Genomic DNA, 115,343 nt, shown 5'->3' with positions numbered 1-115,343 from the left:
CATATGAATTTAATAATGCGTTGAGCTGTGACTTTTCCGATTGATACTACTGACTTTATCAACAATTTCTTTAATTCCTATATTTTAAAGTATCAGTTTGAAGCTCGCGAAACCAACGATATAGAAAGAGCCTGGCACAAAGCCAGGCTCTTTCTTTAGTAAAGATAATAAATTGGTTATGGATGTTCGTTTCTAGCTTTTATAACAAGATTGACAAGATCAGAACCACCACTTGCAAAGTTTTCACTTGGGTTATGAGCACTTTGAGTTGCTACAGCATAGGGAGCTCCATCCCAATATCCCCAGAACGGGCCACCGCTTTGTCCGGGCCAGATATCTGCTTTGTGGGTCATGCTTTCATTGTCATCGGCACTCCAGAAATCACCGTCTAAGGCAATACCGGTCTGATAGGTTGGTCTTTGGGTTCCCGTTAAGTCTCCGGGATAGCCTGCATGCGTCCAATAGGCGCCACCATCCCATGAATCGGAATATGATTTTGCCCCCAGCCATCCAGTACTGTTTCCGATAGGCCTGTCCAGCACAATCACTACATAATCATATTGAATTTCTGTAGAATCTATCGTAGGTCCGGCTACTTTGTACTTATAATAGGTTAATGTTCCCCAGGCGCTTCCGTAAGGAGCACTTCCGTTATAATACATTGGCGTAAATTTTAACCAGCCGGTGCTGTTGTTAGGTTGCCAGTCTACAATATGGGCACAGGTCAGGAGGTGTCTTGGACCAATCATTACCCCGCTTCCTGAGCCTAAAGCACTTTCTACTCTTCCCACACATCGCCACGGATAGGCTGTAGAATTATATACTTTTCTCTGATCGGGACCGAATATAGTTTTTACCCCTTCTGCGGATAAGAAAGATTCTCTGTCAATGAATTTTGGTTTACGGTCCTTCCTGGCTTCCAGTTTAGGCTGGTATTCAAAATCTGAATGGGTAGGATAGAAGTGATCGGTTTCCAGAACTGTTCCTTCTGCAGCTTTTTCAGTGGCAGGCATTCCGATCGATTTCATTCCTTTCGGGAAAGATCTACCGTTAATGATTTCCATGGCAGGTCCCTGGTTGGTTAGTTTTTCGGCATTTGCCAGTTTTTCAGTTGATTTTGCTTTAACGGTTTTAAGTCTTGATACTTCTTCCGCTGTCATTGGTTTGGTATTGTCGGTTTTAGACATGATGATTAGTTTTTAATCAGTTTTTTCCTACTCTTTGGATGGCTTTTCGGATTCCGCCAGTGATTTGATTTATGAGAATATTTTTTGAGAAAATTCTGCTATAATGCTTTCTGTCTGATTGATCTGGGCTGCTCCCATCGCAGCTAAAGCAATAGCGATTTGTTTATCAAGTGTTTTTCTGACAATATTGCCATTGGTTGCCCGCAATATTTTACAGAAATGATAAGTGAAGTAGCCTCTTATCTGGCCACTTATATTTCCTTCCATGGATACCTGATTGTCTTTGGATGCAGCCCATAAAGTATGATTCATTCCGGCAACGGGAACCAATGCTTTGGTCATGGAGGTTGCCTTTTTAGAATTTTTAGAGGACTGCATTTCGCTGGCATAGGTCATATAAAATTCATCTTCCAGCATAGGCGGAATGAAGCGGGGCGTCTCATAGGAAAGCTCTAAATCCAGTCCGAGTTCCATTTTTCTGGTTCCTGTTCCGGAATGGCAGCAATCGAAAATCACTTCCAGGTTAACACCTGCTTTAAGTTTACTGAGAACAGCTTTGAAATCATCATCACGGATTACGCCTGCACTTGCATAATCGTGAGGGCAAATTGCTTCATCCAGACCGTCTATTTCCAGATCTGTCCCGATATTGGCCACTCTGGTTCCGTGCCCGGAATAATAAAAGACAAGTGAATCTCCTTTTACACTGCTGTTGACCAATGCTTTCAGATAATTCAGTATATTAGCTCTTGTGGCGTTCTGATTGGTGAGGATTTTAATCTTTGCCGGATTAAATCCGCAAATCACCAATGTATTTGCCATATCCCGGGCATCGTTCACACAGCCGTTTAAGTCCGGGCCGCCTGATCCTATGGGGGCATAGTCATTAATTCCTATTACGAGTGCTTTTTTCATTTCTATTAGTTTTTAAATTTTTCCCTACTCTATTTTGGCTTTTCGGGTTCTGCCATCATGGATTAGTTTTACAGGACAAAATTCTATAATTCAACAGAGCGAAAACAGAGGGAAAGGACTGATTGTGTGGTAGGTAAAACCCCTTTTTTGATGAATTGAATGAGATGGTGATCTTTGTAGGTAAAAATTCATTTTAACGCAAAAGACCATTTAGGTAGCGCTTAGTTTTGAGGAAGGCAAAGGGCTCTACTTCCGTCTTTGATGAAGCAGCCGGATAAAACATGGGCTTAACCGAATCAATGAAATTGATTCTTGCTTTGCTTCTTTTATTCTATGACGGCACCAAAATCCGGCTTTGCGTGGAAAAAATAAAGTATGCTTTTCTACAACTGAACCATTTTATAACGGATAAAGGGAAAACAAAAAATCCGGTAAATTTTACCGGATGAATGATTGAGTTGTTTCGGACTATGTAAGTTTAAAAAGGAAAATTCACATTAGCACAAGTCGTGTTTTAGGGCAAAAAGCACCAGACCAACCCTGTTTTTTATTTCTAATTTCGTGAAAACAGAATCCCTGTAGCCGTCAATAGTTTTTGGACTGAGGAACATTTTGTCAGCTATTTCTTTGTAAGTAAGTTCACTGCAGGCCCATTTTATAAATTCTCTTTCCCTGTCTTTTAATTCGGAAAGGAGAGATGCATTTTTGATGTCTTCTGTTTTTACCTTTAATAATTTCTGGGCGACGAAATCAGTATAAAAGCTTCCTTTGTCAAAAACGGTATCTATCGCCTGAAAAAGAATGGAGGGCTGCATATCTTTCAGCAGATAGCCTTTTGCTCCTGCCTTCAGCATTTTGATAAGTACTTTTTCATCGTCCTCCATAGTCAAAGCTATTACTTTTATGTTGGGATGATGTTCGGTGAGCCATTCTGTAGTTTCTATACCATTTTTATAAGGCATATTGATGTCCATCAATACTACAGCGGGTAATTCTGAAGCTTTTTCTATGGCGGCAATAAAATCTTCACCGTTGGGATAGTTCATAATTACGCTGTACTGAGGATTTTCCATGATCATATTTTCCAATGCCTTGGACATTAACGTATGGTCATCAACGATAGCGATGGGAATAGTTTTCATATGAAGTGTTTATAATAAATTATTGAGGTCTGTGTTCCTTTATCAATTTCCGACAGTATGGAAAATTCTGCATGGATAAGCTTTGCTCTCAGCTCCATATTCTTCAGTCCCGAGCCATCCTGTATTTTAGACGTATTAAAGCCTTTTCCGTTATCTGAAATATGGATGCGCAAGGCTTCATGATCGTCTTTCAAACGGATAGATACATTTTTGGCCCTGGAATGCTTTAAAATATTATTGATGCTTTCCTGAATGATCCGGAAGAGGATCAGCCCATGTTTGGGAGAAATATCAATGTCCTGTTTCTGGGTGATGAATTCTATTTTTAATAATTTTAATTTCTGTATTCTTTTTACTTCTCTTTCAATAGATTCCGTCAATCCGAAATGAATGATCTGCTCCGTAATCAGGGTTTTAGATAGATTTCTGATATCCTGGATACATTCACCCAATAATTCACTCAGTTCGTTCAGCTCTTCTTTTTCTGTGTTGTTCAGTTTGGTAATAAGCTGGTTTTGTCTCAAGCGGACCACGGAGAGTTTTTGACCAACATCATCATGTAATTCCTGCCCGATGTAATTCAGTGTCTGTTCCTTTATTTCTACCTGTGAGGTTGCCAGTTCTCTTTCAAAACGCATGTCTTTTTCTTTCTGCTCGATCAGAAGGGTTGTTTTCTTTTTGATAAAGACCACATAGATGAAGATCATCATCAAAACGACAATAAGTAAGGTAATAGTAAAGGTAATGACCAAATTATTTTCTTCCATACTTTAAATCTATCTAGGTTTGTTTGGTCTGTTCCATATTAATCCCAGCATGAGTATCCCGTTACTGATAAGGTTCAGCATAAATAATATAAAAAAATAGATATGCTCTGAAACGGTAGTCCTGAAATACAGGATCGGAATACTCCCGATAAAAAGAATCAGCAAAGAGACTGAAATCCAAAAAGGTAAATAACTGTTGATTTCCAGTATTTTATCAGAATTAAAGGTCTGGTATAAAAATAAAATAATGGAAAACAGTAACAAAAGGATATCGGTATACAGCATATTAAAAGAAAAATGATGCAGCAGGTCCTTTTCTGTATAAAGCATTACAACAATATTGGCAATAAAAAGGATTAAAAGAATCAGCTGTAATTTTTTTAAAACGGGCCAATACAGCAATTGAAAATAATACAGCAAATACAGGAAAAATACAATCATTAAAAAGCCTATCACAAAAAATATTTCAGTAGACCGGTGAGTAGATTTAAAATAGAAATAGCAAAAAATATCAATCAGAGAAAATAATATATACCCTGCAATAAAAAATAAATTTTCTTTTCTGATTTTTCTGTATTTAATGATCATCAAGACTATGACTACAAGGGATATCGCCATAGATATTTGTTTCCCTATTTCTATATTCCAGTTCATGGCTTTATTTTTTACGGCATATCTGCAGTGGACACTTTAGGTGGTGGGGCGAGATTGGTCATATTCAACACTTCCATCTCCTTTACATTTATATTTTCATCTGTGGATATCATTGCTCTGGACACTGTTGCTGAGTTATCTCTTTTCATATTTTGAGCAGTAGGAACTAGGAAGATGGTCTGATAACCGGCATATTCCGGTTTTGCCATTTTGTTTTTTGGATGATTCATAGGGTATTTTCCCATATAAATTCTGATTCCCGGATTTTTCAGGTGCTGTTTTTTGGCAGTTTCTTTTACATACTTAAGATACCCTTCCATATCTTCTAAAGAAAACCAGTACCAGCGTGAATCTGGTTCTCCGTTTCTGTATTTTGTAAGAACTGCATTGTTGGTTCTGGAATATTCATCATAAAGTATCCGCCCTTCACGGTAGCTGATCAGTTTCTTTTTATAGCTGTCGCTTACAGGTTCTTTGGGCGGTTCGGAGCAGCGTGTGCAGCTTAGCATACAAAAACTTAAAATAAGCAGAGCAAGAAGCAAGCTTAGATTTTTAAATAAAAAAGGAGTTTTCATTTTTATGGTTTTTAATTTTATAATACAAAATTAGGGAACTGCTCAGCTCTATAAAAGGGGGAAAACACTGTTTTTTACTTAATAAATTTACGACTTTTTTGATTTGATTTTCAGTAATATGGGCATTTGTTGATCAATTTTCGTTTGTTATTATCCTTAAGGTTAAATTTCTAGGCCCATAATTAATTATATGGCTACTCTCTGGATAGATTTTTTAATAAACTAAATGTTTAGTTGGTGCTAAATATTTGTTCGTAAGTCATATGACGATACTTAACTATACTCTAATGCATTATACTTATAGCTGCCAGTTTAATCTTATTAAGTTAAATATTCAATTTTAAATTCAAAAAATATCTAAAAACTTATTTTCAATACGTCAAGTTCTGTCGCTTTCGGCTCTGATATTTGCTTCAGAAAACAAACACAAATGAAAATAGACATTAAAAAGCTTGGTGGATATCCATTAGCGGACACCACCTTAAAAAATAAGGCTAAAATGGCAAATCATAAGAAAATGATTTGCAACCTATCATTAATTCATACAAATTATCAAAATCACAAAAATGAACAATATTGAAAACAATGCTGCCGAATTACCAGCAGAAAACACACTAACGCAGACCCTTTTCAGGTTCGCTACCATGCGTAATGCTGAGTTATCTGATCACGAAAACAAAGAAAGAAGATTTATTTTCAGAGATTATACCACTCAAAAAGGAGTCATTGATCCTAGAGTTGAAGCTGGCGAATCTTTGCGGAAAGTCTGTGAAGAAATTACAGGTCTAACAATCGAAACTGAAGAATCTTTAAAAGCTCAGGATGTAGCATTCTATGAACTTGCCGTTTGGGTGGCAAGAAATAAAGCCAAAGCCACTAAAGAGGAATTTGATGCTAAAATCAGCCATTATAGAGAATACCAGCAACAAATTATTCTTATCGATTCTAAAATCTGGGATAACCTTGTTTATCAGGTGGTTACTCAAAAAGATTTTTACGCGAAAGAAACATTAATGCAGCTTTTACATTTGGATCATATCTTAAGATATTATGACGGTTTTAATCAGGCCCGATATGAATATGTGATAAAAGCAAAAGTAGTTCTTCCAAAAGAACTTTTCAAGGCCGGAAGCGGCTCCCAGGCAATGAGTTTCTCCAGGATTGCTGTCGCGGCAGAAGGAGAGCTGGGTGAACCTTTCTACAACGAACAAGGCCAGAAGTATACAGAAGCAGTGGGTAATCTGCATCTGAACCAGGATTTATCAGCATCACTGAATAAGCTGGAAAAAGTTTATCAGAAACAATATCAGGAAGCCTATAAAGTCGCCTATGAAAGTTATCTGAAAGAAGTAAAGCCCATTCAGGCCGACTATCAGAAACAGTTATCAGAAACAGAGAACAGAAAAAAAGTTATTGAAAACAGAGTTAAATACCTTACCGAGCTGAGCATTGCTAATCCTGAATTATTTGATTCAAATCCGGACTCAAAAGAAGAGTTATCCAGATTGAATGAAGAGCTTTTAAGCCTTCATGTATCTCCACTTAACTTACCGGAGTTTAGCTTTGAATTCAGGCCGGAAATCAATCCTGAAGAACTGGAACGTGCTTTAACCGATGAAAACAAGTATGCATTAAGCAGAATCTTCGGAGCAGAATCTGTCAGTGAGGCTTTAGAAGGAGTTTCTACTTTTGCAGAAGTTTCCGGAGCCGTTACACAGGACAGTCAATTACAGCAACAGCAGATCCTAAACAATACAGTGCTTAACCAGCCTACATTTACCAATATGGGAGGCATTTTAGTTCCTGTTACCAATTCACTGAATAATAACGGAGTTATTCCCTTCACGACAACGACTCGCAGGGTTCCGCTTATGCCTGGTATTGGACATTCAATAGCTGTTACTACGGATATAAACCAGCCCAAATCTATTATTAGTGGAAATTATCAGGTTAAAGTAGGCGGGCAGACCATTGCGTCAGGTTCCGGTACCGACCCGTGGAGTGGTGCGGCTAACGTAACTTCCCTTTTTCACAATAATAAAATTCCCCATGTGGATATTGAAAAGATAGAGGTTATAGAGCTGGAAGGAGATGTTGTCTTAAGTGACGGGCTTTCCTATACGATGCAGGCGACATTAAACAGGACCAATGATGATGTACATTTATTTCAGGGACGCGGAATATTTACCCCTAAAGACAGGGTTACAGATCCGACGGACCCGGAAAACCCCTCCAATCCCAATACCCCTGAAGGCCCATTTATTCCCTCAGGCTTCGGGATGAAAAATATCGGTATTGCCGACTATCGAAAAGTAGAGCAAAGTACCTATTGTTATGTGGAAGGAGATGTTGCACACATCGAAAACATTATGGCGAGAGAGTATAAAGAAAAATCAACACGAAGACTTAAACGCAGTGAATCCCAAACCACCAGATCATCAGAATCTGAAAAAGAAAAGCTGACAGATACAACTTCTACCGAAAGACATGAAATGCAAAGTGAAGTTTCCAAAATACTTCAGGAATCCAAAGATTTTGCCACACAGGCAGGCTTTAATGCTTCATGGGGGGCAGGTGCTTCATATATGTTGAGCACCGCAGCAAATTATGCCACCCACAATTCCAAAGAAGAAAGTAACCGTCAGGCAGTCACTGATGCCAAAGATATAACAGCCCGGGCGCTGGACAGGATTGTTACCAAGGTGAAGGAAGAGCGTATTGATAAAATTCTGGAAGAATATGAAGAAAATAACAAACATGGATTTGACAACACCAGAGGAAGCAACCATGTGGTGGGCGTTTACCGATGGGTAGATAAAGTGGTGAAAAACCAGATCTATAACTATGGTAAGCGTATGATGTTTGAATTTATGATTCCCGAACCGGCAAAGCTCCACAATTTAGGAATGAAAGCCAGCAAAACCACGGAAAACCTATTAATAAAGCCTATAGACCCCAGGACATCCACCGTGAATAAGATGGAGAATTTTGCATCATTGGATGGAGCTTCAGGAGAGCAGATTTTGAAATACTGGTTAAGCAAATACAAGATAGATATTGATAAAAAACCAGAAGAAATCATTTATGTAGGTAAGGCTTTTTCCAATACAGCCGCGGATTCAGACGGAAGATCAGAATATGATGAAGCTATCGCCGGCGGTGCAGAAATCCAAATCCCTGAAAACTATGTAACCGTTGCGGCTACAGGAGTAATACAGACAGGAGGAGAAGGAGTATTAGGCCATTATTTAAGAATTGGAGGAGTTTATATGATTGGCTCTGAAATGCCAATTAATAATTTTTATCAGGTAGTTCCTGTTTCCTTCTCATTGATTGGAGCTCATGCAATTGATGTCAATGCAAGTGTAAAATGCAAACTGACTACAGAAGCTAAAAATGAATGGCTCCAGAAAGCTTTTAATAAGATCATTGAAGCGTACGAAATAGAATTAGGCAAATATGAAGCTGCTTTAGCAGATGCAAAAGCATTAGGTGCCCAGATTAAAGGTTCCAACCCAGGCTTCTACAGAAAAATAGAAAATACCATCCTGAGAAGAAACTGTATTTCCTATATGCTGAATCAAAATCCAAATGCAGAATTAACATTCGGGAAAAATAAATATTACCAGACAGATAATTCTACGGAAAGCTTTACCAATACCGAGATAAAAGTAGATGAAAGCCTGGACAGATATGCAGCCTTTGTAAAATTCATGGAACAGGCTTTCGAATGGGAACTCATAAGTTATTATTTATACCCTTATTATTGGGGCAACAGAGCCAATTGGGCGGATCTTTATCAATTTGATGATAATGATCCTGTATTCAGAGCCTTTATGCAGTCGGGGATGGCAAGAGTGATCGTTACGGTAAGACCGGGATTTGAAGAAGCGGTAAGACATTTCTTAGCTACAGGACAAATCTGGAACGGTGGAGAAATTCCGGTAATTGATGATCCGTTATTCTTGTCTATTGTAGACGAGTTGCGTTCACCAAAAGGCACAAAAGAAGGAGAACCATGGAGGGAGAAGATTCCTACTTCGCTTACTATACTTCAGGCAGATTCTATCGGTTTGAAAGTGGAAAAAGCATTACCGTGTAATTGCGAACCAGGAGTGAAATTCGATGATAATCTGGGAGAAATGTGTGAAAGCAATTTTGAAACCAATACGAATCTTCTGGGCGTTCAGGAATCAGGTACATCTTCTGAGCAAGTGATTTCCGGAGATTGGGCCGCGCCAATTAATTAATCACAATTAACCAAAAAAATAACAATATGTCTAATATAGGAAAAATTATTAGGGTAAATGCATTACCTCCGCAGGGAGAAAGAGAAACAAATGTCATTTACCAAGTAGCTGCACCCGGTGCAGCTACTTATACAGACTATGCCATCGATGAAAACGGGGATATGAAAACTCCGGCAGCAGATCCTGCTGCACAAAACCTTAGTGATGACCGCGTTAAAATTACTGATCCTGATCTGGTGTCCGAAGGATTTTTAAACCAGGCGCAGTTCAATCAAAATATAAATGAAGAGCTGGATCATAAGCTCAATGCCCCACTGATTGACGGTAGCCTGCAGGATTTTACAAAAATTGTAGGGCTGGATGTTAATGGGAATACGGCAAAACTGCCTGCCGGGGATTTAGGAAAAAATGTTGCCAATTCCTCTCTTACTACAGTGCCCGGTGCCGGATTAACATTGGGTGCCAACTGGGAACTGAATACTTCAGGACTTTATTATTCGATAACCGGATTAGCTGATGCTTCGAATGATACGACTTTCAATATGTTATTAGCTCAAAATGCTTCGGGCAGAATAGGAAAATCAAACGGGAAAGGAGCATTTGTAAGCCTGCCCAACCAGTTAACAGAAAGCGAGAAGATAGCTTGGAAGACAAGTATGAATGGGGGGTGGACTACAAACACAATGAGTGTAGCCGTTATCTTGCCACCAATCGTTGATAAACAGGATAGAGATTACTTTATCACATTAAAAGGGGCTAACTTAAATCTAAATCCGGCCAGCTTTTCCGTGGAGATTATGAATAGTACAGGTACAACCGTGATAGCTACCGTACCGAATTCACAGGTACAATTGTATACTAATGGAATTGATCTTGTGTTTTACTACAACTTTAAGAATTTACCTCTTGGAAATTACAAAATCAGATTATGGAATGGGGTAGCTTACTACGTCACCAATCCTACAATCAATGTGATCGACTTGCTTACACCTGTCAGTTTATCTGGGTTAAGCTGGAACATGCTAAATAATACGACAATATGCCCTGTCGTAGATCTTACAACAGCTTCGGGAACATCAATACATAGGGCGCGAAATACTAATGAACAATTTGTAGGAACAAATCAGGATGCGGTTTCCTTCAAGAGTGAAGTTCTCATTCCTTCAGCAATTGCGGATGGGGATTTCTACCTTGAAATAACGAATACGACATCTGGTGTAAGCTATTATGATGGGGCATTTGGTTATGATTATGGTTTGGTAGATGCAGCTCAGCCACTTTCTCATTCTATGCAGATCCTGGCAGGAATAAGAAGGAATTTCTTCTTTGATGAAAGAATTCTTCCGGATAATATTTTCGTAAGTGGAAGTAATACCAATACCTCAGTAGGATTAAATAGAACGTCCAAATTATACATTACAAAAAAGGGTAATATCGTCAGCATGAGCAGCATTAATAATGGTCAGCTTACCACGGTTGTATCCACGTGGTTTCAACCTAACGGTGTAGACTTGGCCTTTTTCGCGAATTTTAATAGTTATAACAATAGTAATAGCAATAACGGAGCGAATATTCAAACGGATATTTACATTAACACACTAATCCAATTATAAAATTATGAACGAACAATTAAACATATCAACGCAAGTACAAGACTTAATCAATGACATCGAAAATGTTGAATTAAATCTTGCAGAATTACCATTATCTGAACATCCTAAGCTTCCGCAATTCAATAGAAGTATTCGTGTTCTGGATATTGATGCCAAATCTAAACAGCAGTTTATCTGCTTCAGATATGAACAGGTGCTGAAAGACAAAGAAACCGGTGAAGAGATCAATATATCTCTTCCTGCCCCGGAGTGGGTCATCTATAAGGAAACATGGAGCTATCTCCGTGATAATTACGGCGAACCAATTGAGCTGCCTTTGGTTGAACCTACAGATGACATGGCAGCCGACAAGGTGAAAGTTCACAGTTATCAGTATATGCTTTGGCTGCTGAAGAATAAGAAGGTTGGCTTTACGGAGCTTCTGGCTTCTTACCTGGATGAATTTGTGAAAACCCACAAAGAAGCACTGGACAAGCTTTCCTAAGAAGTATTAATGAATGGCAGAGCGTAATGCTCTGCTTTTTTCAAAAAATGGAAAAAATTATGGAAACACTTGAACTTAGAGAAATAACCAGTAAAGATTGGCGTACCGATGATTATATAAGAAAGCAGCTGTTATGTAACAAATTAAAATACAACAATGAGTTAATCAGACATCGTATTCTGGACTATAACATAAACGACTATGATGGAATTGCGGAAGAAAAGTATATAAAGGATAATAAAGAAAATATCATTCGGTTAAAAACTTACCTCAATAAAAATAAGGAAATTGTAGATCTCGTGCAGCAGCAGTGTGAAATAAAATTTATTATCAATGCTTCAAAAGAAAAAATTTCCTGCCAGCTTATTTATTTTTATCACAGAGATGCTAATAAAGTAGAACTCAGGAGAAAGAAAGCAATTATATTGGAAACCTTTTCTTACGAGGAATTCAGGAATTTGGTAATACATGTCGGCTATGATGATTTTGAGAATTATACTGAGTATAAAAACTACTTCACGGAAATTTTTAAATCCAGTTTTCTAAAAGCAAAAAGTGCTCTGGAACTAAAATTCCTTTATACCCATACTCCTGAATTTATTCTTAGGGGAATGGCTCTTCAAGATGAAACTGTATTTGGGCATTTGCTTGCCTTAACCAAGCTTGATGATACAGGGGTTTTCAGCGGGTGGAAAGACGGCAGCTCCGCATTGGTAAACGTATTAAAAACTTTTTCAGGACATACTTTTCTGCTGGAAAAATTTAAATCTGATCCTGAGCTTTGTAATAAAATCTACTATGGCTTAGACGGGATAAGTTATATTGATGGAAAACCACAGCCAAACAGAGTGATTTTTGCTAATATCCTGCAGCAATTCTGTTTATTTTCCCAAAACCGTCCAAAATCAGGAGCATCGACGTTTCTAACAGGGAAAGGTTACAAAATTAACACAGATGTAATGGAGCTATCTGGAAACTGGTTGGGTTTCGGACAGTCTGATTCTAAAACATTTTTCCTGCAACAGCAGCAGGAATACATTTCCGATGAGCCGGCAGAATATGAAACAGATGATTTAGGAATTACTACTACTGTAAAAAGCCAAAGCAGGATGAAAAATCTGAATGATGGAGCACAATATCATCCATTGGAAATGGTATATTTTGTAAATGAAAAAGAAAAATACATCAATCCGGAAACTGGTGAGCAAATGCCACCGGTAACCATGATTGTTCCTGCTATTTATGTAAAAGCAATGGCTGATGCTGAAAAATGGGAAGAAATAAACTACTTTATTCGTATTACAGCAGATATTTTGGCGGTTACCCTTGGAATTGTTACATTGGCGACCACAGGAAATCCATATCTGATATTGGCTGCTATGGCAGATCTTAGTTTGGCAGGAATAGATCTTACTGTACAGGCGCTTCGACAGGAGATTGCAAAATTACCCGGAGGGGAGCGTTTCCTGAAAGACTGGGATCTTATTTATGGAGTCGGGGGTGTTATTATTGCCGCTCCTCAGCTTATAGTATCTGCTTACAGAGGTATTTTTGTACTACTCCCAAAAGCAGCACAAAATGTGCAGCAAGGTTTGAAAGCAATGGCAATTTCCTTATTTTTGGATTTGAATAGTGGAGTTTTTCAAAGAAAAGACCTCCGTGTGTTTAGTCCTACAGAATGGGTAATCCCAAGCGCAGGGTTCTTTTCAAAAACGTCGGAATGTGATGCTTTAGTTCAGAATGGTGCATTCTTTATGGAACTGGATGCGGCTGCAATTATGGAAAACATCAACAAAGGAATTAATCCTGATGTAATAGGAGCCATTGGCAGTAATAGAAAATTTGGACTAATCTATAATGGTGAGATTGTTGGACAAGGAAGCCGTTATGATAAAGCATATCAAAAAATTTTACAAGACTTAAAAAAAATAAGCTACAGTTCTGAAGAAGTCGGGAAATATTTAGAAAGCCTATTTAACAGAAGAAGAATTGTTTCCGTAGAAGATGCTTCACTTTTAGGAAAAGCACCAGAAAAAGGAGTAAAAATGTCTTTAAATTTGTTTGATGAATTTGGAAATAATATAGGACAACTTGTAAGATCACCAAATAAAAATGAGCTTTATTATAAGTTAATTTACAGAGGTAAAGAAACAGATATTAAAAGTATGATTAAACTTTTGGACGATAAATATAAATTGAATGATCTACCAATAAAAGATGGTGAACATTTGCTATATGGAGATCTGAATATTCCGAAAGAAATCACGGATAAGTATTCTGGTTTGGGACAAATTATCTATGAGGATGGATTAAGGTATTTCTTAAACGCTAAGAAATATGGTAGAGTAGATGGAACGGTAAGTGTTTGGATAAAGGCTGATATTTATACAGACTATGGTGGACAATCTGTAAACTTGGAGCAATTCTGGAGAGCAGTTGATAAAGGAATGCCTTATGAACAAGCCGCGTTTGAAACTTTTGCTGGAAAACAAGCCAAGAAGTTTGGATTTTCTAAGGTAAGGATCTTAGATGATGAAAAAATAACTAGAAATTATGTAGAACTTAACTTTTTAAAATAATTTACTTATGCGAATTAATATACATAACACTCCTAAAAGTAATAAAACAACAGATGAATGGATAAGAACTGATGAATACAGAGGCTCATCGTGGAGAAATTTTGCTTTTGCAGAAGGCTTGGCATTAGATTTATTTAGAGAAAAACTATCAAAAGTTCCGTTTAAAGATGATCCTTTAAGCAAAGAAGAAATACAAAAATTAAAGATAATTCTTGAAAATAAAATTAAAGAACTTTTGTCTACTAGAATTCCAGAACCTGACCAAAGAATTAAAATAGAGTTTTTAGGACAAATAATAGGTTTAAACGGAACTCCAATGGGTAGGAATGTCCAAGATAACTGGATTAATAATTTTTTTAGAGCTTACAAAATTTGTGAAGAATGTTTGGAAGAAAATAAGCCTGTTTATTTGAGTATTACAGAGGAAGATTAGTAATAATCCGCTCAAGCAGTTGAGCGGATTATTCATTTTATGTTTTATGAATAACGGAACGCTCCGCTTATTTCAAATGACAGAATGGGTAATCCCAAGCGCAGGGTTCTTTTCAAAAACGTCGGAATGTGATGCTTTGGTTCGGAATGGTGCTTTCTTTATGGAACTAGATGCGGCGGCTATCATGGAAAACATTAATAAAGGAAATGGGATTAATCCGGATGTTATAGGTGCAATAAGCAGCAATAGGAAATTTGCATTAGTCTACAAAGGGGAAATTATAGCTCAGGGAAGTCGGTATGACAAAGCTTACCAAAAGACTTTAATGGATTTAAAAAGAGCAAGCACTAATGCAGAGAAGGGGAGAAAATATTAAAGGATCTTCTATTTGAGAGAATTTATATTAAATATGAAGGTCAGTTTAAAATTAAGTTTCATCATCACTTTGACGGAGAAATTTTAATTAAACAAAAAAGTGGAGAAGATGTTTTAGAACTTTTCGGAGCACATAACCACGATGTGGTAGGGACTAAAATACAATTAGGTCCTATAAGAAAACCACCGGGGATAAACAGTTTTCATGATTTACCAGATGATATTCCCTTCAAAGCTAATGTAGAAATGAAATATGGAAGTGGTATTGTGAAAAAGAAAAATACATCTTCTTTCTTTCCAAAAAACTGGGATATTAAAAGGGTTAAGAAAGAAATTGCATTGGTATATAATGAAATGCTGAAAAGTGGGAAAGTATATGATCCAAGAGCTACAAATAGAAAATTTGACTTTTTATGTAGTAATGGTTCGTTTAGAATTCAAATTGAATTTGACGAGCTAGGAAATCTTACAAGTGCATATCCAATTGTTAATTAGCAAAATAAATATAAAAATGAATTATAAATTTAGAAAAGTGAGTTATAGTGCTCCTAGTATAGAACCTCTTTGGCAATATGGAGTAACAGTATCAAATGAAACAATTTCTGCTTTAGAACAAATTGAATCTTGGGCTTGGACATCCGAAGAAGTTCAAAGTATGCTTGATGAAATCAATTCAATAACACCAGGAAATGATTTTGAGTACTCAGTTGAAGGGGGACATTTATTAATAGTTTCAGATAAAGAAGAAACACATTTGTTTAATCTTCTTAATAGATCTCAAAAAAAAGCAGACATTATTTGGCCAACCGAAAAATTTATTCAGTTTTTAAAAGAGTTCAAAGAGTTTTTAATAAAAGAAGGAAAATAACTTTAATTAACGGCAACTTATGGTTGCCGATTTTGTTTTTAAGATCTTTGTTTGTTTCAACAAACAGAATGGGTAAATATAACCGCTCAATTTTGAGCGGTTATATTTTTTTGATACCATTTCAATTTCCATAGTTTTGGATCTGAATAGCGGAGTTTCGAGTTCATCTAAATACTTGGAAGCCAATTTTAAATATAATTATTTTACAAAAGAACTGTTTTAAGGACTTTATTTTTATAATCAAAAATAAATTTTAATCTATAGAAACGTTTTGAACTTACTTTATCGTCAATAGAAGTTGGAGGAAATTTAGCTGAAACAACGAGTCGCTTTAGCTCATTTTTTATTTTTTCGCTTTTCCCTTTTTCAATCTTGATATTAGATACATTTCTATTTTTTTCTACAATAAAAGAAAAAACAAAAATACTTTCTAAAGGTATTTTATCATTGCCCAAAATAGTAAAATCAAAGGAATTAGATAGTTTGTCAATTTTAAAATATACTATATTATCATCAACATTATAATTTGCAGGTATTTCCTTAAGATTTTTTGATGGCGGTGGCGGTGGGTTCTTGCCATTTCTTTCCTCTTGTCCATAAAATAGAAAACTATAAAAAATAAGAAGTAAAAAAAGGATTTTTTTCATGAGAATTACTGTACTTATTCAAATATACTGATTTTTAATATATAAGATCAATTTCCGTATTTGAACGCCGGAGGGTTAAAAAAAAGATCTTCGCTTGTTTCAACAGACAAGAATGGGGTAATCCAAAGCGCTGGGTTCTTTTCAAAAACTTCGGAATGTGATGCTTTAGTTCAGAATGGCGTATTCTTTATGGAGCTGGATGCAGCAGCTATTATGGAAAATATAAACAAAGATATTAATTCGAATGTTATTGGTGCAAAAAAAGAAATAGGGAATTTGCATTGGTTTACAAAAGGAAGATTAGATTACATTAAATCCCCACTAACGCAAATCCTCCGTCGGTTTTTTATTTCCAAAAAATAAATTTCAAAATTTTATTCACAGTAAACCAGCGTATTATAAAATATTTTCATTCTTTTTTCAAAATCCCACGCAAGATTTTCCAAAAAACGGATTTTATAGATGAGTACTCAATACAATTAATGTTTAATGTAAAAAAATAATGAAATGAAGAATTCAATAGTACTTAAGGTTATTACGACCGTTTTAATTTTATCAATCATCTTCTCCCTGTTCTCGTGCATGAACGAGGACAGGATAGAAGTACCACCCGTAAAGCTGGAAGACGTTAACGGTAATTATAGAGGAAGGCTTATCACAGTGCAGGGAGAGTTTAGGTCGGAAAAAGTTGTAGACTTTAAAATAAAAAAAGATACCCTCACATTTCCGGAATTTCCTTTAAAAGAAATTGTAATGGCGGTAGTAAAAGATCCAATAAAAACACAGAGCGCCATAGCGGCAATGGGAAAAGTGAAATATAATCTGAATTATACAATGGTATTAAATGCTGATAAAAACTGGGTAGAACTCACTTTTGCACCAAAAGTTCTTGAGCTTCAGATTCCGGTAGATGGAGTGACCAAAAAGACAGTCGTAACAATCGCGGCAAAGCAAAAAGGATACTTTGTGGGGCTGGACCATACGCTGAGATTTGCCTTGGCAGCAGAAAAAATAACAGTAAATGGAACAGAATTGAGTCCTTTCGAGGCAATTAACTACAATTTCCCATACTGCATAAAAACTAATTGATAAGATAATATAAACAATAGATTGTGGTTTGCCGGATGCGGTCTATTTTTGCGTTAAAATTTTAATCGGTGCTAAACCGGACCTGGTCGTACATGGAAGAAAACAAGGAGCAGATTTTAATAAGACGCCTTCTCACGAAGGAAGAAGCTGCCTGGAAAGAACTTTTCGGAAACTATTCCGGAAGCCTTGCCGGGGTCTGTTCCCGTTATCTTTCAGGAAAAGACGATGTTCATGACGTTCTTCAGAACAGCTTTATCAAAATGTTCCGCTCCATAGCAACATTTGAATACAGAGGCAACGGTTCTTTGAAAGCATGGATGATCCGGATCACCGTAAACGAAGCTTTAAAGCATATAAAACAGCATTCCGGCATAACAACAAATGATGATCTCACAGAATTTCCAGACATTCCCAATGATGAGGAACCGGATCTCGAGGAAATTCCCCAGGCAGCCATTATGAAAATGATACGCTCTCTTCCTGATGGATATAGAACCGTTTTTAACCTGTTTGTATTTGAGAAAAAAAGCCATAAAGAGATTGCCGGGCTTTTAGGAATCGCAGAAAATTCTTCCGCCTCACAGTTTCACAGGGCAAAAGGACTGCTGATCCAGAAAATTAAAGAATTTAAAATGTCAAAAAAAGCACAATATGAATAATCGGTGGCTCAATGATCTGCACAGGAAAATGGAAGACCACGAAGAGGATGTTCCGGATGGGCTGTGGGAAGATATTAAAGATGAACTTTTTTCCGGAGAGGAAGAGAACAGAATGGCCGGGGGGATGATGCTTGAAGCTGATGATAAAAAAGAAAGTACAACAACTATTTCTGTAACTAAAAAAAGCGCTCTGTTCTACCGTATTGCTGGAATGGCTGCTGCTATTGCCATGCTCTTCTTTACAGGAAAGCTTTTACTGGAAATGAATGCAGAAACAGAGCCTAAGATAGCAGTACACTCTGAAAATACCGGTCACATTAAAACAGAAAGCAAAAAAATCACAGAATCAGTAAAGGCAGGTACAAATGAGCAGGTCATTACCAACTCAGGTGAAAAACATAGCGGTCAGGGAAATATATTAATAAGCAATGTTCATTCGCGCACTATTTTAGAAAATATATTTAACAGAACCATTGATAAGGAAATACCCGTGCTTGTGGAAAAGCAAAATAATTTAATCCCATTGTCAAAAAAAGAATCACCTCTTTACAATATATCTCCTTCATTTGGTGAAAGTCCGGAATTAAAAAACAAACAGGATGACGGAAAAACTTTTAATAACTATGAAAATAAACTTCCGGAAAAGTATGCCGGCAGCGATAAACCTAAAATTTTAGGTCGTCAGTCAAAAAAATGGATGCTGAGCATGCTTACAGGAAATGTTTCCTCAAATTCTTCCGAACAGAAGTTCCCGGGCTACACCTCTATGAGCGGAAGCCCCATGACTTTTAGTGATTTCTGGATCTCCGGTACAGAGCCTGATCCGCTTACAGAAGTTCTGCTGGCTAATCAAAGCAAAGAAGTTGAAGCAAGGATAAGACATAAAATACCCGTTACATTTGGTGTTTCCGTGTATTATAACCTGGGGAAAAAATGGGGAATAGGAGCAGGTATTAATTATACAAAACTTACCTCAGAACTGCACTCCGGAAGCAATTCAAATTATATAAAAGGGGATCAGAGCATTCATTATATAGGCATTCCGGTGCAGCTAAACTACAATGTCATTCAGAAAGGACGCTTTACAGGATATGTTACCGGTGGGGTACTTGCCGAAAAAGCTGTAGCAGGAAAACTTAAAACAAAATATATAGTAAATGATGAGGTGCAGGACGAACAGGATGAACGGCTTGATGTGAAACCTGTACAGTTTTCAGTGAATTCGGCGGTAGGGCTGCAGGTAAAAATTATTGATAAAATCGGCATATATGCAGAGCCGGGAATAGGATATCATTTTAAAAATGACAGCCAGCTTAATACCATTTACAAAGAAAAACCATTAAACTTTAATATGAAGTTCGGAATCAGACTGTTACTGGACTGATATCACTGAGTAAGACTAAGATAAACCATTAAATATTTAAATATGAAACCAAAACTGATTTTTTTGGCTTTTCTGTTCATGACCATTCTGAATATAAAAGCACAGTGTAACCCAACCATCACAAGTCCCAGACTGGGCGTAAAATTTCCGGATAAAATCCTCTTCTGCAATACCGAAACCGAGGTGCTTTCTACACAAGCTTTCGGAAGCTACCAGTGGTACAAACAGCAATGGACCTGGCAAACGCCTAATACCAATCCCTGGACTCCAATTCCCGGTGCAGTTTCACAGACTCTGACTATCAATGGAAATGATGATCAGCTTTATTATTTTAAAGTAGCAGTTACGCAGGGAGATTGTGTGGCAGAAAGTCCAGCTGTTATGGCAGACGGATTCATGTATGCGCTTCCTGCAATGATGAGCACCTTTACACCCGGAACTTTTTCGCAGGTAGGACTGGGAGAATATAATATCTGTGCCGGGGCATCCGTAAAATTTGATGATGCCTTTCCAGATCTCTATGGCAACCATGTATGGTATAAATGCATTCCAGCCAGCCCGCCGCCTTCCAATGGTGACCCGTGTGTTATAAATGGTGCTACTGGAGATACCTATACCGCAACAGAATCTGGAGAATATGGATTCTATGCCTGTACAGAGTACTGCCCCGATCAGTGTGAGTTTTTAGGGACGGGAAATTTTGTAAAACTGAATTTTGGAAACTGGGAGTTCTGCAGCCTCGGAACAGATGAAACAAAAGGCAAGGAAAAAGACCTGAGAATATACCCAAATCCTACAGCCCAGTTCCTTTATATCGGAAAAGAATCTGATAAAACCTATAAAGCGATTTCTATTATTGACATGACAGGAAAAGTAGTTCTTCAGAAAAATGAACACCATTTTAATGAAGCTATAGATGTAAGCAGGCTCGTACCCGGAAATTATATTATTCTTTCCAAAGACTCGGAAGGAAATACCTATAAGAATAAATTCATAAAGAAATAATAGCATACGATCAATCCTTAGTTAGTTTTTTTTAATCATGATAAGCCGGTACAGAGATAGTCTGTATCGGCTTGTCTTTTTTAAGAATAATTTTTTTTAAACGCATTTTAAATTAAAAAACAATTCATGAAAAAGCTGATTTTTTAAAATATCATATTATTTATTTTTACAAAAAAACACCAATCATGTTAGTTAAAATTTATGGGAGCGCCATCTTCGGAGTCGCTGCACAAACCATTACTATTGAAGTAAATGTAGATACAGGAGGAGTGGGGTACCATCTTGTCGGGCTTCCGGATAATGCGATCAAAGAAAGCAGTTACAGAATCTCTGCCGCTCTGAAGAATGTAGGATACAAAATTCCCGGTAAGAAGATTACGATTAATATGGCGCCTGCAGACCTTAGGAAAGAAGGGGCTGCATACGACCTCTCCATTGCAATAGGCATCCTTGCAGCTTCAGATCAGATCCTTGCCGAAAATATCCATCAGTATATTATCATGGGTGAGCTTTCCCTTGATGGAAGCCTGCAGCCCATAAAAGGAGTACTGCCTATAGCAATTCAGGCAAGGGAAGAGGGTTTTAAAGGGATCATACTTCCTATACAAAACACCCGCGAAGCTGCCATTGTAGATAATCTGGAAGTGTATGGTGCAGAAAATATCAAAGAAGTAATTGATTTTTTTAACGAAGGAAAGCCTATTGAAAGAGTAATACTGGATACCAGAAAAGAATTTCAGGAAAAAATGAATGATTTTCCATTTGATTTTTCTGAAGTTAAAGGACAGGAAACAGCAAAAAGAGCAATGGAAATAGCTGCTGCGGGCGGGCATAATATTATTCTCATCGGTCCTCCCGGAAGTGGAAAGACAATGCTGGCCAAAAGAGTACCGGGAATACTTCCTCCATTAACTCTCAAAGAAGCTTTAGAAACAACAAAAATACATTCTGTAGCCGGTAAAATGGGTGCCGAAACTTCTCTCATGACCGTGAGACCTTTCAGGTCGCCACATCATACCATTTCGGATGTTGCACTGGTAGGTGGCGGAAGCTACCCCCAGCCTGGAGAAATCTCACTTGCTCACAACGGGGTCTTATTTCTTGATGAAATGCCGGAGTTTAAAAGGACCGTTTTGGAAGTTATGAGACAGCCTCTTGAAGACCGGGAAGTAACAATTTCCAGAGCCAGATTTACCGTAAACTATCCTGCCAGCTTCATGCTCGTAGCCTCTATGAATCCAAGTCCCAGCGGCTTTTTTCCGGACGACCCGGGCAATACCTCATCTGCTTACGAAATGCAGCGGTATATGAATAAACTTTCAGGCCCTTTGTTAGACAGGATTGATATTCATATAGAAGTACAGAAAGTTGAATTTGAACAGTTGGCAGAAAAAAGAAAAGGAGAAAAAAGCTCAGATATCCGGGAGCGGGTACTTAAGGCACGCAACATTCAGAATGAACGCTATAAAAATCTCAATATCAGCTATAATGCTCAGATGGGGCCTAAGGAAATTGAAGCATTTTGCAGTCTGGATGAAACCTCTCTGCACCTCATTAAGCTTGCTATGGAAAAGCTGAACCTTTCCGCAAGGGCTTATGACCGTATCCTGAAAGTGGCCAGAACTGCAGCCGATCTGGAAGGAACTGAAAATGTATTATCACACCATATTTCGGAAGCCATACAATACAGAAGCCTTGACCGGGAGTTTTGGAATGTATAATTGAAGAACGTCGGTACAGCTCTTGAAAACATTCTTTATAATCTGATAGTTTTTCATTTTCAAGGTGAAAAATTGCATTCTTATTTCCTTCAACTATAAAGGCTAATAGCATAAATTTAATTCTCTTTTTTGGGAAAAATAATCAGAATTTGATTTTTTATGTCGGTTATTATGTTAAATTTGATTGCCGAATTATTAAAAATATTGCATTATGAAAGAAAAATCAATGAACACTACTTAGTATTTTAATTGGAAAGATGAGAGTACAGAATCTACAGTATTCTGAGCTATTTGCCTGTACTAGATATGTAAAATATATCTAAAGACTGCCAAAAGCAGATCATTTGACCCAATTATCACCAACCAAAACAAAAACTAATATGCCAAATACACTATCAACGCCATCGGGGCAGCCCGCTGGTGTACCGGTTCTTTTATCATCTGAAGACAAAGAAAAGCTTCTCAACGACTTTAATAAAACAGACTGGGACTATCAAAAAGAAGAAACACTGGTTTCCCTTTTCAAAAGACAAGCACTCCTTCATCCCGAAAACCTGGCTGCTGTTTATCAGGACAGCAGGATCAGTTACCGCGAGCTCGATCAGAAAAGCAGTCAGCTTGCTAATGTCCTGTTAGAGAAAGGAATACAGGAAGGAATGTTTGTTCCTGTATGGCTGGACCGTTCTTTAGAGTGGCTGGTGGCCATTCTGGGTATTTTGAAGACAGGAGCAGCTTATGTGCCTATAGATCCCGCTTACCCTGTAAAACGTGTAGAATACATCCTTGCAGATACCTCAGCGGAAATACTGATTACAGATACTCACCGGGGAAATTCATTGGTAAAAGGAATTAACACTGAAATTTTTTATCTGGATCATACAGAAAGCCTGTCTCATTTATCTGCTGAACTGCCTGATATTACTATAAGTCAGGATGCATTGGCCTACACCATTTACACATCCGGTTCAACAGGAAACCCTAAAGGAGTCATGATTTCCCATCACAGCATTCAGCATCTGGTTACATGGCACAACCAGTATTTTCATGTTGATGATACATCACATCTTACCCTTGTTGCCGGATTGGCATTCGATATCTCAGTATGGGAAACATGGTCGGCGCTTATTGCTGGCGCTGTAATGTATATCGCAGACAATGAAGATAGGGTGGAAGCTTCAGCGCTTGTGAATTTTTACCGTAAAAACCGGATTACCCATGGATTTGCCCCTTCTGTTCTTGTTCCTTCCGTTGTTAAAGAAACCCGTAAGTACAATGACCTTGAACTTAGATACCTCTTTACAGGAGGAGAAAAGCTTAAACCCGTACTTACCAGTGAATTAAGTTATGAGTTAATTGACTATTACGGGCCCACTGAATGCACGGTTTATGCCACTTTCAAAAAGGTAAAAGACGTAAATGGGCAATATGTTTCTTCAATCGGAAGACCAATAGCCAATGCACGGGCTTATATTTTAGGAGAAAACAGCGAGCTGTTGCCGGTAGGAGCTGTAGGAGAACTGCATATAGGGGGAAACCTTTTGGCTAAAGGTTATCTCAATAATGAAGAACTCACAGCTTCAAAGTTCATTAATAACCCATTCAGGGAAAACGAAAAGCTTTACCGTACCGGGGATCTTGCCCGCTGGAAGCCGGATGGAGATATTGAATTTTTAGGAAGAATAGACAATCAGGTGAAAATTAGAGGCTTCCGAGTAGAATTAGGTGAAATCGAACGTTGCCTTGCCCGCCTGGAAAGAATACAGGAAGCCGCTGTGATTACAAAAGACCATGGAAGTAATAAATATATTGCAGCCTTTATCATGGTAAAGTCCGGTGAAAAAGCAGATACTGCATGGGTGAGACAACAGCTGAAAGAAGAGCTGCCCGGCTATATGATTCCGGCTCAGATCATCAATGTGGATAAAATACCACTCACGAGCAATGGAAAAACAGACACTCACCTGTTAAGGGAACTTGCAGACAGGGAAGCAAAAGAATTAATTTCTACTGAACCCCCTACCAATGAAACCGAAAGAATTATAGCAGATATCTGGGCTGAAGAGCTGGAACGGCCGGTGATTAATATTACAGATAATTTCTTTGACATCGGTGGAAACTCACTTCTTGTCGCTATAGTTGCAACTGCCCTGAATTCAAGATTGGATACCCGGGTTTATATGAGGGATATTTACCAGTTTCCGGTCCTCAAGGAGCTTGCCGATGAATTGATCACCAGGGCCAAAGAAGCCCGTGAAGCAATCCCTGAAGAAGATGTAGAGCCTTATGTTGCGCTTCAACAGGATGTTTACCTGGCTCCGGGAACTGTTTTTGCAGGAGGTTTTGATCCAAAACAATTGGAAAATCCTGAAAACATATTTCTGACAGGAGTTACCGGATTTGTAGGAATCCATTTGCTTCAGGAGCTTTTAGATACTACAGCTGCAGATATTTACTGTCTCGTAAGAGCTCAGGACGAGTTTCATGCTGTAGAGAAGATAGACCGCTGCTATAAACAGTACCATATTGATAGAAAAGAAGAGCAAAAACCGAGAATCATTCCGGTAATAGGAGATTTATCCCTTCCATTATTAGGTCTTTCCGAAGAGAAATTCAAAAACCTTGCAGCAATGCTGGATCTTATTTATCACTCTGGAAGCTCCGTTAATTTTATAGAACCCTATTCTTATATGAAAGCACCGAACGTAGAAGGATTAAGGGAAATTATAAAACTTGCCGGTGCCGAAAAAACCAAATGTCTTGCCCTGTTATCTACCATTTCTGTTTACAGTTGGGGTCATGTTTTCACAGGCAAAAAAGTAATGCTTGAAAGTGATGATATTGAACAGAATATTATGTCAGTAAGCAAAGATATTGGCTACGTAAGAAGTAAATATGTGATGGAGGCTATTGCTGATCTTGCAGCCAAAGAAGGATTGCCATTAATTACTTATCGTCTGGGCTATGCTATGTGCCACAGTGAAACAGGCGCCAGTGCTCCTTATCAATGGTGGTCAGGTCTAGTGAAAAACTGTGTCGAATTTAAATCCTATCCTTTGCTCACTGAACTAAGGGAAGGACTGATCACAGTAGACTATATGACCAAGTCTATGGCTCATATCACGAAAAATAAAGATGCGGTTGGTAAAAAGTTCAACCTAATTGCAAGGCCGGAAACCAACCTTACCCTGGAAAATTTCTTTGCTCTGTTGAAGAAATATTATCCGCTTACCCTTGAGGGTCTTCCTTATAAAGAATGGAGAAAGCAGTGGGAAGATGACAGTAAAAACCGTCTTTATCCATTAACAAGTTTATTTAAGGATAATATGCATGAAGGTCTGTCAACAGTAGAGTTGTATCAGAATACTTATGTCTGGGATTGTTCCAATGTCATCCGGTTCCTGGAAGGATCTGGTATTGAGGAGCCGGTTTTTGATAAAAAGATGCTGGATTCTTATCTGAAATATCTGGGAATTCTGGAATAAATAAATTTTGAAATAAAAGAGCCGGGATTATTGCCCGGCTTTATTTATATGCCTTTTTTGCCATTCAAAATCATTTCAATCATCTTGATCTTTCTGTTTTCCCTGGTTTCGGGCTTCTTTGCTTCTTCAATCCAGCGGATGTATTCTTTCCGGTGGGTATAGCTCATTTTGTCGAACAGGTTCTTTGCATCGGGATTTTCATTAAAAATAACGGCGATGTCGTTTGCAATTTCAACAATTCTTTCCTCTTGATCTTCAATAAGGCTTACAACAACCTCATCACCAAATGTTTTCCCCAACTGTTTTCGGACTTCCTGGGTCAAACCTAAAATATGGCAGTCAGATTTCATTTTAGCAAGGCTTCCACGGTATTCGACCTTACCGTCAAATGTTGCTTTAATTTTGACCTGTCCTTTTTTGCCGAACAATTCTTCCGCAGAAAAAGGAAACTCTACAAAAGCGGCGTTCAGGGCTCCATTTTGTTTTATAATTCCGGTAAATTCTATTCTTTTCATCACAAAGATTTAAAGTTCAAAAATAAAAAAACCGTGAACAGAAATTCACGGTTTTAAAAATTTATAAGGAAAAGATTATTTTACCTTTTTTGCTTTCTTAGGCATTTGAGTAGTTCCTGAATTTTTAGACTTAGTATCAGGAGGTGTATTTTCTCCTCTTACAAGCTTTAATTCATCGATCAGCCTTCTTGCTCCTGCATATTTGTCGATCGTCCAAAGAACGAAACGTACATCTACGTTGATCGTTTTCTGCCAGTTCTGTTCGAATACAATATCACCGCTTAATGCTTCGCTGTTTCCATCGAATGCAATACCGATAAGGTTTCCGTCTCCGTCAATTACCGGAGAACCGGAGTTACCACCTGTGATATCGTTGTTAGAAAGGAAGTTTACAGGCATATATCCTGCAGCATCGGCATACTGTCCGAAATCCTTAAGATTATAAAGGTCGATCACTCTTTGCGGAAGATCAAACTCTTCATCTCCTTTCTTGTATTTTCCTACAAGACCCGTCATATCAGTATAATAGTTGTCCGTAACGCCAAAATAGTTTCTGTCATTTCTTACAGGAAGTTTATCTACCGTTCCGTAAGTTAATCTCATGGTAGAGTTAGCATCCGGATAGAATTTTTTCTCAGGCATAGCCTTCATTAATCCGGCTAAGAATAGACGGTTGTTCTTGTTGAAGTTATCATCAACTTTAGAATACTTCTCCACGCTCATTTTCTGGTCAGCAACAATTCCGTTGGCGATTTTCCAAAGCGGATCAGCATCAAGTTTCAAGGCGTCTGGATTTAATAAGAAGTTTGTAGCAGAAGTCTTATTTGCAAAAATTGAAGAATAAGCTACATTGGAAAGCGTCTTAGAATCCAATCCTAAAATAGTAGCAGATGCCACCTCTTTATTAGTTACTCTTGACTGGTAAAGACCAGCCATAGAAGCAAGCATTTCTCCTTCCAGAGATGGATTGAAGTTTTCATATGCTTCTTTGATTGCAGTTTCAGTTTTAGCTTTCATGGCTAATCTTCCCTGCATATCCTGAGCAGCATAAGCCTTAAGAACAGAACCTGCCTGCAAAGCAAGGGTGATATATTTCGCATTTCTTGAGAACTGTGAAGCATAGTTTCTTTCAACATTTCTGTCGGAAACCTGCTTGTAATAAGCCCCGATATCTTCTAAAACACCATCATATTCTGCGTTTCCTGGTAATGCAGACCATTTTCTGTAAGTATCCTCAATCTTTTTCTTGTCGGCGATCGTTCCGTTTTTATCTACCGCGTCGATCGTTCCCTGTCTGTTTTTCCAGTAGTTAGCCACAGAAGCATATTGAGACGCGTAATTAAGCTGAGTAGCTTTATCCTTGTCCATATACTTTTTCATAACATCCATAGCCAGTTTAGAAGCTTCCACCCAAGCCGGATAGTCTCTGTTTACCATCTGCTGAATTCCGTAAGATGTCAGGTAACGGTTTGTTCTTCCCGGATATCCTAAGATCATAGAGAAGTCTCCTGGCTTGATCCCTTTAAGAGAAACCGGAAGGAAATGCTTAGGTTTCAACGGAACATTGCCTGGTGCATATTCTGCAGGGTTTCCTGCTGCATCCCCATATACTCTGAATACTGTGAAATCAGCAGTATGTCTTGGCCATTCCCAGTTATCTGTATCACCTCCGAATTTACCTAATGATGAAGGTGGTGCACCTACCAATCTGATATCTTTGTAATCCTGGTATACAAAATAGTAGAATTCATTCCCGTTGAAGAAATCTTTTACCACTACTGTATATTTTCCGTTTTCAGAGTTTTCAGCCTGGATTGCTTTTGTTTCAGCATCAATAATTGCTTTTCTCTCTGCTCCGGTCATATTGTTGTTTAGCTTGGAAGTGATTCTCTGTGTAGCATCATCCATTCTAACTAAAAACCTTACATAAAGATCTTTTGCATTAAATTCGTCTTTCTGCTTCATGGCCCAGAATCCGTTTTTCAGATAATCTTTTTCCGGGGTAGAAGCGGCAGCTACGGCACCGTAACCACAGTGGTGGTTCGTGAAAATAAGTCCTTTGTCAGAAACAATTTCCCCGGTACAGAAACCTCCGAAGCTCACGATAGCATCCTTTAAGCTTGAATTGTTTACTGAATAAATTTCTTCAGGTGTCAAATGCAGTCCCTCTTTTTGCATGTCGACCCCGTTAAGTCTTTTGATGAGCATTAACAGCCACATCCCCTCATCCGCCCTCATCTGAGCAAAGCCCAATAAGAAAGTGAACAGTAGAAATAGTCTTTTCATTTTATAAAATAATTTTTGTGTCGCTAATTTACTAATTTTTACGATATTCTGCCCCGGAATGGTATGAAAATGGGAGGATAATCCCCATGAAAAAAATACTTGTATCATTTTTTGCAGTTTTGCTTTTGGGAGTTGTGATCAGTTGCTCTTCAGTCCCGCAAAAAAATCCGAACCTTCAAAGGCAGTGGATGCTCGTTTCTTTTGATAAGTTTTCTAAAGAGGAATTGGTCAGAAATAAGGCAGAAATCAACCTCACAGGCGTAATGGAAAAAGGAAAAATTAAAGGAGGAGCCCATATGGGATGCAACACTATGTTTTTTACTTCTGAATTTAAAACCAACGGAAAAGTAAAGATCTCAGAAGTAGGAAGCACCTTGAAGGCCTGTCAGAATATGGAACTGGAGAACGCTTTTATCCAGAAATTCGATAAAATGACCAATTATTCCATAGAGGGGCATTTCCTTACCTTATCCGACGACAATGGAAATTCTATGAAATTTGTAGCCGCGGATTGGGATTAAGAATATTGTTTGATAAAGCAAGCTTAAATAAGATTTTAATTAAATTATAAAAATATAAAAGTCCGCACTGGAGCGGACTTTTGCTTGAAATCTGGTTGTGGTTATCAGTTTTTTGGAATCGTTTTCTTTATTTCTTCTAAAGTTGCTGTATTGGGCAGGCCCACGACATTGCTGTTTGTGTTCCCGGAATTTATACTGGTTCGGGATGCTTGTCTGTTGGGAATAGAGGCTTTTATTTCAGCTAAAGTTGCCGTGTTGGGAAGCAGTTTTCCCGAAGCATTATTTGATTGGGTTTGAACCTTGGTGTCCTGCTTTTTTACTTTAAGACCCTGTTCTGAAGCCAGTGTGGTTACGTTTTGCTTTTCAGGAGCATTTTCCTGAGATGCTTTTGCCAGCTGAGCCTCCCGTTCTCTGAGCTGTTTCACGACCTGGGCCTGATCCTCAGATTCAGGAGTTTTCTTGTTTTCCTGAGCATAAATGGATATGCTCAATGCTAAAAATGCTGTGATATATAATGATTTCATGATCGTTTATTTAATATTTACCAATACCTGGATTTTTCCTGTTCCATTCTGATTATAATCCTGAAGAGCTTTTCCGATGACCTGTCCTATTTTTACCTTTTTAGGATTGGCTTTCATGGCAGTTCCGGATTTCGATGAGGTTACCAAAAGATCTCCTCTTTTAATTTTACCGCCTTCCAGACACACCTTGGTTGGAATAACACCGATAACTCCCATAGGAACTTTACCGGAAATATCAGAATCTATATGTTCCTCAGTGAGCAATACCCCCGGTTTGGTGGCGTATACTCCTGCAACGAGAGTAGAATAGGGTTTGGAAGATCTTTCGACAGTCCTATCTGAATTGATGGAGATCACAAGGATATCCCCGGTTTCATATTCAGAAATGCTTCCTTCCACATCAAATGCTTCTGCCACGTCGGCTCCACTGCTCTGTGTCCCTCCGTTAAAGAATCCTCTTCCTGCTTTATTGATACGTGCTACGTTTGCTGAGGCACTTTGGTAAACCGCAATATCACCTGAGGGTCCCTGATGATTAACAAGTAGGGTAGAGCCTGTACCAACAGTCGTTACATGTACCACCGGCTGGCTGTTTGCATCGTTGAAGTTGGCGAACCTGCCGGCTTTACCAGTGCCAAAATTAGGAATAAAGCCTGAGATGGCATTTCCGTTCCCATCGCATGATGCTTCCACACCATCGCCACTACCGCCCGCATTAGCTGTAATACCATTTCCGTTACCTTCAGTAAGGGCCAGTACTGCGGGTCCGTTGCCGCTGGCATTGGAAGAGTAGAATAAACCTGCGTAACCTCCTGTTCCTGAGGATATACCATAAATTCCAGCAGTTCCGAAATTAGCAAACTGCGAATTTACTTCCCCTTTCACGGCAGGAGACGTGCCCGTTACCCTGTCTACCTTAAAATTTCCGCCGGTACCGTTACCCACTGTAGTTACTGTTATTACATCACTTGTATTGGCATCATTAAAAATGTTAAATCTTCCTGCACGCCCGGTTGAAAAAGTAGGAACCCATGCATACAGGGCGTTTCCGGATCCATCGATATTGGTCTCAATACCATTTCCGTTTTTACCCGCATTGGCAGTAATGGCATTGCCGTTTCCATCAGTTAAAGCAATTAACGCAGCTCCGTTTCCTGCAGGATTTGATGCGTAGAATAACCCTGCACGTCCTCCTGTTCCTGACGATACCCCAAAAATACCTGCAGCACCAAAGTTTCCGAAAATGGTATTCACTTCACCTCTTACCGCAGCTCCCACGCTATTTGTATTATCAACTAAAAAAGAAGATGCATTACCCTGGGTGTTATCCGGAATACTTCCGTTACCGATGGTTTTTACCTCTAAAGTATTAAAATCATTTGTTGCGTTCACGTTTTCAAATCTTCCTGCGCGTCCTTTTCCGCTATTAAGTCCAACCTGTCCGAAAACACCTACTGAAGTTCCGGTCGTATTACCGCTTACAAATCCTCTTACTCCGTATCCCCCGCCATCATTACGCCCTACTACGGCCCCGGCAATATCACTGGTTGTCCTGCCGACTACCGCTTCGCCGGCTCCGTTATTATCCCCTATAATACCGGCAGAAGTCTGGGCAGAGGTAATGCCGTGTACCGCGAAACCGTTTCCTGTTGAGCTTAAAACACCTGCGCCGTTTCCGGAAGAAGAAACATTAATAACTGTTCCGTTTCCAAGTGTATTGGCATTCAGGACATTATTGTTATTGGCATTGTTAAAAATAGATATACTGGCTGCGATTCCGTTGTTACTGGTAGCAGTAAGACCTGTTCCGGTATTACTGTTTGCGTACACTCCGGTTCCGTTGGCACTTGCATTTCCATAGACACCTAATCCGTTAGGCGTAACACCGTAAACGCCCCATCCACTTCCGTTCTGGCTTCCCCAGACACCGACACCCAAACCTCCGGTTCCATTGTTGATACCCCGGACACCACTGGAAAATCCGCCTGGTGCCACGTTGTTTACAATACCCCGAACTGAAGCAATGCTGGAAGTAGTTGTATTGTTGACACCTTCCACGGAAGCTCCGTCACCGTCATTGATTAGCGAAAATAGAGTAGATGCATTATTTATTGTATTGGTATACGGAATTGTGAAACTTCCGCCCGTTACGCCGGCAGACTTAGCGTACATAGCATAAGGTACGCTTAATAGCTGGCTTGTTCCTGCTATTGTGTAATTGGTACCTCCGGCCGGATCAGTTTCAGTTTTTAAATAATAGTTCCCCGTTGGCCAGTCTATAGTAGAAAAAGTTCCCGAAAGCACGGTTCCTGTTCCTATTTCCATGCTGATGAGTCCATTGACGTTTGTGTTGCCGGTCAGTCTTTCAGAGTACACAAGTGTTCCGGCAGGAGAGCCTTGGAGTACACTTACTTTAACAGCAATGCTTTGATTGATCAGCAGCTGACCGGATCCGTTTCTCATAACGGCCTGGTAGCTCATTTTTTCCGGAGCCTGGGCATACCCTAAAAAGAGGCCGAGCATGATCCCCAGAGAAAGTAATATTTTTTTCATGGCTTATTTTTTTATGACTTTAAAGGTTTTTAGATGTTCTCCATTCTGATTGATTCTGATAATGTAAACCGCAGAAGGAAGAGAAGAAAGATTAAGTTCGGACTTTGGCTGTAAGATCACGTCCTTTATGATCAGTTTGCCCTGAGCATCGAACAGCTGATATTCCGATCCCTTATACGGAGCAGAAGAAAAATCTATGTACAGATAATCTCTGGTGGGATTCGGATAGAGTAAAATGCCTTCTTGCTTTGTTGTGGTTTCGCTGGCAGAAAGTGTCGTTATTTCATAAGCCTGCTGTACGCCCTCCAATACCTGGGAGCCTGCTCCCTTGTACATATAAGCGGTCTGACCAACACTATAAGAAACCGAGCCGTTGCCTCCTGATGCATTTGTTCCCGTGGCCAGAACTGTCGATTGGGCACTCAGAATACTGACGGAAAAGGTGAACAGAATGAGAAAGAAGCAGTGAATAGATGTTCTTTTCATGTAAAATATTTTTGTGGTTATTAATTGGTTTTCCAAGTTTTCAAGAGAAAATTTGTGACCACTAAATTACCACATATCGCAACCGGATTGAAGGAAAATAGACTAACGTCAAAAAAAATCGACCAACAGCATTTTATAGCAAAAATGTTGGTATTCAGTGCTTAAGGGTTGAGAAAAGAGAGGCTTTCTTTGTAAGTTCTGCCAATGGGAAGCCTGATCTGATGGATCAGCTCTATTTCATGGCTGCTTTTTCCCCGGATGAAATGACGGGGTACGGCATAGCTGCGATGAATTCTTATGAAAGAATCGAAAAAACTTTTATGAAGAAGATTTCCCAGGGAATCCAGAATACAGTGTTTCTTATCATGGGTAACAAGCCGGGTATAATCTTTTAAAGCTTCAAGATAAAGAATATCTGTAAGTCTGATTTGGGAAATATTACCGTTTTCCTTTACTTTAATACAGTTTTCACCGAGAAGGGCATCGAAGCATTCACATTTTTTTTTCATTTCAAAAAAATTGAAGGTTTTCTCTATAGAATGCTGGATACGCTCTGTTTTGAAAGGTTTTGTAACAAAATCCAAAGCCTCAATTTCAAAAGCTTTTGCAGCCAATTCCGGATGAGAACTTACAAAGATACAGGCAGGAATCTTATAGGCCAGCTTCCTGAATTCCAGCCCGCTCATGCCGCCAAGTGTAGTTTCACAGATCAGCAGATCAATTGGGAATTCCAGGTAGGGAACTGCTTTTTCCGCCGAATTAAAAGAGGCAACAATCTCTATATTATCGTATTGCCTTATATGATGCTGAAGAACCAGTCTGTCCAGTTCGTCATCATCAATAATCATACATTTAATATGGGAATTCATGATCTTGGTGTTAGTTTTTACGGTATTTGTAAATTTAAATGTTTATTATTTACAAATAAGCGTTATAAAGGTATTAATTTTTTATAAATGAAAGATATTGTAAACTTAAATTAACATTAAAAAATAAGGAAAACTAAAAATGATTTTGTTTTTTTTCCTGAAAATTGGTATCTTGTGAAAATCACAAACATAGACAGAAATTAATGCTAGATAAGAAACAACATAATTACGAGAGAGCAGTTTTGGTGGGGGTTATTACCCAGAATCAGGATGAAGACAAGCTTACGGAATATATGGATGAACTTGAGTTTTTAGCCTTTACAGCAGGCGCAACAGTTCAAAAACGTTTTACTCAAAAATTAACTCAGCCGGATTCCAAAACTTTTATTGGAAGCGGAAAGGCTCAGGAGATAAAAGAATATGTAAAGGAAAACGAGATCGGGACCATTATTTTTGATGATGAATTGTCTCCTTCCCAGCTTAAAAATCTCGAAAGGGAAATAGAAGTAAAAATTCTGGACAGAACCAACCTTATCCTTGATATTTTTGCACAGAGAGCTCAGACTTCCTATGCAAGAACACAGGTAGAGCTGGCACAATACCAATATCTTTTGCCACGTCTGACAAGAATGTGGACTCACCTTGAACGTCAGAAAGGGGGAATTGGGATGAGAGGTCCGGGGGAAACGGAGATTGAAACTGACCGTCGTATCATCCGTGACAGGATTACCCTTTTAAAAGACAAACTGAAAACCATTGACAGGCAGATGGCTACCCAGCGTAACAACCGTGGAAAAGTGGTGCGAGCCGCTTTGGTGGGGTATACCAACGTTGGAAAATCTACGCTGATGAATGCCCTTTCCAAATCCGAGGTTTTTGCAGAAAATAAATTGTTTGCAACCCTGGACACAACGGTAAGAAAGGTGGTTATTGGCAATTTGCCGTTTTTGCTTACCGATACGGTAGGATTCATCAGAAAACTTCCTACACAGCTTGTGGAGTCTTTTAAATCTACGCTGGATGAGGTTCGGGAGGCGGATTTGCTTATTCATGTGGTAGATATTTCCCATGAAAGCTTTGAAGATCAGGTAGAATCTGTTAATCAGACGCTCATGGAGATCAATGCCCATCAGAAGCCGATGATCATGGTTTTTAATAAAATTGATGATTTCAGCTACGATAAGAAGGATGAGGATGATCTTACCCCATCTACAAAAAAGAATATTTCTCTGGAAGAATGGAAAAAAACATGGATGGGTAAATCCAAATATCCCACTGTTTTCATTTCTGCCTTAACGAAAGAAAATTTTCCGGAAATGAAGAAAATGATCTATGATGAAGTAATGAAGATCCATATCTCCAGATTCCCATACAATGATTTCCTTTTCGAATATTTCGACAACGACGAGGAAGAAGAAAACGACAATTAATGAAATATCACTTTTTCCTGATATTGGTTTTCTTTTCGGTTTTCGGTTTCAGCCAGAAGTCAGGAATTGATTTGAAAAGCATTGAGAAAAATCTTAAAAATCCGGATTCTCCCTACAATTATGAGAAACTGATTTTTAAATACAAAGGATATCCTAAATCCCTGGACAGTATTGAGGCTCAGTATCTTTACTATGGAAGGAATTTCAGAAATGATAAAGTTTCTGCAGTTGATGAGAGTTTCAAAAGTCTGACGGATGCTTTTAAGCAGGGTAATTTCGATGAATGCATCAGGCTGGGCAAAGTTCTCTATGGTAAAGATCCTACCAATCTGGATATACTTCTGGTTCTTCTCAGGGCGTATGATTCCCGTAAAGACGGAAATAATTTTGTCCATCATCTGAGCCAGTTCAGATTGCTTACCGGAGGCATAAAGGATTCCGGTAACGGAACCTCTGAAAAAACAGCCTATTTAGTTAATTCTGCAGGAGATGAATATATCCTGCTTAATATTCTGAATATCGGAAAAGATTATGTAAGGTCATCACAGCCTGCCAAAGACGGGATGTTTGATATCTGGGAAAAAGACGGGCGCAAGCTCTATATTAAAATACTTTATTCAGACCTTAATTAAAAAAATACTTTAGTGGAGTTATATTATTCATTTTCAGCCTTAATAGTATTAGCATCAATTTTTGCATATCTCAATTACAGATTTCTGAAACTTCCAAGTACCATTGGGATTATGGTCATTGCCATCGTAGTTTCTATTTTTCTGGTAATGTTTGGAGAAACAGTGCTTCCGAGAACTTTTGGGCATCTTAATAAGTTAATGAACAGTATAGACTTTACAGAAGTTCTGATGGGTGCAATGCTAAATTTCCTTCTCTTTGCGGGAGGTATCCATATTAATATCAATGATCTCAAGGAACAGTTCAGGCCGGTTCTGATATTTTCTACGGCCGGAGTGGTTATTTCCACATTTGTAGTAGGGTTCGGAATGTTTTACCTGCTGCCTTTTTTAGGGATTCAGCTTCCGTTTATCTTCTGTCTGCTTTTTGGAGCGCTTATTTCGCCTACCGATCCGGTGGCTGTTTTAAGTATTCTGAAACAGGCCAATGTTTCTAAATCACTGGAAACAAAAGTGGCTGGAGAATCTCTTTTCAATGACGGTATGGCCGTAGTGGTATTTACGGTTGTTTTACAGCTTGCCATCGGAAAAGAAGTGGATCTCGGTGTTGAAAGTATCGGATTGCTCCTGATGAAAGAGGCCGGCGGAGGAATCCTGCTTGGGGTTTTGCTGGGGTGGATCACTTCCAGGCTGATGCGTGAGGTGGATGATTATATTATTTCTGTCCTGGTAACGCTTTCCGTAGTAATGGGAGGGTATCTGGTTGCAAGGCAGATGCATATTTCCGGCCCTCTGACGATGGTTGCCGCAGGTTTGTTCATGGGTAATTTTAATGTAAGGTTCAAAATGAAATCCATTACCCAGGATTACCTCATCAAATTCTGGGAACTGATCGATGAAATTCTTAATGCCGTGCTATTCCTGTTTATTGGGTTTGAGCTATTGATGATCAAAGACTTAAAGCACTTTATGGTTCCCGGCTTACTGGCGATTGCGGTCGTTTTAATAGCCCGTTTCATTTCCATCTGGGTACCTACGAAATTTATGTCTCTGCGAACAAGATTTAGTCCGCAAACGGTAAAAGTTCTCGTCTGGGGAGGAATCCGTGGCGGAGTTTCTATTGCATTGGCCATGTCTATTCCTAAAAGTGAATACAGTGAGATTATCTTAAGTATCACTTATTGTGTAGTTGTGTTCTCGATTATCGTTCAGGGACTTACCATTGCAAAAGTAGCCAATCCGAAAGCAATCGCGAAAGAAGAGGAAGCACAGGGTATTGTGACGGATGAGCATGCTTAATTAAAAACACGAACTGGAATGAATAAATTACTTCAAATTATTTTTATTCTGTGCTTTGGTTTATACTTTTCTCAGATCAATGTTGAGGAAATTAAAAAGAATGTTACAGAGAACCCTCAGCAATACAATACTTATTTGGAGACCTTCAAAAAAGATCCCGAAAGCCTTACCCAGCAACAGATGAATTTGCTTTATTACGGGAGCCGTTTTATGAGCTCCGGTCATGAAATGTCAGATTATAATAATGATTACAAAAAAATCTGGAAAATTGCAGAAAAGAAACCTTCAAAAAGTAAAGCACAGAAAATCCTGGCTAAAGCCGAGGCTGCCTATGCAAAAGATCCGTTGAATAAATCGATATTGAGCAATATGGCACATATCTACGATTCTTTAGATGATAAGGCCAGAAATGAACTGGCTGTAACCCAGTATAATGCTATAATTAATACCATTAACAGAAGCGGAGACGGAAGTTCAGAAGATTCTCCTATCTGTGTGATCTTGGCTGGCGATGTTACTGCCCAAATCGATAATTTGGTAGGCTATGGAACTGTTGCAGATTTTAAACAGAATATGAAATTTTTGCCGGATGGAAGCATGCTTACTGTTTATTCAATGGGATCTAAAAAAATATTTGTAAAACTTGTAGGGGGATTCAGATGAAAGGAATAATTAAAGAAATAGAAGAAGCATTAGCTGTTTTGTCCATTCCCGAAAAAGCAGAATTTTTTCCGAAGTTCTTTAAAACAGGAAAAGGGGAATATGGAGAAGGAGACCTGTTCTTAGGGGTAAAAGTTCCGGATCAGCGATCTGTTGCTAAAGAATATTATTCAAAGATAAGTTTACAGGACCTCAGTCTTCTGTTGTCTTCAAAATACCACGAACACAGGTTAACTGCGCTCTTTATGCTGATCTCTAAATTTGAAAAAACGAAAGACCAGGCCGTGAAAGAAGAGATTATCCGGTTTTATCTGGACCATCTGCCGCATGTCAATAACTGGGATCTGGTAGACTCAAGCTGTTATAAGATTTTAGGAAGATATGCTTATGAGAACGGAAGGGAAGAACTGTTGAGAAAGCTTTCGGATTCTGAGGAAATGTGGCATAAGAGAATTGCCGTTGTAGGTACGATGCATTACGTGAAAAAAGGATCTTACGAGTTGACTAAAGAATTTGTAGCCAAAAACCTGAAACATACCCATGACCTCATGCATAAAGCCAACGGATGGCTGCTTAGGGAAATGGGGCAGAAAGATAAAACAGAGCTTATCCGCTTTCTGAATAAGCATTATCAGGAAATGCCGAGAACCTGCCTGAGATATGCTATCGAAAAACTTGATGAAGAAGTAAGACAGGATTATTTGAAAGGAAGAATCTGAAAAAAGCCCCTTTCTTTCTTAAATAACTCAATATGTACGTATTTTAAGAAGAGAATTGAGTAATTTTGTTTTTTAAATTCAAATATGAAAAATTTTCTAAAGCTGTTCGTGCTGATTTTTCCATTATTATTGTTGACAAGTTGTTTTGATATTTTAGATAAAGTTAATGTCAAAGCCGACGGAACAGGAGAATATACCATTATTCTTAATGCCAGCAAAAGTAAGACAAGACTGGCTTCCATTTCTAAAATGGAGACTATTAACGGAAAAAAAGTTCCTAAAAAAGGTGAAATTGAAAATAAAATCAATGAAGCCGCCAGAATTTTTAAAGCAACTCCGGGAATCAGCAACGTAAAAACTTCAATGGATTTTGATAATTATATCATCAAACTGAGCTGTAATTTTAAAAAGATTGAAAATATTAATGCCGGACTGGAGCAGCTGAAAGCCAAAAATATCCTCGGAAAAATGATTCCTACACAGATTTACAGTCAGAACCTTCAGAAAAAAACATTGATCAGAAACAAAGTCAATACCTTCAGAGAGGATTACGACAAAATGGGTAAGGCAGATAAGGAGATCTTCAATAATGCCCGATATACCTCAGTAATGCAGTTTGAAAATGTGGTGAAATCCCAGACCAACAACGCGTATTTACTGGCTCCGAATAAAAAAGCAGTGAAGCTGGAAGCCGATATTTTAGACCTTATTTTTCAAAAGAAACAATTACAAAACACGATATTATTTCAATAAATTTAATACTCCACCATGAAATCTCTATTATTAAAAACACAAATAATAACTTTTGTACTTTTTGGTTTTATGCTCGTTTTTGCACAAAAAAGCATGAAACTTCCTACCGATGCCATATTTTATATGGAAATCAACGGGAAACAGCTGAATCAGAAAATCAACTGGCAAAAGCTTAATCCTTTACTCCATGAACTAAGCAAGAAAAATAAAGAAAAATCTTCATGGAATGATTATTCCAAAACGGGCATTAAATATGATGCTACCCAATATCATTATGCCAGTTTTAACGACTCGATACAGACGTATACCACTCATTTTATTGTAGATAACAAAGAAAAATTCCAGGAATTCATCAATTCTACCAAGAAAAAAGGATTGGAGATCTCAAAGAAAAAGAATTATTCTTATGTGGATATAGATGATAATGTTTTTGTTGCCTGGAGTAATGACCGTGCTGTTTTAAGTATGGTAAACTATACCAAACCTTATAAAGATACCTGGTCTAGTGTGGCAATAGACAGTGTTGCAACTGTTGCGGACAGTGTGGCTGTTGCTACTGTGGACAGTGCTTATGTCACAGAGCCGGAAAAACCTTTCGACTACAAAGAAGAAATAATAAGTCTGAAACAGGACATTAAATATTTAAAAGACAATATCAGGGAGAATAACAAGGAAATTGCCAGAATTCAGAAAGATATCAAGTATCTCGAAAAAAATCATAAATATCCGAAAGAAAATGTAGACACCCAGCATTCTGAAGGTGAAGCCGAAGTGTATCCAAGAGAAGAGGAGTATGCTGAAGCTGAAATAGATACAGCATACCAGAAAGAACTGGATTCTGTGCGTATTGAAAACTTCAAGATTGTAAAGAAAATTGCGGAAGACCGTTTCGACCGGTATTTCAGCTCGAATTTAGAGATTGAAGTGCCGAAAGCCATGCTTACATTCAGAGATCCTAATTCCGATGCTTATGTTTATACAGATTACGGAAGAATGGTCAATGATGGGATTTATGGAAAAATGATGAAGCGTTTCGAATTTGGACAGTTTTTAAGAAATGCATACGATTCCAACTCCTATTACAATTTATATTTTGACAAAGACAAAGTAAAGCTGGTCAATAACTATCAGCATAAAAACCCGGAAATCCAGAAAACCATTTCATCTGTTTATAAAGGAAAGAAAAACAAGAAGCTGGCAGCACTGATCAATGAAAAAAGCATTGGTTACTATGTCGTGAACGTCAACGGAGCCAAGACTTTTGATATGATGTACGACCTTCTTCAGGACACAGGAGACGGCGAATATAAAAAAGAAATGGAGCTGATGATGGAAACCATGAAAATTGTTCTGGATGAAAAAGCCATCACTAAAATAGCCCCAGGAAACGGAATCTTTGTTCTGAATGAATTGAAATCCAAAAAAGTAGACTATACAGATTATGAATATGATGATGATTATAATGAAAAGGAAGTAAAGAAAACCAAAGAAGTGGCCGTTCCCAATTTTACCTTTGCTTTTGCAACAGAAAATGAAGGCTATTGGAACCGTGTTTTTAATGTTCTGTCTACCAATAAGCATTTGTCCAAGAAATTCTCAAAAACCGGAAACATGTACTCCTTTAAAGATGAGAAAGGCGACGGATATATGGATCAGCTGTACTTCATTGTAAAAGATGGTATCGTTTATCTTACAAGCTCTACAGAAAACCTTACCACTCAAAGTCAGTCTGATGTTTCTAAACAATGGGCTAAAGATTCTTCTAAATACCCATTATCCGGAAGGCTGGATGTTCAGAAGCTTTTAATCGGTTTAGAAAAAGAATTTAAAACACCTTCTGAAAGAAAATCATTGGATTTCTTCAGAAAAAATGTGGGGGAAATGTATTATAAAACTGAGGTGAAGGGAGAAAGCTTAGAAACAGAAATAGACTATAATATTAAAAATTCTTCAGAAAACAGCTTAATGTATTTCTTTGACCTGTTCGATGGAATTTATAAAATTAATGAAGAAGAAAAAAAGCCTCAAATACTGTAAATGAACAAGAAAAAAATTATTGTCCCGTTAACTCTTTTATTCGCTGCTGCGTTCTATTTTGTATTTTTCTATAAAAACAAAACATTAAAATTTGTTCCTGAAAATGCAGATGCCGTTGTTTTGATCGATGTGAAAAGATTAACAGGACAATATATTTCAAGCCTCATTGCCCACCCCTCAAAATGGACAGAAACTAAAGAAAAGGATAAAAAAACGATTTCATTAAAAGATTCAGGAATTAAAATCCCGGATTTTTTACAGATTTTCCACCTCAGGGGCGCCAAGTTTTCAGAATGGTATAGCGTAGTTGAATTAAAAGATCCGCAAAAATTCTTAAATTATTTAAAGAGTCATCGGTTTGTAGGCAAAGGAAAAAATCTATTTCAGAAAGATCAGATTTTTGTCAAAATAGTTGGTGAAAAAGGGATCATTGGAACTTCCGCATCTGCTTTTGAAAACATCGGTCAACAGCTTTTTCAATCTTCAGAAAAAAAGGCTTTGAATGCGGACCAGTTTATCAATAAGTCTTTGGGAAGTGTTTCTTTCATTTCAGGAAAGACCATTCAGAATTTTTCTATTGAACTGAATGCTGATGAAATTGAAATAAAAAATACGGAAGAAGTGAGAACTTTTACATCACTAATCTCTGGCATACAGAAAAAAAATCACTTTTTAGAAGCAGAATTAGATGCCCGGAATGTGAAAAATTATGTTCGCGTTTTCAATAAAAATCTCATGGATTCTGCTCAGATCAATTATTTTAAAGCAACCGCAGATCTTGAACAGGTGAATGATACCATAATCAGCTACGGCTATGACGATAATTTTAATGAAATAGAGAAAAAGACCGTTCAGAAAATTATTCAGCCTAATTATGTGATTAATCTTCAAAGTTCTTCTCCTGAAAAGACATGGGAATATTTTCAGCATAAAAAATGGACCAACACCAAGAATCAATTCACAGCAATCCCTTTTCAGCCTAATCAGATCGAGAGAAGTAAAGAAGGTTTTATTATAAAATCTACCAGAAAGCCTATCGGGTTATCTCCAAATCTTAAAGAAAATTATATCTTCGTCAGAAACAGCCCTATGCTGATCTCTTCATTAAGCATTTTATCACCGGCAGAGAAAAATTTGCTTTCCGGTATAGAGTATATATTTTATGGGAATATAGCCCAGAACTATTGGCTGAAGATTAAAGCGAAAAAAGAAGAGCTGCCTTTAATTTTAAGATGGTAGAAATCCTTCAAATTTGAACATAAAAAGTATTAATGGGACCATCTGACATTGCACTGCTGAAAACTTTTACACATTATTTTTTACATCTGGTTTTTCCGGTTTTCATTGCCCTTATCTTTTTCCGTAAAAACTGGAAAAAAGCTTATCTCATTATGTTGGCTACCATGCTCGTAGATCTGGATCATCTTTTTGCCCATCCTGTTTTTGATCCGTCAAGAAATAGCATAGGCTTTCATATTTTACATTCCTATTATGCTATTGCGGTGTATTTTTTGCTGCTCTTTTTTAAAGGAAATATCAGAATTGTGGCCATTGGTCTTTTGTTTCATATGCTGACGGATTTTCTGGATTTTAACCTGTGGATCCATTAGAAACAGCGAAGATGGAAAGAGGGAGGCTGGAAATTAATAGCCGGTTTCAATATCAATTGAGATGATAATAAATTAATAAAGTAGGATTTAAAAGGATAAAAAAGTAGGTAGGCGTCATCACTTATGACCTCAATAAATTCCCTCTTCTAACTCCCGGCTTCCTTACTTTGTTAAATTAAAATATGATTAATATTTTCTTTTGATATTTCAAATTTCATAGATTTTTTGTATTTTGTAGACACTTTATGAGATTAAAAGAATTTTTACATTATACGTATATTTTCCCTGTCCTTGCTGTGGGGTATTACTTTTCCGGACTGATGGGAACCGGAATTTTATATGATGTTCTTGCAGGAATCCTGCTCACCGGAAGCGTCTTATCCGCAGTGCATCACGCAGAAGTGGTAGCTCATAAAGTAGGAGAACCTTTCGGAACCATTATTCTTGCCCTCTGTATCACCATTATTGAAGTTGCGCTTATCATCTCACTGATGGTTGCCGGCGGAGATCAGGCGATCACGCTGGCCAGAGATACCGTTTTTGCTGCCGTAATGATTATTCTTAACGGGATTCTGGGGATTTGTATCCTTATAGGCGGTGTAAAATATCATGAACAGTTCTTCGCAAGAACTTCCGCTACGACTTACCTGGTAAGTATTGTTTCCATTCTGGTGCTTACCCTTGTTCTTCCCAATTTTACCTCAAGTGTCAACGGACCTTTCTATAACGAAGCCCAGCTTATTTTTATTTCCATTGCCTGTCTCGTGATCTACGGAATTTTCCTGATGGTACAGACCGTGCGCCACAGAAGCTACTTTATCGTTCCTGATGAGCATCCGGAAGAACATTATATTCCTTCGTTGAAAAAGACGCTGATAAGCTTCGGTTTTCTGGTAGTATGCCTGATTATTGTTGTATTGATGGCCAAAGGTCTTTCCGGAACCATTGAAGGAATGGTACAAAGTATCGGTGCACCGAAATCTTTGGTAGGGGTAATTATTGCAGGGGTAGTACTTCTTCCTGAAGGAGTAGCCGCTATACGTGCCGCAAGAAGCAACCAGATACAATCCAGCCTAAATCTGGCGCTGGGATCTGCTTTGGCAAGCATCGGGCTGACGATTCCGGCGGTGTCTACCGTTTGTATCATTTATGATATCCCGCTGGTCTTAGGACTTGATAAAAAAGATATTATCCTGCTGTCATTATCCGTATTTATTGTAATGCTTTCCTTAAGCCGAGGAAAAACGAATGTCCTGTACGGAACCGTTTTATTGGTGAATCTCGCTGCCTACATTTTTACGGTTATCGTCCCATAACATTTCTCACTGACAAACTCTCAAACCCCAAAACTCTCCAACTTGTATCACAGCCTCCTCGCCATTTCCATTTTAAAAGCCATCAGCCTGGCAATATTTTCGGATTTATAAATGGCCATATCTGCATTTTCTCCGGCAAAATTCTCCTCAATGGTTTCTCTCCAAAGCTTCAGCCACTGATCAAAGTGTTTCTGTTCCATAGCCTGAATTTCATTGATCGGAAAATGAACAGCCATAGGATTTCCTTTGTAGCTCATCTGTCCAAAAAGAATAGATTCCCAGAACGAATACATTTTAGGAAGATGTTTATCCCAGTTTACTTTGGCGACATCATTAAAGAAAAACCCAATCGTTTCATCCTTAACGACTTTGGCATAAAATGAATTGACAAGATGCTGAATATCCTCTCTTGATTCCAGTTTTTTCATAATTCAAATGTACTGCAAAATCAAAATATAAATTCAATCGGCAGCTTGATAAATTTCATGAAAACAATAATTTATCTTTGCATCGTAAAAGAGGCAAAATTGGCAATAACAATTTGGTTTATTACAGTTAACGGACAAAATAAATTATTATAAGATGGCAAGAGGATTCAGACAGAAGATCCGTCAGAAAAATACCGAAAACAGTGGCTTTGGCAGCAATGCATCCGGAAGGTTCATCAATAGGGACGGGCTTCCGAATGTAAAGCGGAGAGGAGTGAATGTATTCAACAGGCTCAGCTGGTATCACACCATGCTGAATCTCTCAACTTTCCGCTTCTTATCTTATCTGGTGATCGCCTATATTCTCATTAATCTGGTATTCGCACTCATTTATTATCTCATTGGTGTAGAGCATCTTACCGGAATTGATAAAAGTGACCCCCTGAACGAATTCATTGATGTGTTTTTCTTCAGTTCGCAAACCTTTACCACAGTAGGTTACGGAAGAATTGCGCCTGTAGGTTTTACGGCGAGCTTGGTAGCCACCTTTGAAGCTTTTCTGGGATTGCTTACCTTTGCCATTGCAACCGGACTTTTTTACGGAAGATTCTCCAGGCCGAGAGCTTACCTCCGGTTTTCGGACATTGCAGTTATTGCTCCGTTTAAAGAATCAAGGGCTTTGATGTTCAGGCTGGCCCCTTATAAGAACAATGCCTTGACGGATGCAGATGTTATTGTTTCAACAGCTATTGAAGTGATTGAGAATGGAGTTCCGAAAAGTAATTTTTATTCTTTAAAAACCCATCTGAGCAAGATCAACACTCTGGCGCTGAACTGGACGGTAGTTCATGAAATAAAGGAAGACTCCCCATTTTATGGCTTTTCTGAAGATGATTTTAAGAACACGGATATTGAGATTATCGTTCAGGTTCGGGCATTTGATGAAGTCTTTTCCAATACGGTGGTTCAGAGATCTTCCTATGTCTCAGCTGAAATTGTTTACGGAGCTAAGTTTGCTCCCATGTACTATCCGGATAATAATGATCAGACAACCATATTGGACCTGGATAAAATTAATGACCACCAAAAAGCAGATCTTCCGGCCGTGCCGGAGATATAAATAAATGAATTTAGACCTTTACAAAAAGCAGGCTTTACAGAAGCAGAAAGAGCATAAAAAATTTCTGGACGGGCTGAAAAAGAAACCGCCCAAAAACCTTGATTATGTAGTTCAGGAAACCCATGATGAAGTTTTTGATGAAGTGGATTGTCTGCAGTGTGCCAATTGCTGTAAAACAACAGGGCCTTTATATACCGAAAAAGATATAGAACGTATTTCAAAACACCTGCGAATGAAGCAGGCTGATTTTGAAGCTAAATTTTTAAGGGTAGACGAAGATAACGATAAGGTGCTTCAGAATCTTCCGTGTTTTTTCCTCAATAATGACAATACCTGCTCCATTTATGAAGTAAGGCCGAAAGCCTGCCGGGAATATCCGCATACAGATCGTAAAAAGATTTACCAGATCAACAGTTTAATGCTGAAAAATACTGTTATATGCCCGGCTGCATTTGAGTTCGTGGAAAAAATGATGAGGAATATTTCAAAATAATCCTTCGTATAAAATATCATAAATAATTATAAAGTACGTTAAATAAGACTGTTACACATAATTTAGTAAAGAGAGTGTCGTTTAAGTTAAACAACCATTTAAAAATTATATTATGAAAAAGTTAGTTTTAACTGCAGCGTTTACTTTAGTCGGCGTAACCGCAATATCGGCCCAGGCACAGACACAACCGCAAAAGCCAGCTGATACCTCTAATAACCAGACCACTCAGACTCAACAGCAGAATACGCAGCCGAGCACTACTACAGAGACCAGTACTCAAACACAAAATACCACAACAACCTCTACGGTGGATGCAACAACTCCGGTTGCAACAACTGATGCTACCGCTACAGTGAATGCAGAGACCGCAACAGATGCTGCAAAGCCTGCAGAGGCAACAAAAGAAGGAAGAAAAGCTAAGAAAAAAGCAAAGTCATCTAAGTAGTAGATATTGAGCAAAGTAGAAAGGGAATCCTGAGATGAATATCTCAGGATTTTTTATAGGTAATCAATTTAATCAAAGTATTATTTATGTATATTTCCTGTTGAGTAAAAATATAACCGAAACCAACCAGGCCAACAGCCTTTTTATTCAATGAAAAGATTAAACCCTTCGATTAAGCATCATTTACTGATAGGAATCCTCCTTGGTATCTGGCTTTTTATCTTCGCTTTTCTTATAAGACCATTTGATGATGGAACGGTAAGTTTTAAAGCCTGGGTTCTTATCAGTATAGGATTTAGCCTAATTGCTTTTCTATGTTATGGTGTACTGGCCATTATTCAGAAAAGGGTTTATTATAAACAGTCAGGATGGAACAGTGGATTTGAAATAATGAGCCTCATTTTTTTTCAACTTTTTTATGCGATAAGTACGTATGGGTTTTATAAAAGTCCCGCTTTAGATGGAGGATATGATTTCCTTGAATTTGTAAGCACAATCACCCTTAAATTAGCCTTAATTTCCACACCAATATTAGTTTTGGCCAGGATGTATGTTGTGACATTAATTCCTGCCAAGGACGATCATATCATGATCAGAGGCGAGAATAAGCTGGATATTTTAAATATTAAAAAAAGTGATTTAATCTGTGTTTCCAATGCACAAAATTATGTTGAAATTTTCTTTATAGATGGTAATGATTTAAAAACAAAGCTTATTCGAAGTACTCTGAAAAAAATTCAGAGTGACTGTGATTTTTTGATTCAGGTTCATCGTTCCCATTTGATAAATCCTTCTCATTTTAAGGCCTGGAAAAATCAGGATACCATTTCTCTTACTCAACTTGAAATTCCCGTTTCTAAAAATTATAGGGAACGTTTATTATCCTTATAATTTTCGTACCTAAAACCGCACATTTCATCCCTAACTCCTCAAATCAGATGGTTTCGGGGAGCATTTGTACTTATTTTGCCTTTCAAAATAAAAACAAATAATTTATGAAAAAGCGCTGGGTCAGGAGAGTTCTGTATGCTGTTATACTATTGTCAGGCATTCTTATTGGTGGATTTATGTGGGCAGATCATGAATTAAATAAGGTCTTGGGTAAGAGTACGAAGATTGTAGATTTCTCTTCGATGATTAAACCGTCAAAAATAATTCAGATACGGAATGTGAATGTTCTGTCAGAAGATTGCAGTCATTTTATTAAGAACCAGAATGTCCTCATTAAGGATGGTGTGATTGTCGGATTAAGTGAAAATCAGATAGTGAATGAAATGGCTACCAGTATTGACGGGAGCGGACAATATTTAATTCCGGGCTTCGTAGACAGTCATGTCCATTTAAAAGAAAGCAGGAACGATTTGTTTTTATACCTGGCTAATGGGGTTACTTACATTAGAGAAATGGCTGGTCAGCCGGTTATTTTAGAATGGAGGGAATCAATACGTAAAAACGGTCTCGGGCCGCGAATGTTTATCGCATCTCCACCCATATTTAGTGAAAAAGGATTAGCGGGTTATTATTATGGCTGGACGAGACAGTCTATTAATTATTCCAATAAAGACGATGCTCAAAAAGCAATCCGTAAAATAAGTAAACAAGGTTATGATGCCATTAAAATGTACGGTTTTGTGAATCCTGAAATGTTTAAAACAACCATAGATATGGGCAGGGAAAATAACATTCCGGTCATTGGACATATCCCATTGGTTAATCTAGATACTTTTTATCAGTCAGGCCAAATTGAGGTGGCTCATATTGAAGAAATTACGGTCAAGACGATCGATGAATTTGGGAAATCCATTTCTGAAAACCCGGATGGCTACCTCAGCTTTCTCAAAATACGGTCAGAGCAGATAGCAAAAAAATTGAAGGATCAAAACATTAGTGTTACTTCAACGGTTTGGTTATCTGAAAGTTTTATTACTCAAAGATTTGATTTAAAGTCTAAACTTAAAGAAATTGAATTAAAGTATGTCAATCCTCCCATTATTGAAGGAACTCCGCTTTACAAACTGGGCTGGTTACCGGGTAAAAACGGATACGAATATGATGGAAAAGATGAACCTGAAGCAAAGAAACGGTCATTGATTTTCTGGAAGACATATGCAGAAGCGATCCACATGATGACAAAGGCGTTGGTAGCTCATAAAGTGACCATTATGGCCGGAACGGATGCTAATGTAGCCACTGTTGTTCCCGGGTTTTCTCTTCATAATGAGCTGGAGTCTTTATCTAATTCAGGGATGACCAATTCACAGGCTATTTATTCCGCAACTGTTGCGCCGGGCAATTGGATGAAAAGTAAAACAGGAAAAATAAAAGTGGGGTATCATTCAGATCTGATACTGCTTAGCAGGAATCCATTAGAAAATATTAAAAATACAAAGATTATCGAATACGTGTTTTTTAATAAGTATGTAATTAACAAGAAACAAATCAAAACCATTCTAAATGCTATAGAAGATGCAAATAACGAAAACAGGAATATAAAAATAAGTGAATACTTAAAGTAATGGGTAGCAGAGCTTCTCTGAATCAGCTGGTTCTTTAGTCCTGACAAAATAAAAAAAGCGCTGTACATGTACAGCGCTTTCTCCTTTCACTTTTTACTTTTTTCCCATTATCCCGGGAACAGGCTATATCAAAAAAGGCTGGGAATTTCCCAACCTTTATTTATTTTATACCACTCCCTGAGCCAGCATTGCTTCCGCAACTTTCACGAATCCGGCAATATTTGCCCCTTTCACGTAGTTTACGTAGCCGTCTTCATCTTTTCCGTAGTCTCTACAAGCTTTGTGGATTCCGATCATGATCTCCTTCAGTCTTGCATCAACTTCTTCAGAAGTCCAGTTAAGACGGATAGAGTTCTGCGTCATCTCAAGACCTGAAGTAGCAACACCTCCGGCATTGGAAGCCTTACCAGGTGAGAACAATATTTTGTTATCAAGGAAATAATTGATGGCGTCTAAAGTAGAAGGCATATTCGCTGCTTCAGTAACACAAAGACATCCGTTTTCTACCAAAACTTTAGCATCTTCAAGATCCAGTTCATTTTGGGTAGCAGAAGGGAATGCTACATCACATTTCACTTCCCAAGGACGTTTTCCTGCGTGGAATTCTGCAGAAGGATATTTTTTAGCATAATCTTCAGCTCTGTTGTTTCCTGAAGATCTCAATTCTAATAAATAGTCGATCTTTTCGCCGCTGATCCCATCTTTATCATAGATATAACCGTCCGGGCCAGAAATTGTTACTACTTTAGCACCAAGCTCAGTTGCCTTTTTGATTACTCCCCAGGCTACGTTTCCGAAACCTGATACACTTACAGTTTTATCCTTGAAAGTCTCGTTGATGGTTTTAAGCATTTGCTCTGCGAAATAAACCACACCGTATCCTGTAGCTTCAGGACGGATCAGTGAACCTCCGTAAGCAAGACCTTTTCCGGTAAGTACTCCGGTAAATTCGTTTCTTATTTTTTTGTATTGCCCGAAAAGATATCCGATCTCTCTTGCTCCTACACCAATGTCCCCTGCAGGTACATCTGTTTCAGGACCGATATGCTTACAAAGCTCAGTCATGAAAGCCTGGCAGAAACGCATTACTTCCATATCAGATTTTCCTTGCGGATCAAAATCTGAGCCTCCTTTACCTCCTCCCATTGGAAGAGTGGTCAGTGAGTTTTTAAATACCTGCTCGAAAGCTAAAAATTTAAGAACTGAAAGGTTTACTGTAGGATGGAAACGAATTCCTCCTTTGTATGGCCCGATCGCAGAGTTCATCTGAATTCTGAAACCTCTGTTTACCTGAATCTCTCCTTTGTCATCAACCCATGGAACTCTGAAAATAATAATTCTTTCAGCTTCAGCCATTCTCTCTAGAAGTTTCATTCCTGTATATTCCTTTTTGGTCATAATAAACGGAATTACAGTCACAGCTACTTCTTTTACGGCTTGTAAAAATTCTGGTTCATTAGGATTTTTTGCTTCAATCTTGGCAATAAACTCCTGGATTTTCTGGTCAATATTATATTGTTCCATATATTAGGGTTGAATATTATTGTCAACAAATTTAATTTTTTTTTCAAGATTCACAACACCATATTTCAACATTATTAAAAATTTAATAATAATGTTTCGAAATATTATTAAATTAATAATTTATGTTCAAATTTTGTTAAAAATTAAAAGTTAGGTCGCAAATAATGCAATATTAAGAAATCGTTAATTCTCAAATTGCCATGAATTGCCTCCCGGAAAATGATTTTACTTTCCCTAAAAGTTCCAATTCCAGAATTACAGGAAGGATTTTATAAGACGGCACCGAAATCATCTGTGCGAGATCATCCAGAGATACCTGAGGATTGGCTTTTATCGATTGATATATGCTTTCCTGAGTATCAGTAAGTTGTATAATTGTTTCACTATAGGGAAACAGTTCTCCGGGTTTCTCTTTTGGAGAATTGAGCCCGATTGAATCTATGAGTCCCTTAATGGTGGAAATGGCAGCTGCCTTATTCTGGAAAATCAGCTGATTGCATCCCTGGCTGTATGGATCCGTTATCCTTCCGGGAAGGGCGAAAACTTCACGGTTATATTCGTTGGCGAAGGATGCAGTACTTATTGATCCACCTCCAAACCCTGTTTCTACCACTATCGTTGTAGGAGAAATCCCGGCTATAATTCTGTTTCTTTGAATGAAATTTTCGCGGTCCGGTTTCCGCGAAGAATTAAATTCTGTTATTAAAGTGCCGCCCTCCTGCAGTATTTTTTCAGATAATTTCCTGTTTTTTGAGGGGTAAAGTGTATGAAAACCATGAGCAAGAATTGCCATGGTAGGAATTTTAAACTGAATAGACTGCTCGTGAGCCTCTTTGTCAACGCCAAGAGCTAATCCGCTGACGGATATGTATTTAGAGGACTTTGATGCTTCGAAGAAATCTCCGAGGAACTGCTTGCCGTAGGAGGTCATATTCCGTGTTCCTACAATGCTGATTTTCGGTAGGGAATCGTCAAAATTTCCTTTTTGATAGAGAATTGCAGGAGCATCGTCGCATTCATTAAGCAGATATGGAAGTTCTTTGAGATGTCGTAGCCTGATCCGGATATTGTTCTTTTCGCAGAATCTGATCTCGTTTTCTGCAAATTTCAGATACTCTTCATTACCGATATCAGCTACGGTTTTTTTTCCTATGCCATCTGCTTTGCTGAATTCCCTTTTGGCTTTTTTCCATGCTTCTTCAGCGCTTCCAAAGGTCCGGATAAGTTTTTGAAAATTAACATCTCCGATCAGGCTGCATTCGCGTAGGGCGATTGCGTAGAAATATTCTTCATTGATCATTGTGTGTTTTTTTTCAAATGTAATGAAATAAGTTTTTATTTTTTTCTTAATTCATCCAAATGATCCCAGATATCATCTCTTTTTTTATAAGGGAGTTCGAGAAAATCCTCCGGATGGTTTTCTTTATACTCCTGCCACAGTTTATCGTCTTTTTCGCTGTAATAGTTTGGGAATTCCCAAATGTATTTCTTTTTCCTGTCGCCCACATTTTTAAACGCAAAGGCAATGACACTTCCCACAACGGCTCCCGAAAGGTGAGCCTGCCACGATATTTTGCTCGGTTCCTGAAGATTGTAGAATAATTCCTCCGGAAACATACCCCAAACTAAACTACCGTAATAAAGAACAACAAGCATTGATATAGTGAGAAGCTTCATATTCCATTTGAAAACTCCGCTGAAGAAGAGGAAGAATGCAAGGACATATACCACTCCGCTGGCCCCAATGGTGCAGGTATATATATAATCGCCGGTAAGAATGTCTATCGGAGGCAGCAGCCAGACCAGCAGTCCTGTTGCCAGCCAACCGATAATAAAGACTTTATTGGCCACCAATGGATAAAACTGATATAAAAGAAACAGAAGTACTGCTACCGGGATAGAGTTGCTTATGATATGATCAATATTTCCATGCAGAAGGGGAGAAGTAATGATTCCCAGTAAGCCTTCCGGCAACAGAGGTATTATAGCCCCAAAACAGCTTTGGAAAAAGCCCTGCATCTGCAGAAAGTAGCCGAACCACATGGCCGAGAGCATCAGCAAAGGGGTTATAACAGCTCTTTTGGAAATTATATTTTTAAACATGTCGAGGTTACGTCAAATCAAAAGCCAATGATAAATTTCGGAAAATTTGTCGATGTATTTCAAAGAGCAGAGGTTATTTTAGGACAAAAGGTTTCAATTTTTAAATGCAGGACCTAATATTTTGAGATTGAATGTATTAAACTGGCCTGTTTTTAGCTGTTGAAGAGATTTTAATCTGTTTAAAGCTTTTATAGGCCAATATTCGTATTAAAAAAATTATATTAATATTTTTGTAATGATAATCATATAAATAATGAAGAAGTTTTTATTGATTCTTTCCTTTTCTATGGGGATTTATGCAAGTGCACAAGAAGAATTGAAAAAAGATTCAGTAGTTGCAGATACGGTAAAATACTGGTCGGTACTAGGGAAAAATACCCTGATGATCAATCAGGCTGCATTCTCAAACTGGGTGGGCGGAGGCGCCAACAACGTAGGATGGCTTGCAGGGGTAAATTACAATATAACTTATGAAAAAGATAACGATCTCTGGGAAAACATTATTGCCCTGGATTATGGACAGAATGATACCAAAGGGCTTGGCGTAAGGAAAACACAGGATGTTATGAATATTTCTACCAATTATGGGCGTAAATTCTCGAAAAGCTGGTATTTTTCTGCGGGAGTGGGGTTACAGTCACAATTTTATAAGGGATATGAAGACGGGAACAATCCGGCCGCTAAAAAAATCTCCAATTTTATGGCTCCCGGTTATCTGAACCTCGGTATGGGTATTACATACAGGCCTAATGATAATCTTACGGTAACCATGCGTCCTATCAACGCCAGATGGACTTTTGTTCTGGATAAAGACTTGCAGTTTGCAGGAAGTTATGGTTTGAAAAATGACGGTGATACTTCACTTTTGCAGTTCGGTTTTCTGGGAACGGCTTTATACAAAGTAAAACTGATGGAGAATATTAATATAACCAATACTGCCTCTGTATTCTCCAATTATCTGGACCATCCGGAACGGCTGGTTCTTGCTTATGGAGCTGTTATAAATTTCAAGGTCAATAAATTTATATCATCCAATGTCACTTTGGATCTGCTCTATGATCATAATCAAATCCAGAAAACGCAGCTGAAGCAAACGCTTGGGATAGGATTTGCCTATACTCTGAATAACGGGGTAAAGCGTTCTGACCGTAAAGACAGCCAGTGGTGGATCAAAAAATAGACTATACATTCAGTTTAATAACAAGGCGCTTCAGTATTGAGGTGCCTTTTTATGATATGGTATGTGATTTTAAGTAGAGATAAGTTCATTTTGACTCCTTTCCGGATGTATTTTGCAGTCTTTTAATGCATTAAATACTAATTTAATATTTCAATTTTGAGTGATTAGTTTTTTAACAAAAATTATATGTATATTTTTGTAACGAAAATCCTTATCTATGAAAAAACTTTTATTGGCCGTTTCCATTTCTGCCGGAATCACCACAATGGCTCAGGAAGCCAAAACTGATGCTGCTAAATCAGATACTGTAAAAGCATGGTCTGTCCAGGGACAAAATACATTAATGCTCAATCAGGCTGCATTCTCAAACTGGGTTGGCGGAGGAGCCAACAATGTAGGATGGCTTGCCGGAGTTAATTATAACCTTACTTATGAAAAAGGGAAGGATCTCTGGGAAAATATCATCATTCTGGGGTATGGGCAGAATAATACAAAAGGCATCGGAACCAGAAAGACACAGGATGTGATCAACCTGTCGACCAATTACGGACGAGAGTTTGCCAAGAACTGGTATCTTTCAGGCGGTATTGGCCTTCAGACACAATTTGCCGGTGGTTATGAAGACGGAAATAATCCTGATGCTAAAAAAATCTCCAATTTTATGGCTCCTGGATACCTTAATATCGGTGCAGGGGTTACCTACCGTCCCAATGATAATTTTACCATGACGCTTCGTCCTGCTAATGCAAGATGGACATTTGTTCTGGATGAAGATCTCCAGACCGCGGGAACTTATGGACTTAAAAATAACGGTGACTCTTCTCTGTTTCAGTTCGGTTTCCTGGGTACGGCTATTTATAAGATCAAGATCATGGAGAATATTAACCTGACCAATTCTGCGTCGGTATTTTCAAATTATCTTGACCATCCTGATCATTTGGTTCTTGGGTATAGCGGAATCCTTAATATGAAGATCAATAAGTTTATTTCTACGAATGTTACGCTTGATTTACTGTATGATCATAACCAGATCCAAAAAACACAGCTTAAACAGACTTTAGGAGTAGGATTCGCGTATAATATCGATAACGGGAAAAAACGCTCCGATAGGAAAGATAATCAGTCCTGGATGAAATAATTATAGGGTTGGAAGCTGGGGGAGGGAAGCAGGAAGTTACTACTGGGTTTATATTTCTGAAATTAAAGAAATTAACTCTTTAACTAACAATAAAGTATGGAGTTGACTTCCGGCTTCAAGCTTCCATCGTCCTTAAATAAAAAAGCACTTCAGTTCGAAGTGCTTTTTGGTATCAATTTATATTAGTCTTAAAATTCTATATCAACCTGAAGCTTTTCAGCTAAAAGTTTTGAGATTTTTTCTTTAAGCGGTTCAATGTCAATGTTTTGCATGGCATCATTGGCAAAGGCATATAAAAGCAATGCCTGAGCTTCTTTTTTGGAGATTCCTCTTGCTCTTAAATAGAACAGTGCATCTTCATTAAGCTGGCCCACTGTACAACCGTGGGAACATTTTACATCATCAGCAAAGATCTCCAATTGAGGTTTGGTATCAATAGTAGCTCCTTCACTTAGCAATACATTATTGTTCTGCTGGTAGGCATTGGTTTTCTGGGCAATTTTATTTACAAAAACCTTTCCGTTGAATACACCGTGTGCATTTCCATCGAAAATACCTTTGTAGTTCTGGTAGCTTTCACAGTTCGGGAAATTGTGGTGAACTGCTGTATGGTGATCCACCAGCTGATCTTTTCCAATGATGGTGATTCCGTTCATAAACGAATTGATATTGCTTCCGTTATGTATGAAATCCAGGTTATTTCTTACCAGTTTTCCTCCAAAAGAGAAAGTGTTCACAGTAGTTAAGCTGTCTTTTTCCTGTCTTGCGAAAGTGCTGTCAATAAGATATGACGTGTTGTTGTCATTCTGAAGCTTGTGCCAGTCTGCTTTTGCATTAGGAGAAGTAAAGATCTCCGTCACAGAATTCGTCAGCACATAAGTACTGTCGAAATTATGATGGCTTTCTATTACCTCTACTTTTGCCCCTTCTTCTACAATCAGTAAATTTCTTGTATTATAGAACGTATTTTCTTCCTGATTCTGAGAAATGTAGAAAATATGAATCGGTTTTTCGATCACTACATTTTTAGGAACCTTCAGGAAGAAACCGTATTTGCAATAAGCAAGATTTAAGTTTGTGAAAGCTGTATCTTTAGAAGCAATGGTATTGAAATATTTATCAAATACTTCTTTGTGTTTCTCATCATTCAAAGCATAGTTGAATGAAAGAAATTCTACATTCTCGATAGAAACTTTTGAAAGCTCTTTATGAAGCTTACCGTTCACAAAAACGATCCAGTCAAAATTTTCTTCACCCAGATGCAGCTGATCCAGCTGTTCTTTGGTAATATTATGACTTTCTTTAGGGAAAAAGTTGTAGTTTTTCTCTGTGATCTCTTTGATGCTGGTATATTTATATTCTTCGTCTTTTTTTGTCGGAAAACCTAAGTTTTCGAAATTCTGAAGAGCAGTTTTCCTATCTTCATCCAGAAATCTGTGACGAAGGCTCTCCAAAAATTCACTGTGATTGTCAATAATCTGATCGTATAAAGCCATTACTGATATTTCGGCCATCACACCTTATTTTATATATTTAAAAATAATACTATTTACTGCGGTTTTTCCGCATCTTCAGAAAGGATTGATAATCCCTGCCGAAAAGGTTTCTTTTTAGTTAAGAAGCCAGTCGTAACCTTTTTCTTCAAGCTCTAAAGCAAGGGATTTATCACCGGTTTTGATGATCTTTCCATTGGCAAGAACGTGAACAAAGTCAGGCTGGATATAATTAAGCAATCTCTGATAGTGAGTAATCAGAAGAACTGCATTTCCTTCATTTTTAAAGTGGTTCACACCGTCCGCAACGATTCTTAAAGCGTCGATATCTAATCCTGAATCTGTTTCATCAAGAATAGCCAGTTTAGGATTAAGCATCATCATCTGGAAGATCTCGTTTCTTTTCTTTTCACCTCCGGAGAAACCTTCGTTCAGTGATCTGGAAAGGAAATCTTTTTTTATGCCTAATTGTTCAGACTTTTCGCGGATAAGAGCAAGCATTTCTTTTGCCGGCATTTCATCCAGTCCGTTTGCTTTTCTTGTTTCGTTTAAAGCAGCTTTAATGAAGTTGGTTACAGATACCCCGGGAATTTCCACCGGATACTGGAAAGAAAGGAAGATCCCTTTATGCGCTCTGTCCTCAGGAGCATCTTCGCCGATATTTTCTCCCTGAAAAAGAATTTCTCCTTCCGTTACTTCATACTCCTCTTTTCCTGCAATTACAGAAGAAAGCGTAGATTTTCCAGCTCCGTTCGGACCCATGATCGCATGAACTTCCCCCGGTTTTATTTCAAGATTAATACCTTTTAAAATTTCTGCGCCATCTTCAATTTTGGCGTGCAAGTTTTTTATTTCTAACATTTTTATTTGCTAAACAAATTATTTTTGAATTCTATATACTAAACTTTCAGGCTGACCGGGAACATCGTTAAGCGTCCCTATCTGTGTCATACCTGCCTTTTCCAAAACTTTAACAGAAGCTATATTGTCAGGGCGGACAATTCCAAATATCTCTTCTTTACTGATACTGGTAAATCCAAATTCTATAGCTTTCTTTGTGAACTCTGTTGCATATCCTTTTCCCCATGCTTCCACAGCAAAGCGATATCCAAGATTTAGTTTTTCTTCCTCTCCATACATTTTATAGCTTAAGCCTCCAAAGCCGATAATACTCTTGTTTTCTTTTGCTATAATGGTCCAGCCTCCAAAATTATATTGATCCCAATGTTCCATCATTCTTTTGAATGTACTTTCTGCTTTTGCAGCGTTCATGGGTCCACTTGGATTATACAGATTAGTCTGTGGATCTTTATTAATTTCAAAAAACCTTTCAAAATCAGCATTTTCAGGTCTCCTTAAAATTAAGTTTTCTGTAGTTTCCATCCTTAAATTATCCAACAGAGCCTTCAAGAGAAATTTCCAATAATTTCTGAGCCTCAATGGCAAATTCCATGGGAAGCTTATTCAAAACTTCTTTACTGAAGCCATTTACAATCAGGGCAATAGCTCTTTCGGTGTCTATACCTCTCTGGTTACAGTAGAAGATCTGATCTTCTCCGATTTTCGAAGTGGTCGCTTCATGCTCCAGCTGGGCAGTAGGGTCTTTGATTTCAATATAAGGGAAGGTGTGTGCACCACATTCATTACCCATTAACAGGGAATCGCACTGGGAGAAGTTTCTTGCTCCTTTTGCAGAAGGCATTACTTTTACCAGTCCTCTGTATGAATTCTGAGATTTTCCTGCAGAAATACCTTTTGAAATGATCGTAGACTTGGTATTTTTCCCAATATGAATCATTTTTGTTCCCGTATCTGCATATTGGTGATTGTTGGTTACTGCAATAGAGTAGAATTCCCCAATAGAGTTATCTCCTTTCAGTATACAAGACGGATATTTCCAGGTTACGGCAGAACCTGTTTCAACCTGTGTCCAGGAGATTTTTGCATTTTTCTCACAAAGTCCTCTTTTTGTTACAAAATTGAACACCCCGCCTTTTCCTTCTTCATTCCCCGGATACCAGTTTTGAACAGTGGAGTATTTGATTTCTGCATTATCCATTGCGATAAGTTCCACAACAGCTGCGTGAAGCTGGTTTTCATCTCTTGATGGGGCAGTACAGCCTTCAAGGTAAGAAACATAACTTCCTTCATCAGCAATTACAAGTGTTCTTTCGAACTGGCCTGTTCCTGCCTGATTGATACGGAAATAGGTTGAAAGCTCCATCGGGCATCTTACGCCTTTTGGAATATAGCAGAAGCTTCCGTCAGAAAATACTGCGGAATTCAGTGCTGAATAAAAATTATCTCCCCTTGGAACTACTTTTCCAAGGTATTTTCTTACTAGCTCAGGATGGTTTTTAATAGCTTCTGAAATAGAACAGAAAATAATCCCTTTTTCCATTAAGGTATCCTGGAAAGTGGTTTTCACAGAAACGGAATCTATTACGATGTCTACTGCAACTCCTGAAAGTCTTTTTTGTTCTTCGATATTGATTCCTAATTTTGCGAAAGTGGCCAACAATTCGGGATCTACCTCATCTAAGCTCTCCAGTTCAGGTTTTGCTTTCGGTGCAGCATAATATTTAATGGCCTGAAAATCAGGTTTTTCATATTTAATGTTTGCCCAGGTAGGTTCAGCCATTTTCAGCCAGATTCTGAAGGACTCCAGACGCCATTCTGTCATCCATTCCGGCTCCTCTTTTTTCGCGGAGATCGCACGGACAATATCTTCATTTAAACCGATTGGAAACTCTTCATAATCTATCTTCGTTTCCCACCCGAATTCATATTTTTTATTTTCTAGATCGACTCTTAAATCGTCTTCAGTATATTTACTCATAATTTATTAAGAGATTCAGAAATTAAGGAATTTAAAAATTACTTAGCATCTAAAGTGCTCTTTTCAAGATATTTTATAAAATGATAAATCTTTTTTGTTATTTCCAGACACTCAGTATTAAGTGGATTGAAAATTTCATCATTGATTTTCTCTAAACTGTATAAAACAAACAGCATATTTCTGACTTCAGCGCAACTTCCTTTTGAAATCCAAAGAAATCTGATAAATTGTTTGTTACTTCCATATTCTGAGCCCTCCGCAATATTATTAGTTATTGATAAAGTCGCTCTTTTTAGCTGATCTTTGAGTGAAAATTCTTTTTGTAAATTTTCATTATCAAGGATTTTAAAAATTTTAACTGTAAATGCAATTGCCTTTTTATAAATCGGGAAATTTTCAAATGAGACAGTCATAATTTCTTAATCTCTAAATCTTTTAATCAGTCTCAAAGACTGAAAGATTCTCCACAACCACACGTTCTGGATGCATTAGGATTGTTGAAAACAAACCCCTTTCCGTTTAATCCTCCTGAGTATTCAAGAGTTGTTCCTGCTAAATAGAGGATAGATTTTTTATCTACAACAATTTTGATTTCATTATCTTCAAAAACCTGATCTGCATCTGTTTTTTTATTATCGAAACCCAAAACATATTCTAAACCAGAGCATCCTCCACTTTTAACCCCTACTCTTATATAATCCTCAGCAGCGTTGAAACCATCCTCTGTCATCAGCTGAATGGCTTTTGCTTTTGCTTGATCTGATACTTTTATCATTGTATTTATTTAGAATGATTTAATTATGCAAAAATACGTACAATAATTAGGAAATAAAAATCCGAAATTTTATTTTATCGATTTTTATTATTGATGGCTTAACTTTGTTAACCTTTTGAAATCCAAACAATAAATTTATTCTATAATGAAAAAAATAGGCATCATTGCTTTAGCGCTATTTATGCAGCATATTTCTGTACAGAACAATCGATTTGTTTATCAGGTCACCATGAAACCGGATGCAGAAAATAAAAGTGATATTAAAACTGAAAACGCATATTTAGATATCTCCGCGGAAAAGTCTCTTTTTTATTCAGAAAACAGGTATAAGAGAGATTCCATCCTGCAGAAGGCTTTCCAGGGAGGCGGAGGCAGAGGTTCCGTGAGCAGAGAACAAATGGAAGGGGTAAGAACCAATATCAACTATTCTGTAGAAAAAGATAAGGCCAGCCAGAAAACATATTTTAAGGACAGAATCGGGAGGGATGTCTATGTTTACGAGGAAGACCGTCCCCTGAACTGGAAAATATCTTCTGAAACCACTAAGATTGGAGGTTATAAAGTTCAGAAAGCAACAACAGATTTTGCCGGAAGAACATGGACGGCCTGGTTTACCACCGATCTGCCTTATCAGGATGGGCCATATAAGTTCGGGGGTCTTCCGGGACTGATCGTAAAAGTAGAAGATGATAAAGGAGACTATTCTTTTGATTTGATGAAGAATTATAAAATTGCTGAAATTGTAACGCTCAACCAGTTTGGAAACACTTTAAAAGTAAAAAGGTCAGATTATCTGAAACAGCAGGAGAAATTTAAAACAGATCCTATGTCATTCATGCAGAGTGGCGGTGGAGGAGGTTTCCCTGCACCACCGAGAGCTGGTGGCGGAAGAGGAGGAAATCAGAATCCTGCGGATATGAGGAAACGAATGGAAGAGAGAGTGAAAGAGGAAGCCAAGAAGAACAGCAACCCGATTGAACTGCAATAAAAAATAACCCCTGGAGAAATTCTCCAGGGGTTATTTTTTATTGTATAAAGAAGGATTTATTTTAAAAGTTGGTTAAAAGTATCTCCCTGTTTGATATCTCCTGTATTATACCCTTTCATAAACCATTCTTTACGCTGTGCAGATGATCCATGGGTAAAACTCTCCTGGTTGACATAACCCTGAGATCTTTTCTGGATATTGTCATCGCCCACAGCTTCTGCTGCTTCTATGGCAGACTGAACGTCACCCGGCTCCAGGATATGCTCCCTGTTGTCTGTCTGCTTAGCCCAAACACCCGCATAGAAATCTGCCTGTAGTTCTGTAGCTACTGAAACCCTGTTTAAATCTGCTTCGGAATATCTTCCGCTTCTTCTTAGGGCATCTACTTTCTGAGTGGTTCCTAAAAGAGTCTGCACATGGTGACCCATTTCGTGAGCCATTACATAGGCAATGGAAAATTCTGTAACCTGTGCACCAAATTGCTGTTGAAGCTCTTTAAAAAAGCTCATATCCATATAAACCTTTTGATCCGCGGGACAGTAAAAAGGTCCCATGGCAGCTTGTGCTGTTCCACAACCGGATTGCGTTGTACTTTCAAATAAAACAACTACGGCAGGTTGATATTGCATTCCGTTTTCAGCAAAAATTTTGGTCCAGGTCTGCTCATTTTCAGCAGTGACCATCTTTACGAATTCACGGATTTGAAGCTCATTGGCACTTAACTCTCTCTGTTCGGTAGGGGAAGAACTTCCGCCTCCGGAAGAAAGTAAAGATGAAGGGTCGCCCCCTAAAAAGAATATAATTGCGGCAATGATCAGGGTTCCCAATCCACCACCTACAAGAGCGCCTCCGCCGGATCCTCGTCGGTCATCAACGTTATCGCTTCTATCGTCTGTCCATTTCATAACAAATTTTTTTTGCCCTGTAAATTTAAAATAATATCATTACTAAATTACTACTTTTGTGAAAAATTACAGCCGACGTGAAAAAAATTAAACTTTGCCTGTTATCAGTTGGGATCATGGCATTTACAGCATGTAAAAAAGAAAAAGAAGATGAAGTAAATAATGTAGATAAGACTGGTTCTATTGAAACAGTACTTTCTGTTGAACATCTCGATACAGCAGATGTTCTTATTACGAAACACAAAATCTGGAAAAATAAAAAGCTTTTTAAGGAGATCATTAAAAAAGATACCATTCCTGCTTTGGGCGACACTCTTGTAGGAGGAGAAGACAGTGACGGCTATAACCATGTTGCCAAAACGAAAAAAGACTATGAATTTTTTATAACGGTTCAATAATGAAAAAGTCCAGTTCTATAAAATTACTTTTTGTAACGGGCGTATTGGCTGCCTGTTCTCAGGAAAAGCCTAAGGATCAAAAAGAAAAGAAAGTCTATATGAGGTCGGATACTACAGCTTCTTACACGAGGAGCCATGGCTTTCTGACGGGAGTCCTTCTTTATCATGCATTCAGACCGTATGGGGCTTATAGCTACGGATCTTATCAGAAGGCCGGCTATTATAGTGATGCGATAAGCAGCAAATCCAATATCGGAAGAAATAATTTCAAAGGAAATGTAGTAAGAGGACAATTGGGAAGAAGCGGTTTTAGTGCATCATCATAAAGTATGGAAAGAATTCAATCACAGTTCAGGAAAAACTGGCAGCATAAACTAGAGAATCTTGGCTTCGGATACCACTCCCTGGATGGCCTTTATTGGGATGAAAGTCATTATTACCAGTTTAGCCCGGAGGAAATTAATACAATAGAAAAGGCTACTGCAGAACTCTGGCAGATGTGTCTGGAGGCGGTGGATTATATCATTGAAAAAAATCTTTGGGAGAAATTCAATATTCCTGAATGGTTCCGGAAATATATCATTACAAGCTGGGAAGAAGATCATCCTTCCATCTACGGAAGATTTGATTTTGGTTTTGACGGAAAAAATCTGAAGCTGCTGGAATTTAATGCTGATACGCCGACTTCACTATATGAAGGTTCGGTGATACAATGGTACTGGCTTCAGGAACTGTTTCCCTATAAAGATCAGTTTAATTCCATTCATGAGAAACTGGTGGATTACTGGAAGCATCTTAAAAATTACATGAACCCGCATCATATTTATTTTGCTTCTCTTACCAATATTGAAGATGTTACCAATGTAGAATACATGCGGGACTGTGCTTCTCAGGCAGGATTCGATACGGAATTCATTCCTGTTCAGGATATTGGCTGGGCTGAGGATATTTCCGAATTCATTGCGGCTGACCGGTCGATTATGGAATATATTTTCAAGCTTTATCCTTATGAGTGGATCCTTGCAGACGGTTTTGGAGAGAAACTGGTTAAAAACGGTTTCCGGTCGCAATGGATTGAGCCTGCATGGAAAATTTTACTTTCTTCCAAGGCTCTTCTTCCTATCCTTTGGGAGATGTATCCCAATCATCCTTACTTGTTGGAGTCTTATTTTGAACCCAGACATCTGAAAGATTTTGCTAAAAAGCCTGTTTATTCCAGAGAGGGAGCCAATGTAATTTTACATAAAAATAATATTCCTGTTGAGGAGAATGATGGAATATATGGCAAAGAAGGCTTTATTTACCAGCAGTTATTTGACCTTCCTAATTTTGAGGGGAATTATCCGGTGATTGGCAGCTGGATCATCGGGCAGGAGCCTGCCGGTATTGGGATCAGGGAGAGTGTTCATCTGATCACCAATAACCAGAGCCGTTTTGTTCCTCACCTTATCGGTTGAGTTTTTTCTCTTTAAGCCAGAATGAAGTGGACTGATAGGCAGAAACAGCATCATTGACCAGTTTCTGATCAGGATTCTTCATCAGTTTTTCATTATAATACAGCTTGAATTCAGGAGCAAGGCTGCTGGATTCCAACTGTAAGGCATACTGTTTTACTTTTTTTACCGGAGAAATGATCGTTAAATGTCCGTCTTTTACCAAGCCAAGATCCTGGTATGTGGCTATATAAGCTTTTGGCTGGAATTCTTTTCTGAAGACATCCTGCCCAAGGAATTTAGATTGATAACTGAAATTCAGCAGTCCGAAAAGGGTAGGCATGATATCTATCTGAGACATCAGCTTATCAAACTTCTGAGGCTGGATGAAACCTTCTGAAAAAATCATCGCCGGAATTCTGTATTTGTCCACAGGAAGTTCTGTTTTCCCTGCGCTGGAGGCACAGTGATCGGCAATGATCACAAAGACTGTGTTTTTGTACCAGTCTTGCTTTTTAGCCATTTCAAAGAACATTCTGAGTGAGTAGTCGGTATATTTTACCCCGCCGTCACGGGATTTTGCTGTTCCGGGAATGTCAATCCTTCCATCAGGATAAGTAAAAGGTCTGTGGTTGGAAACCGTCATCCAGTGGTTGAAAAACGGCTTTCCGGACTTGGCTTCGGCATTCATGGTCTGGATTGCTTTTTTTGCCATATCTTCATCGGCAACACCCCAAACGTTGGCAAAAGTGATTTCTTCAGGTTTGAAATTGTTTCTGTCAACAATATCATATCCGTTTCCTGCAAAGAAGTCCTGCATATTATCGAAATAGCTGTAACCTCCGTAGAGAAATTTCACATCATAGCCTTTGGATCTGAATACACTTCCTGTGGTGAACTTGTTTTTATTGTCGTCTCTTTTGATGACACTTTCTCCTGCAGTGGGAGGAATGCACAGTGTTAAAGCTTCAAGTCCCCTTACGGTTCTGTTTCCGGTAGCATACAGATTGGTAAACATCATCGAACGGTCTGCCAGGCTGTCCAGGAAAGGAGTAATCTTTAAAGTACCCCCATAATGCTCCATAAAATCAGCGGATAAGCTTTCTATAGAGATAAGAACTACATTTTTCTTAAGTTCCGGCTGCTCCGAAACTACATTTCTTGGTAACGTTGGTTCTGAATATTGGCTCAAAAAATTCTTTTCAGCTTCCTGCTGTCCAATTTGAGGATAAAACTGGAAATAATCCAATTCATTGTGGGTAAAAGCCCAATAAAACTTGGGAAGCCCGTTATTTTCGATCTCATCAGCAAAAACATTGTCCGATCTGATCTGCATTAATGAAGATACTCCCAAAAGACTGAGGCTAACCAGCACCATAAAAGTCCCCAGCAATACCATTTTTTGTTTAAAGTTCGGCAGCTCTAAAAGCTCATCTTTTGTTTTTTTATAAATGAACCATGTAACGGCTAAAGTGGCCAGGAGAATAGCTAAAAACAAAGGAATAACAGGATAGCTTTCCATAATGTTCCCGATGACCTCATTGGTGTATATCAAATAATCTACCGCAATGAAATTATAGCGTACCCCGAATTCATTATAGAAGAAATATTCACTTACAGCATTAAAGATAATCAGAAGAACGTATAGTAATAACGTAATGAAATACAATGCATTACGGATCTTTACCCTCTTTGAAGGAAGGAAAAGCATCAGACCGAAGAAAAGGGTCTTGATTCCTACGAAAGCCAAAGCTACTTCTGAAACAGATCCTCCGTACTGATTGAAGATATTATTCGGAATCAATAAGATATAAAGGAAAAAGAGTACTAAGGCTCCAAAAATAATATATCCGTATGGCTTTCTGTATTTGGAATTGGAAAGAAATAAAAAGTAAACGGCCAATAAGGTACTGGCTAAAGTAAAAACAAAAATATCATTCAACAGACCAATTGACAAGACTTTAATGATTTCAAAGAACCCGAAAGTGGCCGTAGTGATAGGATGAAATAAAAATATAATCCGTACAATGAACGAAATAATAAGATAGAAAATCCCTAAATACAAGAATGGTTTTATTTTACTTGGAAACATGTAGGTTAGATTAATTCCGCAAAGATAGTTTTTGTATATAACTTTTAATGGAAAAAAGCAGAAACATGTTATTCCTTATCACTTTTTTGAATTATTAATGAAGATTTAACGTATTGTGTAATGAATGACGGGTAATCTAAAAAGTTAATGGCAAGCTGAATATCAATAAAAAAGGACTATTAAAAAAATAGTCCCGTATAATGTTAAGATGTATTAAAAATTAAGGATGTCCGAAACCGATGTTTCCTTTTTTATCAGAAAGATTTTTCTTGAAATCAATCATTCTCAGAGCGGTTACGGCTGCTTCTACCCCTTTGTTTCCCAGATCTCCACCACTTCTGGCAATGGACTGTTCCTTATTGTCATCGGTGAGAACACAGAAAATAGTAGGAGTGTCCGTTAAGACATTGCAGTCTTTGATTCCCTGTGCCACTGCTGAGCATACAAAATCAAAGTGTGGAGTTTCGCCACGGATTACACATCCGATAGCAATTACTGCGTCATATTTTCTTTCTTTGCAAAGCTGCATGCTTGCATAGTTGAGTTCAAAAGCACCCGGAACCGGAAAAAGCTTAATGTTTTCTGGTTTTACTCCTTCTTTTTCAAGAATTTCCAAAGCTGCATCACGAAGATTGTACGTTACAAAATCATTCCACTCAGAAAAAACAATGCCGATAGAAAATTCTTCGGCATTTGTTATATGAAGTGGCTTGTAATCGGAAAGATTAACTGTTGCCATTTTTTAAAAGTATTTAGTCATTTCAATATAAGAATCAGACATTCCGTTATCATAGTCCTGGTATTTCTCGTCAATTGCGGAGAAATATTTTTTAGCTTCTGCATTTTTCTTTAATCCTAATGCTACAATACCTGCTTTTCTTGTGAAATAGTAAGTGGTATAAGGATCATCAGAAGCAGTTGACGCTTTGTCTAATAAGGAAAGAGCTTCATCGTTTTTGTTAAGACCTGATTTTGCATCTGCCATAGCACCGTATTTCAATGCCATTAATGTTTTGTTGTCAGATGAAAATTTATCTAAAAGATCGTAAGCTTCCTGGAATTTTCCTTCTTTGAATTTTAACAAACCTGCATTATAAGCAGAAAGTTCACCAACCTTCGTATTCGAATATTCGTTATATGTTCCTATAAAACCTGGATTAGCTGCAGATTTTCCGCCTAAAGCTTCTTTATCTTTACCTTCCGTCTGTTTTTTCTGAGCAGCGAGGAAACTTTTTACAGCTTCAACATTCTTAGGAGCCACTACAAACTGTTTGTAAGCAAAGAATCCTAAAACACCCAAAACCAGTACCCCGAATACAATACCCAATTGCTTGGAGTATTTCTCAAGGAATCTTTCAGTGTTTAAAGCTTCTCTGTCAAGGTCTTTGAAGAACTCAACCGTTTCTTTACCTTCTTGCTCATTTGGAGCATTCTTTCCCAATTTTGCCATAAGTTTTTAAAAATTGAAATGCAAATTTAATTGTTTCTGAATGATTTACAAAATACTTTGTGAGTATTATTGTTATTCCCGGAAAAATTATTCTGTTTTATTATAAAATTTCAATCTGAAGATTTTATATTTTGTCCTTCTTTCTTTTGGTAAATGGATCTGTGAGATGGTGAAATACAAATTTCCGGCCTTATCGAAGGCAAAAGAATCCGGCCATTTTATTTTCGGGTCGCTGATGATTTCTGATAAAATTCTGTTTTTATCAATTCTGCTGATGGCATTTTTCTCTAAACTGCTTAGATACAAATTTCCCTTTTTGTCAAATATGATTCCATCATTGGCTGTGCTTTCTGCATATTTTTCTACTGTTGCCTGAAGTGAATCATCGGAGAGATTTTTATTCAATAGCGATGATATCGGTATTCTGTATATGTTTTTGCCCATAAGTGTGCAGTAATAGAGGTGTTTTTTATCAGGATCTATTGCAATTCCGTCAGAATGTACCGGATGTTTTCTTTCATATCCCTCTATTACTATTTTATCTGTTTCTGCAAGTGTGGAATAGTGATTGGAAAGTACTCTCCTTACATCAGCAGTTATCATATCCAAAACCACAATTCCGCCAACCTGCGAATCGGTAAAATAAACGGAGTGATTTTGATTATCAATCCTGAAATCATTTAAATAAGCCTTTGGGCTGATCTTCTCAACAGATAATGTATATTTTACTTTTAGATTATTATTTCGTAGATCAAAACAATATAAAAAGGCTCCTTTGGTTACATCTGTCTTTAAGTCATATCCCGTGTCTAAAATCCACAGCTGGTTAAGTTCGTCAATGTAAACACTTTGGACACAGATAAACTGGTTTTTGCTGTCTGCATTTTCATTCCATCGGTTCCATGCTGCATCCGGAAACGGGATGGTTTTTCCGTTAATGATTTCTGCCACTGAAACGGGAGTGTCTGCAGACCATCTTGGAAAATTCACAAAAACACGATTGTTCTTTGAAATGGCAATTCCTGTCCATTGGTTTTTGCTTTCTGCAAAAAGACTCATATGAACTTTTGGTGAAATGGGACTGGTGTTTTTTTTCTGACAGCCCACTGCTGCATGTATAAATAATACAAAAACAAGGATTATATTTTTCATGGAGAAGATATTTTATGTAAATAATTGAAAATACTATATGCCTGTAAAAGCCATTTTTATTGCCAATGCCATTAAAATACCGGCGATGGCCCAGTTCTGGACCTTTATCAGTTTTGGATTTTTACTCAGCCTTATCTTTGATTTCGACGCGCTGAAAATAATTAAAGAATTTATTAAGAGACTGATTGTAATAAAGACGGAGCCCAAAAGTAAAAACTGATGTCCTATGTCTCCGGATTTCGGATCCAGGAACTGTGAAAATACAGAAACAAAAAACAACGCTACTTTAGGGTTTGAAATGGTGGTTAGCAAACCGATGGCAAATAATTTTTGCGGCTTATCTTTTATCAAACTGTTGTCTGATTTTGTGCTGTCAAAAGAAGGTGCTCGTACGGCCTGATAAGCGAGATAAACCAAGTACAGGGCACCGGATATCTTTACTATATAAAACAATAAAGGAAATGAAAAAAGTGCGGCTGAAAGTCCGAATGAGGATAACAGGATGTAAAAAAGATCACCCGTAACAATTCCAAGCAGAGAAATCATTCCTGCTTTTTGCCCTTGCAGTAAGGAGCGGGAAATCAGATACAGCATTGTTGGGCCCGGAATAATGATCAGCACTACAACAGACAATGAAAAATAAATAAGTTGAGTAATCGGTAACATGTATAAACTGAATTGTATTAAAATTGAATACAAAGATCAGTTTATAGCATTGCGGGCAAAAGGAGCAATGTCACAATTATTTTGTGATGTATCTCACAATCTGGAATTTAAACGGCTTAGAGATTCTCTTGAAACTCCCAGGTAAGAAGCAATTATGGTTTTTGATACCCGTTGAAAAAGATCCGGGTACTGTGAAAGAAGAATTTCATAGCGTTCTTTTATATTATTTGACAGAAGGGAAAGCATCCTTTTTTGTAAGGCAACAAATCCGCTGTTCGCTTTTTTCCTGAAAAAATATTCTACTTTCTGCAGTTCAGAGCAAAGTTTTTCCCGGTTTTCGTAGGATAAACAATATAATTCGGAGTCTTCCAGGCAGTCAACATTTACAATAGCCTGTGTTTGGGTAAAGTAAGCCTGATAATCGGTGATCCACCAGTTTTCCATTGCGAACTGAATGATATGCTCTTTTTCTTTCTCATCTATAAAGGTTGCTTTCAGTAAACCTTTTTTTACCCAGTATGAATGATGTACATGATCCCCGATCTGTATAAGAAACTGATGTTTTTTTAATTTTTTTACAGTGAAGTAAGAAAGTATGGACGCAAATTCTTCATCAGTTAAATGAATGAGTTCTTCAAAATGCGCCCTCAGTTCTTGTGCATCGGAAATTTTGATTGAACTCATATTTTCCTGATTATCATTTAGTATTCTAAAATATGATAGATTTCGGCATTGAATTTTTTCAGTTTTTCATCTCCGTTCAAACCTTTCAGGCCAATAAGGAAACTGAATTGCGAAACAGTTGCCCCTTGTTTTTCCACAAGTTTTGCGGCTGCTTCGGTAGTTCCTCCTGTTGCTAATAGATCGTCATGAATAAGAATTCTTTGTCCCTGTTTAATCTGTCCTTCACGTGTTTCAATTATAGCACTTCCATATTCCAGATCATATTTTTCCGAAATAATGGGTGGCGGCAGTTTTCCTGATTTCCTGATTAAAATGAAAGGAACTTCCAGTGCTACCGCAATGGCAATTCCGAACAGATAGCCTCTGCTTTCTATTCCGCAGACTGCATCTACCTTTCCTTTGCTGAAGGCGGTAAGATCTGCAATGACATCCTCATAAAGCTTTGGGTCCAGAAAAATGGGCGAGATATCCTTGAACTGAATTCCCGGAATGGGAAAATCAGGAAAGTTTTCAATTGTTTCTTCCAGTTTTTTGATCAGTTCTTGTGAAGCCATTAATTAAGGGTTTATTTTATAGCTGGAAATTTTCCAGTCTCCATTTACATTTTTAAGTCCGAAAGTTACTTTTAAAGAAGTTGTCTTCCCGTTCTTATCTGTTACATCATAGGTTGCATTGACACTTGCTCCGTTGGCTGTTGTACCATTGGTGGCAATGTTTTTAACACTTACGTTTTTCACTGATCCAAAGCCTGAAGTTGGATTGGAGAAAGATTCATAGCTTCCCCAGCTAGGGTTGCTTGACGTTTCATAGGCGGCCTTAAGGTTTTGTGAGCTTACGTTGTTTAAGAACTTGCTTACTGTACTTTTTGGATCTGCAGCCGGCTGTTTGGGAGCAGCTGGTGTTGTTGCAGCATTTGGATCTGCAGGTGTCGTTGGCACAGCTGTAGGATTGTTTGGATCGATTACAGCGTTAGGATCCTGCGTTACAGAAGTCGAATCAGTTTTAGGTACAGCAGGAACTTTTAAGGCAGACGCATTAACGTCGAGTCCGATTTTAGACATTTTAAATGTCTTTGCCGTAGTTTTTACTGAAACCGTTATATCTATTTTATTGTCTACTACTTTTGCTGCAGGAATTGAAGAGAATTTTAAATTGAATCCTTTAAAATTATTATCCTGCATCAGGTTTTTGGCAGTAGAAAGCTTGACACCGTTACTGAATACTTCCAAAGTGGCTTCCAGGCCGGCCCCGGTAAATGAAACAGGGTTTCCTGAACCATCTACAAGTCTTGGTACGATCTGAATAGCTGTAGGCGCTCCGGATCCGTCATCGCCGGTTGGCCTGGTCATAATGCTTAGTGAGCTTGCTTTTACATCATTGGCATCGGTTTCTTTGGCTTTATCATCTCCGAAGATATTCATTTCCCCAAGAGAAGGTGGGGATGTACTGGCCCATTCAATTCCGTTTTTCTGTGCAACTTCATCAGCCAATGCAAGAATTTCAGGCACTTTTTTTCCGTCAATAAGCTTTCCAAGAGCTTTAAGTTCCTCTACATCACCGTCTGCCTCTACACCGAACGTCTTTAGGATATAAAGCGCTTCATTGAACTTGATCTGTTTAATTGTTGAAAGGCTGGAAGTCATGTCATTGATACTTGACTGCAGCGTTTTAGTATTCGTAGCATCTACATGATCCTTCTTGCATGCCGTAAAAAGCAACAGACTGAAAACAAGTAGAAAAGAAAACTTTTTCATTTTTATTTGGTTTGTTGCAAATTTAATAAAACCTTTATTAATAGTGAGTTTTTATTTTTGTTTTGTTCTGTTTTAGCTTTCTGAGCTTTCCGTGTAGTGCTGCTATTTTTTCTGAATCTTGTTTATGATTTGCGATGAACTTGTATTGAAAGCTTAGTTTCCTGCTTTATTCGGCTGCTCTTTCAGATCATCTTTGAAAAATGAACTGAAAATGGTCTGCATATTCGGGAAAGCAGAGTCCTTCCAGTATGGAGTTTTGTAATTGCTGTTATCCTTATTGAATTTCACTTTTTCTATATCATCATCATTACTGAAACTAAGTTCTGCAGGATAAAAGTTATTGTAAAGGATGATCTGGTTGTAATTCGGTTCGCTTTTATGTTTAAGTTTTACAAAAGCCACCTCATTGTACTCAAGGAAATCTTTCAGGCTTTTTTCTGACCCTTTTTCGAAAGACATATTGAGGATTGTCCGGATATCATAGAATCTGAATCCAAATAGAGAAAACTCTTTTTCCTGGAGAGCGGCACCCGTTACCTCGATCTGATCTTTACGGTCACCTTTTAATTCTTTGATGGTATTTCTTTTGGTTTTGTACTCTTCTGGATTTCCCACATTTTTGAGCTTCGGAAGCTGTAAGGAACTGCCATAATCCCATGTTGAAGTTTCTTTCTTCTCATTTTTGGCTCCTAGTCTGAAGACTCTATACTGTTCAACATTTGTGCTTTTCAGTTTTTTGGTTTTGTTGTCAAAAATATAGGTTACGATTCCATCTGTGTAGCTGTTAAGCTTATTGTTGACCGTTACATAAGCGTTGAAATTTCCTTTGATGACAATATATTTTGCAGGCTTTGTATTCTTAATGACCACAGTTTCTATTTCCCTGACCTGATCATTGATTTTAATGATATCCTGATTGAGCTCTGAATAGGAGAGAAGGGCCACCGGAAAATTGTTGTAGACCAATTGGAACTTTTCCTGGGAGGGAGATATCGCCTGTTTATCAATTTTACCGTCGATATCAGAAAAAGCAATAATGCTTCCGTCTTTTCCGAAGACTGAAACTTTAGGCAGAGGTTTATTCGTATGTTCGGAAACGAAAGTTATGGACTGTGCCTGAATAAGGCTGAATAAAAAAATGAACAGGGTGAAGAGCTGATAACTTCTTTTCATAATACTATTTTGTTTATGGTTTACTGAAATAATTCACTGATCTTTATTATAAAGACCCTCAAAATTCAAAATGGTTGCCTGAACAGTTTAAAATGTTCACTTATCTGCACAAAAAAAAGACTGATCATTACAATCAGTCTTTTTTATTTTATTTCTGTTACAAGTTCTTAGAAAGGATACTCATAAATTTCAGATTCATGTAAGAATGGGTTTCCTGTAGGAATTAACTTTAATTTAGATAAAGCGCTTAATACAGTAAACATAAACAATCCTGCTACGAATAGAACAGCTCCTGCTATTAACAGGAATACTTCAGGATTTTTCCAGTAAGGTCCTACCGTTCCCGGCATTACCATATTGAAATAGTCTAAAAGGTGGCCTAAAATAACCACTACAGCCATTGTTGTTACTACCTTGTAGTTTCTCTTGATGCTACTGCTTACTAATACCAATAAAGGTAATAAGAAGTTGATGATCAGCATTGGTAAGAATGTAGGTCCGTAGTGCTGGAATCTTCCAAAGAAGTAGTTAACCTCTTCCGGAACGTTCGCATACCAGTAAAGCATGAACTGGGCAAACCATGTGTATGTCCAAAGCATACTTGTAGCGAAAAGGAATACTCCTAAATCGTGTAAGTGGTTGTCATTGAACTGAGGTAAGAATCCGTTTTTCTTCAGGTAAACACTTAGAAGGATGATCACAGCGATTCCACTTGAAAGGCAGCTTACCATTGAATACCAGATATACATTGTAGAATACCAGTGAGGGTCAATAGACATCAACCAGTCCCAAGCCCAAGCAGCAGAAGCAAATCCGAAGAATGCAATATATCCTACCGCCCATCTGTAAAGCATCTGATAATCTACCTTAGATTTAGTTTCATCTACTTTCTTAGACTGAGCTTTAAGTTTCCATGCAAAGAAAGAAGCACCAATCACATAGATTAAAGTTCTGATCGCATAGAAAGGAATGTTTAAGAATCTTTTCTTTTCGAACAGGATCACATCGAAATGTGCAGAATTAGGATCTGTTAATTCAGGATCCATCCAGTGAAATAAGTGGCCATTGTGAGTGATATTCAATATCATCATAATAACCAGAATGGCACCGCCATATGGGATATAAGAAGCAATAGCTTCCATTACTCTTGTAATAATAATAGGCCAACCTGCATGTGCAGCATGCTGAATACAGTAAAAAAACAATACAGCACAACTTACTCCAAAGAAAAAGACAGCTACAAAATGCAGCGATGCAAGAGGTTGGTTGTGAACCTGAAGCTCTGCATGCTCTAAATGAGACGCATGATCCTGAGGTCCTACCATTTCACTTGAGTGTGTAGGGGCAGTATGACCGGCAGAATGAACCGCTTCCATCATGTGCTCTATTTTTTCAGTAGTCATTCCTTTATTCATAAAGAAACCGATAGCAAATAGAACTAAACCTACAACAAGAAGGATTATAGAAGTTGATTTTAATTTTGGTGAAAAACTATACATTTCTTTTCTTATTTTTTAGTTGCGGTAGTAGTCTCTGTTGTTGGGGCAGCAGCTGGTGTAGCTGTAGCCGTTGTAGCTGCTGCAGGTGCTGCTGCTCCTTTTTTGAAGGCACTCATCACATACATTGCCACTCTCCATCTGTCACCAGGGTTAAGCTGGCCAGCATAAGATCCCATTGCATTTCTACCGTTAGTTAATACATAATGAACAGATCCTACAGTAATATCTCTGTCAGCATAGTTAGGTACACCAGAGAAAGCTCCGCTTTGTACAATTGGACCCTGCCCATCTCCACCAGTTCCGTGGCATGCTGCACAAGTATGATCAAACAGCATTTTTCCTCTTTCAATATCTTTAGCTGCATTAGCCGGATTAAGAGGTGATGTTGTCATTGTTTTGGAAGCGTCATAACCTGCATTATACTCGTCTGCATTTTTAGGCAGAAGGCTTTCTTCAAAAATCCCGTCTTTATTTTGAGCAACACTTCCTTCTACAGGAGAAAGACCTGTTGCGCCATTATTTTTTACAAATGCAGGGATCTCATTTTCATGATCTGAATAAGCATCCTGAGCTTTCATCAACGGATCATAAGCTACGGGAAAGTACATATCAGGAAAATATACCAATGGTGTATTTTCTTTTGGTCCGCAAGAATTAAGTAAAACCGTTGTTAAACCTAAAACAGCTGTAATTTTTAATACATTCTTTTTCATTTTAAGCATCTTTAACAGTTATTTCTTCAACCCCGGTTTCAATAAGCAACTGTTTTACAGACTCTACGTCATCAGTTACAAATTCCATCATGAATTTATCGTCAGTAGTTCTTGGATCAGGATTCTGAGCCGGAGCTCCCGGATACATTTTGTTTCTAACAAGGAAGGTTAGAGACATCATGTGAGCTGCACAGAATACCATTAATTCAAACATTGGAACTACGAATGCAGGCATGTTGTGTGCCCAGTCAAAAGCAGGTTTACCACCAATATTTTGAGGCCAGTCGTGATTCATCACATACCATGTTACAGTAGCACCGATGGTAACACCGTAAAGAGCGTAGAAGAATGCAGCATCAGAAATTCTGGTTTTCTTTAACCCTAAAGCTTTATCAAGTCCGTGAACCGGGAATGGAGTATAAACTTCGTTTATCGCAATCCCTTTATCGTTGAATGCTTTAACGCCGTTCATCAAATCGTCGTCGTCAGCATAAAGTCCGTATACAATTTTAGTGGTGCTCATCTCCTTCTTTTGCTTTATAAGTTTCACCTGAAATTTTCAGAATCGATTTTAATTCAGCCTGTGCAATTACAGGGAATGTTCTTGCGTATAATAAGAATAATACAGAGAAGAATCCGATTGTTCCTAAATATACACCCACATCAATGATCGTTGGTTTAAACATCGTCCAAGATCCTGGTAAGTAATCTCTTGAAAGGTTGATAACGATGATGTCAAAACGCTCGAACCACATACCGATGTTGATGATCAATGCAACGATGAAGGTCCAGATAATGTTCGTTCTTAGTCTCTTGAACCAGAATGAAGCAGGAATAACAAGGTTACAGATGATTAGTGACCAGAATGCCCACCAGTAAGGTCCTACAGCAGCACCCGGAGAAAGATATGTAAAGTCTTCGAATCTTGATCCTGAGTACCATCCGATGAAATATTCAGTAGCATAAGCCACAGTTACCATACCACCTGTTAAGATAATTACGATGTTCATAATTTCGATATGATACATTGTGATGTATTCTTCAAGGTGACATACTTTTCTGGCAACCAGCAATAAGGTTTGTACCATTGCGAATCCTGAGAAAATCGCACCGGCAACGAAGTAAGGAGGGTAGATTGTAGAGTGCCATCCTTTAATAACCGAAGTTGCGAAGTCAAAAGATACCGTGGTGTGTACGGAGAATACAAGTGGAGTTGCTAAACCTGCTAGGACCAAAGAAAGTTCTTCGAATCTCTGCCAGTGTTTTGCTTTACCACCCCATCCGAATGCCAGGAATGTATAAATTTTTCTTGTCCATGGAGTTTTAGCTCTATCTCTGATCATTGCAAAGTCAGGGATTAGTCCCATGAACCAGAATACAGTTGATACTGAGAAATACGTAGAGATCGCAAATACGTCCCAAAGTAGAGGAGAGTTAAAGTTCCCCCAAAGAGAACCGAACTGGTTAGGTAATGGGAATACCCAATATCCTACCCAAACTCTACCCATGTGGATTACAGGGAAGATTGCTGCCTGTACAACCGCAAAGATCGTCATCGCCTCTGCAGATCTGTTTACAGACATTCTCCAACGCTGTCTAAATAATAATAATACTGCGGAGATTAGGGTCCCGGCGTGACCGATACCTACCCACCATACGAAGTTGGTAATATCCCAACCCCAGTTAATAGTTCTGTTAAGCCCCCATGCTCCAATACCTGTTCCGATAGTGTAGGCGATACAGCCAAATCCGTAGATGAATAGAACTAAGGCTGCATATAGTGAGATCCACCATAGTTTACCTGCTCTTTCTTCGATAGGTCGTGCAATATCTTCTGTGATATCGTGATAAGTTTTGTGACCAATAATTAGAGGTTCCCTTATCGGAGCTTCGTAATGTCCTGACATTTTTTACCTATTTATTATTTAAACTTTATTTTTCTACTCTGTTTCTTACTTTAGTGTGATAGAACACGTTTGGTTTTGTGCCGATCTCTTCAAGTAAATAATATCTTCTGTTGCTGGAGTATAATTCTCTCACTTCAGATTCTTTGTCATTCATGTCTCCAAACGTCATTGCTCCGGTAGAACAAGCAGCAGCACAAGCACAAGAATTTTTGAATTCGTTGTCTGTTACTTTTCTGTTCTCTCTCTTCGCAGCTAAGATTGTAGCTTGAGTTTCCTGGATACACATTGAACATTTCTCCATTACCCCTCTCGTTCTTACTACTACATCCGGGTTAAGTACCATTCTTCCAAGATCGTTATTCATGTTGAAATCGAACTTGTCATTCAGGTTATACGTAAACCAGTTGAAACGTCTTACTTTATAAGGACAGTTGTTAGCACAATATCTTGTACCGATACATCTGTTATAAGCCATATGGTTCTGACCTTGCTTACCGTGTGAAGTAGCCGCTACCGGACATACAGTTTCACAAGGAGCGTGGTTACAGTGCTGACACATTACCGGCTGGAAGATTACATCCGGATTGTCTGCAGGGTGGTTTAGCGCACCTCCGTCTCCGAATGCTGTACCGTACAATTCTGGTACTGCCATTCCTTCTTTCAATCCTTCGTATACTTCTACCTTCTGTCTTGAAGAATAGTAACGGTCAATTCTTAACCAATACATATCTCTGGACATTCTGATTTCTTCTTTACCTACTACAGGAACGTTGTTTTCTGCCTGGCAAGCAATGATACATGCTCCACAACCAGTACAAGAGTTCAGGTCGATAGATAAGTTGAAGTGAGGTCCGTCCGTGTCATCAAAAGCATCCCAAAGGTCAATCTTTCTTGCCGGAAGAGCTCCGCTGATGGTGTGGTATTCCAAAGGCTTATTCCATCCTTTGTGCTCATCATCAAATGCTACGTTTAAGAACTCAGCCAAAGGAACTTCCTTAGCAATTTCGTAACGTCCCATCAATGTATTCTGAAGCTGGATACCTGCAAATTCGTGGTCTTCTCCTGTTTTTTCGATTTTAACTCCTGAAACAACTAAGTTAGAACCGTCAAATAAAGGATAAGCGTTTACTCCTGTATCAGCAGTTGTACCTGAATCTTTCTTACCGTATCCAAGCGCAAGACCTACAGATCCTTCCGCCTGTCCCGGTTGAATGAATACAGGAACGTCTTTTATTGTTACTCCGTTTACAGTAAGGTTTACGATAGAACCGTCCAGCTGCATTCTTGCATTAAGGTCGTTTTCAATCGCAAATTTTTCTGCGTCTTTAGGAGAAATTGTCAAATAGTTATCCCAAGACATTCTTGTGATAGGATCCGGTAATTCCTGAAGCCAAGGGTTGTTAGCCTGAGTACCGTCACCCATTGAAGGCTTGGTGTATAATACCAATTCTAATTCAGAAGCTTTGAAGTTTCCTAGTTCAGCAATAGCCTGGGCTGCATTTCCTCCTGAATAAGATAATGCAGTTGCATTATTTGAAGTCGTGAAACCGTTGTATAAAGCTTTGTTGAATGAAGTAGCTCCCAAGATAGAGGCAGAACTCGCTTTCAGATAGTCATAATAATTATTGGCAGCATTGTTTTTGCCATTCTTCCAAACCAATAGAGATTCTTCAATCTGTCTTGATTTGTAGATTTTCTGGATCGTTGGCTGCATTAATGAATATGCTCCGGTCTGAGGCTCAATATCACCCCAAGACTCAAGCCAGTTAGCTACCGGGATTACAGCTTTCGCTGCTTTATACATTTCATTTTTCTTATCGGCCACCGCTACTACACAAGCAACTTTAGCTAAAGACTTTTTGAAATCTTCTCCTTTTGGATGAGAGTAGATAGGGTCTACATTGTTTGCGATCAATACGCCAACCTGACCTGCGTTTACCCATCCTAAGAATTCCTGGTATCTTGCTTTATCAAATTCTTTCAGGAAGTTAGCTTTACCTGTGAAAGCAACTGATCCTAATTTTTGGTTGATTAAATGTGCTAAAACCTGTGCTCCTTTAGAACCGTCTGCCAAAACAACAGCTTTGCTGCCTTTTGCCTTAAGTTCGTTTGCAATTTCAGTAGCAGTCTTGTCTGAAGTACCACCGCCTACGATTGCATTGTAAACTTCAACTAATGTTTTGTTTACAGCACTTGGCTTTAATCTGTATCTTGAGTCAGCATTGGCACCAGTCAATGACATATTGGATTCCACCTGAATGTGTCTCAACATGTTTGGTCCCGGCTTTCTTGCTGCTGCGTAAGATGTTTCTAAGCTTGAAGCATTATAATCTCCTAAGAAATCCGCCTGGAAAGAAACAACCAATTCTGAACCTTTAAGGTCATAAACCGGTAATGCTCTCTGTCCGAATACTTCCTGAGCTGCATCTAAAGCTGCAGAGTGAGGATAAGCATCATACGTTACAAGTTCAGCAGTAGGATATTTAGCTTTGAACTCAGCAAATAACTTTTTGAAAGTAGGAGAAGGGAAAGAGTGTGACAAAAGCACGATCTTTTTACCTGCTGCATTGGCATCTGCCAGACCCTTAAGGACAAAACTGTCTACTTTATCAAAAGTTTCGTCTTTACCGTCCAGTTTAGGTTGCTTTACTTTATCGTTATCATAAAGAGAAAGTACACTTGCCTGAGCTCTTGCGTTAGTTTTTCCTAAATCTCCTGCTGCCGGGTTCGGATCTATTTTGATAGGTCTTCCTTCACGGGTCTTTACTAAAACGCTGGCGAAGTCGAATCCGTCAAAATAAGTTGAAGCGTAATAATTCGGAACCCCCGGAATAATATCGTGTGGTTTTACCACATAAGGAATCGTTTTGATTACCGGAGCTTCACAGGCAGCCAATGTTACGGCTGCTGTAGAGAATCCTAATATTTTTAAGAAATCTCTTCTTGAAGTACTGGATCCGTTCTGTTCAGCATCTCCAAGGAAATCTTCTACCGGAATTTCTTCCTGAAACTCTTTCTGAGCCAGCTTATTGTTCAAAGCCGGATCTTTAAGTTCATGAATACTTCTAAATTGTATTTTGTTTGAAGCCATTTATACTTCTAATTTTTTAGTTATTAATAATGACATTTACCACACTCAAGACCTCCAATTGCATCTACAGTGATCTTACCACCATCCTGAGGATATTGTTTTTTCAACTTGTCATGTAGATTTTTGAAGTATTCTTTATTATAACCGTTGTTCATATCAACCTCAGTAGTTCTGTGGCACTCAATACACCATCCCATAGTGAAGTCATTAGCCATCTGAACAACATTCATTGTATCAATTTTTCCGTGACAAGCTTTACATACAACATCAATTTTGTTGTTTGGATTCTTTTTGTTGAAAGAATTGATGATCGCCTGCTCACCCGCTACTACGTGCTGAGAGTGGTTGAAGTACACGAAGTCTGGCATGTTGTGGATTCTGGTCCATTCAACCGGCTGTGTTTTTCCAGTGTACTGCTGTTTTGCAGGATCCCAGCCTGTTGCTGCATAGATCTTCTGGATCTCACCGTCGTAGAATGCTTTATCTTTTCCTGGTTCCATGTAATGATCTGCGTTATACTCAGAAATTGTTCTGTGACAGTTCATACAAACGTTCATGGAAGGAATTTCAGATACTTTTCCGTATTTGGCGCTGGAGTGACATAACTGACAGTCAATTTTTTGCTCTCCGGCGTGAATTTTGTGAGAGAAGTAGATAGGCTGTTCCGGCTTATATCCTTTGTAAACCCCGATCCACATGATCCAGTTCCAAACTCCATAAGCGGCCAGAAGGGCTAGGATTCCCAATAATGCTTTACCGATGTAATGGTATTTCTCATAGATTTCGCTGAAGGATTTAACTCTTGTTTCGTTAAGTCCAGCTAAGTCTTCAGATTGACCCAATTTCACCAATTGTCTCAGTTTAATTAAGATCCAAACTAATAAAGCTGCTATTGCAATAAGCGAAATAATAACAACACTCGTTGTTGTTTTGTCTGCCGGTGCTGCAGCTGTTGCGTCTGTTGCAGTCGCTTTGTTGTCAGTTTTAGCTGGCTCGGGAGCCGGAGGATTAGTCGTAAACGCTAAAATGTCATCAATATCCTTATCTGTAAGATTTGGAAACTGTAACATTTCAGTCTTATTAAACTTTTCAAAAATCTCGTTGGCGTATTTATCCCCAGAAGCTCTAAGAGCTTTGTTGTCTTTGATCCACTTGTGAAGCCAATCTTTGTCTACACCACCTTCTGTCTTTACTCGTTCTACAACCCCTTTCAAAGGAGGTCCTATTACTTGTTTGTCCAGCGCGTGACATGCAGTACAATTCGCTTTGAAAAGTTTTTCGCCGTTTTTAGGATCGCCGTCTTGCCCGTAAATTGAAGCACTGGTTGATAGCAATAAGCCTATCGCGATCAACGTTTGTTTATAATGCTTTCTCCAACTAATCATTTAAATTATCTTATGTTAGTAAAATATTGAACCAATCAATTCGGCAAAAATAATATTTTTAACAGGAATTTAACGGTATATGGAAAAGGGAAAATATCATTTACGTTTAATTTGTATTGATTCTAAATAGTGTTGTTTGGTATAATTTTTTAATTTTAATAGATTTGCAGAAACAAGTTTAAATGAGAAATTTAATCAAAATATTTTCAATATTATCTTTATTTGGGTTTTATAGTATTGAAGCCCAACAGGTTGTTCAAAAAGATACTCTGGCCGGAACAGAGCTTACTATGACTATGGATTCCAAAATAAGCGCTGCTTTGGGAGGAATTGAAGATAAATGTTCAAGAACTGCAGGCGGTTCTTCGGTAAGGGAAAATAATACGGACAGCGGAATTGTGACAACTCCAAGGCCTCCGAAGATCTATGTGCCGAGCAGAGAACTGACCAATGCAGAAATCTGTCGTAAGAATCCGAGAATTTTAGGATTTAAGATCCAGATCACAACAGTTAAAAGCAACGAAGAAGCCAACGAGGTGAAATCTTATTTCAGAAAAAGATTCCCGAACCTGAAAGTGGAAACAGATGCTTCTTTAAGACCGAATTATAAAATTTTAGCAGGAAGCTATTTTACGAAACAAAGTGCATCTTCGGACCTGTCAAAAATAAGAGAATATTTCAAATCGGCAATTGCTGTACAGTACAGGATTTTCTGTTCTGAAGCAAGATAACAGAGATAAGATAACAAACTAAAGCTGAGAATTTTCTCAGCTTTTTTATTGGTAATAAGCATCTAAAAACTGAAAGAAATCGGACATTCTGAACAGATTATTAATCAGTAGAAAAGCAAATAGGATAACTACGGCCAGCACTAAAAATGATAAAATTTTTGGCTTCGATCTGTACGCGTAGAAAAGCCATCCTAAAAGCAGTGGATAAACAAAAATAAAGTGTCCTGCGTAAATGTAAGAAGTGTGAAGCCCGAACCGCATAATGCAATGAATCAGAATGTCAAACAAGAATGAAATGGCAATAATCTGGACCAGTTTATTTTTAAAATTTTTAAAATAACTCCATACAATAAAAGCTAACAGTATTATGATAAAAGCATAGCAAAAAGACGATGAATAGGGCTCCATCAGAAGACCTTTAAAATGAAATCCTTTCATATTATGCTTATCCGTTGTCATAAAACTGGGAAACAAAATGCTGCCACCAAAAAAATAAGAAAGCATCATGTCCCAATCCGGAATGGATTCCACACTGGAGAATTTTTCATACTGCTGGTTGGTTTTGGAGAAGATATTTTCATATTTAAAATCAATTCTGAATAAGTAAAGAAATACAAAGCAGACTGTGGTAAGTGCAACACGGAAAACCGCGTTTCCAAATTTTTTCCAGCTTCTGAAAATATCCTTTTCAACTAAAACGGGAATAAAAACTTTAAACAGATTGGTAATGGTAATACCTCCAATGGTAATTCCGGCAAGTGTTAAGGCGGATCCGGGTATTTTTTCTTCTTTTCTGAGTTTTACGGCCGCATAATAATTGTAAATACATAGCAACAGCAGGGAATAGGTGAAGTTCTCCGGAGTAAAAGAAAGAATAATACTGGTAGAAAAAAATCCAAAAAACAACACAAGTAATAAGGTGATCTTTAGTGGCAGTCCGATAATATTCTTCAGATACTTAAAAATCTGAACAATGCATAAACTTATGGCTATATTACTCAACCAAGCTAGGGTAAGCCTAAATGTTGCATCCATTTTTCCACCGGAAACAAAAAGGGAAAACTCCCGGACCCAATTGAAAAAATAGTAGGCCAAAGGATGTCTCTCAAAGCTTCCGCCGGACATTACAATCGCTTTGTTGTCGAAACTGAAGTAGGCATCCCAGGGGATTCTAATATCAAAAATGATCCTGTAATGAAGGGCAATATAAGTGCCCAGTATTCCATAACAGAGCAGGAAGAACATGAATACCGCCAATTCGGTGCAGGAAGATGGAAAGACCTGTTTTAACAGGTGGATGAGTTTTGTTTTAATAAAAGACACGTGTCAGTTTTTTGCAAAAATAAAATAAAAAAGCTCACCATGTCCGGTGAGCTTTAAAGATTATGATCATATCATTATTGCTTAATCACTTTCGTTGTAGAGGTACTGCCGTCGGCAAAATTAACTTTGACTAAGTAGGTTCCTTTTGGAAGTGAAGAAATGTCAGTTTTTTCAGAGTCATTCTGAAGAAGGGATTTACCCGTCATATCAAAAACAGTAGTGGATTTGATTTTTTTGCTGGTTCTGATGTTGATTTCTCCATTAGTTGGGTTAGGGTAGATGTCTGCAGCTATTACTTTAACTGTAGTGCTGGCTTCCTGAGTAGATAAGGTACCGTTTGCTAAAACCTGTACATCATCTATTGAAAGGCTGTCTGCATCGTTTGCTACATAGCGGAACCTGAATTTAACATTTGCCTGCCCTATATATGGTGTTAAACTGACAGTAACGGCTAACGTTGCATAATCAACAAAAATTCCATAATTTTCTTCTACCCATACCTGGTTCCATATCGTTCCTCCATCTGTTGATACTTCAACTTTCAGATCTCCATTAGGATAAGGATCAACCATATATTCATATCCTATCTTAGCATTGAACTTCAGAACAGGGCTGGTTGCTCCTACTAAACTGAAAGGAGGGCTCGTTAAATGAGCATCTTGGCTTTGCGCGATCCATCCGATTCCGGCAGATTTTCCACCTGTGATATTGAATGTGGTCTGCCCTGAAGCATTAAATATAACTGTTGTAAATCCCCAAGGTCTTGATGCTACATTTGTGCCTGTTGTCCATCCGGTAGGAGGAAATGTCGTTCCCTGAAAAGTCTCTGTTAGAATTTGTGCATTCCCTAGTATTGAAGAGACTAAGAAAATGAAGAGTAATTTTGTTTTCATTCAATTTAATTTAAAAGTTTTGAGTAAAAGTAATAAAAAAAATGAATGGAATTAATAATATGATGTAAATAATTCAGTGAAAATAGTTAAAGCTTATAATTTATTCGTCAAGAGCTGCAGGAAAGTGTAGAGCATCCTGTGGTGTCATCATAGGCTGCAGGCCTTTTTACAGAAAATTCAGGATACAATTCTTCATAAGGATTCTCCAGGGCATGAGTGAGTTTTCCCAGCATTTCCGTTTTTCCAATATTGATTTCTTCGATGCACTGATAAAGAAGATAATTTCTGAGTGTAAATTTCGGATTGGACTGTCGCATCAGTGATAATGATTCTTCTTTTGAAACAGTGCTGGTTGATAATCTTGCCTCATATTTTTTTATAAAATCTTCTAACTTTTTGATTTTGTCGTCATTCAAAACAGAATAGGAAATATTTTCAAAAAGAGATTTAATATCACTATTGGGATTTAATTTTTCCAGCTGATTAAAAAAGAGCGTATAATCCAAATGAAGTTCCTGCATTAATCCCTGCCAGTTGGTGAAAAATTCTTCATCACTCTCCCGGAGTTCATCGAACCCAAATTTTCTGCATAGCATTTTATCATGAGCCTTCCAGAAATAAGTTCCGTAATGGTTTAATGTATCTTCCAGAAACTTTTCATCTTTAATCAACGGATGAAGGGCATTTGCAAGCTGCCAAAGGTTCCACTGTGAGATCTGGCCCTGTTTTCCAAAGGCATATCTCCTTCCTGGAAGGTCGGTTGTATTCGGGGTAAAGTTCAGATCATATTCATCCATCATCGAATAAGGTCCGTAATCTATGGTCAGGCCTAAAACAGACATATTATCGGTATTCATCACGCCATGAACAAATCCTACCCTGAACCATTCGGTCATAAGATCTGCTGTTCTGATGCATATTTTTTCAAAAAAGTCTTTATATTTCTGAATTCCGTCTGTTGTGATTTCAGGGTAATAATTTTCAATAGCGAAATCTGCCAGGTCCTGCAGGGTGTCATATTCCCTTTGTGCGGAGAGCAGTTCAAAATGCCCGAAACGAAGAAAGCTTTCTGCAGTTCTGATTACAACAGCACCTTTTTCAAGCTGAGGATTTCCGTTATACATCATATCTCTTACTACATCTTCACCGGTAAAAGCGAGGCTTAAAGCTCTGGTTGTAGGAACCCCGAGATGGTACATGGCTTCGCTCATCAGATATTCGCGGACTGAAGACCTCAGCACGGCTCTTCCGTCTGCGTGTCTTGAATATGGTGTTGCCCCGGCGCCTTTCCATTGTATTTCTGTTTTCTTTCCTTCCTTATTGATGATCTCTCCGGCAAGTATGGCTCTTCCGTCTCCAAGCTGCCCTGCCCAGTTCCCAAACTGATGACCGGCATACGCAGTAGCATATGTCTTTACATTTTCGGGAAGATTATTTCCTACGAGAAAGTCCAGGTCTTTTTCTTCATATTTCCCCAGCCCGATTTCTTCGGATAAGGCTTCATTAAAGGTAATCAGTTCCTGTCTGTCAAAACCTGCCGGTTGTACTGTTGCAAATAAAACTTTAGGAGTGTTTCTCTGCATCGGATTGCCGGAGAAGTCTCCTGGAAATATATCGGTAAAAGGCTGTTTGATCTGTTCAATATTCATATATCAAAGATATTAATTATAAAAGAAAAGACCTTCCAGATTATTGAAAGGTCTTGTGTATTTCTAAAAGAGAATTTATTTATTGAAATCTACCTCATCGGTGGAGTGAAGATTGTCGTTAATGTTTTCTTCTTTCTTTTCAGGATTGCTTCTAGGTGTTGGGTCTGCCGGTCTTGGATTTTTGATCTCATCGATGGTCTGAAGCCCACCGTCATCTCCATATCCTTCACCCAGGCCTTTTAAATTCGAACATCCGTCTTTCCAGTCTGATGGTCTGGTAAATTTATCATCAGGACTAATTCCCAGAGATTTGTCTGCCCATACCTTCTTCATGAAAATTGCCCATATTGGTAATGCCATCTTTGCCCCCTGACCTTCACCGGTTCCGAAGAAGTGGGTTGCTCTGTCTTCCCAGCCTACCCAGGCTCCTGTTGCCAGTTTCGGAGTGATTCCCATGAACCAACCGTCAGAGTTGTTCTGTGTAGTACCTGTTTTACCTGCAATTTCCACTGCTTTTGAAATTCCTTTTCTTCCCAGCTCACCTGAAGCGGTACCGAACTGTGTAACCCCTTTCATGAGTTCAATCATGGTGTAGGCATACATTGGGTTCATTACTTCTTTCGGTTCTACATTTACTTCTTTGATCACCCTTCCGTTGGCATCTTCAATTCTCCAGATCATTTCCGGTTTATTGTAGTTTCCGTAGTTGGCGAAAGTACTGTAGGCACCAAGCATTTCATAAATGGTAATGTCTGATGAACCTAAAGCAATGGTATTGTTTCTTGGAATATCTTCTGTCACTCCCAAATCTCTTGCGGTCTGGATAACGGCATCTACACCTGTCATTTCAATAAGACGTGCTGCTACCGGGTTCTGAGAATGTGCCAATGCATCTTTTAAGGTCAGCATTCCGCCTCTTCCCGGTACATTCCATCCGTTATGACTGTAAGAAGCGTTAGAAACCGTTGAACATGGTGTCATGCCAAGCTTCATGATCGCTGTAGCATATACGAAAGGCTTGAATGTAGATCCTACCTGTCTTTTACCCTGCTTGATATGGTCATACTGGAAATGCTGCCAGTCTATACCTCCTACCCATGCTTTGATCTCTCCACTTCCGGGAACCATAGACATTAGACCTGCCTGTGCAATCTGCTTGTGGTATCTGATAGAATCCCAAGGTGACATTTCAACCTCTTCTTCACCAGCCCACGTAAAGCGGGAAGTTTTTATTGGCTTATGGAATTCCATTAAGATAGAATCTTCAGAAACTCCGGCGGCTTTCAGTTGTTTGTAACGACCGGTTCTCTTCATCGCCTGAGTCATTACACTGGTTACCTGCTTATCCGTTAAATAGTAGAACGGTCTGTTTTTTCTGCCTCTCTGTTCAGCATCAAACCTTTTTTGAAGGTCTGTTAAATGCTCTTTGATGGACTCTTCTGCATATTTCTGCATTTTTGAATCAAGAGTTACATATATTTTTAAACCGTCTTTGTACAGATTAAGTTTCTTTCCGGTTTCTTTTTCATAGCCTTCAAGATACTTGTCGATTTCCTTTCTTAAATAGAATTTATAGTAAGCAGAATAGTCATCATTGATGTTTTTGATCGGATGATAATCTACCTCAACAGGTGTATTAATTGCTTTATCATAAGTTGCCTGGTCTATATAGCCCGTTTCAAACATTTGCTGTAAAACAACATCTCTTCTTCGTTTTGCACGTTCAGGATTTCTCATAGGGTTATTAGCGATCGGCGCTTCTAACATGGCTACGAAAACCGCTGCTTCCGGAAGAGTAAGCTGGGCAGTTGTTTTATTGAAATAAATTTTGGAAGCCATTTCAATACCGTTCGCATTGTATGTAAAGTCGAACTTGTTGAAATATAATGTGATAATTTCTTCCTTTGTATATCTTTTTTCCAGGCTTACTGCAACGGACCATTCCTTTAGTTTCTGTATAACCCTTTTGATAGGATTTTTAGATGGCTCTTTAGTAAATAGCAGTTTAGCCAGCTGTTGCGTGATTGTAGAGCCTCCACCTCGGTCGCCTCCATATCTCACCGCTCTCAAAATAGATTTTAAATCAATTCCTGAATGCTCTTTAAAACGCTCATCTTCCTTTGCCTGTAATGCATAGATAAGATAAGGAGGAAGCTGTTTGTAGGTAATTGGCTGTGTTTTTTCTTTTTCAAATTTTCCCAGTAAAATACCGTCCGATGAAATGATTTCAGATGCGACATAGATATCAGGGTTTTCAAGTTCCTTTACATCCGGCATTTCTCCAAGAAATCCCTGGGAAACAGCAAAGAAAAGTCCTGAAATACCTAAAACTACCGCAATGAGTCCAATCCAAATGAATCTAACCCATCTTTTCCAAGAGGTATCTTTCTTTTTTTTGGGAGGAAGAGGGAAGGTTTTTCCCTTGTTTCCTGCATTTTGTCTGTTGTCTTCCATTTATGGTTACGGTTTAGCCGTTTCTACTTTTACTCCAACGTCTTCAATTCCCGGAAGGTTGTCATTTCTCATCGCCTGGATCAGGCTGATTTCATATTTACCTTTTCCCGGAAATTTATAGTTCATTCTATACTGAAATAATGCTTCCTTCGTATCACCAAAACCTGTACCAAGCCATTCTCCGTTTGGTTTTGCCAGTACATAGTTCAGGGTATCTGTTTCCTTCTTTTTGTTCTGGAGATTGGTGAAATTGACAATAAATCTTATATTACTGTAAGGGTAACTGTTGTTATTTCTTACGACAAATATAATATTTTTAGGATTCTGCGGATCTGAAACTTCAAGATTAAATTTTTGCTCACTTTTCTTATTCCATTTGTTGTTAACGGAATTCATTATCACATTCTCTCCTGAGGAGGAATGACAGCTAGAGAAAAGGATAAGAGGTAATAATCCTAAAATTTTACGCATTTTTATCTTTTTTTGGAGGATATTTCTTTTTAAAATTTTTCTTGTTCGGATTCTGCTGTTTTTTTTCAGGGTCGGAAGAAACATCTGTTTTTTCCGTTTGTGCCTTCGGCTGAGGTTTAGGCTGCTGCTTTTGTTGCTGTTGTCTTGGTTGATTCCCGGCATTAGCATTAGGGCTTTCCGGTCTGTCAGGTCTCTCGGATCTTTCAGTCCTTTCCGGTCTGTTTTTCTTTGGTCCCTGGCCTTGTCCCTGCTGTCCTCCCTGGTTTTGCCCGTTGTTTGGTCTGTTCTGGTTTCTGTTCCTGTTGTTGCCTCTGTTCTTCTTTTCGAATCTGTCCATATTGTTTTCCTGGATCAGGTCGATGGTCTGAATTGGGCTGTCAGGCTGCTTAAGTTCTTCTAAAGGAAGAATTTTTTCACCTCTTTTATTTTTAGCGATTAATTTCTTAACAAGGTCAATATCAAAATCATACCATGCCATAGAACTGTCTACATAAGCAAACCACATTTTCTTTTTGAAAACATCTATTTTAATGCAGAATGCTCTTCCTTTTTCAGTATCCAGGGTGGTTGAAGAAGAAGGGAAGTGGCTTAAGGCATCAAGATAGCTGTCCAGTTCATAATTCAGACAGCATTTCAGTTTACCGCATTGTCCTGCAAGCTTTTGAGGATTAATGCTCAGCTGCTGATATCTGGCGACATTTGTATTGACAGATCTGAAATCCGTAAGCCAGGTCGAGCAGCAAAGCTCTCTTCCGCATGATCCTATACCTCCAACTTTTGCAGCTTCCTGTCTGAATCCGATCTGTTTCATATCGATCTTGGTTCTGAAAGCACCGGCGTATTCTTTGATCAACTGTCTGAAATCCACTCGGTTATCAGCGGTATAGTAGAATGTGATCTTGGAAGCATCTCCCTGATATTCCACATCCGTTACCTTCATTTCAAGACCTATTCTATGAGCGATTTTTCTCGCCTCAATCTTTACGCTGTCTTCTTTTTTTCTGGCTTCCTGCCAGACCTCAAGGTCTTTCTGGTTAGCCTGTCTGTATATTTTAAGTATAGATTCTTCAGGAAATTTTTTCTTTTTCATCTGAATCTTTACTAATTCTCCGGTGAGGCTTACAACGCCTACATCGTGTCCGGGACTCGATTCTACTGTTACTACGCTACCTATATGTAAAGGAATATTGTTTACATTTTTATAAAACGATTTTCTGTCATTTTTAAATCTAACTTCCACAAGGTCACACCTGTTCGATGCGGGATTGTTGATGTCAGAAAGCCAGTCGAAAACACTTAATTTATAACTATTACCACAGGTATTTACACTTTCACAGCCATTCGCGGTTTTTTTTGGTCCGCAAGAATGGGCAGAATCGCCGGATGTTTTGCATCCACAACTCATATAACTATTTTTTATAATCTTGCAAATTTATGTAAATTTATCTTTATGCAATTCTAAAATACTTAAATATTCAATATCGCGATTGTTTAACCTTAAACGTGAAAAATATACCTCGCTTCAAAAGCCGATAAGTTACTATGGTCTATGTGTTTATGCGGGTATATTTTCAAAGTGTTATTTCAAACATAATTTTCTTTTGGCATATTGTTTAAAATATTAAGAAATATTAACAGATGTATCTAAAATAATTTTATATTTGGGTATATAATAAACAGTCTATGAAAAAAATATTAGTATCAACTGCTTTATTGGCGGGTGTTTTATCTTACGCAGGAGGCTTCAGGGTATCTCTGCAGGGAGTGAAACAATTGGCAATGGCGCATACTAGTGCTCATGCCGAAGATGCAAGTGTGGCATTCTTTAACCCAGCGGGGATGTCATTCATTCCTTCAAAGCTGAGTATAGTAGCAGGAGGATTCGGTGCAAGTAATAAAATTACTTTTCAAAACTTAAACACTTTGCAAAGTACAGAAACAGATAATCCTATTGGTACTCCGATATATGCTGCGGTTGCTTATAGACCGATAGAGAACCTATCTGTTGGTTTCAGTTTTACAACACCTTTCGGAAGTACTATCCAGTGGCCAAGTGATTGGGAAGGGAAAGAAATGGTACAGAAGCTGGAGCTTAAGAGCTTCTATTTTCAGCCTATGGTCTCTGTGAAACTGGCGCCTTGGGTGTCATTCGGAGCGAGCTATATTTATGCGAAAGGTAAAGTAGACTGGGATAAAGCGGTAACACAATTTGGAGGTGAATTAAATATTAAAGATGAGAAAGCAAGTGGTAGCGGTTATAGTTTTGGATTCTATTTCAGACCTGACCCGAAATTAGACGTTAGTATTGCTTACCGTTCACCTATAGATATGAAAGCTAAAAATGGAACAGCTACATTTAAGTTCCCGTCTGCGGCTATCTATCCACTGTTAGGACTGGATCCAAGCACAGGACAGGATAAATTTACAGCAACACTTCCATTGGTAGAAGAATATACCATTGGTTTAACATACAAAGTGACACCGAAATGGTTGATTTCAGCTGACTTTAACTACCACGGATGGGAAAGATACAGCAAGCTGACTCTGGATTTTGCTAATGCCCCGGTGGGAAATCAGCCGGATCCTACAATTCTAGTGTCTCCTAAAAACTTTAGAAACTCAAAAACATTCAGATTGGGTACACAGTATGCATTCACGGATATGATTTTTGGCCGTTTGGGTGCTTATTATGATGAATCACCATATACTGACGAGAACTTTATCCCGGAAACGCCATCATTTAATACCTATGTAATTACCGGAGGTCTTGGCTTTAAACTAAAGCAGTTTGGAGTTGATATAGCAGGAGGATATGCCCTTCCTCAGGCCAGAGATGTAAGAAATGCTACTCTTGGTTTTAATGGACAGGCAAAAGCTAGAGCATTCTACTTTGGTTTAGGTTTATCGTACAACCCTTTTTAATTGAAAGACTATGAAAAAAATTATAATATCAACACTTGCCGTTTCCGCACTTCTTTTTACAACAAGCTGTGAGAATGATTTTGATACTGATGTAAAAGATATTCAGGTAACAAGCGGGGAGGCGAACTTTTCTAATTATGTTTCTCTGGGGAACTCGCTGACATCCGGTTACAGGGATGGAGCTCTTTACAGCAGCGGGCAAAATGAATCATATCCAAGTATTATTGCCATGCAGATGAAACTTGCCGGTGGCGGTGCATTTAAGCAGCCTTTAATGCCGAATGATGTAGGTGGATTTATTGGACTGCCAGGCTTTCCTGGAAAACTGACTCTTCAGGTGACTGCAAGCGGAAGCTTGGGTCCGGTGGCAAGTAGTCCTGCTGCAGCATTAGATAACGTGACTGCCGGTGGGCCTTACCAAAATATGGGGGTTCCCGGGGCAAAATCTTTCCATCTGATTGCACCTGGTTACGGAAGTGCTGCAAACCTTTCTCTAGGAGCTGCCAATCCATATTTTGTGCGATTTGCTACTTCTGCAACAACTTCTGTATTACAGGATGCAATGGCTCAGAAACCTACATTCTTCTCTCTTTGGATTGGTAATAACGATGTATTGTCTTATGCTACCAACGGAGGAACCAATTCTCAGACGGTAGGTGGGGTTACTACGTATAGCCCTGCGGTTGTACAGACTAATAATGTAAACCCATTGAGCTATAAATCAAATGATATTTCCGATCCTAACCTTGTAGCTGGATCTATTAAAAATGTATTGGATGGTCTTAAGAGTGTAGGAACTACAAAAGGTGTTATTGCCAATATTCCTTATGTTACTTCAATTCCTTTCTTTACAACAGTTCCTTATAATCCTTTAACGCCAACAACTTTAGGGGCGAATTTATCCACTCTTAATACAAATTTATATGGACCGTTGAAGCAGGCACTTACTGCTTTCGGAGCAGGAGACAGAATTAATTTACTCTCTTCCACTTCTGCCAATCCTGTTTTGATAAAAGATGTTGCGCTTACGGATCTTTCCGCACAGCTTACTGCTGCCTTGACTCCTTCTTTAGGATTGCCTACTGCAACTGCATTTGGACAAATCTTTGGACAGGCAAGACAGGCTACGTCAGACGATTATATTCTTCTTACAACAAGTTCTCTAATAGGAACTCCTGCACCTGGTGCACCAGCGCCCGCAAATGTTTACGGAATTTCTTATCCGCTGCAAAATCAGCATGTATTGACAAAAACAGAGGCTTCTTATGTGAAAACAGCAGTTGATGCCTATAATAATTCTATAAAATCACTTGCTGATTCTTATGGATTGGCTTTTGTAGATGGTAATGCTAAAATGGTTGAGCTTAATGGAAAATCAGGAATTATTTATGATGGGGTAAGGTATACTGCCAAATTCGTGACCGGCGGAGCTTTCTCTCTTGATGGTGTTCACCTTACAGGAAGAGGGTATGCAGTTATTGCCAACGAGTTTATCAAATCGATCAACGCAAAGTATAAATCTACATTACCACAGGTAGATCCTAATAAATATTCAGGAGTAAAATTCCCGTAATAATACAGGAAAATAAAAACTTAGAAACCACAAGAGTAATTCTTGTGGTTTTTTTTTAAATTTGCAAAATCTTTAAAAAGTAAAAATGGCCGATCAGTTAAGTTATCTATTTTGTACAAGAACCAGTAAGGACTTGGCAGAAAACATTGCCCAATATTATGGGAAAGAGTTAGGGAAAATCAACTTTCAGGAGTTCAGCGACGGGGAATTCGAGCCTGTTTTGGATGAGTCAGTAAGAGGAGGAAGAGTTTTCCTAATCGGATCTACCTTCCCGCCTGCAGACAATCTGCTGGAACTACTATTGATGATTGATGCTGCGAAAAGAGCTTCCGCAAAAAGCATTACTGTTGTAATTCCTTATTTCGGACTTGCGAGACAAGACAGAAAAGACAAGCCAAGAGCTCCGATAGGTGCAAAACTGGTTGCTAATTTATTAACAGCTGCAGGAGCAACAAGAATTATGACAATGGATCTGCATGCAGACCAGATTCAGGGATTCTTTGAGATTCCGGTAGATCATCTGTATGCTTCAAGTATTTTCGTGGATTATATCAGGGCTTTAAATCTGGATAATCTTACCATTGCTTCACCGGATATGGGAGGAGCAAAAAGAGCGAAGAACTATGCAGGTCACCTGAGTGCTGAAGTAGTAATTGCCTATAAAGAAAGAAAAAAAGCAAATGTAGTAGAAGAGATGTTCCTTATCGGCGATGTGGAAGGCAAAAATGTAATCCTTATTGATGATATGATCGATACTGCGGGTACACTTTGTAAAGCAGCGGATATCTTAATGGAGAAAGGAGCAAAATCAGTAAGAGCGATGGCTACTCACGGGGTGCTTTCCGGGAAAGCTTATGAGAATATTGAGAACTCCAAATTATTGGAAGTTATTGTAACTGACTCAATTCCTGTTAAAAATAATTTGTCAACTAAAATAAAAGTGCTATCTTGCGCCCCATTATTTGCGGACGTTATGAAGATGGTTCATGAGCATCAGTCAATTAGCAGTAAGTTTATTATTTAATTGATTTTTAGCGGATTGCGAAATTAAATCAGAACAATTTTTTAAATTTTTATAAATGAAATCTATTACAATTCAAGGTACAAAAAGAGAAAGCGTGGGCAAAAAGTCTACAAAAGCTTTACGTGATGCTGAATTAGTTCCTTGTGTTGTTTATGGAGGTGAAGCGCCTTTAAACTTCTCTGCTGAAGAGAAAGCTTTCAAAGGTTTAGTATACACTCCTGAAGCACACACGGTATCTATTGAACTAGACGGAAAAACAATTTCAGCTGTTCTTCAGGATATTCAGTTCCACCCAATTACTGACAAAATTTTACACGCAGACTTCTATCAGTTATCTGCTGATAAGCCAGTGATTATGGAAGTTCCTGTAAGAATTACCGGACGTTCTAAAGGTGTTGTGGCTGGTGGTGTTTTACGTCAGTCTTTCAGAAAATTAAAAGTGAAAGCTATCCCTGCAAACTTACCTGATGAGGTAGTTGTAGATGTTACTCCATTAAAAATCGGTAACAAGATTTATGTAGGAGGGATCAAAGCTGAAGGATATTCTTTCGTACACCCTGACAATGCAGTTGTAGTAGCTGTTAAGATGTCTAGAAATGCAATGAAAGGTGGTGCAGTAGCAGAAGATGATGATGAGGAAGAAGTTGTAGCTGAAGAAGGTACAGCTCCGGCAGCAGAGGAAACTGCAGCAGAATAATATTTGCTTATTCAACAAACCATATAAACCTGCCAATCTTTGGCAGGTTTTTATTTTGTGATAAAATGATGATAATTACATGAAGGCTATTCTGTTCATCGAGTCTTTCTGTCACCTGACCAATATCAGCCTTTAACCTACTACGTCCTTTCAGAAAAAAAGCCGTAAATTTGAAGTGTTCTAAATAAGAGCAATCTAATTTAAAATTTTAATAAATGTTTGACATTCAGCAAATAAGAAGTCAGTTTACTATATTAAACCGCGAAGTGAATGGTAAACCTCTGGTTTACTTAGATAATGCAGCAACATCCCAGAAACCGGACTCTGTTTTAAAGGTCTGGAATGATTATTATACAGAGATTAATGCCAATGTTCACAGAGGAATTCATACATTAAGCCAGTTAGCCACCGAAGAAATGGAGCTTTCAAGAAGAAAGATCCAGAAATTCATTAATGCTAAGCATGATTTCGAAGTTATTTTTACAAAGGGAACAACAGAAGGTCTGAACCTCATCGCCTACATTCTGACGCAGAAGCTTAAAAAAGATGATGAGATTATCATTTCTTATCTGGAGCATCATTCCAATATTGTTCCATGGCAGCTGCTTTGTGAGAGAACAGGGGCAAAACTAAGAGTAATCCCGATCGATGAAAACGGTATTCTTCAGCTGAACTATCTGGACGAATTTCTAAGCGAAAAGACAAAAGTAGTTTCCGTAAACCAGGTTTCCAATGCTTTGGGAATTGTAAACCCGATAGAAGAAATTATCGCTAAAACAAGGAAAAATTCGGATGCTTATATTGTGATCGACGGGGCGCAGTCTGCACCTCACTTCGAGATCGATGTACAGAAAATAGATTGTGATTTCTTTGTGTTTTCAGGACATAAGATGTATGCTCCTATGGGAACCGGTATCCTTTACGGAAAACAGGAAATCCTGGAAGAGCTACCTCCATTTCACGGAGGAGGGGAGATGATTGCAACATGCTCTTTCGATGGAACTACATATGCCGGGCTTCCTTTTAAATACGAAGCAGGAACTCCCAATGTAGGAGGAAATATTGCGCTGGGTGCCGCTGTTGATTTTATTGAAAAAACAGGCAGGCAAAATATTCAGAATCATGAAAATGCTTTATTGGAGTATGCACAGAGAAAGCTTTTAGAGCTGGAAAATATAAAGATCTATGGCGAAAAGGCCAAAAGAACAGGTGTAGTTTCCTTTAACCTGGAAGGGGTGGGAATATCTTCTGATGTAGGAATGATCCTCGATAAAATGGGGGTTGCAGTAAGAACAGGACATCACTGTACACAGCCTATCATGAACTTCTTCAATATAGCCGGGACTGTAAGAGCAAGTTTTGCGGTCTATAATACTTTTGAAGAAATAGACAAGCTTGTGGAAGGAGTAAAGAAAGCTCAGAAAATGCTCGGATAATAAAAAAAGCAGTTGTTTATCAACTGCTTTTTTTATTTAATACTTACTCCCACGGAATACAATAACATTTCCCGTCAATAATAACCTGATAGTATCCAATGGCACATTCAAGGCAGATTTCTCCTCCGGCTACGATGGTTTTTAATTTTTCTTTGCTTAACTTTTTCATATTTTCGGTTTAAAGATTTGGTAATCAAATATAAATATAAATCCATAAAAGAGAAAATTTATAAAGATTCCAATTTCAGAGGCTTTTGATAGAAATCATCTGTATAATAAAATAATAGATTCTTACAATATTTCAAATAGCAATTTTTGTGGTTTATTGTCTTTATTCTTGGAGTAATTTTGTCTGGTCTAAATTTAATTTAATGGAATTAATTGAAAAATTGAACTGGAGATTTGCCACTAAAGCAATGAACGGTTAGAAAGTACCACAGGAAAAAGTGGATAAAATATTAGAAGCTGCAAGACTGGCACCTACATCCAGTGGGCTTCAGCCCTTTGAGATCATTGTAGTGACCAATCAGGAGGTAAAAGAACAGATTAAGCCTCATGCATGGAATCAGCCGCAGATCACGGATTGTTCACATCTTTTGGTATTTGCCGCATGGGATAACTATACGGAGGAAAGGATCAACAGTATGTTTGATCTTACCAACGAAATCAGAGGCTTTAAAAATGAAGGCTGGGAAAACTACAGACAGATGCTGTTGGGAACCTATCCTCAGAGATCTGCTGAAGAAAACTTTACCCATGCTGCCAAGCAGGCTTATATTTCTTTTGGTGCTGCCATTATCGCAGCGGCTTTTGAAGAAGTAGATTCCACACCAATGGAAGGTTTCTCACCTGAAGCTGTGGATGAAGTTTTGAATCTGAAAGAAAAAGGACTGAAGAGTGTGTTGCTGCTGCCAATCGGTTACAGAGATGCATCAAATGACTGGCTGGTGAATCTTGCGAAAGTGAGAAAACCTAAAGAAACTTTCATTACCGAAGTAAATTAAACTAATTTTTTCTCATAAGGAAGCCCTTTCAGTAATGATTGAAAGGGCTTTTATTATTTTAAATGAAAATTTCAGAATTTTCAAAAAATTTATGTGGTCTTCTTATTACAAAGTATTTAAACTTCAAATAACTTAAGTGTTAAAAACTTTTGCTCCTTTTGTGGTTAGAAACTAGTTATTCGGCCTCCAATCCACAACAGCCCTGATAAATGCCTCTGCATTCTCCACAGGGATATTCGGTAAGATGCCGTGTCCGAGATTCGCAATATACCTGTCTTTCCCAAAACGGTTGATCATCTCAGTTACCATTTTTTTGATGGTTTCCGGAGTAGAATGTAATCTTGCGGGATCAAAATTTCCCTGAAGAGTCATTGTATGATTTGTTAATGTTCTTGCAAATTCCGGAGTAATCGTCCAGTCCACACCCAAAGCTGATGCTTTAGACATCGTCATGTCTTCCAGGGCAAACCAGCATCCTTTTCCAAATACCACCACATGGGTAAGAGGGCTTAGAGCCTCAACAATCTGGTTGATATACTGCCATGAGAACTCCTGGTAATCCGCAGGAGATAGCATACCTCCCCATGAATCAAAAACCTGAACCGCAGAAACGCCTTTTTCAACTTTTCTTTTCAAATACGCAATTGTAGTATCTGTGATCTTCTGAAGTAGCAAATGAGCCGCTTCCGGCTGCTGGAAACAGAATGATTTGGCAATATCAAAGGCTTTGCTTCCCTTTCCTTCTATACAGTAACATAAAATTGTCCAGGGAGAACCGGCAAAACCGATTAGTGGAATTTCATTATCTAATTTAATTAATGTAAGCTCAATAGCATCAAAAACATACCCTAAAGTATCATCCACATCGGGAACCACAACATTCTGAACCTGCTCCATCGTTCTGATCGGGTTATCCAGCCATGGCCCCACATTTTCCTTCATTTTGAAATCAATTCCCATAGCTTGAGGAACTACCAAAATATCAGAAAAAAGGATGGCTGCATCCAAAGGAAATCTGCGGATAGGTTGTACGGTAATTTCGGAAGCCAGTTCCGGGGTCTGACATCTTGTAAAGAAGTCATATTGATCCCGGAGAGCAATGAATTCCGGCAGATATCTTCCGGCCTGTCTCATCATCCATACCGGCGGTCTTTCTACAGTTTCTCCGCGGAGTGCTTTTAAATATAAGTCGTTTTTAATCATAATTTATTTAAACTAATGGCCGTTCCCGGCACTCATTATTTTACCAGCCAGGTTTTCAGCTGTTTAAAGTTCTTTTCTTATCAACCCGAAAATAGAAGCAAGATTGTTTTCTTCCGAGGTAAAGATCTCTTCTGTGGTGTACTTCCTCAGTTCACCAGAGGTGGTTTCCCCAATTGAAAAAATCTTCATCCCTTCTAAAGAGTTGAGTTTTGCAAAACTACGAACTCCGCTTGGACTAAAAAAAACTGCAGCATGATATTTTTCAGGTACGGAAGGGCAGAGCTCTTCCGTTTTGTAAATGGTGATCTTTCTGTAACTGATATTCTGCAAAGGAAGATCATTATCCAGGACATCTATGGCTAGATTACCGCAGAAATGAAGGAATTGTTCGTGCTGGCAGTTTCCGATGATAAATCTCGAAAGGGTTTCCGCATTTTTCAGAACTTTAAATGTTCCGAAACCGTGTTTTCTCAGCTCACGTTTCGTCTTCTCACCAACGCAATATATTTTATTATAGTTTTTTGCGGTAAAATCCTCGTTGGGTTTAAACTGATTGCTGAAAAATGAATTCACTCCATTGACACTGGTGAAGATCAGGGAATAGTTTTTTAAATCAAATGCAGCGGTTTTTAAAGGTTCTGTCCTGATTACCTCAATGCATTCAGCCGAAATATCCGATCCTAATTCTTTGGATAATAACGTGGCATCTATGGTTTTGGTAAACAGAATTTTCATGAGCTTAAGGTTTATCTTTTAAATGCAGATCAGTTACTAGCAGCCTGACTTTTTTCATAAAATCTTTTCCCGGATCGTCTTTTACAGTAAAATAATCCGGATCCGTCTCTTTCCAAAGTTTAGAACCTCTGAATAGATCATATTCTGAATGGCCTATAAGATATTCTATATTGTATTTTTTAGTCAAATACCGGATTAGCCATGCATTTGATAAAGCCTGTTTTTCCGTGAGTGGCTGTTTCCTGCTTCCTATATTTTCAATACCAATGGCACAGTAATTAAGGCCTATGGTGTGTCTTGCAAACATATTGGGCTCCATGAGCTGGTAAATGGTGCCATCACGGTCCACAATAAACTGTGAAGAGACATTTAAAGTACTTTGTTTCTTTAAAACATTCCTGGCAGATTCCAGATGAGTCTTATTGAAATATTTATAATTTGTTTCAACAGTTCCTCCTGCGGTATAATGCAGAACAATTATTTTAGGCGAAATCGTTGGTGAGCTTTGTATAATATGATGATGATCTTTGAGGTACTCCAAACTTAAACGGACTCTCTCCTGCGAATAATCGATAGGCTTGCTGACGATTTTAAACTCGTTGGTTTGAGCTTTTGTATAACATGATAACAATACAAATAAGGCATAGATAAGATTTTTCATACAGCAGCTTATTTTGGATATTGATAATGTCCTGTTATGGTGTATTTAAAGAGACAGTCTTCCAAAACCTGTCCCCCTCCTATATTATGCACAATCAGGAATCTTTTTCCGTCAGCCGATTTTTTATTGACAACAATTCCGATGTGCGTCAAATTTCCCGGTAAAATCCAGGTTACAATATCTCCCGGAACATAAAGCGCAGGGTTTGTTTCAGTAGATTTTACTTTTCCGAATTTAGAAAAAAAGACGGCAAGATTGGGAACCCTTCTGTGATCAATATTGGTGTCAGGATTTTTTAATCCCCAGGTTTTAGGGTATTTGGAAAAATTCTTTGCCATATCCTCGTGTACTTCTTTTTGCAGATCAATACCAAGTTTTCTGTAGGCTCTTATAATGACATCGGTGCATACCCCTTTATCAGACGGGACATCGCCGTTAGGATATTTAAGGACAAAATAGGCAGGGTCATATTTAATGGAGCTGTCTATCAGCGCCAAAGCAGAGCTGGACAGTTGAAGCCCAAATCTGTTCTGAGCATTTGACACAAATACACAAAATAGAAATATGAATAAAAAAAAGGATTTTTTCATTGTTCTGCACTTACGAATATAAACGTTCAATCTGCTTAAAAATTCTTAATACGAATTCTTAATTTCAGTCATCAGTTCTTTTCCGCCGTTTTCAAGAACAACTTTGGCAAACTTTTCTCCAAAATTTTCAGTGTCATTATATTCAAAGTTCTCATCGGTAGCAATGCAGTTTTTGCCATCCAGAGAGCAAAGAGCAGCTTTGAAACGGATCTGGTTTTCGAATATCTCTGCAAAAGCGCCTATTGGAGCCGTGCATCCGCCTTCCAGTGTGCTCAGGAAATTTCTTTCGATCTCTACACAGATCTGGGTTTTCTTATGATTAATCTGGCTCAGGATTTCATTGATCTCTGTTTTGTCGGAATGTCCGGCAACAGCAATTACTCCCTGCGAAGCAGCCGGAATCATTAATGGAAGCATTTCATAATCAATGTCCATTTTCATTCTCTTGATTCCTGCCAGAGACAGAATAGTGGCATCAAAATCTCCTTCTTCCAGTTTCTGAAGACGGGTCTGGATATTCCCGCGGATATCGGAAAACTCAGCATGCGGATAATTTTTTAACCAGAATGCCCTTCTTCTTAAGCTGCTTGTGGCAAGCTTAAGTTCATGAAATTCTTTATTTCGCGCAGATTCTTTTCTTATTAATACATCCTGAGGGAAATCTCTTTCCAGGTAAGCAATGATCTCAATATTTTGAGGCAGTTGCGTCGGAACATCCTTTAAAGAGTGTACGGCAATATCAATTTCGTCATTCAATAGGGCAACATCAAGGTCTCTTGTGAAAACCCCGGTGATTCCTAAAGAATAAAGCGGTTGATTTAAGTTTTTGTCGCCGGAAGATACAATAGGAACGATTTCCGTTAAATAATTACGGTTCTGAAGGTTCCTGGCAACCTCTCTTGCCTGCCAAAGTGCAAGTGCGGAATTTCTTGTTCCGATTCTAATGCTTTTCATTGAATTCGTTGTTTGGTTGTTCAACTAATATTTCGTGCATTAATTTACTAATTTCTTCGGCTTTTAAAGGATTGTCGATGATAAATTTTGCAAAACGGTTGGTGATTTTCTGAATCATTTTGTCAGAAAGCTCCATGTCCGTGATGTTTATGTATTTATTTTTTTTATAAAAATTATGCATTTCATTGCGTTCCATATTCTTCAGAACGGCTTTGAAATGGTGAATATTGGGTGCCAGCTTTCTCTTTTTTTCCCATTCCAGAAACTCTTTCATCAGTTCTTTGATGATTTTTTCAGCTTTTGGAATTTCTTTTTCCCTTTGCTGAATGGTTTCCTGGATCTGCTTTGAAAGTTCATCCACATCAATCAGGGTTACGTTTTCATTCTCGGTAACATCTTTTTCAACATTGTGAGGAATGGAAAGATCAATAACCAGAGTTTCTTTTCCGTTCGGGAAATGAGATTTGTTGATGATAGGATGTTTGGCTCCTGTTGCAACAATAAGAATGTCCGTGTTTTTTAATTCCCGGTCAAATTCAGAATAATCAACATGAGGAATACTGTATTTCTGGGAAATCTTTTCAGCTTTCTCCTGAGTTCTGTTGGCAATTTTAATTTTTGGCTGGTAGACATGCTTAACCAGGTTTTCAACCGTATTCTGTCCGATCTCACCCACACCCAAAAGAAGAATATTCTTTTCTGTAATTTTCTTCTGGCTGTTTAAAATATAATGAACGGCAGCATAAGACACAGAAGCGGCTCCGTTGGATATTCCCGTCTCATTTTTAATTCTTTTCGAAATCTGGATCGCTGCATTGATCGCTCTTTCCAGATATGGGTTGGAATTCTGTCTTTCTTTTTTAAAACGGCTGTATGCTTTTTTGATCTGTCCGATGATCTCAAAATCACCAATAATCTGACTTTCCAATCCGGCTGCCACCCTGAAAAGATGGATAAGAGCCTCTTCTTTGGTAAGAATATTGGCAAACTGAAGAAAATCCGTAAGGTTTACTCCGATTGTTTTGCAGTATTCTTCTGCTACCAGAAGATAATTGGGCGAAGTGGTGTAGATCTCGGTTCTGTTACATGTAGAAACTACAAATGCATCCCCTAAATCCATGTTGTGGACCCTGGCGACAAAATTCTTGATGTTATCATCAAAAAATGCAAACTTCCCCCGCGTTTCCACATCAGCCTTTTCGTAACTAATGGAAAGTACAGCAAAATTTGATGTCTGATGAATATTGGAATACTGTAACATAAGCAGTCGCAAATTTACGGATTTTTTAATTAACTGCCCTCTGATAATGTATATGATAATTATCGTGAAAAACTATGGTAACAGAGGCGAAGTCGGAAGTTGCGAGAGCGGACGTCTAAAGTTCAGGACAACGTTCCGCTAATGCAAAAATGTTTTTATAATTAGGCATTTTAGGACTTTTTGATGGAGATCTTTTTTGTTGTTTTGGGTGAAATACTTCCATCCCCGTGCTTCCGTCCTTGATCCTGTTAATTTAGTTTAAGTCAGGCTTCATAAATCGTTAAATCAAAAGTTAGTAAACAATTGTGAATTTTAATAAAATTTTAACCAAATTATATGCAGGTTAAATTTCTTTAGTAGTGTTAAATTCATATCTTTGTAAACTTAAAATCAGAAGAAAAACATGAGTATATTCGATATGTTTACGCAGGAAATTGCGATAGACCTTGGTACTGCCAATACCCTTATCATCCATAATAATAAAATTGTTATAGATCAGCCGTCAATTGTTGCAATTGAACGTTCTACGGGTAAGCCGATTGCCGTGGGTGAGCAGGCTAAGCATATGCAGGGTAAAACTCATGAGGATATCAAAACAATACGTCCATTGAAAGATGGTGTTATTGCAGATTTCCATGCTTCTGAACACATGATTAAGGAATTTATCAAAAAGATTCCCGGAATCAAAGGCAGATTTATTCAGCCGGCACTAAGAATCGTTATCTGTATCCCTTCCGGTATTACTGAAGTTGAAAAAAGAGCGGTAAGAGATTCTGCCCAAAAAGTAAACGCCAAAGAAGTAAGGCTGATCTACGAGCCAATGGCTGCGGCAATAGGAGTTGGAATCGATGTACAGAAACCTGAAGGAAATATGATCATCGACATAGGTGGTGGTACTACAGAAATTGCAGTGGTTGCTTTAGGAGGTATCGTATGTGACAAATCTGTAAAAATTGCAGGTGACGTATTCACCAATGATATTGCTTACTATCTTAGAACTCACCATAACCTTTATATCGGAGAGAGAACCGCTGAAAGAATCAAAATTGAAGTAGGTTCTGCAGTGGAAGATCTTGATGTTGATATTGAAGATATCCCGGTACAGGGTAGAGACCTTATTACGGGTAAGCCAAAAGAAATTATGGTCGGATATAAAGAAATTGCGCGTGCATTAGACAAATCCATCATCAGAATTGAAGATGCTGTAATGGAAACGCTTTCTCTTACTCCACCGGAATTGGCTGCAGATATTTATAAAACAGGTATTTATCTTGCTGGAGGCGGTGCTTTATTGAGAGGTCTTGCGGACAGATTGCATAAAAAGACCGGTCTTCCTGTATTTGTTGCAGAAGATCCGTTGAGAGCTGTTGTTCGCGGAACTGGGATTGCCCTTAAGAATATGGATAAATTCAATTTCTTAATTAAATAATTTTAACCTTTTACGACTATATATCTGAATGGGATTTTTGCTGAGACTATTTTCGAAGAACGCCCTTTTTGTCTTCTTTATATTCCTGCAGATTGTTGCTCTGGTTCTGATATTCTCTAAAAATGCCATGCAGAAATCATGGGTAGCTGGCCAGTCGGCTGCGCTGAATTCATGGATTTCGGGGTATATTGATGAAGGGGTTTCATATTTGAAGCTGAAACAGATCAATGAAGATCTTGTTGCTCAGAACAAAGCCCTGATGACCCAGCTGTATGGTAAAGAAGGAGCAAAAAATCCTGTATTCAGAAAAGTACATGATACATTAGGCGGTGGCCAGATCTATACTTTTGTAGATGGCGAGATCGTCTTTAACAGTATCAACAGAAGAAATAATTATTTTACCATTAACCGTGGCCGCAGAGACGGTGTTTTTCCTCAGATGGGCGTAATGGCTCCTAAAGGGATTGCCGGAATTGTAATCAACTCTACAGACAGCTATGCTTTGGTTCAGTCTGTTTTAAGCGTTAACAGGATCAGGATCAACGCTTCGTTGAAAAATTCAGGATATTTCGGAACCTTAACCTGGAACGGTGATAATTCCAGAGTGATGCACCTTGCGGATATTCCTAAATATGTCGCTTTAAAAGTGGGTGATACCGTTGTTACAGACGGTAAATCAGCTATTTTCCCTAAAGGAGTAATGATTGGTACTATTGCAGGATATTCTGTAGACAATAAAACAGGCTTCTGGGATATCTCGGTAGAGCTGAGTGAAAAAATGGGTGCTTTGAGTAAGGTATTCGTTGTGAAAAACCTTAAAAAAGCTGAGGTACAGAGAATCCAGGATACATTGCAGACCGTAATAAAAAAAGAAAATGATTAGCAGGACTCTATTCACCGATATATTGATCATGATCTTCCTGGTTGCATTACAGATTTTTGTACTGAACAGGATCACTATTTTCGGAAAGTACACACCGGTTCTTTATCCGGTATTCGTCATGTTTTATCCTTTCTTCAGAAATAAATATCAGTTTTTAGCTTTAAGCTTTTTAATAGGACTTTCTGTGGACGCATTTCTCTACTCATGGGGAATCAATGCTTTTGCAACAACACTGATCGCTTATTTCAGAACCTTGATCTTCAGAACTTCCACAGATACTTCCACAGACTTTTTCTCTTTTCAGTCCCTTCAATGGGCACAGTTTTTACTGTTTCTGTTTTCGAGTATCTTCCTGCATCAGCTTTTAGTGCAGTATATAGAATTTTTTAAATTTAGCCGTTTTTTTGAAATATTACTTAATGTGGTGATCACAAGTATAATTTCCTTTATATTTATAGTGGTTTACGCATTAATATTTAAAATCAAACAAAAAGTTTGAACACACGTTATTTAAAAATCTTTTCTGCCCTCGTAGTCATCGCCCTTATTTTTGTGGCGAGGCTTGCTTATTTGCAGCTGTTTACAGACCGTTATGCTTTAAATGCAGCGAACACCTCTATTAAAATTGAATACGTTATCCCGCAGAGAGGGGTTGTTTTTGACAGAAACGGAAAAATTCTTGTAGGAAACCAGCCTGCCTATGAAATTTCTTTTACGCAGGCCTTAATGAAGCCGGATTTTGATACTTTGGGATTCTGTAATCTGATGCAGATCAGCAAATCTGATTTCATCAAAAGAATCGACATCATCAAGAAAGAAAAATACTATTCGAAGTTGACGCCTATGACTTTTTTTAAGGACCTCAGCAGAGAAGATATTGCCAGAGTACAGGAGATTATTTTCAAATATCCGGCATTTAGTATTGTATCCAGACCTCAGCGCCAGTATGAGGTGGGAACCTCCGGAAACCTTTTAGGGTATACCAGTGAAGTGAATGAAAGAGAAATTAAAAAAGATTCCATTTATTATCTTCCCGGAGACTTTATCGGAAAAACAGGAGTTGAGAAATCTTACGAGAAAGATCTTCGCGGTATAAAAGGAATGAAATATATTCAGAAGGATATTAAACTCCGCAATATCGGGTCATACAAGAATGGAGCGCTGGACAAAGATGTGGTTACCGGAAAAGATATTACCTTAACCATTGATTACGACCTGCAAAGAATGGCCGAAGAAATGTTGGTTGATAAGCATGGAGCAATCGTGGCAATAGACCCCAATAACGGTGAAATCCTTACTCTGGCAACGGGTCCGGATATTGATCCGAATTTATTTACAGGGCCTTACAAATCCAAAAACCTTTACGCATTATCAAAAGACACCTTATACGACAATCAGCCTACATTTGACAGATCTGTTCAGGCAGCTTATCCTCCGGGATCTACCTTCAAATTGCTGACTGCCCTGGCAGGAATGCAGATGGGAGTAATGGATGAAAATACGGTTTTCCCTTGCGGAGGCGGATTTTATTATAAAGGTTTAAGAATTAAAGGACACGGTGGAGCGGATCCTCTTATCCCTTCTATCCAGGTTTCCAGTAACTGTTATTTTTCACATGCCTTTATTGCTATCATGAATAAATATCCGGGAGATCCTTCCAAAGGAGTTGATGAATGGAAAAAGATTATGAGCAGCTTTGGAGTAGGAGAATACCTGAATAATGATATTGCCGTAGGTTCTCCCGGTAGAATCCCTAGCGGTAAATTTTACGAAAAAAGAAGCGGAAAGAAAAACTGGAGCTCCGACTATACCATGAATGGTTCCATTTTTAATGGGATGGGGCAGGGTGACGTTTTGGTGACTCCTCTTCAGTTGGCGAACTATGTTGCCGCCATTGCCAATAAAGGATGGTTCTATACCCCTCATATCGTTAAATCTATTGATGGTAAACCGAATCCTGATCCAAGATTTAAAACAAAACATAAAACCCTTGTAGATCCCAAGCATTTCGAGCCTGTACTGAAAGGTATGGAAGCGGTGGTGTTGAGAGGTACCGCAAGAAGCTTAAAATCCAATGATTTTACTCAGCTTGCAAAAACCGGTACTGCGCAGGTTCCTCAGGGAAAAGATAACTCTATTTTTGTATTGATTGCTCCTGCAGACAAACCAAGGATTGTAGTAGCTGCAGTAATGGAGCATGCCGGATTTGGGGCAACATGGGCGGGTCCTGCCTGTACCGTGATCGCTGAAAAATATATAACCGGAGATCTTAAGAGAGAAAATCTTTACAAGAAAATGACCAGTGCCAGCTTTATGCCTGAATATAAAAGACAGTGGGTTGCAGATCTGAAACGTAAAGGATTATACAAAGATCCTAAAGCAGATTCCGTTAAGCTGAAAAGGCAACAGGACAGTCTGAACTTCATTAAAGAGCAGAAAGCAAAACTGAAGAAGAAAATAGAAGAAGAAACAAAGAACAACACTAAAAACGTAAAGCGATGAAGTGGGCAGAAGGAATAGATAAACTAGGCCTCGGGCTGTATTTCATGCTTTGCATTTTTGCGATTGCAAATATTTACAGTGTTGATCAGAAACTTGGGGAAAAACAGTTGATTTTCTTCTGTATATCCTTATTTGTAGGGCTTATCATATTCGTTGGGAGAAGTAAATTCTTCGAGAACATGTCTGCCATTATTTACATTGGCGGTGTTTTACTTCTCATTGGGCTTTTCCCGTTTGGGAAAGAGATCCTTGGTCAGAAAAACTGGTATAAATTTGGAAGCTTTACCATGCAGCCGGTAGAATTTGCGAAAATAGGAACCGCTCTTATGCTTGCGAATTATGTTTCCGGACCGGATTTCAATTTGAAAGTTAAAAAATCACTGTGGACGGTTTTGGCTATTATCGGGATTCCTGCAGCAGTTGTTCTGGCGATTCCGGACGTGGGTTCCATGCTTGTATTTATCGCGTTCTTCATTGCTTTATACAGAGAAGGCCTGAATGGGCTTCTGTTCGGGGTTGGGTTTATTTTTGCCGGAGTCTTTTTAGTCTCTCTTGCAATACCTCCTGTTTATGTAGCACTGACGGTAGTTGTGATTGCCGGAATTTTGATCGCGATGAATTATCACAGAATGTCCTGGGATGTAATCTCTATTTCAGGAATTGCGGGCTCAATTCTGCTGTTGTGCGGACTGGCTTTCGGATCGCCCTATATTCTGGAAAAACTTCCAAAGCACCAGAGAGAAAGAATTGAGGTTCTTTACAAAGGGGAAAAAGCATTCAGAGATACTTCCGGATACAACTTATTATATTCAAAAACAGCTATAGGATCCGGCGGACTTTTAGGAAAAGGATACCGTGAAGGATCAGTAACACAGGGGAAATTTGTTCCCGAGCAGGAAACCGATTATATTTTCTGTACAGTAGGCGAAGAATGGGGCTTTATAGGAAGCGCCGTGCTGGTTTTATGCTACATGATCTATATCGGGCGGATCTACTACCTTGCAGAACAGCAGAAATCCACTTTTAACCGGGTATTCGGTTATTGCTTTGCTTCCATCCTCATGATGCACTTTACCATCAATTTAGGAATGGTTATGGGACTTTTCCCGACGGTGGGTATTCCGCTTCCTTACTTCAGTTATGGGGGAAGTTCGCTGCTTGCCTTTTCTATGATGACTTTTATCTTCTTTAAACTGAATTATTCGGATAAGAACAGCTTGGTGTAAATTGTAAGCCATAATTCTTAATAATAAAAATAGAACCCTAGCATAAAGACAGGCCGATGCAAGCATATATTCTGGATCAAAATTATCAGGACATAAACTGTACCGAACAGTCTCTTGAAAAAGGCGAATACGAAAACTGCACCTTCAGGAACTGCAGCTTTGAATATGCTGATCTTTCCGGTTTCAGCTTCACCGACTGTGAATTTATAGCATGCAACTTAAGTATGGCCAAATTGGTCAGAACAGCCTTCCGAAGTATTCATTTCAAAGACTGTAAAATGTTCGGTCTTCAGTTGAATGACTGCAATGATTTCGGACTTTCCTTTACATTTGATGGATGCGCCCTCAATAACTCTGTATTCTACAACACAGCAATCAAAAAGACTGTATTCAACAACTCAAAATTAATTGAAACTGATTTTGCAGAATGCGACCTGTCTGGTTCTGTATTTAAGAGCTGTGACTTTTCCGGGGCTATTTTCGACAATACAAACCTCGAAAAAACAGATTTCAGGACTTCCTTCAATTATTCCATAGATCCTGCCGTAAATCGGCTGAAAAAGGCCAAATTTTCCCTTTCTGAAGTTCACGGACTTCTATACAAACTGGATATTGAAATTGATCGGAATTAGAAATTAGATATTAGAGGTTAGAAGTTAGAGGGTGGAAACCACGACAACTTCTGTTATTCTGAAAAATCTATACATAAATAATTCAATAGGGGTGGGCTTTAGCCCGCCTTTGCATTAACATATTCCTCTACGGCTTTAGCCAAAACAATATTTAACTTTTCACGAGAACTCCTGGAATCCATTTTCATTGTCCAATGTAATTCTTGTTCTCTGCAGGGGTGACTTTCTGCAAAGCAAAAAGGAGGGTAGTAAAACGAAAAATATTAGATATAATACTAAAAAATAAAAAAGCCATCAGATTCTGATGGCTTCATTATTTAAATCAATTATTTAAAATTAAAAACTTGTCGCTGCGGATGGAGTAGAAGAAGCTAAATTGTTATAAGCGTCTCCGTTCTCGTTGATCACTCTTTTGGCAAACCTGAATTTCGGTCCCCAGTAAGAATCATTCAGCGATGAGATCATTACCCCTTTAGAAGTAGCTGCGTGGATGAATTTGATTTCACCTTCTTCAGTTACACTTTCTACGATACCTACGTGAGAGATTCTTCTTCCGTGCGAAAAGAAAATCAGATCTCCTTTCTGAAGCTCACTTTTATCAATGCTTTCCCCCTCCTGAGCCTGAGAAGCTGCTACTCTTGGTAAGTTAAGCCCTGCTGCTGCCCCGAATACAGAAAGAACGAAAGCTGAACAATCAATACCTCTTCTGGTCATTCCTCCGTATCTGTAAGGAGTTCCAAGGTATGTTTCAGCTTCTGTAAGGATATTGTCGATGGTTTTATTGTATTTGACTGCCTTTGCAATCTCAGAATTCTTAATAGCTTTTTTCGCGTTTGCGATAGATGCCGCCTTTTCCGCCAGGAAAGAATCGATAAGCCTTTGCTTATCCTGCTCCATTCTCTTGTTATCAATAGAAGCTAGTTTGGCATCTGTTTTGTATTCTTTAGCGTAAGTTGCTGGCTGTGATACTACATAATTTGTAGCGCAAGATTGAACCGAAACTGTAGACACTAAAGCAACTAAATAAAACAAAACTCTTTTCTTCATATATATTTGATTATCCGTGTTAAAAGGAATATTTATTTTCAAAAGCATTACAAAAGTAGAGATTCCGAGCAAAAGACCCCTGATATGATTATTGTCAGGTTCTTTATTTAACACATTTTAACATATTATTTAAGTATGTTAAAGAAAAACAAACCGCAACCGCCTGTTTTTGGTGAGTCTGCGGTTTTTTTTATTAAGATTCTTTAACATAATAAATAGCTATTCCTTTATTAATCGGAGATTGTGATTTAAAACTCTACTTTTCACTCCTGTTAATAAAACAAAAAAACTCCCCGGAAAAACCAGGGAGTTTAACTAATATGGAACTTTAACAGATGTTATTTTGTAAATAACATTTCTCTATATTTAGTCATTGGCCAAAGCTCATCATCCACCATCATTTCAAGATCATCAGAAGCTTCTCTGATTACATCGAATAAAGGGATTACTTTGCTGCAGTAGGTTTCTGCCTGCTTCTGACTATTGGATACAGCTTTCGCTGCTTCTCTTGCTTTTATAAGATCTTCAACGCCCAGTTTAATCTTGGAAACGTTTTCAGAGATATTCGTGATCAGGCTCATTTGCTCTTTTGCCAATGTTCTGAATTCTTTATCCGGGAATATTTCTTTAAGACCTTTTACATTCTCGATCAACCTGTTCTGATAATTTAAAGCGGAAGGAATGATGTGGTTTCTTGCAATGTCACTTAGCACTCTTGCTTCAATATCAATGACAGTAGAATATTTTTCCAGTTTGATTTCGTTTCTGGCTTCAACCTCTCTGTGAGTAAATACTCCGATCTCTTCATAAAGATCAACGAATTTTTTATCCATTTCCTGCTTAAGAGCTTCCGGAGTGGTTTTTAAGTTGTTCAAGCCTCTCTTTTTAGCTTCTTTCGCCCAGTCATCTGAATATCCGTCACCTTCAAACATAATGCTCTTGCACTGCTTGATGTACTCTCTTAATACATTGAAGATCGCTTCGTCTTTCTTAAGACCTGTTTCAATAAGAGCATCAACTTCTTTTTTGAAATCGATCAATTGTTTTGCAGCGATCGTGTTCATTACCGTCATAGACTCTGCACAGTTGGCAGAAGACCCTACCGCTCTGATCTCGAATTTATTTCCTGTAAAAGCAAACGGAGAAGTTCTGTTTCTGTCCGTGTTATCTAAAAGAATTTCAGGGATTTTTCCAACGACATTCAGTTTAAGGTCTGTTTTTTCGTCCGGAGAAAGTTTTCCTTCTGTTACTTTTTCAAGCTCTTCCAATACTCTGAACAGCTGGCTTCCGATAAATACGGAAATAATTGCCGGTGGAGCTTCATTGGCACCCAATCTGTGGTCGTTGCTTGCAGATGCTATACTTGCTCTTAAAAGATCAGCATATTCGTAAACTGCTTTAATTGTATTAACGAAGAATGTTAAAAACTGTAAGTTCTTTTTAGGGTTTTTCCCGGGGCTTAAAAGGTTTTCACCTGTATCAGTTGCCAGAGACCAGTTGTTGTGCTTTCCGCTTCCGTTTACTCCTGCAAATGGTTTTTCGTGGAATAAAATATGGAAGTGGTGTTTGTGAGCAATTCTCGCCATAATGTCCATCAACAAAGAGTTGTGGTCTACCGCAACGTTTACTTCTTCAAACATTGGGGCAAGCTCAAACTGGTTAGGGGCAACCTCGTTATGTCTTGTTGTTACAGGAATACCCAGTTTCATACACTCGATCTCCAGCTCTTTCATGAAGTTCATTACCCTTGTAGGGATAGAGCCGAAATAGTGGTCGTCCAGCTGTTGTCCTTTAGCAGGAGAATGTCCTAATAAAGTCTTTCCTGTTAAAACAAGGTCCGGACGGGATTGGTATAATGCGGAATCAACTAAGAAATATTCCTGCTCCCAGCCTAAAGTAGGAGTTACTTTTGTTACGTTTTTGTCAAAATACTGCATCACATTGGTTGCAGCTTCATCCACAGCATTCAAAGCTCTTAAAAGAGGTGCTTTGTAATCTAACGTTTCTCCAGTATAAGAAATGAAGATGGAAGGAATACATAAAGTAGTTCCCATAATGAATGCGGGCGAAGTAGGATCCCAGGCCGTATATCCTCTTGCTTCGAAAGTATTTCTGATCCCTCCGTTCGGGAAAGAAGAAGCATCAGGCTCCTGCTGGATCAATAGGTTTCCGCTGAATCTTTCGATGGCTCTTCCTCCTTCAATAGGAGTGAAGAATGAATCATGCTTTTCTGCAGTAGTTCCTGTCAAAGGCTGAAACCAGTGAGTGTAGTGAGTAGCTCCTTTGCTCATTGCCCAGTCTTTCATAGCTACAGCTACCTGGTCTGCAATGTGTCTCTGGATCTTTGTTCCTTTTTTGATAGCATCCATAATAGACTGGAATGCTTCTTTTGTCAAATATTCTCTCATGGTCTCTTCTGAGAAAACATTCTGGCAGAATAGTTCTGACAGTTTTCCGGGAACCTCAACAGAATTATCTCTTCTGAAGTCCTTAAATGGTAAAGTTTCTAACGCTTTGAATCTTAAAGTTGACATATTAAGGTTGTATTTTGTGGGGCAAATTTACAAAAAAAATGAATTGAAAATATTTTACCCCTATATTTTTTAGGGGTATTAGTGAAATTAATTAAAACCAAACGATGGTTTAACTATTTTAATAGGGGTTGCTGGCTGGTGAAAGGTAATGTTTTGGCCTGTAATAAGCATTATAACATATTTTATGAGGTGCATTTTACAATTTTAAAGATACAAATTAAAATGCTTGTTAAAAGATACTTAAAATAAGTTGAGTGAAGATTTTGTATATTTGTGTGAAATTTATTTTATGACAAATTCTAGAGCTAGAGAAACAACGGAAGCAATTGAAAGATTGTACATTTCTATGAGACACCTCTTTTACAGAGGTTTTTTTAAACCTGCCGGTGTTTCTGGAGAAAGTATCAGAAGTTTGTTAAAGACTATCAATCCAGAGATTTATGGTACCATGAATATTCCTAATAAATTGGAATTAAATGGTTTGATGTACGTTTTAGACAGACTTCCGGAAGGAATTGAAGAATGTGCTTTTATTCATCTTACTTCGGATGAGGGTTTTGATAAAGGAAGTTTCGAGCCCATTGTACCTAAAAAGAGAAGAAGAAACTGTTACAGGATAGATGAGCACCAAATGAATATTGAAGTTCTTTTGGGACGCTCAGAGATTTATGATATTCTTACCCATTTAACATTCTTATTTATAGAAGCGGATAAAGTGAGAAATCTGGCTTTCATTCAGGATGAAAACTGGAAACCGACGCGCGCTTTCAAAATCATCGAAGAAGTAGTAAAAGGGGAGAAGAAATTCAGCAGAAAGGAAAAAGAAGTTGCTCTTATTCATTTATCTTCTTTAATAGGAAGAACTTTTGAAGAAACATTAAATGCTTATAATTCTTTCGGGGACGACAGCAATCCTGACCGGTTATTCAAAATTATCTACAACTTGGGAAAAGTAAGTCTGGAAGATGCAAAACAGACGAGAGAAAGAGAAATTCATTTCAGTGCTATATTAAAGGAAAGAGTAGGACATCACTATTTCGGTGAGAAGTGGGCCAATAAAGTGAAAGAAGTGTTATTTGAAAACGATCTTCACATGCGTCCGCTACATATCATTTCAGCCAACATGCACTCAGTAAAAAATATGCTGTACGGAAATGATGCCTTAAAGAAAAAAGATAACAAAGAAGTAGATTATAAACTGTACGGAGATATTTCTGATAAAAAAGAACTTCGCGACAAGGTTTCAAAATATGCTTTGGAAGAAGGTTTGATTTATATTAATGATAAGAGCGGAAGTAATATTGACGTTCAGATCATTGATTTAAGCAAAACAGATCTTAAAAATACACCATTCAGCGGTATAAAATATGGCGGAGATGATGTGATTATGGTTTTCGACTATGCTTTCGGAGAGCAGGCTTTTGAGGTAATGGATGAATTACTGAGACCTTTCGAGCATAAAGGAGAAGTGTATATGATGAAAGTGAAATCTGTTTCCATTATGGGAAAAGCAGGAATTCTTGCAGGAGGAAAAGGAGATATTATGATTCCTACCGCCCACATTTTTGAAGGAACGGCAGATAACTATCCTTTTGAAAATGCTTTAAAGCTGGATGATTTTAAAGATGATGAATTAAAAGCATTTGAAGGACCTATGATTACTGTATTGGGAACTTCACTTCAAAACAGAGATATTCTTTCTTATTTTATGAATACTTCATGGAAGGCAATCGGGCTTGAAATGGAAGGGGCACATTACCAGAAAGCCATTCAGGTAGCGTCTAAGATCAGACATCACATTGCACCGGATCTGTTCGTATGTTATGCGTACTATGCTTCGGATAATCCATTGGAAACAGGAAGTACACTTTCTTCAGGAGGCTTAGGTCTTACAGGGGTGAAGCCAACTTATCTGATCACTTTAAGAATCCTTGAAAAGATTTTACACAGCGGGAAAAAAGAAATTCCGGCTAAAAAATAATTTGATTTTTATGACTAGTCCTGAAAATCCGATACAGATTAAAGGACAAAAATAAATAATTAAACCAGAGCAAATTTGTATTTGCTTTGGTTTTTGTTTTTATAAGTTTTCATTTTGATTTCCTTTTGTTTATGCATTTGATTTGGGG

The 115,343-nt window shown here is 38.3% G+C and carries 103 protein-coding genes and 1 pseudogene; 50 read left to right on the top strand and 54 right to left on the bottom strand.

The annotated features are described in order from the left end of the window. Nucleotides 1-176 precede the first annotated feature (176 nt). The 6 genes from AC4IFE_RS15425 to AC4IFE_RS15400 form a co-directional block, all read right to left on the bottom strand. A complete protein-coding gene (locus AC4IFE_RS15425; RefSeq protein WP_490758031.1) occupies nucleotides 177-1,187 on the bottom strand; it encodes a trypsin-like serine peptidase in 1,011 nt (336 codons plus the stop codon). A 69-nt stretch (nucleotides 1,188-1,256) separates the two neighbouring features. Then, nucleotides 1,257-2,102 (bottom strand): caspase family protein, encoded by an 846-nt coding sequence (locus tag AC4IFE_RS15420; protein ID WP_490758030.1) that lies wholly within the window; start codon nucleotides 2,100-2,102, stop codon nucleotides 1,257-1,259. Between the two features lie 497 nt (nucleotides 2,103-2,599). Next, on the bottom strand, nucleotides 2,600-3,244 hold the full coding sequence (locus tag AC4IFE_RS15415) for a response regulator transcription factor (RefSeq protein ID WP_490758029.1): 645 nt from the start codon (nucleotides 3,242-3,244) through the stop codon (nucleotides 2,600-2,602). Beyond that, nucleotides 3,241-4,011, bottom strand: coding sequence for a sensor histidine kinase (locus AC4IFE_RS15410; protein WP_490758028.1), 771 nt, complete (start codon nucleotides 4,009-4,011; stop codon nucleotides 3,241-3,243). The genes AC4IFE_RS15415 and AC4IFE_RS15410 overlap by 4 nt, the downstream gene beginning before the upstream one ends. 9 nt (nucleotides 4,012-4,020) lie before the next feature. Continuing rightward, nucleotides 4,021-4,665 (bottom strand): hypothetical protein, encoded by a 645-nt coding sequence (locus AC4IFE_RS15405; RefSeq protein WP_490758027.1) that lies wholly within the window; start codon nucleotides 4,663-4,665, stop codon nucleotides 4,021-4,023. 11 nt (nucleotides 4,666-4,676) lie between these two features. After that, the gene (locus AC4IFE_RS15400; RefSeq protein WP_490758026.1) at nucleotides 4,677-5,240 is read right to left on the bottom strand and encodes a hypothetical protein; all 564 of its coding nucleotides are present in this window, start codon (nucleotides 5,238-5,240) and stop codon (nucleotides 4,677-4,679) included. A gap of 566 nt (nucleotides 5,241-5,806) precedes the next feature. On the opposite strand from AC4IFE_RS15400, the gene AC4IFE_RS15395 reads away from it, so the two are divergent. From AC4IFE_RS15395 to AC4IFE_RS15360, 8 genes are all read left to right on the top strand, one after another. Continuing rightward, complete coding sequence (locus AC4IFE_RS15395) at nucleotides 5,807-9,490, top strand: hypothetical protein (protein ID WP_490758025.1); 3,684 nt, start codon at nucleotides 5,807-5,809, stop codon at nucleotides 9,488-9,490. A 26-nt stretch (nucleotides 9,491-9,516) separates the two neighbouring features. Next, a complete protein-coding gene (locus AC4IFE_RS15390; protein WP_490758024.1) occupies nucleotides 9,517-11,103 on the top strand; it encodes a hypothetical protein in 1,587 nt (528 codons plus the stop codon). A 4-nt stretch (nucleotides 11,104-11,107) separates the two neighbouring features. Continuing rightward, nucleotides 11,108-11,587 carry a hypothetical protein gene (locus tag AC4IFE_RS15385; RefSeq protein ID WP_490758023.1) on the top strand — a complete coding sequence of 160 codons (480 nt, stop codon included), beginning with the start codon at nucleotides 11,108-11,110 and terminating at the stop codon, nucleotides 11,585-11,587. Nucleotides 11,588-11,646: 59 nt separating this feature from the next. Beyond that, entirely contained in the window at nucleotides 11,647-14,166 is a 2,520-nt protein-coding gene (locus tag AC4IFE_RS15380; protein WP_490758022.1) for a hypothetical protein, read from the top strand. Between the two features lie 7 nt (nucleotides 14,167-14,173). After that, nucleotides 14,174-14,599 carry a hypothetical protein gene (locus AC4IFE_RS15375; protein WP_490758021.1) on the top strand — a complete coding sequence of 142 codons (426 nt, stop codon included), beginning with the start codon at nucleotides 14,174-14,176 and terminating at the stop codon, nucleotides 14,597-14,599. A 46-nt stretch (nucleotides 14,600-14,645) separates the two neighbouring features. Then, nucleotides 14,646-14,975: a hypothetical protein gene (locus AC4IFE_RS15370; RefSeq protein ID WP_490758020.1), complete on the top strand. Its 330-nt coding sequence runs from the start codon at nucleotides 14,646-14,648 to the stop codon at nucleotides 14,973-14,975. Nucleotides 14,976-15,118: 143 nt separating this feature from the next. Next, nucleotides 15,119-15,469: a hypothetical protein gene (locus AC4IFE_RS15365; protein WP_490758019.1), complete on the top strand. Its 351-nt coding sequence runs from the start codon at nucleotides 15,119-15,121 to the stop codon at nucleotides 15,467-15,469. Nucleotides 15,470-15,485: 16 nt separating this feature from the next. Beyond that, nucleotides 15,486-15,842, top strand: coding sequence for a hypothetical protein (locus AC4IFE_RS15360; RefSeq protein WP_490758018.1), 357 nt, complete (start codon nucleotides 15,486-15,488; stop codon nucleotides 15,840-15,842). A gap of 203 nt (nucleotides 15,843-16,045) precedes the next feature. Here AC4IFE_RS15360 and AC4IFE_RS15355 read toward each other — a convergent pair whose 3' ends face one another. Continuing rightward, nucleotides 16,046-16,489, bottom strand: coding sequence for a hypothetical protein (locus AC4IFE_RS15355; RefSeq protein WP_490758017.1), 444 nt, complete (start codon nucleotides 16,487-16,489; stop codon nucleotides 16,046-16,048). Between the two features lie 507 nt (nucleotides 16,490-16,996). On the opposite strand from AC4IFE_RS15355, the gene AC4IFE_RS15350 reads away from it, so the two are divergent. The 6 genes from AC4IFE_RS15350 (at nucleotide 16,997) to AC4IFE_RS15325 (ending at nucleotide 25,829) form a co-directional block, all read left to right on the top strand. Continuing rightward, complete coding sequence (locus tag AC4IFE_RS15350) at nucleotides 16,997-17,578, top strand: DUF4840 domain-containing protein (RefSeq protein ID WP_490758016.1); 582 nt, start codon at nucleotides 16,997-16,999, stop codon at nucleotides 17,576-17,578. Between the two features lie 92 nt (nucleotides 17,579-17,670). Then, nucleotides 17,671-18,237 carry an RNA polymerase sigma factor gene (locus tag AC4IFE_RS15345; RefSeq protein ID WP_490758015.1) on the top strand — a complete coding sequence of 189 codons (567 nt, stop codon included), beginning with the start codon at nucleotides 17,671-17,673 and terminating at the stop codon, nucleotides 18,235-18,237. Then, on the top strand, nucleotides 18,230-19,621 hold the full coding sequence (locus AC4IFE_RS15340; RefSeq protein ID WP_490758014.1) for a porin family protein: 1,392 nt from the start codon (nucleotides 18,230-18,232) through the stop codon (nucleotides 19,619-19,621). Before AC4IFE_RS15345 ends, AC4IFE_RS15340 begins: the two co-directional genes overlap by 8 nt. 42 nt (nucleotides 19,622-19,663) lie before the next feature. Further along, the gene (locus AC4IFE_RS15335; RefSeq protein WP_490758013.1) at nucleotides 19,664-20,626 is read left to right on the top strand and encodes a T9SS type A sorting domain-containing protein; all 963 of its coding nucleotides are present in this window, start codon (nucleotides 19,664-19,666) and stop codon (nucleotides 20,624-20,626) included. A 185-nt stretch (nucleotides 20,627-20,811) separates the two neighbouring features. Continuing rightward, nucleotides 20,812-22,347: a YifB family Mg chelatase-like AAA ATPase gene (locus AC4IFE_RS15330; RefSeq protein WP_490758012.1), complete on the top strand. Its 1,536-nt coding sequence runs from the start codon at nucleotides 20,812-20,814 to the stop codon at nucleotides 22,345-22,347. A gap of 380 nt (nucleotides 22,348-22,727) precedes the next feature. Further along, complete coding sequence (locus AC4IFE_RS15325; RefSeq protein WP_490758011.1) at nucleotides 22,728-25,829, top strand: non-ribosomal peptide synthetase family protein; 3,102 nt, start codon at nucleotides 22,728-22,730, stop codon at nucleotides 25,827-25,829. 44 nt (nucleotides 25,830-25,873) lie between these two features. On the opposite strand, the gene AC4IFE_RS15320 is transcribed toward AC4IFE_RS15325, so the two are convergent. Both AC4IFE_RS15320 and AC4IFE_RS15315 read right to left on the bottom strand, forming a co-directional pair. Next, nucleotides 25,874-26,344, bottom strand: a complete 471-nt coding sequence (locus AC4IFE_RS15320) for a DUF1905 domain-containing protein (RefSeq protein ID WP_490758010.1) — start codon at nucleotides 26,342-26,344, stop codon at nucleotides 25,874-25,876. A 75-nt stretch (nucleotides 26,345-26,419) separates the two neighbouring features. Next, on the bottom strand, nucleotides 26,420-28,630 hold the full coding sequence (locus tag AC4IFE_RS15315; protein WP_490758009.1) for a S46 family peptidase: 2,211 nt from the start codon (nucleotides 28,628-28,630) through the stop codon (nucleotides 26,420-26,422). 86 nt (nucleotides 28,631-28,716) lie between these two features. On the opposite strand from AC4IFE_RS15315, the gene AC4IFE_RS15310 reads away from it, so the two are divergent. Next, nucleotides 28,717-29,151, top strand: a complete 435-nt coding sequence (locus tag AC4IFE_RS15310; protein ID WP_490758008.1) for an META domain-containing protein — start codon at nucleotides 28,717-28,719, stop codon at nucleotides 29,149-29,151. A gap of 104 nt (nucleotides 29,152-29,255) precedes the next feature. Here the strand turns inward: AC4IFE_RS15310 and AC4IFE_RS15305 are convergent, their stop codons facing one another. The 4 genes from AC4IFE_RS15305 to AC4IFE_RS15290 form a co-directional block, all read right to left on the bottom strand. Continuing rightward, nucleotides 29,256-29,675 carry a hypothetical protein gene (locus AC4IFE_RS15305; RefSeq protein WP_490758007.1) on the bottom strand — a complete coding sequence of 140 codons (420 nt, stop codon included), beginning with the start codon at nucleotides 29,673-29,675 and terminating at the stop codon, nucleotides 29,256-29,258. A gap of 6 nt (nucleotides 29,676-29,681) precedes the next feature. Beyond that, nucleotides 29,682-32,228 (bottom strand): beta strand repeat-containing protein, encoded by a 2,547-nt coding sequence (locus tag AC4IFE_RS15300; RefSeq protein WP_490758006.1) that lies wholly within the window; start codon nucleotides 32,226-32,228, stop codon nucleotides 29,682-29,684. A gap of 3 nt (nucleotides 32,229-32,231) precedes the next feature. Next, the gene (locus AC4IFE_RS15295; protein ID WP_490758005.1) at nucleotides 32,232-32,714 is read right to left on the bottom strand and encodes a T9SS type A sorting domain-containing protein; all 483 of its coding nucleotides are present in this window, start codon (nucleotides 32,712-32,714) and stop codon (nucleotides 32,232-32,234) included. Between the two features lie 161 nt (nucleotides 32,715-32,875). Further along, nucleotides 32,876-33,583, bottom strand: a complete 708-nt coding sequence (locus AC4IFE_RS15290) for a LytR/AlgR family response regulator transcription factor (RefSeq protein WP_490758004.1) — start codon at nucleotides 33,581-33,583, stop codon at nucleotides 32,876-32,878. A 203-nt stretch (nucleotides 33,584-33,786) separates the two neighbouring features. Here AC4IFE_RS15290 and hflX point away from each other — a divergent pair, with 203 nt between their 5' ends. The 10 genes from hflX (at nucleotide 33,787) to AC4IFE_RS15240 (ending at nucleotide 44,036) form a co-directional block, all read left to right on the top strand. Next, nucleotides 33,787-35,013 carry a GTPase HflX gene (gene hflX, locus AC4IFE_RS15285; protein ID WP_490758003.1) on the top strand — a complete coding sequence of 409 codons (1,227 nt, stop codon included), beginning with the start codon at nucleotides 33,787-33,789 and terminating at the stop codon, nucleotides 35,011-35,013. Further along, entirely contained in the window at nucleotides 35,013-35,645 is a 633-nt protein-coding gene (locus AC4IFE_RS15280) for a DUF4919 domain-containing protein (RefSeq protein ID WP_490758002.1), read from the top strand. The genes hflX and AC4IFE_RS15280 overlap by 1 nt, the downstream gene beginning before the upstream one ends. Before the next feature lie 12 nt (nucleotides 35,646-35,657). Then, on the top strand, nucleotides 35,658-36,941 hold the full coding sequence (locus tag AC4IFE_RS15275; RefSeq protein ID WP_223557994.1) for a cation:proton antiporter: 1,284 nt from the start codon (nucleotides 35,658-35,660) through the stop codon (nucleotides 36,939-36,941). A gap of 18 nt (nucleotides 36,942-36,959) precedes the next feature. After that, nucleotides 36,960-37,604 (top strand): DUF4919 domain-containing protein, encoded by a 645-nt coding sequence (locus AC4IFE_RS15270; protein WP_490758001.1) that lies wholly within the window; start codon nucleotides 36,960-36,962, stop codon nucleotides 37,602-37,604. Further along, the gene (locus tag AC4IFE_RS15265; protein ID WP_490758000.1) at nucleotides 37,601-38,320 is read left to right on the top strand and encodes a DNA alkylation repair protein; all 720 of its coding nucleotides are present in this window, start codon (nucleotides 37,601-37,603) and stop codon (nucleotides 38,318-38,320) included. The genes AC4IFE_RS15270 and AC4IFE_RS15265 overlap by 4 nt, the downstream gene beginning before the upstream one ends. Nucleotides 38,321-38,404: 84 nt before the next feature. Further along, complete coding sequence (locus AC4IFE_RS15260) at nucleotides 38,405-39,073, top strand: hypothetical protein (RefSeq protein ID WP_490757999.1); 669 nt, start codon at nucleotides 38,405-38,407, stop codon at nucleotides 39,071-39,073. Between the two features lie 15 nt (nucleotides 39,074-39,088). Next, the gene (locus tag AC4IFE_RS15255; RefSeq protein WP_490757998.1) at nucleotides 39,089-41,110 is read left to right on the top strand and encodes a hypothetical protein; all 2,022 of its coding nucleotides are present in this window, start codon (nucleotides 39,089-39,091) and stop codon (nucleotides 41,108-41,110) included. Beyond that, nucleotides 41,111-42,349 (top strand): hypothetical protein, encoded by a 1,239-nt coding sequence (locus AC4IFE_RS15250; protein ID WP_490757997.1) that lies wholly within the window; start codon nucleotides 41,111-41,113, stop codon nucleotides 42,347-42,349. It begins immediately after the preceding gene. Nucleotides 42,350-42,381: 32 nt separating this feature from the next. Beyond that, on the top strand, nucleotides 42,382-42,720 hold the full coding sequence (locus AC4IFE_RS15245; RefSeq protein WP_490757996.1) for a DUF6122 family protein: 339 nt from the start codon (nucleotides 42,382-42,384) through the stop codon (nucleotides 42,718-42,720). Nucleotides 42,721-42,965: 245 nt separating this feature from the next. Then, nucleotides 42,966-44,036, top strand: a complete 1,071-nt coding sequence (locus AC4IFE_RS15240; protein WP_490757995.1) for a calcium:cation antiporter — start codon at nucleotides 42,966-42,968, stop codon at nucleotides 44,034-44,036. Nucleotides 44,037-44,083: 47 nt separating this feature from the next. Here AC4IFE_RS15240 and AC4IFE_RS15235 read toward each other — a convergent pair whose 3' ends face one another. Beyond that, nucleotides 44,084-44,464 (bottom strand): group III truncated hemoglobin, encoded by a 381-nt coding sequence (locus tag AC4IFE_RS15235; RefSeq protein WP_490757994.1) that lies wholly within the window; start codon nucleotides 44,462-44,464, stop codon nucleotides 44,084-44,086. Between the two features lie 154 nt (nucleotides 44,465-44,618). Here AC4IFE_RS15235 and AC4IFE_RS15230 point away from each other — a divergent pair, with 154 nt between their 5' ends. From AC4IFE_RS15230 to AC4IFE_RS15210, 5 genes are all read left to right on the top strand, one after another. After that, entirely contained in the window at nucleotides 44,619-45,584 is a 966-nt protein-coding gene (locus AC4IFE_RS15230) for an ion channel (RefSeq protein ID WP_490757993.1), read from the top strand. A 4-nt stretch (nucleotides 45,585-45,588) separates the two neighbouring features. After that, nucleotides 45,589-46,077, top strand: coding sequence for a YkgJ family cysteine cluster protein (locus AC4IFE_RS15225; RefSeq protein ID WP_490757992.1), 489 nt, complete (start codon nucleotides 45,589-45,591; stop codon nucleotides 46,075-46,077). Nucleotides 46,078-46,189: 112 nt separating this feature from the next. Further along, entirely contained in the window at nucleotides 46,190-46,522 is a 333-nt protein-coding gene (locus AC4IFE_RS15220; RefSeq protein ID WP_490757991.1) for a hypothetical protein, read from the top strand. Nucleotides 46,523-46,672: 150 nt separating this feature from the next. Further along, nucleotides 46,673-47,413 (top strand): LytTR family transcriptional regulator DNA-binding domain-containing protein, encoded by a 741-nt coding sequence (locus AC4IFE_RS15215; RefSeq protein ID WP_490757990.1) that lies wholly within the window; start codon nucleotides 46,673-46,675, stop codon nucleotides 47,411-47,413. A gap of 104 nt (nucleotides 47,414-47,517) precedes the next feature. Continuing rightward, nucleotides 47,518-49,038: an amidohydrolase family protein gene (locus AC4IFE_RS15210; protein WP_490757989.1), complete on the top strand. Its 1,521-nt coding sequence runs from the start codon at nucleotides 47,518-47,520 to the stop codon at nucleotides 49,036-49,038. Nucleotides 49,039-49,203: 165 nt separating this feature from the next. On the opposite strand, the gene gdhA is transcribed toward AC4IFE_RS15210, so the two are convergent. The 3 genes from gdhA to AC4IFE_RS15195 all read right to left on the bottom strand — a co-directional run bounded on the left by gdhA (nucleotide 49,204) and on the right by AC4IFE_RS15195 (nucleotide 52,665). Then, nucleotides 49,204-50,562, bottom strand: a complete 1,359-nt coding sequence (gdhA, locus tag AC4IFE_RS15205; protein WP_223558007.1) for an NADP-specific glutamate dehydrogenase — start codon at nucleotides 50,560-50,562, stop codon at nucleotides 49,204-49,206. 190 nt (nucleotides 50,563-50,752) lie between these two features. Further along, nucleotides 50,753-51,862: a DNA-processing protein DprA gene (dprA, locus tag AC4IFE_RS15200; protein ID WP_490757988.1), complete on the bottom strand. Its 1,110-nt coding sequence runs from the start codon at nucleotides 51,860-51,862 to the stop codon at nucleotides 50,753-50,755. A gap of 35 nt (nucleotides 51,863-51,897) precedes the next feature. After that, the gene (locus tag AC4IFE_RS15195; protein WP_490757987.1) at nucleotides 51,898-52,665 is read right to left on the bottom strand and encodes a rhomboid family intramembrane serine protease; all 768 of its coding nucleotides are present in this window, start codon (nucleotides 52,663-52,665) and stop codon (nucleotides 51,898-51,900) included. 253 nt (nucleotides 52,666-52,918) lie between these two features. On the opposite strand from AC4IFE_RS15195, the gene AC4IFE_RS15190 reads away from it, so the two are divergent. Next, nucleotides 52,919-53,845: a DUF3078 domain-containing protein gene (locus tag AC4IFE_RS15190; RefSeq protein WP_490757986.1), complete on the top strand. Its 927-nt coding sequence runs from the start codon at nucleotides 52,919-52,921 to the stop codon at nucleotides 53,843-53,845. Between the two features lie 217 nt (nucleotides 53,846-54,062). Then, nucleotides 54,063-54,983, top strand: a complete 921-nt coding sequence (locus AC4IFE_RS15185) for a DUF3078 domain-containing protein (protein WP_490757985.1) — start codon at nucleotides 54,063-54,065, stop codon at nucleotides 54,981-54,983. Between the two features lie 188 nt (nucleotides 54,984-55,171). On the opposite strand, the gene sufD is transcribed toward AC4IFE_RS15185, so the two are convergent. The 6 genes from sufD to AC4IFE_RS15155 all read right to left on the bottom strand — a co-directional run bounded on the left by sufD (nucleotide 55,172) and on the right by AC4IFE_RS15155 (nucleotide 60,090). Beyond that, entirely contained in the window at nucleotides 55,172-56,479 is a 1,308-nt protein-coding gene (sufD, locus tag AC4IFE_RS15180; protein WP_490758101.1) for a Fe-S cluster assembly protein SufD, read from the bottom strand. 114 nt (nucleotides 56,480-56,593) lie between these two features. Beyond that, nucleotides 56,594-57,337 (bottom strand): Fe-S cluster assembly ATPase SufC, encoded by a 744-nt coding sequence (gene sufC / locus AC4IFE_RS15175; protein ID WP_490757984.1) that lies wholly within the window; start codon nucleotides 57,335-57,337, stop codon nucleotides 56,594-56,596. An 18-nt stretch (nucleotides 57,338-57,355) separates the two neighbouring features. After that, entirely contained in the window at nucleotides 57,356-57,859 is a 504-nt protein-coding gene (locus AC4IFE_RS15170) for a GNAT family N-acetyltransferase (protein ID WP_490757983.1), read from the bottom strand. Between the two features lie 7 nt (nucleotides 57,860-57,866). After that, nucleotides 57,867-59,315, bottom strand: a complete 1,449-nt coding sequence (sufB, locus tag AC4IFE_RS15165; RefSeq protein WP_490757982.1) for a Fe-S cluster assembly protein SufB — start codon at nucleotides 59,313-59,315, stop codon at nucleotides 57,867-57,869. Nucleotides 59,316-59,353: 38 nt separating this feature from the next. Beyond that, complete coding sequence (locus tag AC4IFE_RS15160) at nucleotides 59,354-59,728, bottom strand: four helix bundle protein (RefSeq protein ID WP_490757981.1); 375 nt, start codon at nucleotides 59,726-59,728, stop codon at nucleotides 59,354-59,356. 32 nt (nucleotides 59,729-59,760) lie between these two features. Then, nucleotides 59,761-60,090: a HesB/IscA family protein gene (locus AC4IFE_RS15155; RefSeq protein ID WP_111954251.1), complete on the bottom strand. Its 330-nt coding sequence runs from the start codon at nucleotides 60,088-60,090 to the stop codon at nucleotides 59,761-59,763. 145 nt (nucleotides 60,091-60,235) lie between these two features. Here AC4IFE_RS15155 and AC4IFE_RS15150 point away from each other — a divergent pair, with 145 nt between their 5' ends. After that, nucleotides 60,236-61,078 (top strand): GLPGLI family protein, encoded by an 843-nt coding sequence (locus AC4IFE_RS15150; RefSeq protein WP_490757980.1) that lies wholly within the window; start codon nucleotides 60,236-60,238, stop codon nucleotides 61,076-61,078. A 56-nt stretch (nucleotides 61,079-61,134) separates the two neighbouring features. Here the strand turns inward: AC4IFE_RS15150 and ypfJ are convergent, their stop codons facing one another. Next, entirely contained in the window at nucleotides 61,135-61,983 is an 849-nt protein-coding gene (ypfJ, locus tag AC4IFE_RS15145; protein WP_490757979.1) for a KPN_02809 family neutral zinc metallopeptidase, read from the bottom strand. A gap of 77 nt (nucleotides 61,984-62,060) precedes the next feature. Here ypfJ and AC4IFE_RS15140 point away from each other — a divergent pair, with 77 nt between their 5' ends. Genes AC4IFE_RS15140 through AC4IFE_RS15130 form a run of 3 tightly spaced genes read left to right on the top strand, consistent with a single transcriptional unit; the run spans nucleotide 62,061 to nucleotide 63,838 of the window. Next, on the top strand, nucleotides 62,061-62,381 hold the full coding sequence (locus AC4IFE_RS15140; protein WP_490757978.1) for a hypothetical protein: 321 nt from the start codon (nucleotides 62,061-62,063) through the stop codon (nucleotides 62,379-62,381). Next, nucleotides 62,381-62,707, top strand: coding sequence for a hypothetical protein (locus AC4IFE_RS15135; RefSeq protein ID WP_490757977.1), 327 nt, complete (start codon nucleotides 62,381-62,383; stop codon nucleotides 62,705-62,707). The genes AC4IFE_RS15140 and AC4IFE_RS15135 overlap by 1 nt, the downstream gene beginning before the upstream one ends. Nucleotides 62,708-62,710: 3 nt before the next feature. Continuing rightward, nucleotides 62,711-63,838 carry a glutathionylspermidine synthase family protein gene (locus tag AC4IFE_RS15130; protein ID WP_490757976.1) on the top strand — a complete coding sequence of 376 codons (1,128 nt, stop codon included), beginning with the start codon at nucleotides 62,711-62,713 and terminating at the stop codon, nucleotides 63,836-63,838. On the opposite strand, the gene AC4IFE_RS15125 is transcribed toward AC4IFE_RS15130, so the two are convergent. The 15 genes from AC4IFE_RS15125 to AC4IFE_RS15055 form a co-directional block, all read right to left on the bottom strand. Continuing rightward, a complete protein-coding gene (locus AC4IFE_RS15125) occupies nucleotides 63,828-65,906 on the bottom strand; it encodes an LTA synthase family protein (RefSeq protein ID WP_490757975.1) in 2,079 nt (692 codons plus the stop codon). The two genes, AC4IFE_RS15130 and AC4IFE_RS15125, sit on opposite strands and share 11 nt — an antisense overlap. Before the next feature lie 220 nt (nucleotides 65,907-66,126). Further along, a complete protein-coding gene (gene ribH / locus AC4IFE_RS15120) occupies nucleotides 66,127-66,645 on the bottom strand; it encodes a 6,7-dimethyl-8-ribityllumazine synthase (RefSeq protein ID WP_336377896.1) in 519 nt (172 codons plus the stop codon). A gap of 3 nt (nucleotides 66,646-66,648) precedes the next feature. Then, complete coding sequence (locus tag AC4IFE_RS15115; protein ID WP_490757974.1) at nucleotides 66,649-67,356, bottom strand: YfgM family protein; 708 nt, start codon at nucleotides 67,354-67,356, stop codon at nucleotides 66,649-66,651. A gap of 87 nt (nucleotides 67,357-67,443) precedes the next feature. Further along, nucleotides 67,444-68,508: an SMP-30/gluconolactonase/LRE family protein gene (locus tag AC4IFE_RS15110; RefSeq protein WP_490757973.1), complete on the bottom strand. Its 1,065-nt coding sequence runs from the start codon at nucleotides 68,506-68,508 to the stop codon at nucleotides 67,444-67,446. A 33-nt stretch (nucleotides 68,509-68,541) separates the two neighbouring features. Next, a complete protein-coding gene (locus tag AC4IFE_RS15105; protein ID WP_490757972.1) occupies nucleotides 68,542-69,174 on the bottom strand; it encodes a LysE family translocator in 633 nt (210 codons plus the stop codon). Nucleotides 69,175-69,267: 93 nt separating this feature from the next. Further along, nucleotides 69,268-69,858: a Crp/Fnr family transcriptional regulator gene (locus AC4IFE_RS15100; RefSeq protein WP_490757971.1), complete on the bottom strand. Its 591-nt coding sequence runs from the start codon at nucleotides 69,856-69,858 to the stop codon at nucleotides 69,268-69,270. Nucleotides 69,859-69,875: 17 nt separating this feature from the next. Continuing rightward, entirely contained in the window at nucleotides 69,876-70,412 is a 537-nt protein-coding gene (locus AC4IFE_RS15095) for an adenine phosphoribosyltransferase (RefSeq protein WP_490757970.1), read from the bottom strand. A 3-nt stretch (nucleotides 70,413-70,415) separates the two neighbouring features. Further along, on the bottom strand, nucleotides 70,416-71,612 hold the full coding sequence (locus AC4IFE_RS15090) for a hypothetical protein (protein WP_490757969.1): 1,197 nt from the start codon (nucleotides 71,610-71,612) through the stop codon (nucleotides 70,416-70,418). Nucleotides 71,613-71,765: 153 nt separating this feature from the next. Next, nucleotides 71,766-72,785 carry a hypothetical protein gene (locus AC4IFE_RS15085; protein WP_490757968.1) on the bottom strand — a complete coding sequence of 340 codons (1,020 nt, stop codon included), beginning with the start codon at nucleotides 72,783-72,785 and terminating at the stop codon, nucleotides 71,766-71,768. A 167-nt stretch (nucleotides 72,786-72,952) separates the two neighbouring features. Next, the gene (locus AC4IFE_RS15080; protein WP_490757967.1) at nucleotides 72,953-74,284 is read right to left on the bottom strand and encodes a quinol:cytochrome C oxidoreductase; all 1,332 of its coding nucleotides are present in this window, start codon (nucleotides 74,282-74,284) and stop codon (nucleotides 72,953-72,955) included. Between the two features lie 8 nt (nucleotides 74,285-74,292). After that, nucleotides 74,293-75,006 carry a c-type cytochrome gene (locus AC4IFE_RS15075; RefSeq protein WP_490757966.1) on the bottom strand — a complete coding sequence of 238 codons (714 nt, stop codon included), beginning with the start codon at nucleotides 75,004-75,006 and terminating at the stop codon, nucleotides 74,293-74,295. Then, complete coding sequence (locus AC4IFE_RS15070) at nucleotides 74,999-75,520, bottom strand: DUF3341 domain-containing protein (protein ID WP_184163928.1); 522 nt, start codon at nucleotides 75,518-75,520, stop codon at nucleotides 74,999-75,001. Before AC4IFE_RS15070 ends, AC4IFE_RS15075 begins: the two co-directional genes overlap by 8 nt. Next, a complete protein-coding gene (gene nrfD, locus AC4IFE_RS15065; RefSeq protein WP_048501388.1) occupies nucleotides 75,507-76,904 on the bottom strand; it encodes an NrfD/PsrC family molybdoenzyme membrane anchor subunit in 1,398 nt (465 codons plus the stop codon). Before nrfD ends, AC4IFE_RS15070 begins: the two co-directional genes overlap by 14 nt. A 25-nt stretch (nucleotides 76,905-76,929) precedes the next feature. Next, nucleotides 76,930-79,995: a TAT-variant-translocated molybdopterin oxidoreductase gene (locus AC4IFE_RS15060; protein ID WP_490757965.1), complete on the bottom strand. Its 3,066-nt coding sequence runs from the start codon at nucleotides 79,993-79,995 to the stop codon at nucleotides 76,930-76,932. 23 nt (nucleotides 79,996-80,018) lie between these two features. Beyond that, a complete protein-coding gene (locus tag AC4IFE_RS15055; protein ID WP_490757964.1) occupies nucleotides 80,019-81,380 on the bottom strand; it encodes a c-type cytochrome in 1,362 nt (453 codons plus the stop codon). Nucleotides 81,381-81,562: 182 nt separating this feature from the next. Between AC4IFE_RS15055 and AC4IFE_RS15050 the strand changes: the two genes are divergently transcribed. Next, on the top strand, nucleotides 81,563-82,111 hold the full coding sequence (locus AC4IFE_RS15050) for an SPOR domain-containing protein (protein WP_490757963.1): 549 nt from the start codon (nucleotides 81,563-81,565) through the stop codon (nucleotides 82,109-82,111). 45 nt (nucleotides 82,112-82,156) lie between these two features. Here AC4IFE_RS15050 and AC4IFE_RS15045 read toward each other — a convergent pair whose 3' ends face one another. From AC4IFE_RS15045 to AC4IFE_RS15020, 6 genes are all read right to left on the bottom strand, one after another. Then, a complete protein-coding gene (locus tag AC4IFE_RS15045; RefSeq protein WP_490757962.1) occupies nucleotides 82,157-83,434 on the bottom strand; it encodes a DUF6080 domain-containing protein in 1,278 nt (425 codons plus the stop codon). 74 nt (nucleotides 83,435-83,508) lie between these two features. Beyond that, the gene (locus AC4IFE_RS15040; protein WP_490757961.1) at nucleotides 83,509-84,327 is read right to left on the bottom strand and encodes a T9SS type A sorting domain-containing protein; all 819 of its coding nucleotides are present in this window, start codon (nucleotides 84,325-84,327) and stop codon (nucleotides 83,509-83,511) included. 107 nt (nucleotides 84,328-84,434) lie between these two features. Continuing rightward, on the bottom strand, nucleotides 84,435-85,976 hold the full coding sequence (locus AC4IFE_RS15035) for a protein adenylyltransferase SelO (RefSeq protein WP_490757960.1): 1,542 nt from the start codon (nucleotides 85,974-85,976) through the stop codon (nucleotides 84,435-84,437). A gap of 75 nt (nucleotides 85,977-86,051) precedes the next feature. Then, entirely contained in the window at nucleotides 86,052-88,430 is a 2,379-nt protein-coding gene (locus tag AC4IFE_RS15030) for a penicillin-binding protein 1A (RefSeq protein ID WP_490757959.1), read from the bottom strand. 6 nt (nucleotides 88,431-88,436) lie between these two features. Beyond that, nucleotides 88,437-88,901: a gliding motility lipoprotein GldH gene (locus tag AC4IFE_RS15025; protein ID WP_490757958.1), complete on the bottom strand. Its 465-nt coding sequence runs from the start codon at nucleotides 88,899-88,901 to the stop codon at nucleotides 88,437-88,439. Then, nucleotides 88,894-90,306 carry a PSP1 domain-containing protein gene (locus AC4IFE_RS15020; protein WP_490757957.1) on the bottom strand — a complete coding sequence of 471 codons (1,413 nt, stop codon included), beginning with the start codon at nucleotides 90,304-90,306 and terminating at the stop codon, nucleotides 88,894-88,896. The genes AC4IFE_RS15025 and AC4IFE_RS15020 overlap by 8 nt, the downstream gene beginning before the upstream one ends. A gap of 278 nt (nucleotides 90,307-90,584) precedes the next feature. On the opposite strand from AC4IFE_RS15020, the gene AC4IFE_RS15015 reads away from it, so the two are divergent. The 5 genes from AC4IFE_RS15015 (at nucleotide 90,585) to AC4IFE_RS14995 (ending at nucleotide 96,553) form a co-directional block, all read left to right on the top strand. Next, nucleotides 90,585-91,823 carry an OmpP1/FadL family transporter gene (locus tag AC4IFE_RS15015; RefSeq protein WP_490757956.1) on the top strand — a complete coding sequence of 413 codons (1,239 nt, stop codon included), beginning with the start codon at nucleotides 90,585-90,587 and terminating at the stop codon, nucleotides 91,821-91,823. Between the two features lie 10 nt (nucleotides 91,824-91,833). Then, nucleotides 91,834-93,396, top strand: coding sequence for an SGNH/GDSL hydrolase family protein (locus tag AC4IFE_RS15010; protein ID WP_490757955.1), 1,563 nt, complete (start codon nucleotides 91,834-91,836; stop codon nucleotides 93,394-93,396). Nucleotides 93,397-93,481: 85 nt separating this feature from the next. Further along, nucleotides 93,482-94,420, top strand: coding sequence for a ribose-phosphate pyrophosphokinase (locus AC4IFE_RS15005; protein ID WP_116010304.1), 939 nt, complete (start codon nucleotides 93,482-93,484; stop codon nucleotides 94,418-94,420). Nucleotides 94,421-94,475: 55 nt separating this feature from the next. Further along, the gene (locus AC4IFE_RS15000) at nucleotides 94,476-95,117 is read left to right on the top strand and encodes a 50S ribosomal protein L25/general stress protein Ctc (RefSeq protein WP_490757954.1); all 642 of its coding nucleotides are present in this window, start codon (nucleotides 94,476-94,478) and stop codon (nucleotides 95,115-95,117) included. Nucleotides 95,118-95,332: 215 nt separating this feature from the next. Then, nucleotides 95,333-96,553: a cysteine desulfurase gene (locus tag AC4IFE_RS14995; RefSeq protein WP_490757953.1), complete on the top strand. Its 1,221-nt coding sequence runs from the start codon at nucleotides 95,333-95,335 to the stop codon at nucleotides 96,551-96,553. Between the two features lie 43 nt (nucleotides 96,554-96,596). Here AC4IFE_RS14995 and AC4IFE_RS14990 read toward each other — a convergent pair whose 3' ends face one another. Then, complete coding sequence (locus AC4IFE_RS14990; RefSeq protein ID WP_048501376.1) at nucleotides 96,597-96,722, bottom strand: GNAT family acetyltransferase; 126 nt, start codon at nucleotides 96,720-96,722, stop codon at nucleotides 96,597-96,599. 202 nt (nucleotides 96,723-96,924) lie between these two features. On the opposite strand from AC4IFE_RS14990, the pseudogene AC4IFE_RS14985 reads away from it, so the two are divergent. After that, nucleotides 96,925-97,557 (top strand): annotated as a pseudogene (locus tag AC4IFE_RS14985) (NAD(P)H-dependent oxidoreductase). A 171-nt stretch (nucleotides 97,558-97,728) separates the two neighbouring features. Here the strand turns inward: AC4IFE_RS14985 and hemE are convergent. The 6 genes from hemE to hemA form a co-directional block, all read right to left on the bottom strand. Further along, nucleotides 97,729-98,760, bottom strand: coding sequence for a uroporphyrinogen decarboxylase (gene hemE, locus AC4IFE_RS14980; protein ID WP_490757952.1), 1,032 nt, complete (start codon nucleotides 98,758-98,760; stop codon nucleotides 97,729-97,731). A 63-nt stretch (nucleotides 98,761-98,823) separates the two neighbouring features. Then, nucleotides 98,824-99,495 carry a uroporphyrinogen-III synthase gene (locus AC4IFE_RS14975; RefSeq protein ID WP_490757951.1) on the bottom strand — a complete coding sequence of 224 codons (672 nt, stop codon included), beginning with the start codon at nucleotides 99,493-99,495 and terminating at the stop codon, nucleotides 98,824-98,826. Between the two features lie 4 nt (nucleotides 99,496-99,499). Next, on the bottom strand, nucleotides 99,500-100,156 hold the full coding sequence (locus AC4IFE_RS14970; RefSeq protein WP_490757950.1) for a peptidoglycan recognition protein family protein: 657 nt from the start codon (nucleotides 100,154-100,156) through the stop codon (nucleotides 99,500-99,502). Between the two features lie 8 nt (nucleotides 100,157-100,164). Next, the gene (locus tag AC4IFE_RS14965; protein WP_490757949.1) at nucleotides 100,165-100,746 is read right to left on the bottom strand and encodes a DUF1287 domain-containing protein; all 582 of its coding nucleotides are present in this window, start codon (nucleotides 100,744-100,746) and stop codon (nucleotides 100,165-100,167) included. A gap of 45 nt (nucleotides 100,747-100,791) precedes the next feature. After that, nucleotides 100,792-101,700: a hydroxymethylbilane synthase gene (gene hemC, locus AC4IFE_RS14960; protein ID WP_490757948.1), complete on the bottom strand. Its 909-nt coding sequence runs from the start codon at nucleotides 101,698-101,700 to the stop codon at nucleotides 100,792-100,794. Beyond that, complete coding sequence (gene hemA / locus AC4IFE_RS14955) at nucleotides 101,687-102,961, bottom strand: glutamyl-tRNA reductase (protein WP_490757947.1); 1,275 nt, start codon at nucleotides 102,959-102,961, stop codon at nucleotides 101,687-101,689. Before hemA ends, hemC begins: the two co-directional genes overlap by 14 nt. 403 nt (nucleotides 102,962-103,364) lie before the next feature. Between hemA and AC4IFE_RS14950 the strand changes: the two genes are divergently transcribed. From AC4IFE_RS14950 to AC4IFE_RS14925, 6 genes are read left to right on the top strand one after another with little or no spacing between them, the layout of a single operon-like run. Further along, nucleotides 103,365-104,390 carry a rod shape-determining protein gene (locus AC4IFE_RS14950; RefSeq protein WP_490757946.1) on the top strand — a complete coding sequence of 342 codons (1,026 nt, stop codon included), beginning with the start codon at nucleotides 103,365-103,367 and terminating at the stop codon, nucleotides 104,388-104,390. A 28-nt stretch (nucleotides 104,391-104,418) separates the two neighbouring features. Continuing rightward, the gene (gene mreC / locus AC4IFE_RS14945; RefSeq protein WP_111954340.1) at nucleotides 104,419-105,273 is read left to right on the top strand and encodes a rod shape-determining protein MreC; all 855 of its coding nucleotides are present in this window, start codon (nucleotides 104,419-104,421) and stop codon (nucleotides 105,271-105,273) included. Beyond that, on the top strand, nucleotides 105,266-105,772 hold the full coding sequence (locus AC4IFE_RS14940; RefSeq protein WP_034724152.1) for a hypothetical protein: 507 nt from the start codon (nucleotides 105,266-105,268) through the stop codon (nucleotides 105,770-105,772). The genes mreC and AC4IFE_RS14940 overlap by 8 nt, the downstream gene beginning before the upstream one ends. Beyond that, nucleotides 105,769-107,775 carry a penicillin-binding transpeptidase domain-containing protein gene (locus tag AC4IFE_RS14935; RefSeq protein WP_490757945.1) on the top strand — a complete coding sequence of 669 codons (2,007 nt, stop codon included), beginning with the start codon at nucleotides 105,769-105,771 and terminating at the stop codon, nucleotides 107,773-107,775. Before AC4IFE_RS14940 ends, AC4IFE_RS14935 begins: the two co-directional genes overlap by 4 nt. Beyond that, nucleotides 107,772-109,001, top strand: coding sequence for a rod shape-determining protein RodA (gene rodA / locus AC4IFE_RS14930; protein ID WP_490757944.1), 1,230 nt, complete (start codon nucleotides 107,772-107,774; stop codon nucleotides 108,999-109,001). The genes AC4IFE_RS14935 and rodA overlap by 4 nt, the downstream gene beginning before the upstream one ends. Nucleotides 109,002-109,057: 56 nt before the next feature. Further along, nucleotides 109,058-109,633 (top strand): pentapeptide repeat-containing protein, encoded by a 576-nt coding sequence (locus tag AC4IFE_RS14925; RefSeq protein WP_490757943.1) that lies wholly within the window; start codon nucleotides 109,058-109,060, stop codon nucleotides 109,631-109,633. 336 nt (nucleotides 109,634-109,969) lie between these two features. On the opposite strand, the gene AC4IFE_RS14920 is transcribed toward AC4IFE_RS14925, so the two are convergent. Together AC4IFE_RS14920 and AC4IFE_RS14915 are read right to left on the bottom strand one after the other, a co-directional pair. Then, nucleotides 109,970-110,680, bottom strand: a complete 711-nt coding sequence (locus AC4IFE_RS14920) for a C40 family peptidase (protein WP_490757942.1) — start codon at nucleotides 110,678-110,680, stop codon at nucleotides 109,970-109,972. Nucleotides 110,681-111,018: 338 nt separating this feature from the next. Beyond that, nucleotides 111,019-113,214, bottom strand: coding sequence for a glutamine synthetase III family protein (locus tag AC4IFE_RS14915; protein ID WP_490757941.1), 2,196 nt, complete (start codon nucleotides 113,212-113,214; stop codon nucleotides 111,019-111,021). Nucleotides 113,215-113,503: 289 nt separating this feature from the next. On the opposite strand from AC4IFE_RS14915, the gene AC4IFE_RS14910 reads away from it, so the two are divergent. Then, nucleotides 113,504-115,195 carry a DUF6909 family protein gene (locus AC4IFE_RS14910; protein WP_490757940.1) on the top strand — a complete coding sequence of 564 codons (1,692 nt, stop codon included), beginning with the start codon at nucleotides 113,504-113,506 and terminating at the stop codon, nucleotides 115,193-115,195. Nucleotides 115,196-115,343: the final 148 nt, after the last annotated feature.

Source organism: Chryseobacterium sp. UF-81 (genome assembly GCF_058245105.1).
Note: the sequence above shows the minus strand (reverse complement) of the source record. Positions and strands in the feature narration are given on the sequence as shown.

Bases quoted from the DNA above. Each gene is read 5' to 3' on its own strand.
- dprA (WP_490757988.1), bottom strand. From the start codon at position 51,862: ATGATCAATGAAGAATATTTCTACGCAATCGCCCTACGCGAATGCAGC.
- AC4IFE_RS15215 (WP_490757990.1), top strand. From the start codon at position 46,673: ATGAAAAGATTAAACCCTTCGATTAAGCATCATTTACTGATAGGAATC.
- AC4IFE_RS15295 (WP_490758005.1), bottom strand. From the start codon at position 32,714: ATGAAAAGAACATCTATTCACTGCTTCTTTCTCATTCTGTTCACCTTT.
- AC4IFE_RS15375 (WP_490758021.1), top strand. From the start codon at position 14,174: ATGCGAATTAATATACATAACACTCCTAAAAGTAATAAAACAACAGAT.
- AC4IFE_RS15425 (WP_490758031.1), bottom strand. From the start codon at position 1,187: ATGTCTAAAACCGACAATACCAAACCAATGACAGCGGAAGAAGTATCA.
- AC4IFE_RS15030 (WP_490757959.1), bottom strand. From the start codon at position 88,430: ATGGAAGACAACAGACAAAATGCAGGAAACAAGGGAAAAACCTTCCCT.
- AC4IFE_RS15115 (WP_490757974.1), bottom strand. From the start codon at position 67,356: ATGGCAAAATTGGGAAAGAATGCTCCAAATGAGCAAGAAGGTAAAGAA.
- ribH (WP_336377896.1), bottom strand. From the start codon at position 66,645: ATGGCAACAGTTAATCTTTCCGATTACAAGCCACTTCATATAACAAAT.
- AC4IFE_RS15370 (WP_490758020.1), top strand. From the start codon at position 14,646: ATGAATAACGGAACGCTCCGCTTATTTCAAATGACAGAATGGGTAATC.
- AC4IFE_RS15380 (WP_490758022.1), top strand. From the start codon at position 11,647: ATGGAAACACTTGAACTTAGAGAAATAACCAGTAAAGATTGGCGTACC.
- AC4IFE_RS15025 (WP_490757958.1), bottom strand. From the start codon at position 88,901: ATGCGTAAAATTTTAGGATTATTACCTCTTATCCTTTTCTCTAGCTGT.
- AC4IFE_RS15075 (WP_490757966.1), bottom strand. From the start codon at position 75,006: ATGCTTAAAATGAAAAAGAATGTATTAAAAATTACAGCTGTTTTAGGT.
- AC4IFE_RS15260 (WP_490757999.1), top strand. From the start codon at position 38,405: ATGAAAAATTTTCTAAAGCTGTTCGTGCTGATTTTTCCATTATTATTG.
- mreC (WP_111954340.1), top strand. From the start codon at position 104,419: ATGGGATTTTTGCTGAGACTATTTTCGAAGAACGCCCTTTTTGTCTTC.
- AC4IFE_RS15125 (WP_490757975.1), bottom strand. From the start codon at position 65,906: ATGTTTCCAAGTAAAATAAAACCATTCTTGTATTTAGGGATTTTCTAT.
- AC4IFE_RS15005 (WP_116010304.1), top strand. From the start codon at position 93,482: ATGGCCGATCAGTTAAGTTATCTATTTTGTACAAGAACCAGTAAGGAC.
- AC4IFE_RS15325 (WP_490758011.1), top strand. From the start codon at position 22,728: ATGCCAAATACACTATCAACGCCATCGGGGCAGCCCGCTGGTGTACCG.
- AC4IFE_RS14940 (WP_034724152.1), top strand. From the start codon at position 105,266: ATGATTAGCAGGACTCTATTCACCGATATATTGATCATGATCTTCCTG.
- AC4IFE_RS15330 (WP_490758012.1), top strand. From the start codon at position 20,812: ATGTTAGTTAAAATTTATGGGAGCGCCATCTTCGGAGTCGCTGCACAA.
- hemA (WP_490757947.1), bottom strand. From the start codon at position 102,961: ATGTTACAGTATTCCAATATTCATCAGACATCAAATTTTGCTGTACTT.
- AC4IFE_RS15150 (WP_490757980.1), top strand. From the start codon at position 60,236: ATGAAAAAAATAGGCATCATTGCTTTAGCGCTATTTATGCAGCATATT.
- sufC (WP_490757984.1), bottom strand. From the start codon at position 57,337: ATGTTAGAAATAAAAAACTTGCACGCCAAAATTGAAGATGGCGCAGAA.
- AC4IFE_RS15000 (WP_490757954.1), top strand. From the start codon at position 94,476: ATGAAATCTATTACAATTCAAGGTACAAAAAGAGAAAGCGTGGGCAAA.
- AC4IFE_RS14950 (WP_490757946.1), top strand. From the start codon at position 103,365: ATGAGTATATTCGATATGTTTACGCAGGAAATTGCGATAGACCTTGGT.
- AC4IFE_RS14990 (WP_048501376.1), bottom strand. From the start codon at position 96,722: ATGAAAAAGTTAAGCAAAGAAAAATTAAAAACCATCGTAGCCGGAGGA.
- AC4IFE_RS14970 (WP_490757950.1), bottom strand. From the start codon at position 100,156: ATGAAAAATCTTATCTATGCCTTATTTGTATTGTTATCATGTTATACA.
- AC4IFE_RS15390 (WP_490758024.1), top strand. From the start codon at position 9,517: ATGTCTAATATAGGAAAAATTATTAGGGTAAATGCATTACCTCCGCAG.
- hemC (WP_490757948.1), bottom strand. From the start codon at position 101,700: ATGAAAAGCATTAGAATCGGAACAAGAAATTCCGCACTTGCACTTTGG.
- AC4IFE_RS14925 (WP_490757943.1), top strand. From the start codon at position 109,058: ATGCAAGCATATATTCTGGATCAAAATTATCAGGACATAAACTGTACC.
- AC4IFE_RS15345 (WP_490758015.1), top strand. From the start codon at position 17,671: ATGGAAGAAAACAAGGAGCAGATTTTAATAAGACGCCTTCTCACGAAG.
- AC4IFE_RS15415 (WP_490758029.1), bottom strand. From the start codon at position 3,244: ATGAAAACTATTCCCATCGCTATCGTTGATGACCATACGTTAATGTCC.
- AC4IFE_RS15305 (WP_490758007.1), bottom strand. From the start codon at position 29,675: ATGAAATCATTATATATCACAGCATTTTTAGCATTGAGCATATCCATT.
- AC4IFE_RS15410 (WP_490758028.1), bottom strand. From the start codon at position 4,011: ATGGAAGAAAATAATTTGGTCATTACCTTTACTATTACCTTACTTATT.
- AC4IFE_RS15210 (WP_490757989.1), top strand. From the start codon at position 47,518: ATGAAAAAGCGCTGGGTCAGGAGAGTTCTGTATGCTGTTATACTATTG.
- AC4IFE_RS15265 (WP_490758000.1), top strand. From the start codon at position 37,601: ATGAAAGGAATAATTAAAGAAATAGAAGAAGCATTAGCTGTTTTGTCC.
- hemE (WP_490757952.1), bottom strand. From the start codon at position 98,760: ATGATTAAAAACGACTTATATTTAAAAGCACTCCGCGGAGAAACTGTA.
- AC4IFE_RS15290 (WP_490758004.1), bottom strand. From the start codon at position 33,583: ATGAATTCCCATATTAAATGTATGATTATTGATGATGACGAACTGGAC.
- AC4IFE_RS15315 (WP_490758009.1), bottom strand. From the start codon at position 28,630: ATGAAAAGACTATTTCTACTGTTCACTTTCTTATTGGGCTTTGCTCAG.
- AC4IFE_RS14965 (WP_490757949.1), bottom strand. From the start codon at position 100,746: ATGAAAAAATCCTTTTTTTTATTCATATTTCTATTTTGTGTATTTGTG.
- AC4IFE_RS15355 (WP_490758017.1), bottom strand. From the start codon at position 16,489: ATGAAAAAAATCCTTTTTTTACTTCTTATTTTTTATAGTTTTCTATTT.
- AC4IFE_RS15360 (WP_490758018.1), top strand. From the start codon at position 15,486: ATGAATTATAAATTTAGAAAAGTGAGTTATAGTGCTCCTAGTATAGAA.
- AC4IFE_RS15170 (WP_490757983.1), bottom strand. From the start codon at position 57,859: ATGGAAACTACAGAAAACTTAATTTTAAGGAGACCTGAAAATGCTGAT.
- AC4IFE_RS15195 (WP_490757987.1), bottom strand. From the start codon at position 52,665: ATGTTTAAAAATATAATTTCCAAAAGAGCTGTTATAACCCCTTTGCTG.
- AC4IFE_RS15420 (WP_490758030.1), bottom strand. From the start codon at position 2,102: ATGAAAAAAGCACTCGTAATAGGAATTAATGACTATGCCCCCATAGGA.
- AC4IFE_RS15050 (WP_490757963.1), top strand. From the start codon at position 81,563: ATGAGAAATTTAATCAAAATATTTTCAATATTATCTTTATTTGGGTTT.
- AC4IFE_RS15110 (WP_490757973.1), bottom strand. From the start codon at position 68,508: ATGAAAAATATAATCCTTGTTTTTGTATTATTTATACATGCAGCAGTG.
- AC4IFE_RS15320 (WP_490758010.1), bottom strand. From the start codon at position 26,344: ATGAAAAGAATAGAATTTACCGGAATTATAAAACAAAATGGAGCCCTG.
- sufD (WP_490758101.1), bottom strand. From the start codon at position 56,479: ATGGCTTTATACGATCAGATTATTGACAATCACAGTGAATTTTTGGAG.
- AC4IFE_RS15245 (WP_490757996.1), top strand. From the start codon at position 42,382: ATGGGACCATCTGACATTGCACTGCTGAAAACTTTTACACATTATTTT.
- AC4IFE_RS15385 (WP_490758023.1), top strand. From the start codon at position 11,108: ATGAACGAACAATTAAACATATCAACGCAAGTACAAGACTTAATCAAT.
- AC4IFE_RS15160 (WP_490757981.1), bottom strand. From the start codon at position 59,728: ATGACTGTCTCATTTGAAAATTTCCCGATTTATAAAAAGGCAATTGCA.
- AC4IFE_RS15230 (WP_490757993.1), top strand. From the start codon at position 44,619: ATGGCAAGAGGATTCAGACAGAAGATCCGTCAGAAAAATACCGAAAAC.
- AC4IFE_RS15335 (WP_490758013.1), top strand. From the start codon at position 19,664: ATGAAACCAAAACTGATTTTTTTGGCTTTTCTGTTCATGACCATTCTG.
- AC4IFE_RS15080 (WP_490757967.1), bottom strand. From the start codon at position 74,284: ATGTATAGTTTTTCACCAAAATTAAAATCAACTTCTATAATCCTTCTT.
- AC4IFE_RS14910 (WP_490757940.1), top strand. From the start codon at position 113,504: ATGACAAATTCTAGAGCTAGAGAAACAACGGAAGCAATTGAAAGATTG.
- AC4IFE_RS15185 (WP_490757985.1), top strand. From the start codon at position 54,063: ATGAAAAAACTTTTATTGGCCGTTTCCATTTCTGCCGGAATCACCACA.
- AC4IFE_RS15155 (WP_111954251.1), bottom strand. From the start codon at position 60,090: ATGATAAAAGTATCAGATCAAGCAAAAGCAAAAGCCATTCAGCTGATG.
- AC4IFE_RS15085 (WP_490757968.1), bottom strand. From the start codon at position 72,785: ATGAAAAGAAGTTATCAGCTCTTCACCCTGTTCATTTTTTTATTCAGC.
- AC4IFE_RS15395 (WP_490758025.1), top strand. From the start codon at position 5,807: ATGAACAATATTGAAAACAATGCTGCCGAATTACCAGCAGAAAACACA.
- AC4IFE_RS15100 (WP_490757971.1), bottom strand. From the start codon at position 69,858: ATGAGTTCAATCAAAATTTCCGATGCACAAGAACTGAGGGCGCATTTT.
- AC4IFE_RS15010 (WP_490757955.1), top strand. From the start codon at position 91,834: ATGAAAAAAATTATAATATCAACACTTGCCGTTTCCGCACTTCTTTTT.
- AC4IFE_RS15270 (WP_490758001.1), top strand. From the start codon at position 36,960: ATGAATAAATTACTTCAAATTATTTTTATTCTGTGCTTTGGTTTATAC.
- ypfJ (WP_490757979.1), bottom strand. From the start codon at position 61,983: ATGAAATGGACAGACGATAGAAGCGATAACGTTGATGACCGACGAGGA.
- AC4IFE_RS15240 (WP_490757995.1), top strand. From the start codon at position 42,966: ATGAGATTAAAAGAATTTTTACATTATACGTATATTTTCCCTGTCCTT.
- rodA (WP_490757944.1), top strand. From the start codon at position 107,772: ATGAAGTGGGCAGAAGGAATAGATAAACTAGGCCTCGGGCTGTATTTC.
- AC4IFE_RS15225 (WP_490757992.1), top strand. From the start codon at position 45,589: ATGAATTTAGACCTTTACAAAAAGCAGGCTTTACAGAAGCAGAAAGAG.
- AC4IFE_RS14995 (WP_490757953.1), top strand. From the start codon at position 95,333: ATGTTTGACATTCAGCAAATAAGAAGTCAGTTTACTATATTAAACCGC.
- AC4IFE_RS14915 (WP_490757941.1), bottom strand. From the start codon at position 113,214: ATGTCAACTTTAAGATTCAAAGCGTTAGAAACTTTACCATTTAAGGAC.
- AC4IFE_RS15090 (WP_490757969.1), bottom strand. From the start codon at position 71,612: ATGAAAAAGTTTTCTTTTCTACTTGTTTTCAGTCTGTTGCTTTTTACG.
- AC4IFE_RS15130 (WP_490757976.1), top strand. From the start codon at position 62,711: ATGGAAAGAATTCAATCACAGTTCAGGAAAAACTGGCAGCATAAACTA.
- AC4IFE_RS15255 (WP_490757998.1), top strand. From the start codon at position 39,089: ATGAAATCTCTATTATTAAAAACACAAATAATAACTTTTGTACTTTTT.
- AC4IFE_RS15055 (WP_490757964.1), bottom strand. From the start codon at position 81,380: ATGATTAGTTGGAGAAAGCATTATAAACAAACGTTGATCGCGATAGGC.
- AC4IFE_RS15405 (WP_490758027.1), bottom strand. From the start codon at position 4,665: ATGAACTGGAATATAGAAATAGGGAAACAAATATCTATGGCGATATCC.
- AC4IFE_RS15070 (WP_184163928.1), bottom strand. From the start codon at position 75,520: ATGAGCACCACTAAAATTGTATACGGACTTTATGCTGACGACGACGAT.
- AC4IFE_RS14975 (WP_490757951.1), bottom strand. From the start codon at position 99,495: ATGAAAATTCTGTTTACCAAAACCATAGATGCCACGTTATTATCCAAA.
- AC4IFE_RS15040 (WP_490757961.1), bottom strand. From the start codon at position 84,327: ATGAAAACAAAATTACTCTTCATTTTCTTAGTCTCTTCAATACTAGGG.
- AC4IFE_RS15250 (WP_490757997.1), top strand. From the start codon at position 41,111: ATGAACAAGAAAAAAATTATTGTCCCGTTAACTCTTTTATTCGCTGCT.
- gdhA (WP_223558007.1), bottom strand. From the start codon at position 50,562: ATGGAACAATATAATATTGACCAGAAAATCCAGGAGTTTATTGCCAAG.
- AC4IFE_RS15060 (WP_490757965.1), bottom strand. From the start codon at position 79,995: ATGGCTTCAAACAAAATACAATTTAGAAGTATTCATGAACTTAAAGAT.
- AC4IFE_RS15095 (WP_490757970.1), bottom strand. From the start codon at position 70,412: ATGGCTTCACAAGAACTGATCAAAAAACTGGAAGAAACAATTGAAAAC.
- AC4IFE_RS15220 (WP_490757991.1), top strand. From the start codon at position 46,190: ATGAAAAAGTTAGTTTTAACTGCAGCGTTTACTTTAGTCGGCGTAACC.
- AC4IFE_RS15035 (WP_490757960.1), bottom strand. From the start codon at position 85,976: ATGAATATTGAACAGATCAAACAGCCTTTTACCGATATATTTCCAGGA.
- AC4IFE_RS15400 (WP_490758026.1), bottom strand. From the start codon at position 5,240: ATGAAAACTCCTTTTTTATTTAAAAATCTAAGCTTGCTTCTTGCTCTG.
- hflX (WP_490758003.1), top strand. From the start codon at position 33,787: ATGCTAGATAAGAAACAACATAATTACGAGAGAGCAGTTTTGGTGGGG.
- AC4IFE_RS15235 (WP_490757994.1), bottom strand. From the start codon at position 44,464: ATGAAAAAACTGGAATCAAGAGAGGATATTCAGCATCTTGTCAATTCA.
- AC4IFE_RS15015 (WP_490757956.1), top strand. From the start codon at position 90,585: ATGAAAAAAATATTAGTATCAACTGCTTTATTGGCGGGTGTTTTATCT.
- AC4IFE_RS15190 (WP_490757986.1), top strand. From the start codon at position 52,919: ATGAAGAAGTTTTTATTGATTCTTTCCTTTTCTATGGGGATTTATGCA.
- AC4IFE_RS15105 (WP_490757972.1), bottom strand. From the start codon at position 69,174: ATGTTACCGATTACTCAACTTATTTATTTTTCATTGTCTGTTGTAGTG.
- AC4IFE_RS15300 (WP_490758006.1), bottom strand. From the start codon at position 32,228: ATGAAAAAAATATTACTTTCTCTGGGGATCATGCTCGGCCTCTTTTTA.
- AC4IFE_RS15310 (WP_490758008.1), top strand. From the start codon at position 28,717: ATGAAAAAAATACTTGTATCATTTTTTGCAGTTTTGCTTTTGGGAGTT.
- sufB (WP_490757982.1), bottom strand. From the start codon at position 59,315: ATGAGTAAATATACTGAAGACGATTTAAGAGTCGATCTAGAAAATAAA.
- AC4IFE_RS15020 (WP_490757957.1), bottom strand. From the start codon at position 90,306: ATGAGTTGTGGATGCAAAACATCCGGCGATTCTGCCCATTCTTGCGGA.
- AC4IFE_RS15280 (WP_490758002.1), top strand. From the start codon at position 35,013: ATGAAATATCACTTTTTCCTGATATTGGTTTTCTTTTCGGTTTTCGGT.
- AC4IFE_RS15340 (WP_490758014.1), top strand. From the start codon at position 18,230: ATGAATAATCGGTGGCTCAATGATCTGCACAGGAAAATGGAAGACCAC.
- AC4IFE_RS15135 (WP_490757977.1), top strand. From the start codon at position 62,381: ATGAAAAAGTCCAGTTCTATAAAATTACTTTTTGTAACGGGCGTATTG.
- nrfD (WP_048501388.1), bottom strand. From the start codon at position 76,904: ATGTCAGGACATTACGAAGCTCCGATAAGGGAACCTCTAATTATTGGT.
- AC4IFE_RS14920 (WP_490757942.1), bottom strand. From the start codon at position 110,680: ATGAAGAAAAGAGTTTTGTTTTATTTAGTTGCTTTAGTGTCTACAGTT.
- AC4IFE_RS15350 (WP_490758016.1), top strand. From the start codon at position 16,997: ATGAAGAATTCAATAGTACTTAAGGTTATTACGACCGTTTTAATTTTA.